The organism is Cupriavidus phytohabitans (genome assembly GCF_000426345.1).
In the GTDB taxonomy this organism is placed as follows: Bacteria; Pseudomonadota; Gammaproteobacteria; order Burkholderiales; family Burkholderiaceae; genus Cupriavidus.
Genome location: NZ_AUFE01000010.1, coordinates 56184 through 170463, shown reverse-complemented (window position 1 = coordinate 170463; position 114280 = coordinate 56184). Strand labels below are relative to the sequence as shown.

The following is a 114280-nucleotide window of genomic DNA, read 5'->3' as shown; positions in this document are numbered from 1 at the left end:
GGTTGTCGACCAGCTTGTCGACGACCGGCGACTTCAGCCCGAACAGGTTGTCCGAGCCGGGCGTAGTCGCGGCTTCGCTGGCAAAACGGTCGCGCAGTTCGTTGCCCGGGCTCTGCGAATCGGGGAAGCGGATCGACACCATGTCGAAATCGAAGTCTTCCAGCCGCTTCTGGTACAGCGCAAAGTCGGTGGTGCGCTGGTGCACCTGGATGCCGAGCTTCTCCAGGTTGCGCACATAGGTGGTGATGACCCGGCTCATGGCACCGCCATCGTCCAGGAACTCGAATACCAACGGGTCGCCCTTGGCATTGCGCAACGCGCCGTCGGTGTAGGTCCAGCCGGCCTGTGCCAGCAGGCGCCGGGCCAGGCGCAGGTTGTCGCGCAGCGACCGGGGCGGAGCGGTGCTGGGCTGTACCACGTCGGGGCCGAAAACCTCGGGCGGCAGTTCGGCGCGCAGCGGCTCCAGCAGCGCCATCTCGCCGGGGCCGGGCCGGCCGTCGAAGGTGGCGCTGGCGGCCAGCTCGCTGTTGGAGAACCAGCTGTCCAGCCGCTTGTAGGCGCCGTAGAACAGTTGCCGGTTCAGCCATTCAAAATCCAACGCCAGGATCAGCGCCTGGCGCACGCGCACGTCCTGGAATACCGGCTTGCGCATGTTCATCACGAAGCCCTGCATGCCGGCGCCATTGCGGTGCGGGAATTCGGTCTTGATCAGCTCGCCGTTGCGGAAGCGCGTGCCCTGGTAGCTCTTGGCCCAGTTCTTGGCGCGGTACTCGACGATGGCATCGAACTCGCCGGCCTTGTAGGCCTCCAGCTTGGCGGTCTCGTCCTTGTACAGGCGGTAGACCACGCGCGCGAAATTGAAGGTGCCGCGGCGCACCGCCAGGTCCTTGCCCCAGTAGTTGGGATCGCGCTTGAAGATGATGCCGCGGCCGGCGTCGTAGCGCTCGATCAGGTAGGGGCCGCTGGTGATGGGCGGCTCGAAGGTCAGCTTCTCGAACGGCACCTTGGCGGTCCACTTCTTCGAAAACACCGGCAGCGCGCCGACGATCAGCGGCAGTTCGCGGTTGCGCTGCTTGAAGTCGTAGCGCAGCGTGCGCTCGCCGGTCACCACCACCGCCTTCACGTCGGTGCACATGCTGCGGTAGCCGGGGCTCGACGCCTTGCTCATCAGCATGTCATAAGAATGTTTGACATCCGATGCGAGCACCGGGTCGCCGTTGGCGAAGCGCGCCTGCGGGCGGATGCGGAACGTGACCGACAGCTCGTCCGGCGCGACCGTGACGTCCTCGGCCAGCAGGCCGTAGGCACTGGCGGTCTCGTCGGCGCTGCTGACCAGCAGCGACTCGAACATCAGCGCATTGAGCCCGGGCGCGGAGGTGCCCTTCAGCGTGAACGGGTTGAACTTGTCGAAGCTGGTGCGCCGGTCCGGATTGGCGAGCGTGAGCGTGCCGCCAGCCGGCGCGTTGGGGTTGACATAGTCGAAATGCGGGAAGCTCTCCGCATACTTCAGGTCCCCGTGCAACGCGAACCCATGCGCCGCCATGGCCGGGGTAGGGACCAGGGTAACCCCCGCCGCCAGCATGGCCGCCAGCCCGAACCGCAGTACCGCATCCCGCCGGAAGCACTGCCATGCCGCCTGAAGCGGCCAACGTGCTTGAATAGGCATCCCGTTGGATTCCTCCACTATGACCTCTGGGGTCCCGGCGTTCTGCGGCCGGGCCAAGTATGAGACAATTTTACATGCGTCCGGGGTGGCGCCAGCCATCCGGACATTCCCTCTGCGCGGCGCAATAAAACGGCCGCAGAACATCCAGGGCACGCGCACGGCCGCACGGCGGACGCAGGAAGCGTGCCTGATACACCACCTTGGAGAACTTATGGGATTTCTGGCAGGTAAGCGGATCCTTATCACGGGCTTGCTCTCGAACCGCTCGATCGCCTATGGCATTGCCTCCGCGTGCAAGCGCGAAGGCGCCGAACTCGCCTTCACCTATGTCGGCGAACGGTTCAAGGACCGGATCAGCGAGTTTGCCAAGGAATTCGGTACGGACATGGTGTTCGAGTGCGACGTCGGCAGCGACGAGCAGATCGCCGCGACCTTCGCCGCGCTGGGCCAGCGCTGGGAGAAGTTCGACGGGCTGGTGCACTCGATCGGCTTCGCACCGCGCGAAGCCATCGCCGGCGATTTCCTCGAGGGCCTGTCGCGCGAAGGCTTCCGCATCGCCCAAGACATTTCCGCCTACAGCTTCCCGGCGCTGGCCAAGGCCGCGCTGCCGCTGCTGTCGGACAAGGCCTCGCTGCTGACGCTGACCTACCTGGGCGCCGAGCGCGTGGTCCCCAACTACAACACCATGGGCCTGGCCAAGGCCGCGCTGGAAGCCAGCGTGCGCTACCTGGCGTCGTCGGTCGGCCCGCGCGGCATCCGCGCCAACGGCATCTCGGCCGGCCCGATCAAGACGCTGGCCGCCTCGGGCATCAAGGATTTCGGCAAGCTGCTGGGCCACTTCGAGCAGGCCGCCCCGCTGCGCCGCAACGTGACCATCGAAGAAGTCGGCAACGTGGCCGCCTTCCTGCTGTCCGACCTGGCCAGCGGCGTGACCGGTGAGATCACCTACGTCGACGGCGGTTTCAATATCGTCGGCGCGAGCGTCGCGGACGCCTGACGGCAGAACTGCCGGCCGCAGCGCCGGAATCGACAGGGGCGCCAGTGATGGCGCCTTTTTTTTGGCAGATTTTCCATTCTCGCGCGCGTCAGCCGGCCTTAGGCCAGCAGTTCGCGCACCAGGGCAACATGCTCTCGCCGCCGCAATCGCAGCGTGGCGGCATCGGCCTTGCCGAACACCAGCTGCCACAGCACCTGGTAGGCCACCGGCGCCAGCAGCAGCCACGGGTGGCGCGTGGCGACACCTGCGCGGCAGCTTCCCTCCGCCACGCCACGCGCCAGCACGCGCCCAAGCTGTGCCACCAGTGCCTCGACCGTATCGTGCTGCCATTGCGCGGTCAGGTGCGGAATGCGCGTACCTTCCGCCACCAGCAGGCGTTGCACCGCCAATGCCTCCGGCCGCATCAGGTCGTCGTAGATGCGGTTGACGAAAGCCTGGGCAAAGTGGCGCATGTCGGGCGATGCGGCCCACAGCGCGGCAAGGTCGAGGTCTGACGGGCTGAGCGCGCGACGCAACAACGCTTCGAAGATTTTGTCCTTGCTGCGGAAGTGGGCGTAAAGGCCACCTTTGGAGAGACCTGCGCAGGCGGCGATGTCGTCCATCCGTGCTGCCTCGAAGCCGCGCTCGGAAAACACCGCCAGCGCGGCGTCGAGGATCTGGCGGTTGCGCACGTCGGCGGGCAGGCGCTGACGCGCCGCTCGCGTAGCGGCGGCAGGATCTTGAGGGAGCGGGTTCGGCATGGCGGCAACCTTGATGCAATGGATTTGGCCTGGCCATGCCGGGGGCAACCGCTTCCAAGCAGTCCGGCCGCGGCCGGGTGCAGGAGAAGCGCCATGGCAGACATCGCTTTCGACTCTACACCGCCGGTTTGCGCCAAACCAGCGGGTAACTACCGACTGGCCGGTCGGTAGTTGATTTCGATTAAGCTCCCGGCGCGTCCTGGTCGATTACAGTGTTCCCTGTACGCAATTGCAGGGAAAAGACAATGACCACCATGGAACTTGTGCCGCTGCTGGGTGACCTGACGGCGTATGCGCTGGCGCCCGCCGCGCTCGGCAGCCTTACGCTGGTCGCTGTGATCCGTCGCCGCCGCGGCGCACGCCGGCCGGTGCCGGTCCGCAGCCAACGACTTGCGGAACGCCGCAGGACGGAGTAATGGGCACTCCCCTGCGTTCACCTCTCCACTCAGCGCCCTGGCGCCGCCGGCATCCGGCCTCTCCCCTCCTTGCTCTTGCCGCCGTCGCGCTGGCCGGATGCGTCTCGATGGCACCTCCGCTGGAGCGGCCCGCCGCACCCGTGCCGGCCACTTTTGCGCAGGCCGGCAGGATCGACACCCAGGCCACTGCCAGCGCCGCCACCGGCTGGCGCGAGTACTTCACCGATCCCACACTGCAAGCGCTGATCGAGCAGGCGCTGGATAACAGCCGCGACCTGCGCGCCGCCGTGCTGCGCGTGGAGGAAGCGCAGGCGCTCTACGGCATCCGCCGCGCCGACCAGTTTCCGACGATCGGCCTCGACGCCGCCGCCACGCGCTCGCGCACCCCGCGCGACTTCAGCCTGGCCGGCAAGCCGATAACGGCGAACGACTTCCAGGTCGGGCTCGGCATGACTGCATGGGAACTCGATTTCTGGGGCCGCGTGCGCAGCCTGAAGGACGCCGCGCTGCAGAACTACCTGGCCACCGACGCCGCGCGCCAGGCCGCCGCGACCAGCCTGGTGGGCCAGGTCGCCAACAGCTACCTGGTGCTGCGCGAGCTCGACGAGCGCATCGCGCTGACCGATGAAACCATCGCCACGCGCGCCGAATCGCTGCGCATCTTCAGCCGGCGCTACGAGCTGGGATCCACCTCCAAGTTCGACCTGACGCAGGTCGAGGCACTGTGGCGGCAAGCGCGCACGCTGGGCGCGCAGCTGGAGCAGGAACGCACCGCGCAGGCCAATGCGCTCGCATTGCTGGTCGGCGCGCCAGTGGATCTGCCGCCAGCGGGGCACCGGTTCGATGACGACCACGTTGTGCGCGACGTGCGGCCCGGCCTGCCTTCCGACCTGCTGGCCAACCGTCCCGACATCGTCGCCGCGGAGTACCAGCTCGCGGCGGCCAACGCCAATATCGGCGCGGCCCGCGCGGCATTCTTTCCGCGCATCGCACTGACCGGCTCGATCGGCACGGCCAGCCTCGAACTGGACAACCTCTTCACCGGCCCCAACCGCGCCTGGAGCTTCGGCCCGACGCTTTCACTGCCGATCTTCGACGGCGGCCGAAACCGCAGCAACCTGCAGCTCGCAGAAGTACGGCGCGACCAGGCCGTGGCGCAGTACGAGAAGGCGATCCAGTCGGCCTTCCGCGATGTCTCCGATGCGCTCAATGCGCGCGCCCAGCTGGCCCGGCAAGTCACTGACCTGCAAGCCACGCTGGACCTGCAGGCCGAGCGCGCGCGGCTGGCCAAGCTGCGCTACGACAATGGCGCCACGCCCTATCTCGAAGTCCTCGATGCGCAGCGCGACCTGCTCGCCGCGCAGCAACTGCTGGTGCAGACGCGCCGCGCGCTGCTGTCGAGCCGTGTCGCCCTCTACACCGCGCTCGGCGGCGGCGCAGCCGACTTCGCCGGGCCGGCGGCAGCCGGTGCTTCCGTTCCAACCTCTTCCGAGACGCCCTCCTCATGAAGGTCCAGGCCAAGAAACTCCTCCCCTTGCTCGCCGTCGCAGCGGCCATCGCCGCCGGCGTCTACGGCTGGCGCGCGATGCGCGACAACGGCCCCGGTCCCGGCTTTGCCAGCGGCAATGGCCGCATCGAAGCCACGCAGATCGACGTGGCCACCAAGCTGGCCGGCCGCGTCGACAGCATCCTCGTCAACGAAGGCGATTTCGTCTCCGCGGGGGCGCCGCTGGCGCGCATGCAGATCCAGACACTGGAAGCGCAGCGCGACGAAGCGCGGGCGCAACAGCAGCAGGCCATCAATACCGCGACCAGCGCCGAAGCGCAGGTCGCGGTGCGCCAGAGCGACAAGCTCGCGGCGCAGGCATTGGTGGCACAGCGCGAAAGCGAACTCGACGCGGCGCAGCGGCGCCTGGCGCGTTCTAGCACGCTGTCGCGCGAAGGCGCCTCGTCGATCCAGGAACTGGACGACGACCGTGCGCGCGTGCGCAGCGCGCAGGCCGCGCTGGCCGCGGCGAAGGCCCAGGTCGCCGCGGCACAGGCCGCCGTGGAAGCGGCCAAGGCCCAACTGATCGGCGCGCGCTCGGCAATCACGGCCGCCGAAGCTACCGTCGCGCGCATCCAGGCCGATATCGCCGACAGCCAGCTGACCTCGCCGCGCGACGCGCGCGTGCAGTACCGCATCGCCCAGCCCGGCGAAGTGCTGGGCGCCGGCGGCAAAGTGCTCAACCTGGTTGACCTGTCCGACGTCTACATGACCTTCTTCCTGCCGGCCACGGTCGCGGGGCGGGTGCCACTGGGCGCGGAAGCGCGCATCATTCTCGACGCCGCGCCCGGCTATGTGATCCCGGCCAGGGTGTCGTTCGTCGCCAGCACCGCGCAGTTCACGCCCAAGACCGTCGAGACCGCCAGCGAACGCGAAAAACTGATGTTCCGCATCAAGGCGCAGATCGACCGCGACCTGCTCCAGAAGCACCTGAAGCAGGTCAAGACCGGCGTGCCGGGCGTGGCGTGGGTCAAGCTCGATCCCAACACGCCGTGGCCTGACAACCTCAGCGTCAGGGTGCCGCAGTGACCATGCCTGCAACCGGCCTCCCTGCCCCCGCCGCGGTCGCGCACCTGGCTGGCGTCAGCCTTCGGTACGGCGATACCGTGGCGCTGGATGGCATTGACCTGGAAGTGCCGGCGGGCCGCATGATCGGCCTGATCGGGCCCGACGGCGTGGGCAAGTCCAGCCTGCTGTCGCTGGTGGCCGGCGCGCGCGCGGTGCAGGTGGGCGCGGTGCAGGCGTTCGGTGGCGACATGCGTTCGCCGCGCCACCGCGACGCGGTGTGCCCGCGCATCGCCTACATGCCGCAGGGGCTTGGCAAGAACCTCTATCCGACACTGTCGGTGGAAGAAAACCTGCAGTTCTTCGCCCGCCTGTTCGGCCACGGCGCCGGCGAGCGCCGCCGCCGCATCGACGACCTGACGCGCAGCACCGGCCTGCACCCGTTCCTGGCGCGCCCCGCGGGCAAGTTGTCCGGCGGCATGAAGCAGAAGCTGGGCCTGTGCTGCGCGCTGATCCATGACCCCGACCTGCTGATCCTCGATGAACCGACTACCGGCGTCGACCCGCTTGCGCGGGCGCAATTCTGGGACCTGATTGCGCGCATCCGCGGCACCCGTCCCGGCATGAGCGTGATCGTGGCCACGGCGTACATGGACGAGGCGCAGCGCTTCGACTGGCTGGTGGCCATGGATGCCGGCAAGATCCTGGCCACCGGCACGCCCGCCGGACTGCTGGCGCGCACCGGCACCGACTCGCTCGAGGCCGCCTTCATCGCCCTGCTGCCGGAAGCGCGGCGGCGTGGACACCGCCCGGTATCGATCACGCCGGTGGTCGCCGATGAGAACGCCGCGGTCGCCATCGAAGCGCAGGACCTCACCATGCGCTTCGGCGACTTCGTCGCGGTCGATCACGTCAGCTTCCGCATCCGCCGCGGCGAGATCTTCGGCTTCCTCGGTTCCAACGGCTGCGGCAAATCCACCACCATGAAGATGCTGACCGGCCTGTTGCCGGCCAGCGAAGGCAAGGCCTGGCTGTTCGGCCGCGAGATCGACCCGGACGACATCGATACGCGCAAGCGCGTGGGCTATATGTCGCAGGCATTCTCGCTGTACGACGAACTGACCGTACGGCAGAACCTGGAGCTGCACGCGCGGCTGTTCGCGGTGCCGGCCGGCGAGATTCCGCGGCGCGTGGACGAGATGGTGGCCCGCTTCGGCCTGGAAGATGTGCTCGACACCCTGCCCGCCAACCTGCCGCTGGGCATGCGCCAGCGGCTGTCGCTGGCGGTGGCGATGGTGCACAAGCCCGAGCTGCTGATCCTTGACGAGCCGACCTCCGGCGTCGACCCCGTGGCGCGCGACGGCTTCTGGCGGCTGCTGATCGAGCTGTCGCGGCGCGACCGCGTGACCATCTTTATCTCCACCCACTTCATGAATGAGGCCGAGCGCTGCGACCGCATCTCGCTGATGCATGCGGGACGGGTGCTGGTCAGCGATACGCCGGCGGCACTGGTGCGCGACAGCTGCGCGGCCTCGTTGGAGGCGGCCTTCATCGGCTACCTGGAGCAGGCCAGCGGCGACGGCCCGGCGGACGAGGCCGCGCCGGCCCAGGCACCGGCCCAGGCACCGGACCACCCGCCGGCCGCGCCCGAGCCAGCCCCGGCCCGCCGCCCCCGCTTCAGCCTGCGCCGCGCCCTGACCTACATGTGGCGCGAGGCGCTGGAACTGCGCCGCGACCCGGTGCGCGGCACGCTGGCGCTGGTGGGTTCGGTGATCCTGCTGTTCGCGATGGGCTATGGCGTCGGCATGGACGTGGAAGACCTGCGCTTCGCCGTGCTCGATCACGACCAGACCGTGACCAGCCAGGAATATGCGCTGAACCTGTCGGGCTCTCGCTATTTCATCGAGCAACCGCCGCTGTCGGGCTATGGCGACCTCGACCGCCGCATGCGCAGCGGCGAGCTGGCGCTGGCGGTGGAAATCCCCGCCGGCTTCGCGCGCGACGTGCAGCGTGGCGCTGGCGCGCAGGTCGGCATATGGATCGACGGCTCGATGCCCTCGCGCGCGGAAACCGTGCGGGGCTACGTGCAGGGCATGCACCAGGGCTGGCTGCTCGACCAGATGCGCCACCGTTACGGCCAGAACGCCGTCAGTGCCGCCACGCTGGAAACGCGCTTCCGCTACAACCCCGACGTGCGCAGCCTGCCGGCGATGGTGCCGGCCGTGATCCCGCTGCTGCTGATGATGCTGCCGGCAATGCTGACCGCGCTGGCGGTGGTGCGCGAAAAGGAAATGGGCTCGATCACCAACCTGTACGTGACGCCGGTCACGCGCACGGAATTCCTGCTCGGCAAGCAGCTGCCCTACGTCGGGCTGGCGATGTTCAATTTCCTGCTGATGTCGCTGCTGGCGGTGACGGTGTTCGGCGTGCCGGTCAAGGGCAGCTTCGCCACGCTGACGCTGGCGGCATTGCTGTACGCCCTCTGCGCCACCGGCATCGGCATGCTGGCGTCCACTTTCACACGCAGCCAGATCGCCGCGATGTTCTTCGCCATGATCGGCACGCTGATCCCGGCGGTGCAGTTCAGCGGGCTGCTGGTGCCGGTGTCGTCTCTGGAGGGCCCGGCGCGGCTGGCCGGCGAGATCTATCCGGCGACCCACATGCTGACGATCAGCCGCGGCGTGTTCAACAAGGCGCTGGGCCTGCATGACCTTGCCGGCGCGTTCTGGGCGCTGCTCGCGGCGGTGCCGGTGATTTTCGGCGCCACCGCCACGCTGCTGAAGAAGCAGGAGACCTGAGATGCGCCAGCGCGGATTCGTTACCCAGCTCGCGCATATCTACCGGCTCGGGATCAAGGAGCTGTGGAGCCTGCTGCGCGACCCCACCCTGCTGGTGCTGATCGTCTACGTGTTCACGGTGTCGGTCTACACCGGCGCCACCGCCACGCCCGAGACGCTGCACATGGCACCGATCGCGGTGGTCAACGAGGATTCATCGCCGCTGGCCGAGCGCATCGTGTCGGCCTTCTATCCGCCGCAGTTCGCCGCCCCGAAGATGATCTCGCCCGACCAGATGGACCGGGGCATGGACGCCGGCGACTTTACCTTTGCACTCAACATCCCGCCCGGCTTCCAGCGCGACGTGCTGGCCGGACGCGCGCCGCAGGTGCAGCTGAACGTCGACGCCACACGCATGACCCAGGCGTTCAGCGGCAGCGGCTATATCCAGCGCATGTTCACAGATGAAGTGACCGAGTTCGTGCAGCGCTACCGGGACACACCGTCGCTGCCGGTCGACCTGGCGCTGCGCGCGCGCTTCAACCCCAACCTGACGCAATCGTGGTTCGGCGGGCTCACGCAGATCATCAACAACGTGACCATGCTGTCCATCATCCTGACCGGCGCCGCGCTGATCCGCGAGCGTGAGCACGGCACGATCGAGCATTTGCTGGTAATGCCGGTCACGCCGACCGAAATCATGCTGGCCAAGGTGTGGTCGATGGGGCTGGTGGTGATGCTCGCCGCCATGCTGTCGCTGGTACTGGTGGTACGTGGCGCGCTGCACGTGCCGATCGAGGGCTCGGTCGCGCTGTTCATGTGCGGCGTGTTGCTGCACCTGTTCGCCACGACGTCGATGGGCATTTTCCTGGCCACGCTGGCGCGCAATATGCCGCAGTTCGGCATGCTGATGGTGCTGATCCTGCTGCCGCTGCAGATGCTTTCCGGCGGCACCACGCCGCGCGAAAGCATGCCGCAGCTGGTACAGGACATCATGCTGGCCGCGCCCACCACACATTTCGTCGCGCTGGGCCAGGCCATCCTGTTCCGCGGCGCAGGGCTCGACGTGGTGTGGAAGCCGTTCCTGGCGCTGCTGGGCATCGGCGCGGTGCTGTTCGGCCTGTCGCTGAACCGCTTCCGCAAGACCATCAGCCAGATGGCTTAGCGCCGAAAGCAGCGATCAAGCCGCAGCAGTGGCGCCGCGGCGGTCCATGTCGAGCACCGACCAGGCATAGATCGCCAGGCCGCCCAGCGCCAGCAGCAGGCCGACCCAGCCGGTCGAGGTCCAGCCATAGCCGGCGGCGATGGTCACGCCGCCCAGCCACGCGCCGAGCGCATTGGCGAGGTTGAACGCCGAGTGGTTGAGCGCGGCCGCCAGTGCCTGCGCATCGCCGGCCACGTCCATCAGCCGGATCTGCAGCGCCGGCCCCAGTGCCACCACGGTGCCGACCAGCAGCACATTGGCCGCGGCCAGCCACGCATGCGGCGCGGTGAAGGTGAAGGCGCCCAGCACCAGCGCGGTCCATGCCAGCACGCCGCCGATGGTCGGCATCAGCGCCTTGTCGGCCAGTCGCGCGCCGGCGAGATTGCCCGCCACCATGCCGACGCCGAACAGCGCCAGCACCACGGGGATGCCCGCGGCCGGCATATGCGCCAGTTCGAGCATGGTCGGCTTGATGTAGCTGAACACGGAGAACATGCCGCCAAACCCGATCGCGCCGATGCCCAGCGTCAGCCACACCTGCTTGCGCCTGAGCGCCGACAGCTCGCGCAGCGGACTGGCATGCCGGTCGGCCGGCACGAACGGCACGCAGCGCCACACCAGCAGCGCCGTCAGCGCGCCGAGCGCGCCCACGATCACGAAGGCCGATCGCCAGCCGAGCCAGGTGCCGACCGTGGCGGCGATCGGCACGCCGACCAGCGTCGCGATGGTCAGGCCCAGCATCACCAGCCCTACCGCCTGCGCGCGCCGCTCGCGCGGGACCAGACCGGCAGCGACCAGCGCCGCCACGCCAAAGTAGGTGCCGTGCGGAAAGCCGGTCAGCAGGCGCGCCACCAGCATCGACAGGTAGGCAGGCGCCATCGCGCTGGCGAGATTGCCCGCCGCGAACACCGCCATCAGCGCCACCAGCAGGTTGCGCCGCGGCCAGCGCGCGCCAAGCACCGCCAGCAGCGGCGCGCCGATGACCACGCCCAGCGCATAGGCGCTGATCAGGTGGCCGGCTTCGGGGATGGAGATGGCGAGATCGCGCGCGGCATCGGGCAGCAGGCCCATGATGACGAACTCGCCGGTGCCGATGGCAAAGCTGCCGACACCAAGCGCCAGCAGCGCAAGACGGCCGGAGCGTGCCGGCGGTTCAGCGGACGTGGGGAGGGGAGCGTCAGGCGCGCGGACAGCGTCCGCGGCGGCGTGTGCATGTGGGGCGGCCATGTACAGGATTGCAGAGGGTTCTACGAAATGCCGCCCGCTGCCGGGCGGGTCGATGACCCCGCCTCTGGTGATCCAGCGTGCTCCTGTGCGGCGCGCAAGGCCGTATTGTGCGGCAAAACGCCGAAACGTGCCGGACGCACCGGCACCTTCCCCTCTGAGCTCAGGCCCGCAGCGGTGCGGCCTCCCTTCGCCCTAGCATTCCTGCCGTTCGCGCCACGCCTCATAGAGGTCGGGGCCTTCGTCGCGCGCAGGCAGGTAGACCAGCTTCATCTCGCGCTGTTCGATCGGCCGCGCAAGCTCGACATAGCCGCGTTCCGCGGACAGGTCATAGGGCGCGCCGTCCTCGTTGGAATACGCGTAGTAGACCGCCCCGACGCCGGCAAGGTACATCGCAGTCAGGCACATCGGGCAGGGGTAGCCGCTGGCGTAGACCGTGCAGCCGCTCAGGTCGGGCTTGCCCAGTGCCCGGCTCGCGGCGCGCACTGCCTGCATTTCAGCGTGCGCGCTGGGGTCGCAGGTAGCTTCCACCTCATTGACCGCGCGCGCCAGCACCTTGCCATCTTTGACCACCACGGCGCCGAAAGGCCAGGTGTTGCGCTCCCGTACGTTATCCATGGCAAGGCGGATGGAATCGATCAGATAGGTTTCCGTGGTCGACACGCGTTATCTCCTATGAGGGCCCGGTCCCGGGCGGACCGATGCGGTGGCTGGCCGACAAACTATAGGCCAGCGTGCGTGCGCCGCGTGCGGCAAGTTGTTATACGGCGTATTTGAAGCCAGCCCTGCCATCGGCCCTGGCAGTGCCTGCGATATCGGCATCGAATCGCCTTCGACACTACGGTGCCCGTTTCAGGGGCACCGTTCCGGGCACCGCATATTCCGGCAACCCGGGGAAAGAAATAACCGCTTCCCCCAGGCCCTGGACGACTCCGAGGCAGAAGTGCGCACGCCATCCAGATGGTCGTAGGCACGCTTACCCTGCTGACCGATCCGGGGTCTTTGCGTTTTGACGAAGATCTGATCGAACCCAGGCTGACGGCGCTGATGCAGCGGTTCTTGCTCTTGCCCTGATTTTCGGGGTGCGCACGGGCCGGGGGAACTGGGAATGGTTCGGCAGATGTGCCGTGGACAGTGGCGCGTCCTAGAGGACTCGAACCTCTGACCGCTCGCTTAGAAGGCGAGTGCTCTATCCAACTGAGCTAAGGACGCGAAGGCGTGCATTCTACCGCAGCGCCGGCCCGCAGTGCGGATCCGCGGCGTTCAGGATGCCAGGCGCTCGCTCCCGCGGGTGACGTAGCGGCCCGCCGCCGGCGTATGGTTGTCGGCAACCGGGTGCATCGACACGCCGTTGCGGCCTTTGAGCTTGGCGTCATACAAGGCGCGGTCGGCGCGGCGCATCAGCGCGTCGGCGCCCTCCCCGGGGTTGCGCGTGGCCAGGCCGATGCTGACGGTGTAGGCGATCGCATCGGGCTCGGAAGGACAGGGGTTCGCGCGCACGGCGGTCGCCAGCCGCATGCAGGCCAGCCGGCCATTCTCCATTCCGGTATCCGGCATGACGATGGCAAACTCTTCGCCGCCCAGTCGCCCGATCACGTCCTGCGGGCCGCTGGTACGCCGCAGCAGCCCGGCGAAGTGCCGCAGCACGCTGTCGCCGGCCAGGTGCCCGTAGACATCGTTGATCGCCTTGAAGTGGTCCAGGTCCACAAAGGCCACGGTCAACGGCTTGCGCTGGCGCTCGGCCTGCAGGCAGGCTTGTTCGAGCGATTCCCAGAAGGCCCCGCGCAGCAGCACGTCGGTCAGGTCGTCATGGCACGCGCGCCGCTCCAGCATGCGCCGCAGCCGGTCGTGCGCCATCAGCGCAATGCTGACCGAGACACCAACCAGCGCGAAGACGTTGAGCATGGCCAGCTCGCCGTCCCACGGCAATGGCCGCGGCCAGGCGCCGTCCTGCACCAGCGCGGCAACGGGCAATGCCATGGTCCATGCATTGGTCGCGGCCACGGCAATGGCGATCAGCACCAGCGATGCGGCCGCCAGGCGCCCGATGCCGCGCGCGGTGCGCAACGATGGGCCGATGCTGCGGGTCACGTCGAGCAGCAGGCCGATATGGCATGCCGTCAACAGCGGCGCCATCTGCAGCCATGCCAGCGGCGCATCGGGAATGCCGGGCGCCACTATCTGCCATGCCACGCCGACCGCGGCAGCCAGGCAGCTTCCAAGCAGCAATCCGGTCCTGCCGGAGCGACCGGCAAAATGACGCGCCCCGATCGCCATCAAGGCGAGCGCAGCCAGCAACGCGAGGTCGGTTGCCTCCGGCGCCAGCCACGCGGGGCGCGCGTCCTGCACCGCAGCCAGCACCGCGGCGATCGCCGCGGCGACATCGCCCAGCGCCCATGACGTCAGGCCACTGCGACCCATGCCCGCGGACCGACGCAATACGACGCAAACCACCGCCATCTGCAAGGCAAACAGCCCCGCGATGAGCACCACAATATGCGACTGAAACATCTTCATCCCGTCCAAGGCGACAAGCGGCGCCCCGCCAGGCCCGCCTTTCCCTTTCTTATGCCGGTCCTGTTCCGGACCGTTGCCATCGATTGCCGCATAGCCTGAAGCAGGCCGCCGAGGCGATGCCAGCGCGCCGAGGCGCTCGCCAGGACAGGGAGCGCCGTTCTTGTTATGGTGATCAGGTCAGTCCGTAAGAAATCTGCAAACCAGCATTCCCAACATCACGCCGGCCGGACCAGAGCGGTGTGCGGATTATCGCAGCGCGCAAACCCAAGTCAAGCCAAAGTGCCCCCGCCAAGAGGAGCGCGCCCGCGGACCAGCCCGCGTCCGACCATGTGCCGGGTACGCCAGATTGACCGACCCTGCCAGTGCGCGCTACAATCGCGGGCTTCGGGGCGTAGCGCAGCCTGGTAGCGCATCTGATTTGGGATCAGAGGGTCGCATGTTCGAATCATGTCGCCCCGACCAGTTTTTGATTTGGCTTCAAGGAACACGGCCTGGACAGCGATGTCCAGGCCGTTTTTCTTTTCTGCCCGCCCCTGCGCAACAGCGTCGGCCCCGCTCACCACCGCGGCATCATGTCCGGCCAGATCAGCGCGGCCGCGGTCAGCAGCAGTAACACGGCCACCAGCACGAGCCCGCGGCTGGCACCGTCGTGTTGTTTGTCGACCTGCGGCAGCCAGCCAGCCCTCCCGTCCCCTTGTGGCGGCACGGGAGTTGGCGGCGCCACATTGGCCGGGGAAGCCGCCGCACCTTGCACGACAATCCGCGGCAAATAGTCCGGCTGCGCCAGCAGGAAGCCCATCGGCGTGGCCTGGCCCACCGCTCCCATCTGCTGGAACAGGAGCTTGGACAGCGCCAGGCAGTCGTCCAGCGCGATTTGCGGCCGCGGCCGGAAGATGCGCAGGTGATCACACAGCGTATCCAGCTTGTGGTTGGGCGCATGGAAGTACTGGGACCAGCGCACCTGGCGCACCGAGCAGCGCCAGCGCTTGCGCTGTATATCGGGCAGCACTTTCTCCAGCATGCGGACATTGAATTCGGCGCCGTGGGCGACCAGCACGTCGGCATCTTCGACGATGGCGCGGATCGCACCGACATCGAAGCGCTGCCCGCGCAGCATTTCGGCGGTCAGGCCGTGCATGCCGGTGGCGGCCTCGCTGATCGGCCTGGTGGGCTCCTGCGAACCGTAATAGTCAGTGATTTCGCGCACGAGACTGCCCGCCCTCGGCGCCACTTCGACAAGCAGCAGGCCGATGCTGACAGGCTCGTCCGCTGGCGTGAGCCCGGTTGTCTCGGTACTGACGATTGCGACCCGCATGGGCACTCCGGTGTGGCCGTCCGCAAGCCGGTTGGCGGCGGCCGCTATGGTCGTTTGCCTCTAGCGTAGTGCGGGGGTGCCAAACGTCATATCAACCAGATGGGCTAGCCGAGGGCGCCAGCTGGTTGGATACAGCCGGCGCGCCAGCACAAGGCTCACCATTTCAGCCCGGCTGCGGGCCGGCGGCGTCACCGCGGCGCCGCTCGAGATTGGCGTACACATCCGCCGCGACCAGTCCGAACAGTGCGTGGGCGAACAGACTTTCCCACCCGCGCGCCTCGTCGAACCAGTTGAAATAGCGGCTGAACACATAGAAATTGACCAGGTAGACCACGATGCCGAACACGATGCCAACCAGCGACGCCAGCCCCATGCTGGAATCGAGCCGGAATGACGACAGGATCATCGCCAGCACTGCCGAAAGTATGATGGACAGCGCGAAATGAACCGTGCCGGCCGAAAGCACCACGGTCCAGTTGAAGGCATCGGCGGAAAGCGCCTCGCGGCCGAGGATAATGGCCGCCACCATTTTCACCGTACCCCAGGCGCCCTGGTACATCAGGAAGCGCGCCGTCAACAGCTCAAGCACCATGTAGACCGCGCCGGCGATCAGCCCGGCCACCACGGCGGCCCGCCAGTCCGGCGTGCATCGGACGTAGCGGTGCGAGTCCAGATGGAGTTCCATGGCAGTCTCCTTGCGAGATTCCGGCCGCGCTGACTCCCCGGCGGCCGTACGAGTTAGTTCTAGCTCATATGGGGCAAATACCAAGGCATGCCGGATATGCCAGGTGCCCCATGCACCACTGCGATCCGCATGGATCGTGCGTTGCACAAGGCGCCACCGTCCCACTGCTGGCTCGTGTTCACGGGGCAATGCTGCAACTGCGTACGTGATACAATACAAGAGCAAGTAGCCCCGGGGTGTCCGAGCATCCCTGTAACCGGGCGTTCTCACCAGCGCGCTCTCGCGAGCGCTCAGCAGCAGCCGGCGCGGCCATCCGCGGCGACATCAGAACTGGCGAACCACCGGGTACACCTGCCCGCCCTGCTCCGCGTAGCGTACGGCCGCCCAGGCCGTCACCGGCAGTGTCCACGCCAGGCAATCCGCGCCCGCCTGGCCGGGGCGCGACCGGCATGGATCGAGTATCTGGCGCCACGCGTGGCGCCGCGCGGGACCATCCGCGTGCGCCTGCCCCGAACGACTTCAATGGCGCGGTTCGCCGCATGGCGAATGTGCGCTGGTTCGCGCCGTGCCCTCGGGCCGGACGAACCGGACCGGAATTTTTGATAACGCAACCATGCAGCCTTCGCGGGCTGCCGAAAAGGAAAGCAGATTGGCTAAGGAAGAACTCATTGAATTTGGCGGCGTGGTGTCGGAAGCCCTGCCTGACAACCGCTATCGTGTCACGCTGGAAAACGGCGTGGAAATCTGGGCATACGCTTCGGGCAAGATGCAGAAGCACCGTATCCGCATCCTGGCCGGCGACCGCGTGACCCTGGAAATGTCGCCTTACGACCTGACCAAGGGCCGCATCAACTTCCGCCACAAGTCCTGAGTCTTCGCACGGCGGAGCCCGCCGCTCCCGCCGTCACAAGTCGATTCCGGGGCGCTGTCGACGCGCTGTCATGTAACTGACACCGCGCCCGGACACACTTGCGGGCTGCCCAACGGGCAGCCCGGTTTCGTTTACGGTCATCCACGGGCCATCCACGGCGCCGGCCCATCCACTTGAGCCCGCTTGCGCCGGCCGGGCAGCTTCACCATACTCGAAGCATCCCTATCGCCTCGCCCAACATGAACCTGATCCTCTGGCGCCACGCCGAAGCCGAAGACCTCCCCGACGCCCTCAGCCTGAGCCGCCACGCCGACCTGCAGAGGCCCCTGACGCGCCGCGGCCGCAAGCAGGCGGAGGCGTCCGCCAAATGGCTGCGTGCGCATCTGCCGGCGGATACGCGCGTGCTGTGCAGCCCCTCCGTACGCACCCGCGAGACCGCCGCGGCGCTGACGGGCGACGCGCAGATCGTCGAAGCGCTGGGCCCCGGCGCCGACGTCAGCGCGGTCCTTGCCGCGATCCAATGGCCCGAACGCACCGAGCACGTGGTGGTGGTCGGGCACCAGCCATGGATAGGACGCGTCGCCAGCCTGCTTCTGGCCGGCAACGAGATGGACTGGAGCGTGCGCAAGGCAGGCATCTGGTGGCTGACCGGACGGACCCGCGAAAGCGAATCGCAAACCGTGCTGCGCGCGGTCGTCAACCCCGAATTCCTCTGACGCGGTTCAGATATTTCCGACTTCGCCATTGCAGCCGGCCCGCACGAGCCGGCTGCAGCCTACGGCTTTGCCGGCATCGTCGTGCGCTGCAAAATCTGAAATAGCTGATGGCAGCCGCAATCCCCGCTCCCTAGAGTCGCTACGGCGCCGCCTCCTGGCCGCGCCGCCCTAGCCATGCCAGGCATGGGCATCGATCGCAGGTGTCACGGAGATTTCCCATGGATTGCCCGTCGGACCCCCATCGCCCCCGCCAACGCGCCAGCGCGCCCGCAGCCCCCTCCCCCGAAGCCGCCCGGCCGCGCGACAGCGCCACCGGCACCGGCAGCCCGCCCGACGTCACGGAAGCGTCATCGCCAGGTCACGGCACTGTCACCGCGGCTCACTACATTGCATCGCAACAGTTTCGTCACCAAAAGGACATACTGATGCGAGACCTCCCCACGCCGACCCAGCCGCTCTTCGACTCTTTGCCCAATGGCCTTGGCGGCCAGACGGCGCGGAGCCGTCTTCATCGCCAATCGGATAAGGCAAGTGAGTCGCCTGCTCTCAGCGTGGCGTGGGCGCGCCACCAGGACGAAGTAGTCGAAGCGCAGCGCCTGCGCTACAAGGTGTTCGCCGAAGAGATGGGCGCACGCCTGACATCTTCGGTGCCAGAACTGGACATCGACATGTTCGATGGCTACTGCGACCACCTGATCGTGCGCGACATGGCCACGCTGCGCGTGGTCGGTACTTACCGCGTGCTGCCGCCGCACCAGGCCAAGCGCCTGGGTTGCCTGTACGCGGAATCGGAATTCGACCTGGTGCGCCTTGCCCACCTGCGCCCCAAGATGCTGGAGCTGGGCCGCTCCTGCGTGCACCGCGACTATCGCTCGGGCAGCGTCATCATGGCGCTGTGGGGCGGACTGGGCGAGTACCTGCAACGCTGGGGCATCGAGTCGATGCTGGGCTGCGCCAGCGTGCCGATGAGCGACGGCGGCCACTATGCGGCCAGCCTGCACCGCTTGTTCAGCGAGCGCTACCTGGCACCGATCGAATACCATGCCTTTCCGCGCCTGCCGCTGCCGGTCGAGGACCTGAACCAGCAGCTCGAGGTCGAGCCGCCCGCGCTGATCAAGGGCTACCTGCGCCTGGGGGCGAAGATCTGCGGCCAGCCGGCCTGGGATCCGGATTTCAACGTGGCCGACTTCCTGACGCTGCTGCGCGTGAACGACATGAACCCGCGCTACGCCCGCCACTTCCTCGGCCTGAACCAGGCCGTATGACCCAGGCCATATGATCCGGGCCGCCTGAACGGCGGCCCCCTTCCTCCAGGGCTCAGCCGTTCGTCAGTCGTAGACGACCTTGTAGCGCTTGCCGATCCGCTGCCATTCGTCGGCCTCTTGCGCGAGGCTGTATTCGATCAGCGGGTTGGCTTCGATCCACGTCTTGGGCAGGCGCACCTCGAAACCTTCGTCGAGCGCCTCGGCCAGCTGGCTGACGCGGATGTCGGGCAAGCCGACGTCCGAACGGCGCCGGCACAGCACAAAGGCCAGGCGCAGGCTGAACAGCATGCGCCAGTCGACGAACTTGCCGCTGCCCGACAGCTTGCCAAGCTTGCCCGCATGCCCCAGCAGCAGCGTGGCCAGGCGCGCCTGGTCGGTCTTGGAGAAGCCCGGCATGTCCGCATGCGTGGCGATATACGCCGAATGCTTGTGGTAGCCGCTGTGCGAGATCGACATGCCGATTTCATGCAAACTCGCGGCCCAGCCCAGCAGCGCCAGGTTATCTTCGCGCCGTTCGTTGGCGGGATCCGGGAACTGTGCCAGCAGCGCCTGCGAGGTGCCGCGCACGCGCCCTGACTGGGCACGGTCGACGCCGTAGCGGCGCATGAACTGGTCGACCGTGACGGTACGCATGTCCTCATGGTGGCTGCGCCCCAGCAGGTCGTAGAGCACGCCCAGGCGCAACGCGCCGTCGGTGACGTCCATGCGGTCGATGTCGAGTTCGGCGAACACGCCCAGCATGATCGACAACCCGCCCGGCAGCACCGGGATGCGGTCCGCCTTCAGCCCGGTCAGCTTCACGCGGTTGGTGTTCTCGGCCTTGATCAGCGCGCGCTTCAGGCGCTCCAGCCCTTCGCGCGTGATGCCGTGGTCGGCCGGGTTGTCGTTCATGCCGTTGAGCTCGATCAGCTCGGCCAGCGCGCGCGCCGTGCCCGACGAACCGACCGCCTGCTCCCAGCCGGCGGCGCGGTACTGGCGCACCAGCACCTGGATCTCGCGGCGCGCGGCCAGTTCGGCCTGCTTCATCGCATATTCGTCGACGTTGCCGCTGGGGAAGAAGGTCCGGCTATGCGAAACGCAACCGATGTACAGGCTCTCCATCAGCTTGGACTGGTAGCCGCTGCCGATGATGAATTCCGTCGAGCCGCCGCCGATATCCACCACCAGCCGGTTGCCCTGGCAGGCGGGCGCATCGTGCGAGGCGCCCAGGTAGATCAGCCGCGCTTCTTCGCGCCCGGCGATGACTTCGATCGGGAAGCCGAGCGCATTCTCGGCCTCGATCAGGAACTCGGATGCATTCTTGGCGACGCGCAGCGTATTGGTGGCGACCGCGCGCACCTGGTCCGGCGCGAAGTCGCGCAGGCGGTCGCCGAAGCGCCGCAGCGCATCGATGCCACGCCGGCGCGCGGGCTGGTCCAGGTATTTGTCTGGCGTCAGGCCAGCCGCCAGCCGTACGGGCTCACGCAGGGCGTCGACCTGGAAGATCTGGCTCGCGGTGCCGTTGGCCGTGGTGGTCTCGTCCACCCGCCCGATCATCAGGCGGAAGCTGTTCGAGCCCATGTCGACGGCGGCGAGCAAGCGTGGAGTGTTGTTCATCGTGTGCTAGGAGGGCTGGTTCGCGTTCGTGTTGCGTGGCTCGGCGCGGAACCGGTGTCCCGCGGCCGGCGCTCGCGCCCCGGAAAATTATGTCCTCGTCATGTCCGCCTCATGACAAAATGAAACCGTCATAAAAGTGACACGATTTTATGAAAAAGTCGCCACATTACCAAAAGAAGGTCATGACCATGTCGACGACGCCGTCCAGCACGCTGCTCAATCGCGAGCTGGGCATCCTGGAATTCAATGCCCGCGTGCTGGCGCAAGCCGCGGATCCTAAAGTACCGCTGCTGGAGAGGCTGAAGTTTATCTGCATCGTATCCAGCAATCTGGACGAGTTCTTTGAAATCCGCATGGCGGGGCTGAAGGAACAGATGCGCGACAACGCTTCTGGGCTGACGCCGGACGGCCTGTCCTTCCAGCAGACTTACCAGCTTGTCACCGAGCGCACGCAGCGGCTTGTTGCTTCGCAGTATGACATGCTGCAGGACACCATTTTTCCACTTCTTGAAAAAGAAGGTATCTTTTTCCACCTGACAACGACCTGGACCGACGCGCAGCGCGAATGGGCCCGCGAGTTCTTCCAGCGCGAGCTGGCGCCGGTGCTGACGCCGATCGCGCTGGACCCCGCCCACCCTTTCCCGCGCGTGCTCAACAAGAGCCTGAACTTTGTGGTCGAATTGTCCGGCAAGGATGCCTTCGGCCGCGAAGCGGACCTCGCCATCGTGCAGGCGCCGCGCGCGCTGCCGCGCGTGGTGAAGATGCCGGAAAAGCTGTCGGGCTACCCGTTCGGCTTCGTGATGCTGTCATCGTTCATGCAGGGCTTCGTGCACGAGCTGTTCCCGGCGATCGCGGTGCACGGATGCTACCAGTTTCGCGTCACGCGCAATTCCGACCTGTTCGTTTCCGAGGACGAGATCACCGACCTGCGCGAAGCGCTGCAGGGCGAACTGCCGACGCGCCATTTCGGCGACACGGTGCGGCTGGAGGTCTCCTCCGACACGCCGGCTCCGCTGGCGCGCCGGCTGCTGCTGGAATCGGGCCTGAGCGAGCAGGACCTGTACCGTGTCTCCGGCCCGGTGAACCTGGTGCGGCTGATGCAGATCCCCGACATGGTCGATCGTCCCGCCCTCAAGTACCCGCCCTATGTGCCGGCGCCGGTGAAGGCGTTTGCCGGGGGAGCCTCGATGTTCGACGTGATGCGCCAGCAGGACGTGCTGCTGCACCACCCATACGAGAGCTTCAGCTCGGTACTCGACCTGCTGCAGCTGGCCGCCGCCGATCCCAACGTGGTCGCGATCAAGCAGACGGTGTACCGCACCGGCAACGAGTCGCTGGTGATGGAAGCACTGATGACCGCCGCGCGCAACGGCAAGGAAGTCACCGTGGTGGTGGAACTGCTCGCACGCTTCGACGAAGAGACCAATATCAACTGGGCCGAGCGGCTGGAATCGGCCGGTGCACACGTGATCTATGGCGTGGTCGGCCACAAGTGCCACGCCAAGATGCTGCTGATCGTGCGTCGCGAGCCAGCCGGCCCCAAGGCCAAGCAGGTCAAGCTGCGCCGCTATGCCCACCTGGGCACGGGCAACTACCATCCGCGCACCGCGCGTCTCTACACCGACTTCGGATTGCTGACCGCCGATGAGGCGATCTGCGAGGACGTCCACCACGTGTTCCAGCTGCTGACCGGCACTGCCGGCACGATCCGGCTGAACCACCTGTGGCAGTCGCCGTTCACCATGCATACCAACCTGGTCGAGCATATCCGCGCCGAGGCCCGCCACGCGCGCGCCGGCAAGCCGGCCCGGATCATCGCCAAGATGAATGCGCTGCTGGAACCGTCGATCATCGACGAGCTGTACAAGGCCTCGCGCGCGGGGGTGAAGATCGACCTGATCGTGCGCGGCGTCTGCGCGCTGATGCCGGGCGTGCCGGGCATGTCCGAGAACATCTCGGTGCGGTCGATCGTCGGGCGGTTCCTGGAACACCATCGCGTCTATTATTTCCACGCGGACGGCGCAGAGGTGCTGTACTTGTCCAGCGCCGACTGGATGGATCGCAACCTGTTCCGCCGCGTCGAGGTGGCGTTCCCCGTGCTGGACAAGGCGCTGAAGGCGCGTGTGATCAAGGAAAGCCTGCAGGTACACCTGCGCGACAATGCTTCCGCATGGATCATGCAGCCGGACGGCAACTACGTGCGCAAGCAGACACGCTCGAGGCATCCGCGTGTCAGCCAGAACGACATGCTGGCGATGTTCGGCGGCAATACGTAACTGCCTGTCCGAAAAGCAGCAAGCCCCGCCGCGGCGGGGCTTGCTGCTTTGGTGGATCGCCCAGGCGAACCGCTCAGGCGGCCCGGCGCGGCGAATCCGGTGCCTGCGGCGATGCCGGCACGGCGACGGCCGCGTCGCTCAGGCCGCGTACGCTGCGCTCCAGCGGGAAGATGATGCGGAACACACTGCCGCGCCCTACCTCGCTGGTCACGCGCAGGTCGGCATGGTGGCGCGACAGCACGTGCTTGACGATGGCCAGGCCCAGCCCGGTGCCGCCGGTATCGCGCGAACGGCTGCGGTCGACACGGTAGAAGCGCTCGGTCAGCCGCGGGATATGCTCGGCGGCAATGCCAAGCCCGGTATCGGCCACCGAGAACACGGCATGGCCCTCTTCCCAGCCCAGCCGCAACGCGATGCGCCCGCCCTCCGGCGTGTACCGCACTGCGTTGGACACCAGGTTGCCCAGTGCCGACAGCAGCTCGGTCTCGGCACCGCGGAATCCCACCGTGGGGTCGATCTCGGCCGCAATCTTGTGCCGGCCTTGCGACAGCGCCTCGGCATCATCAATCAGGTGCGCGACCATCGCCTGCACGGCCACCATGTCGTTGCCCGGCGGCTGCGCATCGCTCTCCAGCCTGGCCAGCGCCAGCAGGTCATCGACGATGCTTTGCATGCGCACCGACTGCACCAGCATCATGTCGACATAGCGGCGGCGATCGTCTTCCGACACCGGCAGGTCGCGCACGGTTTCCAGGAAGCCGGTCAGCACCGTGAGCGGCGTCTTCAGTTCATGCGAGACGTTGGCAACGAAGTCGCGGCGCATCGCTTCGGTGTTTTCCAGCTTGGTGATGTCCTGCGTGATCACCAGCTTGCGGTTGTCGCCGTAGGGCAGGATCTGCACCGCGATCACGCTGTGCTTGTGTTCGCCCATGTCGCGCATCACCAGCGGATCGTCGAAGCGCTGCCGCGTCAGGTAGTGGACAAACTCGGGCCGGCGGATCAGGTGAGTGATGCGCTGGCGCACGTCGCGGCGCGCGTTCAGGCCGAAGTGCTGCTCGGCCACGTCGTTGCACCATTCGATCTGGTCGGCATCGTCCAGCATCAGCACGCCATTGGGCGAGGCCTGGATGGCCTGGATAAAGCGGGTGTGCTGCTGCTCGACCTGCAGCACCTGCGAGCGCCAGCGCTTGACCAGCCGGTGCAGCCGGTAATACACCTCGCCCCACAGGCCCACGGCGCTCGGGATCTCGCCGTAGACGGGCGCGTCGAGCACTTTCCACAGGCGGTTGATCTGGTACAGGTAGAAGCAAAGCAGCCCGAACAGCGCCGCACATGCCAGTGCCAGCGCGGCGACCGGGCCAAAGGCCAGGTAGACGCCGGCGGATACCACCACCAGGCTGATCAGGATGGCCGCGGAACGGGCCCAGATGACATTCATGCGCAGGGTTCAGGCTAGCGGCCGGCAGTGGCCGCATGGGTTGCGACGGAGTGTGCCACGATTTCGCCGCGCCCTTCCAGCAGCGTGGGGAGTTGCGCGGGGCGAAATGGCGCCGCCCCGCGCCAGCCGGGCCCCTCAGGCGCCGGGAACGCGCGCGAGGCGGTAGCCGCTGCCGCGCACGGTTTCGATCATGTTGCTGTAGCCACCGGGGGTAAGCGCTGCGCGCAGGCGCTTGATGTGCACGTCGACGGTCCGCTCTTCGACAAAGACGTGGTCTCCCCAGACCTGGTCGAGCAGCTGTGAACGGCTGTGCACGCGCTCCGGATGGGTCATCAGGAAGTGCAGCAAGCGGAACTCGGTCGGGCCCAGGTCCAGCTTGATCGGGCCGCTGTCGTCTTCGCCGGTGACGCGATGCGTGGCCGGATCCAGCCGCAGGCCATTGATCGCCACCACGTCGTCGGTCAGCTGCGGTGCGCGCCGGCGCAGCACGGCCTTGATGCGGGCCAGCAACTCCTTGGGCGAAAACGGCTTGGTGACGTAGTCGTCGGCACCGGCTTCCAGGCCCATCACCTTGTCCTGCTCCTCGCCGCGGGCGGTCAGCATGATGATCGGGATCTGGCGGGTGCGGTCGTTGGCCCGCAACTCCTTGGCGAAGATCGCACCCGACTTGCCCGGCAGCATCCAGTCCAGCAGCACCAGGTCGGGCAGCACATCGCTCATCAGCGACAGTGCCTGCTCGGCGTTATAGGCCCGAATCGGATAGTGCCCCGCGTGCTGCAGGTTGACGGCGATCAGCTCGGCGATCGCCGGTTCGTCTTCGACAACGAGAATACTGCTCGGCATGTGTATCGTTCTCCGCAATCAGGCGGCTCAGCTCAGGGCTTCGCGTTCCATGTCCTCGCGCGAGACATGGCGGACGTCCGTTCCCTTGACAATGTAAATGATAAATTCCGCGATGTTCTTGGCGTGGTCGCCGATGCGTTCCACCGCCTTGGCGATAAAGAGGAAATCCAGCGCGACCGAGATCGTACGCGGGTCTTCCATCATGTACGTGATGAGCTTGCGCACGAAGCCGCGGAATTCCTCGTCGATCGCCTTGTCGTCCTTGACGATGCGCGCCGCCGCCACGGTATCCAGACGGGCGAAGGCGTCCAGCGCCTGGCGCAGCAGCGAGATCGCCATCTCGCCCGAAAGCTTCACCTCGGCGTAGTTGATGCTGTGCGCCGACGCGTCTTCCATGATGTGCTTGGTGCGCTTGGCGATCTTCTCTGCCTCGTCGCCGGCGCGTTCCAGGTTGGTGATGGTCTTGGAAATGGCCATCACCAGGCGCAGGTCGCGCGCGGTCGGCTGGCGCCGGGCGATGATGTTGCCGCAATCGGCATCGATCTCGACCTCCAGCGCGTTGAGCTGCTGCTCGCGTGCAATGACCTGGTCGGCCAGGTCGGCGTCGAAGTCGGCCAGCGCGCGCATGGCGACTTCGATCTGCGACTCGACCAGCCCGCCCATCTGCAGCAGCTTGGTGTTGATCGCGTTGAGGTCGGCGTCGAACTGGGTCGACAGGTGCTTGTCTGGCATGGGTTTCTCCTGTCCGCTGTTGGTATGCTACGCCCTGCGGTGACAATCGGCCGAATCAACCGAAGCGGCCGGTAATGTAGTCTTCCGTTTCCTTGCGGTGCGGCTTGATGAAGATCTTCTCGGTCTCGCCGAACTCGATCAGCTCGCCCAGGTACATGTAGGCGGTGTAGTCCGAGCAGCGCGCGGCCTGCTGCATGTTGTGGGTCACGATCACCACGGTGTACTCGTCCTTCAGCTCGGCGATCAGCTCTTCGATGCGGCCGGTGGAGATCGGGTCCAGCGCCGAACACGGCTCGTCGAGCAGCAGCACTTCCGGGCGGATGGCGATGCCGCGCGCGATGCACAGGCGCTGCTGCTGGCCGCCGGACAGGCCGTAGCCCGACTGGTTCAGCTTGTCCTTGGCTTCGTTCCACAGCGCGGCCTTGGTCAGCGCCCATTCCACGCGGTCATCCATCTCCGAGCGCGACAGCTTCTCGAACAGGCGCACGCCGAAAGCGATGTTGTCGTAGATCGACATCGGGAACGGCGTCGGCTTCTGGAATACCATGCCGACCTTGGCGCGCAGCAGGGCGATGTCCTGCTTGGCGGTCAGCAGGTTGTCGCCGTCCATGTTGATCTCGCCCTCGGCACGCTGCTCGGGATAGAGCGCATACATCTTGTTGAAGGTGCGCAGCAGCGTCGACTTGCCGCAGCCCGAGGGGCCGATGAAAGCCGTGACCTTGCGGTCGGGAATCGACATGTTGATGTTCTTCAGCGCATGGAACTGGCCGTAGTAGAAGTTCAGGTTGCGCACATCGATCTTGGCGCGTACCGAATCAGGAATGTCGATGACGGTGGAGGTCATTGCGTTCTCTCGCTTGCAGTCAGCTTGCAGTCTTCAGGGCGAAACGTGGGATGGTCGTGCCGCCGCTTATTTTTTCTGGAACAGGATGCGCGCCAGGATGTTCAGGGCCAGCACGCCGATCGTAATCAGGAACACGCCCGCCCAGGCCAGTTGCTGCCATTCGGTGAACGGGCTCATGGCAAAGCGGAAGATGGTCACCGGCAGGTTGGCCATCGGCTTGTTCAGGTCGGAAGTCCAGAATTGGTTGGACAGCGCGGTGAACAGCAGCGGCGCGGTTTCGCCGGCAATACGCGCGACCGCGAGCAATACGCCCGTCACAATGCCGGCATACGATGACTTCACCGTGATCGACAGCACCATCTTCCACTTGGGCGTGCCCAGGGCGAAGGCGGCCTCGCGCAGCGCGTTGGGCACCAGGTTCAGCATGTTCTCGGTAGTGCGCACCACGATCGGAACCTGCAGCAGCGCCAGCGCGCAGATGCCGGCCCAGCCCGAGAAGTGGCCCATGCGGGTCACCACCAGCGCATAGACAAAGAGGCCGATCACGATCGACGGCGCCGACAGCAGGATGTCGTTGATGAAGCGGATAAAGCTGGCCAGCGGCGAGCGCTGGCCATACTCGGCCAGGTAGATACCGGCCAGGATGCCCAGAGGCGTGCCGAACAGCGTGGCCATGCCCACCATCACGAAGCTGCCGAAGATGGCGTTGGCCAGGCCGCCGCCGGCGGTGTTGGGTGCCGGCGTCATCTGCGTGAACAGGTCCAGCGACAGGCCGCCGACGCCCAGCGTGATGGTGGTCCACAGGATCCACGCCAGCCAGAACAGGCCAAAGCCCATCGCCACCAGCGAAGCAGTCAGCGCGTACAGGTTGACGCGGCGGCGGCGGCCCTGCAGGCGCGCGCGCACGGCATCGGCATCGGGACGGACGGCGGGGATCGATACGGAAGACACAGCCTGGCTCGCTTGGGTCATTTGGCTCATTTGGCGCCCTCATTCTTGGCGAGTCGCAGCAGCAACAGCTTGGACAGCGCCAGCACCACGAACGTAATGAAGAACAGGATCAGGCCCAGCTCCATCAGCGCGGCCGTATGCAGGCCGGCGCCGGCTTCGGCGAACTCGTTGGCGAGCGCCGAGGTGATGCTGTTGCCCGGCGAGAACAGCGATGCGCTGTCCAGCAGGTTCGTATTGCCAATCACGAAGGTGACGGCCATGGTCTCGCCCAGCGCGCGGCCGAGGCCCAGCATCACGCCGCCGATGACGCCGGCGCGGGTGTAGGGCAGCACCACGTTCCACATCACTTCCCAGGTGGTGCAGCCCACGCCGTAGGCGGACTCCTTGAGCAGGACGGGGGTGACTTCGAACACGTCGCGCATCACCGAGGCGATGTACGGAATGATCATGATCGCCAGGATCACGCCCGCGCACAGCAGGCCGATGCCCAGCGGCGCGCCCTGGAACAGTTTGCCGATCACAGGCAGCTGGCCCACCGTGGCGGCAAGGGGCTTCTGGAAATACTCGCCGAAGATCGGCGCGAACACGAGCAGGCCCCACATGCCGTACACGATCGACGGCACCGCGGCGAGCAGCTCGATGGCGGTGCCGAGCGGGCGGCGCAGCCAGGCGGGCGACAGCTCGGTCAGGAACAGGGCGATGCCGAAGCTCACCGGCACCGCGATGATCAGCGCGATCAGCGAGGTCACGATGGTGCCGTAGATGGGCACCAGCGCGCCGTAGACATCGGCGGGAGGATCCCACTCCGCGGACCACAGGAAGCGCGCGCCAAAGGCCTCGATCGAGGGCCAGGCGCTGATCGCCAGCGAGACGATGATGCCGCCCAGCAGCAGCAGCGTCACGATGGCGGCGCCACGTGTCAGGCCGCCGAACAAAACGTCGCCGAGCCGGCTGGGTGGCTGGACGCCGCGGGTATCGGAGGGGATAGTCGCCATGTCGGAGAATTCAGGGTGGATCGCCACTCCCGCCCGGGCGGGAGCGCGGTGTCCGGGCGGGAATCAGGCTGCCCGGACACCGGCCCCGCGCTTGCGCGGAGCCGGCGATGCCGTCAGATCAGTACAGCGCCTTGCCCGAGGCGTCCTTCACGCTGGTCTTCCAGGTCGAGCGGATCTGGTTGACCACGCTTTCCGGCAGCGGTACGTAGTCCAGGTCGGCGGCCATGTTGGCGCCGCTCTTGTAGGCCCAGTCGAAGAACTTCAGCACTTCCGCACCCTGCGCCGGCTTTTCCTGGTTCTTGTGCACCAGGATGAAGGTGGCGCCTGCGATCGGCCATGCATCCTTGCCCGGCTGATTGGTCAGGATCTGGTAGTAGCTCTTGCTCCAGTCCGCGCCGGCGGCGGCGGCCTTGAAGGCATCGTCGCCCGGCTTGACCACGGCACCCGACGAGTTCTTCATGTTCAGGTGGGTCATCTTGTTCTGCTTGGCGTAGGCGTACTCGACGTAGCCGATGGCGCCGTTCAGGCGCTGCACGAAGGCGGCCACGCCCTCGTTGCCCTTGCCCCCGGTGCCGCCGCCCGGCCAGTTGACCGTGGTGCCCTCGCCCACCGAGCCCTTCCAGTCAGCGCTGACCTTGGACAGGTAGTTGGTGAAGATGAAGGTGGTGCCCGAACCGTCAGCGCGGCGCACCGGCAGGATGTCCTGGCTCGGCAGCTTGGCTTGCGGGTTCAGCGCCTTGATGGCGGGGTCGTCCCACTTCTTGATCTTGCCCAGGTAGATATTGGCCAGTACCTCGCCGGTGATGGTCAGCTCGCCCGGCTTCACGCCTTGCAGGTTGATCACCGGCACCACGCCGCCAATCACAGTCGGAAACTGGACCAGGCCCTGCTTGCTCAGGTCCTCGTCCTTCAGCGGCGCGTCCGAGGCGCCGAAATCGACCGTCTTGGCGCCAATCTGCTTGATGCCGCCCGATGAGCCGATGGATTGATAGTTGACCTTGTTGCCCGTTGCTTTGTTATATGCGTCGGCCCACTTGGAATACACGGGCGCCGGAAAGGAAGCGCCTGCACCGGTAATTTCCGCCGCGAACGCAGTACCCGCTACGACAATCGAAACGATGCCTGCCACGGCAGTCTTGACCAGCTTCATATGTCCTCCAGAGAACATTGGTTGGGAATGACAAATTTTTGACAAGGCGAACTGTATGCTCCCTATATGACAATTCCGTGACATCTTTAAATCTTCTTGAAAGCCGCCGCCAGCTTGGGTTTCCAGCCGCCATCGAGCTGTCATGCGGGTGCAATGTGACGGCGGTTAATTGCAAAATTGCACAAAAAAACGCCGGGACCAGCCCGGCGTTGGCGTCACAAGCGCGTCGGATCAGGTGCCCAGCGCGTCGGCCAGCGTCTTCGCGGCGCGCTCGGCCATTTCGGCCTGTTCAGCCTCCACCATCACCCGCACCACCGGCTCGGTGCCGGAGGCACGGATCAGCACCCGGCCACGACCCTCAAGTGCCGGCTCGACCGCGGCGCGCGCGGCTTGCAGGCCAGCATGCGACTGCCAGTCGAAGCCCTTCCGCACGCGCACGTTGATCAGGGTCTGCGGGAACAGCGAAACGCCCTCCAGCAACCGGGCCAGCGTCTTGCCGCTACGGCGCAGTGCCGCCAGCACTTGCAGCGCCGAGACGATGCCGTCGCCGGTGCTGTGGCGATCGAGGCACAGCAGGTGGCCGGAGCCCTCCCCACCCAACGTCCAGTTGCGCTTGTTCAGTTCTTCCAGCACATAGCGATCGCCAACCTTGGCGCGCACGAATTCCACGCCCTGGCGCTGCAGCGCCAGTTCCACCGCCATATTGGTCATCAGTGTGCCCACCGCGCCCGGCACCACCTGTCCGTTGGCCTGGCGGTCGCGCACGATCAGGTACAGCAGCTCGTCGCCGTTATAAAGACGGCCATCGGCGTCCACCACCTGCAGCCGGTCGGCGTCGCCGTCGAAGGCCAGGCCCAGGTCGGCGCCATTGGCCTTGACCGCCTCGATCAGCCTGGCGGGCGCGGTGGCGCCATAGCCTGCGTTGATATTGCGGCCGTCCGGCTGGTTGCCGATCGAAACCACGTCGGCGCCAAGTTCATGGAACACGTGCGGAGCGATGTGATAGGCGGCGCCATGGGCGCAATCGACCACCAGCTTCAGGCCGTGCAGGTCCTGCTCATGCGGGAAGGTGCTCTTGCAGAACTCGATGTAGCGGCCCGGGGCGTCGTTGATGCGGCGGGCGCGGCCCAGATCGTCGGAAGGCGCGCACAGCATCGGCTCGTCGATGGCGGCCTCGATCTCGGCCTCCACCGCGTCTGGCAGCTTGTCGCCGTCGGCGGAGAAGAACTTGATGCCGTTGTCGTAGTACGGGTTGTGGCTGGCCGAGATCACCACGCCGGCCGACAGGCGCAGTGCGCGCGTCAGGTAGGCAATGCCCGGCGTCGGCAGCGGCCCCGTCAGCAGCACGTGAACGCCGGCCGACGTGAAGCCGGCTTCCAGCGCAGCTTCGAGCATATAGCCCGAAATGCGGGTGTCCTTGCCGATCAGCACGGTCGGGCGGCCCTGCCCGGTCTTGGCGCCGTGCGCCAGCACCTTGCCGGCGGCATGGCCCAGTCGCATCACGAAGTCAGGGGTAATCGGCGCCTCGCCAACGCGCCCCCGGATGCCATCAGTCCCGAAATACTTGCGTGTCATTCGCAGTTCCCTTTCTGTTCTGTCTTGCGTTGCACTGCCTGCGCTCTGTGGCGCCTGCCCTGGATTGACGGGATGGTTCAGGCAGCCGTGACGGACTCATTGCGCACGGCCCACCAGGTCTTGACCGCGTCCACGGTCTGCTCCACATCATGCACCCGTACGATAAACGCACCGCGCTCTACCGCACACACCGCGGCAGCAATGCTGGCGGCAATTCGTTGCTGTGGCGGGCGGCCGCCCAGGATCGCGCCCAGTGTGGACTTGCGCGAGATCCCCGCCAGCACCGGCAGCCCTTCCAGCGCCATCCGCGGCAACTGGCCGAGCAGGCGCAGATTATGATCCGGCGTCTTGCCAAAGCCAAACCCCGGATCAAGCGATAGGCGCGCGTCGTCGATGCCGGCGGCGCGCAGCACGGCAATGCGTTCGGCCAGGAAGTCCGCCACTTCGCCGACCACATCGTCGTAGTGCGGGTCCTCTTGCATGGTCTGCGGATCGCGCTGCATATGCATCACACACAGCCCGGCCTGTCCCGCTTCCGGCGCCGCCATTGCCTCCACCGCGCCCGGCATGCGGAAGCCCCAGATATCGTTGATAAGATCCGCGCCGGCCGCAAGCGCGGCGCGCATGACCTCGGGCTTGTAGGTGTCGATCGACAGCGGCTTGCCGCAGCCGCGCAGCGCCTCGACCACCGGGATCACGCGCGCCAGCTCATCCTCGAGCGGCAGCGCGGCCGAGCCCGGCCGGCTGGATTCGCCGCCGATATCGATGATATCCACGCCCTCCGCGATCATCTGCTCGGCATGGCGCACGGCGGCATCGCGGCTGGCGTGCTGGCCGCCGTCCGAGAAGGAGTCGGGTGTCACGTTGAGGATGCCCATCACGAGCGGGCGCTGGTCGAGCGCAAAGCGGAAACGTCCGCACTGGAAATACCGGGTCTGTGGAGTCTGCTGCAAGGTCGGAATACTCAATAAAGCGATGCGCGAGCCCGGCCGCGCAAAAGGAAAAGCCGGTGCACCAGGCACCGGCTTCAGGGTCATGCATTACACAGCCAGCATGCAGGCGTCGTCGGGCCGACGAGCTGATGCAATCAGGCCGTGGCAGGCGCGTTGGTCGGCGCCACCGGCGAGCCGCCCGAAGGCGTGCTGCCGCCGCCGTTCGGACCCGACGCACTGCGCGGCGGGCGCGGCGGCTTGCCGGCCATGATGTCATTGACCTGGTCGGCGTCGATGGTTTCCCACTCCATCAGCGCGTTGGTCATGGCCTCGACCTTGTCGCGGTTATCTTCGAGCAGGCGCTTGGCCAGCGCGTATTGCTCGTCGATGATGCGGCGGATCTCGGCGTCGACCTTCTGCTGCGTGGCTTCCGACACGGTCTTCGACGACAGCTTGCCGAACATGCCGTCCTGCTCGGTATCCACGTAGACCATGGCGCCGAGCGAATCGCTCATGCCGAAGCGGGTCACCATGTCGCGGGCGATCTTGGTGGCGCGCTCGAAGTCGTTGGAGGCGCCGGTGCTCATGGCATTGAGGAAGACCTCTTCTGCCGCCCGGCCGCCGAAGAGGATGGCGACCTCTTCCAGCATGCTGTCCTTGTACTTCGAATACTTGTCATGCTCGGGCAGCTGCCAGGTCACGCCCAGCGCCCAACCCCGCGGCATGATGGTGACCTTGTGCACCGGGTCGGCCTTGGGCAGCAGCTTGGCAACCACCGCATGGCCCGACTCGTGGTAAGCCGTGGCACGGCGCTCTTCCTCGCGCATGACCGTCGACTTGCGCTCCGGACCCATGTAGATCTTGTCCTTGGCATCCTCGAAGTCCTGCATGTCGACCACGCGCTTGTTGCGGCGGGCGGCAAACAGGGCGGCTTCGTTGACCAGGTTGGCCAGGTCGGCACCCGAGAAGCCCGGGGTACCACGCGCGATCACCGAGGCGTCGACGTCGTTGCCGATCGGCACCTTGCGCATATGGACCTTCAGGATCTGCTCGCGGCCGCGGATATCCGGCAGGCCCACGTAGACCTGGCGGTCGAAACGGCCCGGACGCAGCAGGGCCTTGTCCAGCACGTCGGCACGGTTGGTCGCGGCGATCACGATCACGCCGGAATTGGCCTCGAAGCCGTCCATCTCGACCAGCATCTGGTTCAGGGTCTGCTCGCGCTCGTCGTTGCCGCCACCCATGCCGGCGCCACGATGGCGGCCGACCGCGTCGATTTCATCGATGAACACGATACAGGGGGCCTGCTTCTTGGCGTTCTCGAACATGTCGCGGACACGCGCCGCGCCCACGCCGACGAACATTTCAACGAAGTCGGAACCCGAGATGCTGAAGAACGGCACCTTGGCCTCGCCGGCGATGGCACGCGCCAGCAGCGTCTTGCCGGTACCCGGAGGGCCGACCAGCAGCACGCCGCGCGGAATGCGGCCGCCCAGCTTCTGGAATTTCTGCGGATCCTTCAGGAAGTCGACCAGCTCGACCACTTCTTCCTTGGACTCGTCGCAGCCGGCCACGTCCTGGAACGTGACGGCGTTCTGGTTCTCATCGATCAGGCGCGCACGCGACTTGCCGAATGAGAATGCGCCGCCTTTCCCGCCGCCTTGCATCTGGCGCATCATGTAGAACCAGAACACGATGATCAGCAGGGTCGGCCCGAGGTAATACAGGGCCTGGACGAGCACGTTGGGTTCGTCATCCGCCTTGCCGGTCACCTGGACGCCGTACTTCATCAGGTCGCCGACCATCCAGATGTCGCCCGGCGAGATGATGGTGTACTTGGCGCCTTCCTTGGGCGAGACCACCAGGTTGCGGCCCTGCACGTCGACACGCGACACCTTGCCGTTCTTGGCGTCATCCATGAACTGCGAATAGGTGACGCTGTCCTGCGCACGGGGCTTGTCGAACTGCTTGAAGACGGTAAACAACACCAGCGCGATCACGAGCCAGATTGCCGCCTTTTGAAACAGGTTGTTATTCAAGGCCGAACTCCTTTGCAATTGCCTTGCCAACGGATAGCTGCATTGTAATGCAGCGCCCGCCCTCGGGGGGAAACAGCGAAACTATGACGCCGATAGGTGCGGGTGGGGCACTTTCGCCCTCTTGTTTTCCCTCGCCTCGATCGGATCAGTTAATCCACCGCCTTCAGGTAGCGCCCAAGGATAAAGGTTTCGGAAGATTTGTCGCGTGACGCCTTGGGCTTGCGCTTCGCGACCACTTTGAACTGCCGTTTGAATTTCTCCACGATCTGGCTGTAGCCGCTCCCGTGGAAACACTTTACCAGCAATGCGCCTTCCGGCTTCAGGTGGGCCTGCGCAAACTCAAGGGCGAGATCGCACAAGTACTCGATCCGGGCCGAATCGGCGGAGGCCACACCCGACAAATTGGGGGCCATGTCGGAGATAACAAGGTCGATCTTGTCGCCGCCGGACGCTTCCAGCACCAGGCTTTCGAGTTGCCGGAAGACCTCTTCCTCACGGAAATCCCCCTGAATAAAAGTGACGTCCGCGACAGGTTCCATCGGCAGGATATCGATCGCCACCACCGCGCCGTCGATCTTGCCATCCTTGGCCCGGTTGGACGCGGCCAGCTTGTTGCGCGCGTACTGGCTCCAGCTGCCCGGGGCGGCGCCCAGGTCGACGATGACCTGGCCCGGCTGGATCAGCTTGTCCTGCTCGTCGATTTCCTTGAGCTTGTAGGCAGCGCGGGCACGATAGCCCTCCCGTTGCGCCATTTTCACGTACGGGTCATTGATGTGGTCGTGCAGCCACGAATGGTTGAACTTGTTCTTTGCCATGCCAGATCCAGCCTGTTGCCTGCCCCGGCACGCGGCGTGCGCCGCATGCTCAAGGTTTTTCTACTGTTTTGATGATTTTGCCGCCCGACAGTGCCGGATTGACGGATAATACGCGCCAATTCGCGCTCCGCCCGCCTGCCGAACCGGCATCTGCCGGGCCCGCCGCGCACCAAACTCCAGCGCCACCGGCGCCAACCTATGCCTGCACTACAACTGATTCCTGCCCAGCGCTCCGAACTGCGCTCCCGTGCCCATGCCCTGAACCCGGTCGTCATGGTCGGCGCCGAGGGCCTTACCCGCCCTGTACTGGCCGAAATCGACCGCAGCCTGGCTGCGCACGACCTGATCAAGATCCGCGTATTCGGCGATGACCGCGACGCGCGCATTGCCATCTACGAAGAAATCTGCGACGCGCTGCACGCCGCGCCGATCCAGCATATCGGCAAGCTGCTGGTAGTCTGGCGTCCGGGCGAGGCGCGACTGAAGGAAAACCAGCCGGATAGCCTGGGCCGGCTTGCCCCGGCCCGCCGTGGCGGCGCCGCGCCGCGCACGGTGACGGTCAAGAAGCCCAGCGCCGCACCGAACCGGCGCCCGACCCGCAAGGAAGTGACCGTACTCGGCAACGAGCGCGTCACGGCGGGCGGCAACGTCAAGCGAGCGCGCTCGCGGCCGACCAGCCAGAAGAAGAAAGCCCTGGGCTGACCGCCCGCAGCATCGAGGCGGCCACTGCCCGGTGGCCGCAGCGGCACTCACTCCCCGGCCGAACGCGGCGCCGAAGCGCGCCACACCAGCACCAGCGCGAGCAGGCTTTGCAGCAGGTAGAAAGCGCTCGACACGCCGTGCAGCATGCCGAACTGCGCCTGGTAAGGCGATTCCGAAACCCCCAGCCCCAGCGCTTGCGCCTTTTCCTTCAGGCTGCCCATGAATGGCTGGATGCCGAAGTAGCCGACCAGCACACAGCACAGCATGCCAAGCACCACCCAGCGCAGGCTCCGATAGCGGTTTGCACCGCGCCGGATCATCACATTGCACAGCACCAGCTGCAGCACGCCGATGGTGACGCCGATGATGGCTTCGGTATGGAACAGGTGACCGGCGATCATGCCGGCCATCTCGCGGCTGGGCAGCACCGAGAACAGCGTCGGCGCCACCATGTAGCCAACCGTCCACAGGCTGCCCGCCCACACCACCGTCAGCAGCAGGAATAGCCGGTGCGGCAGCGGCGGCAGGCTGTTATAGGAGGAAGAGAACAAGCGGCCTCAGATATAGCGGACAGTAATGACTTCGTACTCGCGCTCGCCGCCAGGGGCCAGCACGGTGGCGACGTCGCCCTCGAACTTGCCGATCAGCGCACGCGCGATCGGCGAGCTGACCGAGATCTTGCCGGTGTCGAGGTCAGCCTCGTCGTCGCCCACGATCTGGTAGCTGACCGGCTTGCCGGACTCCAGGTCTTCCAGGTCAACAGTCGCGCCAAAGACGATGCGGCCATCGGTGTCGAGCTGGGTCGGATCGATGATCTGGGCCGCGGACAGCTTCGACTCCACTTCGATGATGCGGCCTTCGATAAAGGCCTGCTTTTCCTTGGCCGCGTCGTATTCGGCGTTTTCAGAAAGGTCGCCCTGCGCACGCGCTTCGGAAATGGCATTGATCACCGCCGGACGCTCGACAGCCTTGAGGCGCTGCAGCTCTTCCTTGAGCAGCTCTGCGCCACGCTTGGTAATCGGAATGGTGCTCATGTCTTTGTTCAACAAAAAAATGAGCCGCAGCGGAGCTGGAGCCATCCTGGCAATATCCGCCAGGCACTTCCGCTCAACCGCGGCTTTCAGACAGGACCGAAGGGCCGCACAGTGCTTACGCTGGTGCCAGGCCGATTCGATCGACGAATTTGACGTAGTTTAGGCCAAGAAGCCCGCCGGCATCAACACCGGCGGGCTTCCGGGCGCTGCCGCCCCTTGCCCGGACGCAAGCGCCCGGCGGGATGGCAATGTGCAGCGTAGCTTACGCCAGAGTGCCGTGCAGGCCTTGCAGGTCATAGACCTCCAGGCTCTGCATGTGCTTCAGGCCCTCCACCGCGGCGCTGGCGCCGGCGATGGTGGTGTAGTAAGGGACGCGGTTGGCCAGCGCCGAGGTACGGATCGAACGCGAATCCGCGATCGCGCCGCGGGTCTCGTCGACGGTAGTGAACACCAGCGCCAGTTCGCCGTTCTTGATCATGTCGACGATGTGCGGACGCCCGTCCTTGACCTTGTTCACCACCTTGACCGGGATGCCGGCGGCTTCGATGGCCGAGGCGGTGCCGCGGGTGGCGACGATCGGGTAGCCCAGGTCGTGCAGCATGCGGGCCACGGCAACCGCGCGCGGCTTGTCGCTGTCCTTCACGGTGATCAGCACGGTGCCCTTTTCCGGCAGGCGCGAACCCGCCGCCAGCTGGCTCTTGAACAGTGCCTCGCCGAAGGTCTTGCCCACGCCCATCACTTCGCCGGTGGAGCGCATTTCAGGTCCGAGGACCGGATCGACGCCCGGGAACTTGTTGAACGGGAACACGGCTTCCTTGACGCTGTAGTACGGCGGCACCACCTCGTCGGTAATGCCCTGCTCGTCCAGCGACTGGCCGGCCATGCAGCGCGCGGCGATCTTGGCCAGCTGCATGCCGGTGGCCTTCGACACGTACGGCACGGTACGCGAGGCGCGCGGGTTCACTTCCAGCACGTAGACGGTGTCGACGCCGTTGTTCTGCTGGATGGCAAACTGCACGTTCATCAGGCCGACCACGTTCAGCGCCTCGGCCATGGCGGCGGTCTGCCGCTTCAGTTCGGCGACGGTCTCGGCCTTGAGCGAGTACGGTGGCAGCGAGCAGGCGGAGTCGCCCGAGTGCACGCCGGCCTGCTCGATGTGCTCCATCACGCCGCCGATGTACACGCGCTTGCCGTCGCTCAGGGCGTCGACATCGCATTCGATGGCGTCATTCAGGAAGCGGTCCAGCAGCACCGGGGAGTCGTTCGACACCTTGACGGCCTCGCGCATGTAGCGCTCGAGGTCGCGCGGCTCGTGCACGATTTCCATCGCGCGGCCGCCCAGCACGTACGACGGACGCACCACCAGCGGATAGCCGATTTCCTCGGCCAGGCGCAGCGCTTCATCCTCGGCACGCGCGGTGCGGTTGGGCGGCTGGCGCAGGCCCAGGTCCTGCAGCAGCTTCTGGAAGCGCTCGCGGTCTTCGGCGGCGTCGATCATGTCCGGGCTGGTGCCGATGATGGGCACGCCGTTGGCTTCCAGGTCCAGCGCCAGCTTCAGCGGGGTCTGGCCGCCATACTGTACGATCACGCCGACCGGTTTCTCGATCGCGACGATCTCCAGCACGTCTTCCAGCGTCACCGGCTCGAAGTACAGGCGGTCCGAGGTGTCATAGTCGGTCGACACGGTTTCCGGGTTGCAGTTGACCATGATGGTCTCGTACCCGTCTTCGCGCAGCGCCAGCGCGGCGTGCACGCAGCAGTAGTCGAACTCGATGCCCTGGCCGATCCGGTTCGGGCCGCCGCCCAGCACCATGATCTTCTTCTTGTCGGTCGGGTTGGCCTCGCACTCGCCATGCTCGGCCTCGTAGGTCGAGTACATGTAGGCGGTGTTGGTGGCGAACTCGGCCGCGCAGGTGTCCACGCGCTTGTAGACCGGGCGCACCTTGTTGGCGATGCGCGCTTCGCGCACGGCCATGGCGTCGGTCTTCAGGAGCCTGGCCAGGCGGCGGTCGGAGAAGCCCTTCTGCTTCAGGTAGCGCAGCTCGGCAGCCGACAGGCTCTCCAGCGTGCGTGCCTTGATCAGCGCCTCGGTCTTGACGATGTCCTCGATCTGCGCCAGGAACCACGGATCGATAGCGGTCTCGGCGTACACCTCTTCCAGCGACATGCCCAGGCGGAACGCGTCGCCCACGTACCAGATGCGGTCCGGGCCCGCCTCGCCGATCTCCTCGACGATCTCGTCGCGGTCGGTCGACTTCTCGTCGAGGCCGTCCACGCCGACTTCCAGCCCGCGCAGCGCCTTCTGGAACGATTCCTGGAAGGTGCGGCCCATCGCCATCACCTCGCCCACCGACTTCATCTGCGTGGTCAGGTGGCTGTCCGCCTGCGGGAATTTCTCGAAGGCGAAACGCGGCACCTTGGTGACCACGTAGTCGATCGACGGCTCGAACGACGCCGGGGTCGCGCCGCCGGTAATCTCGTTCTTCAGCTCGTCCAGGGTGTAGCCGACGGCCAGCTTGGCCGCGACCTTGGCGATGGGGAAGCCGGTGGCCTTGGAGGCCAGCGCCGACGAACGCGACACGCGCGGGTTCATCTCGATGACGATCATGCGACCGTCCTTCGGATTGATCGAGAACTGCACGTTGGAACCGCCGGTGTCGACGCCGATCTCGCGCAGCACGGCCAGCGAGGCGTTGCGCAGGATCTGGTATTCCTTGTCGGTCAGGGTCTGCGCCGGGGCCACGGTGATCGAGTCGCCGGTATGGATGCCCATCGGGTCCAGGTTCTCGATCGAGCAGATGATGATGCAGTTGTCCTTCTTGTCGCGGACCACTTCCATCTCATACTCTTTCCAGCCCAGCAGCGATTCTTCGATCAGCAGCTCGCGCGTCGGCGACAGGTCCAGGCCGCGCTTGCAGATCTCTTCGAATTCCTCGCGGTTGTAGGCGATGCCGCCGCCCGTGCCGCCCAACGTGAACGACGGGCGGATCACGATCGGGTAGCCGCTGGTGCCGGTTTCCTGCGCGATCTTGGTTTGCACCGCGATGGCTTCGTCCATCGAGTGCGCGATGCCGGACTTGGCCGAACCCAGGCCGATCCTGGTCATCGCTTCCTTGAACTTCTGGCGGTCCTCGGCCTTGTCGATGGCCTCGGGCGAGGCGCCGATCAGCTCAACCTTGTACTTGTCCAGCACGCCGTGGCGGTGCAGGTCCAGCGCGCAGTTCAGCGCGGTCTGGCCGCCCATGGTCGGCAGGATCGCGTCCGGACGCTCCTTCTCGATGATGCGCTCGACCACTTCCCAGGTGATCGGCTCGATATAGGTCACGTCGGCCGTGGCCGGGTCGGTCATGATGGTCGCCGGGTTCGAGTTGACCAGGATGACCTTGAAGCCTTCTTCACGCAGGGCCTTGCAGGCCTGGGCGCCGGAGTAGTCGAACTCGCACGCCTGGCCGATGATGATGGGGCCGGCGCCGATGATCAGGATGCTCTTGATGTCTGTGCGTTTTGGCATTGCACGCTCTCTTTATGGGCCGGCCCGCTTGCATGCGGGCCGCGCCGGTAATCAGGGAATCCGTTCAGGATTCGAATAATGTCGGCTGCAGCTGTCGCAACCGCACCGCGTCAGTTCATGGTCGCCGTAGCCAGCTTGGCGCCGAAGCCGATAAACATCGCCCCGACCCCGCTCGCCATCCCGGCCGACAGCCGCCGCCGGCGCCGGAACGCGTCGGCCAGCTTCGCGCCCACGAAGATGATCGTGGTCAGGTAGGCGAAGCTGCACAGCTGGCACACCACACCCAGCACGGCGAAAGACAGCACCGGGTAGGCAAAGGCCGGATCCACGAACTGGATGAAGAACGAGATGAAGAACAGGATGGCCTTCGGGTTCAGCAGGCTGATCAGCAGCGCCTTGCGGAACGGGTCGGACTGGTCGGCCACGCTGGCCGGCACCGCCTTACCCGCCGTATTGTCCACTGCGGCCGAGCCCCGCGAGGCCCAGCTGCGCATCGCGCCGCGCAGCATGTTGAAGCCGATCCACGCCAGGTAGGCCGCGCCGATGTACTTCACCACGTAGAACAGCGCCGGGCTCGCCTTCAGCAGCGAGGCCACGCCCGCCGCCGACAGCACCATCAGCACCTGGTCGCCCAGGAACACCCCGCACGCGCCCTTGTAGCCGGCGCGCACGCCGCGCTGCGCCGCCACCGACAGCACGTACATCGAGTTCGGCCCCGGCAGCAGCACGATAAAGATCGTGCCGAGCAGGTAGGTCCAGAAATCGGTGATGCCGAAGGCGGTTTGCATAAAGGCGTTCATGGGATGTCCCGTGGTCCAGTGCTGTCCGGTCGCGCTAATTTGCGTGCTTACTTGCGCGCGTCGGTCATGTGCTGGATGAAGCGGTCGAACAGGTAAGCCACGTCGTTCGGGCCAGGCGACGCTTCCGGGTGGCCCTGGAAGCAGAACGCCGGCTTGTCGGTCAGCGCGAAGCCCTGCAGCGTGCCGTCGAACAGCGACACATGGGTCACGCGCGCGTTGGCGGGCAGCGTGTCGGCGTCGACCGCGAAACCGTGGTTCTGCGACGTGATCATCACGCGGCCGTCCTCCAGGTCCTTGACCGGGTGGTTGGCGCCGTGGTGGCCGGCCTTCATCTTCAGCGTCTTGGCGCCGACGGCGAGGGCCATGATCTGGTGGCCCAGGCAGATGCCGAAGGTCGGGATGCCGCGCTCGATGAACTCGCGGGTGGCGGCGATGGCGTAGTCGCACGGCTCGGGGTCGCCGGGGCCGTTGGACAGGAACACGCCGTCCGGATTCAGCGCCAGCGCGTCGGCGGCGCTCGCCTGGGCCGGCAGCACCGTCACCTTGCAGCCGCGCTCGGCCAGCATGCGCAGGATATTGAACTTGACGCCGTAGTCATAGGCAACCACGTGGAACTGCGGCTTGTCCTGCTTGCCGTAGCCCTTGCCCAGTTCCCATTCGGACTGGGTCCACTCGTAGGGTTCCTTGACCGAGACCACCTTGGCCAGGTCCATGCCGGCCAGGCCGGGGAAGGAGCGGGCCAGGTCGATGGCCTTCTGCACGTTGTCCTCGCCAGCCAGGATGCAGCCATTCTGGGCGCCCTTCTCGCGCAGGATGCGGGTCAGCTTGCGGGTATCGATGCCGGCGATCGCCACCACCTTTTCCTGCTTCAGGTAGTGCGCGAGGGTGTGTTCCTTGCGGAAATTGGAGGCCAGGATCGGCAGATCCTTGATGATCAGGCCGGCGGCATGGACTTTCGTGGCTTCGACATCCTCAGGATTGACACCGTAGTTGCCGATATGCGGATACGTCAGCGTGACGATCTGCCGCGAATAGCTCGGGTCGGTGAGGATTTCCTGGTAACCGGTGATGGCGGTGTTGAACACCACTTCACCGATGGTATGGCCGGAAGCGCCAATGGAATAGCCACGAAAGACCGTGCCGTCTGCTAGCGCGAGAATGGCGGACGGAAAAGACGGTAACACGGGTAGGCTCCTGCTGGACTCACCCCGTGACCGACCAATCGACGCCTCGTGCCTCCCAGGCTGGATCCGTGACGGCGGCAGCGGCATTGCGCCGATGCGGTCGGATCCGGTCGCGGCATGCTCCTTGCATCACATCGAGTGCGAACGGCAAAGGCGGCGCGTATGGGGGCGGCGGAAGGTGGAAAGCGGTTGGCGCTAGGGTGAAGGGTTCTGAAAGCGAAACTTTCGGATTATATCCCGCGCCACCCAATTTCTCAAGTTTTCAAGGACTTGCATCACGCGGGCGCCGCCGCGGACACCCGGCATCCTGGTGCCCGCGCATTGGTCCGGCGGTGTGCGGATCCCGTTATGCGTCAGGCGGGACGACCGCCGTCACTTCGATTTCCACCTTGGCGCGCGGCTCGACGAGGTCGGCCACTTCGACCGCCGTCATCGCCGGAAAGTGACGGCCAATGATGGCGCGGTAGTGCTGGCCGATCGACCCGTAGGCACCGACATACTCCGCCTTGTCCTTCACATACCAGGTCATGCGCGCGATATGTTCCGGCCTGGCACCGCCCGCGGCCAGCACGTCGACCACATTGCGCAGCGCCTGCGCCACCTGCAGGCCGAAATCGTCGGTCTCGAACTCGCACTTGCCGTTCCAGCCGATCTGGCCGCTGACAAAGAGCAGGCGGCTGCCGGCCTGGATCTCGGCCATCATGCCGTTGGCGTAGCCACGCGGAGGCGCCCAGTCGGGCGGCTGCAGAATCTTCATGGTGGATGTCCTGTTGCTTTCTGATTGATGGATTGGGGAATTCAATTGCGAATGCAGTACCAGGCCGGTCAGGCCGTCGCCACGAGATAGGCCGCCATGGCCTCGCGCACGGCCTCCGGCAACGGCTGCGGCGCGATCGAGCCGGTGTCGACGCAGACCAGCCGCTGCGTCACTTCCATGCGGGTATCGTCGTGCGGCCCCGCGAAGCGGATCGCCAGCGTGAAACTGGACTGTCCGAGCTTGAGCACGCGCAGCTCGCGCGTGAGCACTTCGCCCAGCCGGCTCGGCGCCAGGAAGCGGCATTCCAGCTCGGCGGTCGGTACGCCGGCCCGGCCCTCGCCGTGCATGACGTCGAAGGGCCAGCCCAGCGCTTCGCCGAACCAGTCTTCGATGAAGTCGTTGAGCATCTCGAAGTAGCGCGGGTAGAACACGATCCCGGCCGCGTCGCAGTGCTTGAAGCGCACCAGCACGGTGCTGCGGAAGACCGGGCTCATCATTTGCTCCTGCCGCTGTCAGCGCCATTGCCCTGCTCCGCCATCTGGCGCAGCCGGAATCGCTGCAGCTTGCCGGTCTCGGTGCGCGGCAGCGCCGGCACGAACTCGATGCGGCGGGGATATTTGTACGGCGCGATCTGGCGCTTCACGTAGTCCTGTAGCGCGGTGCGCGTGGCGTCGTCCGCGGGCACGCCTTCGCGCAGCACCACGTAGGCCATGACCACCTGCCCCCGCCCGTCGTCTGGCGCGCCGACCACGCCGCACTCAGCCACCGACTCATGCTGCATCAGCGTGCTCTCCACCTCGGGGCCGGCGATGTTGTAGCCGGCCGAGATGATCATGTCGTCGGAGCGCGCCTGGTAGAAGTAGTAGCCATCTGCGTCGACCGTGAAGGTATCGCCGGGCAGGTTCCACCCTGCCTTCACGTAGTTGGCCTGGCGCGGATCGTCCAGGTAGCGGCAGCCGGTCGGGCCCTGCACCGCCAGCTTGCCGACCTGGCCCGGCGGCAGCGGCCGCATCTCGTCGTCGACGATCTGCGCCACGTAGCCGGGCACCACTTTCCCGATCGCACCCGGCCTGACCTCGGCGCCGGCACTCGAGATAAAGATATGCATCATCTCGGTGCCGCCGATGCCGTCGGTCATCTCGATGCCGGTGGCGGCTTTCCAGCTCTGGCGCGTGGCGTCGGGCAGCGCCTCGCCGGCCGACACGCTGTGCCTCAGGCTGGAGATATCGAAGCGCGGCGCCAGCGTTGCCATCTGACGGTAGAAGGTGGGGGCGGTGAAGACGATGGTGGCGCGGAAGTCGTGGATCAGTTCCAGCAGCGCTTCGGGCGTCAGCCTCTCCGCCAGCACCGTGCTGGCGCCGATGCGCAACGGGAAGCACAGCATGCCGCCCAGCCCGAAGGTGAACGCGATCGGCGGCGTGCCGCAGAAGACATCGTCCGGCACGGAGCGCAGCACATGGCGCGGGAACAGGTCGCACATGGCCAGCACGTCGCGGTGGAAATGCACCGTCCCCTTGGGCTGTCCGGTGGTGCCGCTGGTGAAGGCGATCAGGCAGATATCGTCGCTGGCGGTGTCGCAGGCATCGAAGCTGTCTGGCTTGCCCGCCATCGCGGCTTCCAGCGAACCCTCGCCGGTGCCGTTGAAGTACAGCACGCGCGCCAGGGTCGGGCAATGGAATTCCCCGCCGGCCCGCTGGTTGGCGTCGAGGTCCTCGCGCAGCCGCGCATCGCACAGCGCCGCGGTGACCTGCGCCTTGTCGACGATCTGCTTCAGTTCCCTCGCGCGCAGCAATGGCATGGTCGGCACGGCAATCAGGCCGGCCTTGATGGTGGCGAGCCAGCTTGCCGCCATCATCAGGTTGTTGGGGCCGCGCAGCAGCACGCGGTTCCCGGGCACCAGCGCCATGTCCTCGACCAGCACATGGGCGATGCGGTTGACCAGCGCCGCCAGTTGAGCGTAGGTGACCGTCTCGATCTGCCCCGCCTGGCCAGTGGGGCGATGGCGGATGGCGATGCGTTCGCCGCGGCCTTCGCGCACGTGGCGGTCGACCAGCTCCACCGCGCAGTTCATCCGCGCCGGGTAGTCGGTATCGGCGTTGAAGCGGAACACCGGCCACTGCTCGGGCGGCGGCAGGCGGTCGCGGGCGAAGGTATCGAGGTGGGCGGTGGTCGCCATGGCTTGTCTCCTGTCTGCTCTGTCGGTACGGCAGTTGCGGGGCGGATGGCTCAGGCCTTCCTGCCGGCCAGTGTTTCGCGGGCGATGATCAGCTTCTGCACTTCGGTGGCGCCTTCGTAGATGCGCAGCGAGCGGATCTCGCGGTACAGGCTTTCCACGCGCGTGCCGACCTTGACGCCGAGGCCGCCGAACATCTGCACCGCGCGGTCGATGACCTGCTGTGCGTTCTCGGTCGCGACCATCTTGGCCATCGCCGCTTCGCGCGTGGTGCGCTGGCCCTTCACATCGCGCAGCCAGGCGGCGCGATAGGTCAGCAGCGCCGCCGCGTCGATGGCAGTCGCCATATCGCCGATGGCCGCCTGCGTCAGCTGCAGGTCGGCCAGCACGCCGCCGAACATCGGCCGCTCGCACGCGCGCGCCAGCGCGTCGTCCAGCGCCGCACGCCCGAAGCCCAGGGCCGCCGCCGCGACCGAGGCGCGGAAGATGTCGAGTGTCATCATCGCCACCTTGAAGCCCTGCCCCGCCTCGCCCAGCCGGTTGCCGACCGGCACGCGGCAGCTGTCGAAGCGCAGCGTGGCCAGCGGGTGCGGCGCGATCACGTCGATGCGCTCGGCGATGGTCAGGCCCGGCGCATCGGCGTCGACCACGAAGGCCGAGATGCCGCGCGCGCCGGGCGCTTCGCCGGTGCGCACGAACACGCAATAGAAGTCCGCGATGCCACCATTGGAGATCCAGGTCTTGGCGCCGTCGATCACATAGTGCTTGCCGTCTTCCGACAGCCGCGCGCTGCATTGCATCGCCGCGACATCGGAGCCGGCCTCGGGCTCCGACAGCGCAAAGGCAGCTATTGCCTCGCCGCGCGCCACGCGTGGCAGGTATTGCGCGCGCAGCGCTTCGCTGCCGGCAATCGAGATCGCACCCGAGCCGAGCCCCTGCATCGCGAAGGCAAAGTCGGCAAGGCCGTCGTGGCGCGCCAGCGTTTCGCGCAGCAGGCACAGCGAGCGTGAATCGAGCGCGGGCAGCGCGCCACCGTGCGCGGCCGGCACGCAATAGCGCAGCCAGCCCGCTTCGCCGAGCTGGCGCACCAGCGCGCGGCAGGCGGCATCGGCGTCGCCGTGGTCGACATGCAGGTGTTGCGCGCACCAGGCGTCCAGTTCGCGTTCCAGCGTGCGGTGCGCGTCGTCGAACAGTGGCAGGTCGAGATAGGTCTTGTCTGACATCGCGGCTCCCTGGCTCAGTCGCCTTCGAACACCGGCTTCGATTTGGCCACGAAGGCCTCGTAGGCGCGGCGGAAATCGCGCGTCTGCATGCAGATGGCCTGGGCCTCGGCTTCGGCTTCGATGGCCTCGTCCAGCCCCATGTTCCATTCCTGGTGCAGCAGCTTCTTGGTCACGCCGTGCGCGAAGGTCGGCCCGGCGGCGAGCTGCGCGGCCAGCGCCTGCGCCTGTGCCAGCACGGCCTCGGACGGATGCAGCGCGTTGAAGAAGCCCCACTGCAGGCCCTCCTCCGCGTTCATGGCGCGGCCGGTATAGAGCAGCTCGCTGGCGCGCCCCTGCCCGATCACGCGCGGCAGCAGCGAGCACGCGCCCATGTCGGCACCGGCCAGTCCCACGCGCACGAACAGGAACGCGGTCTTCGCCTGCGCCGTGCCCAGCCGCATGTCGGAGGCCAGCGCCATCATCGCGCCCGCGCCGGCGCAGATGCCGTCGACCGCGCTGATCACCGGCTGCGGGCACGCGCGCATCGCCTTGACCAGGTCGCCGGTCATGCGCGTGAAGTCGAGCAGTTCGGGCATGGTCATCTGCGTCAGCGGCCCGATGATCTCGTGCACATCGCCACCCGAGCAGAAGTTGCCGCCGGCGCCGGTGACCACCACCGCCTTGATGTCGCTGGCGTAGCACAGCGCGCGGAACAGGTCGCGCAGTTCGGCATAGGAATCGAAGGTCAGCGGGTTCTTGCGCTCGGGGCGGTTCAGCGTGATGGTGCCGACCTTGCCGTCGTCGGACACCGACCACAGGAAGTGCCGCGGTTCATAGCCGGCAAAGCTGCGCTTGTGGTGGCGCATGTCGAGTGCGATTTCAGTCATGGTTCTCTCTCAGGTCCTTGTCTTGTCAGCCCGCCATCACTTCGCCGCCGGCCACCGGGATCGCCTGCCCGGTGATCGCGCCGGCGGACGGCTGGCACAGCCATGCCACGGCGTCGGCCACTTCCTCGGGCTGCACCAGGCGGCGCTGCGGATTGCGCGCGGCCAGTTCGGCGCGCGCCTGGTCTTCCGTACGACCGGTCTTGCCGACGATGTTGGCGACGGCGTCGCGCACGATATCGGTTTCGGTGTAGCCCGGGCAAACCGCGTTCACGGTCACGCCCCTGGCCGCGGTCTCCAGCGCCAGCGCGCGCGTCAGTCCGATCACGCCATGCTTGGCCGCGCAATAGGCGCTGACATAGCCGTAGCCGATCAGTCCGGCGGTGCTGGCCACGTTGACGATGCGGCCCCAACCCGCTTCGAGCATCGCGGGCAGCGCGGCCTGCGTGCACAGGAAGGTGCCGGTCAGGTTGACATCGAGCATGCGCCGCCACAGCGCGGCATCGGTCTTCATGAAGGGGGCGCTATGCGCCTGCCCGGCGTTGTTGACCAGCATCGATACCGGACCCGCCTGCTCCGTGGCCGCGGCAAAGGCGCGCGCTACGCTCTCGGCATCGGCGATATCGGCCGTGACGAACGAGACCGAGGAGGCCATAGCGCCCGCCGGTGCCTGCCCGCGCAGCGCCTGCACCGTCGCTTGCAGCGTGCCGGCATCGCGCCCCAGCAGCGTGACGCTGGCGCCGTCGGCCAGCAGCCGCCGCGCGATCGCCGCGCCGATGCCGCGCCCGCCTCCGGTGACCAGCGCGTGCCTGCCGGCCAGTGTTGCCATGCCGCCCGTCATGCCTGCTTCTCCTGCGCCGCGGCGCGTTCGAGATTGGTCTCCAGTTGCCGCTTGCCCGCCAGGTATTGCTTGGGCCAGGCGATGTCGCGGTAGCCGATGCGCGCGGCTTCCTGCAGCGTCCAGGCCGGGTTGGCCAGGTGCGGGCGCGCGATCGCGCACAGATCGGCGCGGCCGGCGGCGATGATCGAGTCGACGTGATCGGCCTCGAAGATCGCGCCCACCGCGATGGTGGCGATGCCGGCCTCGTTGCGGATGCGATCGGCGAACGGGGTCTGGTACATGCGGCCATACACCGGCGCCTGGTCGGGGCTGACCTGCCCCGACGAGCAGTCGATCATGTCGGCGCCGGCCGCCTTGAAGGCGCGGGCGATCTCGACGGCGTCGTCGGGCGTGATGCCGCCTTCGACCCAGTCGTGCGCCGAGATGCGCACCGACATCGGCTTGTCCTGCGGCCATACCGCGCGCACGGCTTCGAACACTTCCAGCGGATAGCGCAGCCGCGCCGCCAGCGAGCCGCCATATTCGTCGTTGCGCGTATTGGTCAGCGGCGAGATAAAGCTCGACAACAGGTAGCCGTGCGCGCAGTGCAGTTCGAGCCAGTCGAAACCCGCTTCGGCCGCGCGCCGGGCGCTGGCAACGAAGTCGTCGCGCACGCGGTCCATGTCGGCGCGCGTCATCTCGCGCGGGGTCTGCGACTCGCCAGGCAGGTACGGCAGTGGCGAGGCCGACATCACCGGCCAGTTGCCCTGCGGCAGCGGGTGGTCCATCGCTTCCCAGCCGAGCTGCGTCGACCCCTTGCGGCCGGAGTGTCCGATCTGCATGGCGATGCGGGCATCGCTGCTGGCATGCACGAAATCGACGATGCGCTTCCATGCGTCGCGCTGCTCATCGCTCCACAAGCCCGGGCAACCCGGCGTGATGCGCGCATCGGGCGACACGCAGGTCATTTCCGCCACCACCATGCCGGCGCCGCCCAGCGCGCGCGAACCGAGGTGCACCAGGTGGAAGTCGCCCGGCATGCCGTCGGTGCAGGAGTACATCGCCATCGGCGACACCACCACGCGGTTCTTCAGCGTGACGCCGCGCAGCCGGAACGGCGTGAACATCGGCGGCAGCGGCTCGTGCTCGCGCAGCTGCAGGCTCTGCTGCGGCACGCCGGCCTGTTGCGCCAGCCAGTGCTCGAATTGCGCCACATAATCGGCGTCGCGCACCCGCAGGTTCTCGTGCGAGATGCGCTGCGAACGCGTCAGCAGCGAATAGGCGAACTGCTCCGGCGGCAGGCTGCCGGCGTAGCGCTCGACGTTCTCGAACCACTCGGTCGAATTGCGCGCCGCGTTCTGGATCTTCAGCACTTCCACGCCGCGCGTGGCTTCGTAGCGCGCCAGCGCATCGGGCAGGCCGTCGTGGCCGCTGCCACGGATCTCTTCGGCCAGGTCGATCGCATCTTCCAGCGCCAGCTTGGTACCGGAACCGATCGAGAAATGCGCCGTGTGCGCGGCATCGCCCATCAGCACCACGGGCACGCGACGGCCGTCCGGCAGCGTATTCCAATGCACCCACTGGCGGCAGATCACGCGCGGGAAGCGGATCCAGATCGCCGAGCCGCGCAGGTGCGCCGCGTTGGTGATCAGCTTGTTGCCGTCGAGGTAGCGGGCGAACAGCTTCTCGCAGTACGCCACGCCCTCTTCCTGGCTCATCTCTTCGATGCCGGCGGCGCGCCAGACCGATTCCGGCGTTTCGACGATAAAGGTCGAGGTGTTGTCGTCGAAGCGGTAGGCATGCGCCTGGAACCAGCCGTGCTCGGTCTTTTCGAAAGCAAACGTGAAGGCGTCGAACAGTTTGTGCGTGCCCAGCCAGACAAAGCGGCACTGGCGCGTATCGATGTCGGGCTGGAAGGTCTCGGCGTAGCGGGTGCGGATGCGGCTGTTCAGGCCATCCGAGGCGATCACCAGGTCGGCCTGGTATTGCATCGCCAGCGCCTGGTCGTCGGTGACATCGTTCTCGAACACCAGCCTGACGCCGAGCGCTTCGCAGCGCGCCTGCAAGATATTGAGCAGGCGCTTGCGGCCGATGCCGATAAAGCCGTGGCCACCGGAGCGGATGGTGCGGCCGCCGATATGGATGTCGATATCGTCCCAGTGGTTGAAGGCGGCATTGATCTCGGCGGCGCTGTCCGGATCGGCTTCCATCAGGTTGTCCATGGTGGCGTCGGAGAACACCACGCCCCAGCCGAAGGTGTCGTAAGGCCGGTTGCGCTCGACCACGATGACCTCGTTGGCCGGATCCTGCAACTTCATCAGCAGGCCGAAGTAAAGCCCGGCCGGTCCGCCACCAATACAAAGCACTCGCATCTGTTGCCTCCTGCTGGAGCCGCGCCCGACAATGCTGTCCGGCGGCATCACGATCTAGATCAGACCTAAATATTTTATGCTTCAAATATTAGACTGCATCACGGGCCGTGGCAAGCCCGCGGTGCGAAGTGTCCGGTTCGACACCTCGCACCGCCTGGCGTGACCGCGTCAGCCCTTCAGCGCGGCCTGGACCTGCTCCAGCGCCGCCGGATCCTCGATCGTGGTCAGGTCGCCGGGATCGCGCCCTTCCGCCACCGCCTGCATCGCGCGCCGCAGCAACTTGCCGGAACGCGTCTTCGGCAGCGCATTGACAAAGAATACGCGCGCCGGCCGTGCCACCGCGCCGAGCTGCTGCTCGACGGTCTTCATCAACTCGCCCTCCAGCGCCAGCCGGTCCGCCTCCGTGGCGGTCCGCGCCGGGTCGCGCGCAATGCAGAATCCCATCGCCACCTGGCCCTTGAGCGCGTCCTGCACGCCGACCACCGCCACTTCGGCCACGGCCGGATTGGACGACAGGCTTTCCTCGATCTCGCGCGTGCCCAGCCGGTGCCCCGCGACGTTGATCACATCGTCGGTGCGTCCCAGGATAAAAACATAGCCGTCCTCGTCGCGCACGCCCCAGTCAAAGGTGGAATAGCACAGCCGGTTCGGCACCGCCTGCCAGTAGGTGCGCACGAAGCGGTCGTCGTCGCCCCACACCGTGCTCATGCAGCCCGGCGGCAGCGGCCCGTCGATCGCGACCACGCCTTTCTGGTTGGGCGGGCATTCCTCGCCGGTGTTCTCGTCGACGATCTTCAGGTCGTAGCCGTAGGCCGGCACGCCCGGCGAGCCAAGCTTGGGTGGCAGCGGCTCGATGCCGCGCTGGATCGCCAGGATCGGCCAGCCCGACTCGGTCTGCCAGTAGTTGTCGACCACCGGCTTGCCCAGGCCGTCCTGGATCCAGCGCGCGGTGGGTTCGTCCAGCGGCTCGCCCGCCAGGAACAGCAGGCGCAGGCTGGACAGGTCGTAGCGGGTCAGCCAGGACGGGTCCTGCTTCTTCAACACGCGGATCGCGGTGGGCGCGCTGAACATCAGGTTGACCTTGTATTGCTCGACCAGCCGCCACAGGATGCCGCCGTCCGGGCGGATCGGCGTGCCTTCGTACATCAGCGTGGTCATCCCGGCCAGCAGCGGCCCGTAGACGATATAGCTGTGGCCGACCACCCACCCGATGTCGGAGGCGGTGAACATGGTGTCGCCCGGCTTGCCGCAGAAGATGTATTCCATTGAGGTGGCCAGCGCCACCGCGTAGCCGCCGGTATCGCGCTGCACGCCCTTGGGCTTGCCGGTGGTGCCGGAGGTGTAAAGCACATACGACGCCTCGCTGGACTCCAGCCATGCGCACGGAACCTGCGCGCCGGCCACGCGGTCGCGCCAGGCGGCATAGTCTTCATCGCGGCCTTCGATGCGCGGCATGTCGGCCAGCTGGCGGTCGACCAGCAGCACCTTCTCCGGCTGGTGCGACGACAGGCGCAAGGCCTCGTCCAGCAGCGGCTTGTACGGCACCACCTTGCCGGCGCGCGAGCCGGCGTCGGCGCTGATCACCACGCGCGGGCGCGCATCGTCGATCCGTGCCGCCAGGCTCACCGAGGCAAAGCCGCCGAACACCACCGAATGGACCGCGCCGATGCGCGCGCATGCCAGCATCGCAAACGCCGCTTGCGGGATCATCGGCATGTAGATCAGCACGCGGTCGCCCTTCTGCACCCCCAGCCCCTGCAGGATCGCCGCCATGCGGTTGACCTCGTCGTGCAGCTCGGCGTAGGTGTAGGTGCGGGACTGGTCGACCTCGGTCGAGACCCAGTGCAGCGCCGGCTGGCTGGCGCGCGCCGCCAGGTGGCGGTCGACCGCGTTGTGGCACAGGTTGGTGCGCCCGCCCACGAACCAGCGGGTGAATGGCGCGCGGCTGTTGTCGAGCACCTGGTCGAACGGGGTTTCCCAATCGATGCGCGCCGCCTGTTCGGCCCAGAACCCTTGCGGGTCGGCCAGCGAACGGGCATGCACGGCATGGCTTGCCGTCATGGCAGTCTCCTCCGCGTCTGCGGTCGTTGTGATGATGACGGTAGTTTGCCACCGGCGCTGGCCCTGGGGAAACGGGATTGGGGGTGCCGCCCGCGGCCGGTACCTGCGGCAGATGCAAAAAGGCGTGCCGCCGGCACGCCTTTTTGCTCTCGAGCGCTGCGCTCAGCGCGTCTTGCTGCCCTTGCTGCTGGCCTTGACGCTGGATTTGGCCGACGCCTTCACCACCGGGCCCGCCTTGGCCTCGCGCACCACCCTGGCCGGCGCTGCCTTGGCACCGCCGCGCGCAGAGGCTTCTACCGTGATGCGCTTGCGCGGCTCGGCCTTGCCCCGCCCCCCCTTCGCCGACACACGCACGATCCCGCCCTTGCTGCCGCGTTCGGCGCGCTCTTCGCGCTCGGCCCGGTCCGCGCGTTCGGCACGCGCCGCGCGCGCCGCGCCGGCGCCGCGCACCGGCACCATCAGCACCAGGCTCTGCCCTGCCACCAGCTTGGTGCCGGACAGCTTGTTCCACGACTGCACCTGACCCTGCGACACGCCGTAGCGCCGCGCCACCGACGCCACCGTATCGCGCCGGCCTGCGCGCACCACCACGCGGCGCGCGTCGGGCAGGTCGGGCTCCATCGCCAGCATGGCGGTGTCGGCCAGGGTCGCGCTGATGTCCTGGTCGTGGCGGCCCGAGCGCGGGATCATCACGGTCGAACCGGCCTTCAGCCGCATGCCCTTGGGAATGCTGTTGATTTCGCGCAGCGTGTCGGCATCGACATTGAGCCGCGCCGCCAGCGACTCGACGCGCTCGCGCCCGTCTACCGTGACCGCCGTCCAGCTCGACAGCCCGCCGCGATACGTATTCAGGTTGTACTGGAAGCGCTCGGCATTGTCGAACGGCAGCAGGATCTGCGGGTTGGACGCGCCCAGGATCACCGGCCGGTTGAACGACGGGTTCAGCGCCTTGAACTCTTCCAGCGTCATGTCCGCCAGCTTGGCGGCGAGATTCACGTCGATGTCGCGCGACGTGGTCACCGTGACGAAGTACGGATGGTCCGGGATCTCGGGCAGCCTGACGCCATATGCCGCCGGATTGGCGATGATGTTCTTGACCGCCTGCAGCTTCGGCACGTAGTAACGCGTCTCGTTGGGCATGGTCAGGCTGGCGTAGTCGGTCGGCAGCCCGCGCGCCTGGTTGCGCGCGATCGCGCGCGACACCGCGCCCTCGCCCCAGTTGTAGGCGGCCAGCGCCAGGTGCCAGTCGCCGAACATGTCATAGAGCCGCTGCAGGTAGTCGAGCGCGGCATCGGTCGACGCCAGCACGTCGCGGCGCTCGTCGCGGAACATGTTCTGCTTCAGGTTGTACGACTTGCCGGTGCTGGGGATGAACTGCCACATGCCGGCGGCCTTGGCGCTCGACTGGGCCTGCGGGTTGAACGCGCTCTCGACGAACGGCAGCAGTGCCAGCTCGGTAGGCATCTTGCGGCGCTCCAGTTCCTCGACGATGTGGTACAGGTAGCGGCTCGACCGCCCGACCATGCGCTCCATGTATTCCGGGCGCTGCGCATACCACTGGGTCCGGTCATCGACCAGCGTGCCCTCCAGGTCCTGCATGGCAAAGCCGCGCCGGATCCGGTCCCAGATATCGTTGGACGGGCCGCGCAGCCAGTCCAGGCCACCCTGGTCGACATTGATGGTGGTGGATGACAGCGCGGATTTGCCGCTGAGCGAATTAAGCGGATCCGGGCGCCTGGCGGTCTGGGCGGTCGCGCCGTCGGCATCGGCGTCAGGCGGCGTAGGGGTGCTGGCGCAGGCTGCAAGCAGCGCCGCACACGCAACTACCGCCAGTAATCGACCAATTTTCATTAAGTTCTCGAATCGTGACGCTAAAAGGTTGCGTGATGCTAAAAAAAACGACCTATCGCGTCAATCAGATTTTCCAGGTGGCAGCCCGAAAGCCTTGACTCACAAGGGTTTTCGGCCGGGTCTGCCTTCAATTTAGCGGAAATTGTCCTTCCACCCGCGCAGCGCGCCAAATGCTTTGGCGTCGCTGTCGGTGGCACCGCCGTGCGCCGACACCGCGGCACGCACCGCCGGCTCGCGCGAGCGCAGGAACGGGTTGACCTCACGCTCGTGGGCGATGGTGGTCGGCAACGTCGGCGTGTCCGCGGCACGCAGCGCATCGACGCGTTGCTCCCACGCCGCCAGCGCGGCATTATCCGGCTCGACCGCCCGGGCGAAGCGCACGTTGCTGCGCGTGTACTCGTGGGCGCAGTAGACGCGGGTGTCGCCCGGCAGGCTCGCCAGCTTGTCCAGCGACGCCAGCATCTGCGCCGGCGATCCCTCAAAGAGGCGCCCGCAGCCGCTGGCGAACAGCGTGTCGCCGCAGAACACGGCACGGCCCGCTTCGCCCAGGTCACCCACGTAGGCGATATGGCCGGCGGTATGGCCGGGTACGTCCAGCACCCGCAGCGTCACCGCGGGCTCGGCCAGCGTCACCTCATCGCCTTCGCGCAGCGCCCGGGTGCGCCCGCCGATACGCTCGCCGGCGGGTCCGAGCACGGGCATCGGCGCGCCTGAGGGGGTGCGCGGGTGTGCCGCCAGCAGGTCGGCAACGCCACCCTGGTGATCGCCGTGGTGATGGGTGATTACAATAGCGCCCAGAGCCAGCCCCCGCTGCGCCAGAAATTGCTCTACCGGCGCCGATTCGCCGGGATCGACCACGGCGGCGTGATGCCCGTCGTGAATGGCCCAGATATAGTTATCCTGGAAGGCCGGGATCGGCTCAACCTTCAACATGCGCAAGCTCCTATGTCCAATCGTCCCAATCGCCGGCAAGGCGAGTACGGTCAGCACGGCCTGAGTGGCCCGAATGGTCCGATTGTAAGCTGGGAAGACTGGCTGGCCTCGCCGCCCGGCCAGTACATGCTGCGCTGGGAAGCGCAGCAGTACGACCGCACCGTGGCGGACATCTTCGGCTACCACGCCGTACAGCTGGGCATGCCGCACGTCGATACGCTGCGCGAGAACCGGATGCCGTTCTCGGCGCTGGCGCTGGACCCGTCCAGCGGGCCGCACGGGCCACGCGCGGCACATCCGGACGCACGCCAGCTGTTGTGCCGCTTCGACGAGCTGCCGTTCGACACGCAGAGCGTCGACCTGGTAACCCTGCCCCATATCCTGGAGTTTGCCGAAGACCCGCACGAAGTGCTGCGCGAAGTCTCGCGCGTGCTGATGCCCGAAGGGCGCGTGGTGGTCACCTGCTTCAACCCGATGAGCCTGTGGGGCGCGCGCCAGGGCATGAACCGGCTCGGCGCCACGTCCTTCCTGCCGACCGATGCCCAGCAGATAGGCTTTGTGCGCATCAAGGACTGGCTCAAGCTGCTTGGCTTCGATATCATCCGCGGCCGCTTCGGCTGCTACTGCCCGCCCTACCGCACCGAGCGCTGGCTGCAGCGCACCGCCTTCATGGAAAAGGCGGGCGACCGCTGGTGGCCGATCTTCGGCGCGGTCTATATGATCTCGGCGATCAAGCGCGTGCGCAACGTGCGCCTGGTCGGCCCGGCGTGGAAAGCCAAGCCGGCGCTGGCGCCGGTGGCATCGCCCGTGGCCACGCCCACCGGCACGCACGGCAAGGCGCCCCGCGATAAACACTGAATCCGCCGCCGGCGGAAAGACCCATGCGCCGGCCGCGCTACGCGGCCGGCCCTCAACGGAATTCCATGCAAGAAGTCACGATCTACTCCGACGGTGCCTGCAAGGGCAATCCTGGCCGCGGCGGCTGGGGTGCGGTGCTTGTCGCCGGCACCAATGAGAAAGAGCTGTTCGGCGGCGAACCCAACACCACCAACAACCGCATGGAAATGACCGCGGTGATCGAAGCGCTGCGCGCGCTCAAGCGGCCTTGCACCGTGCGCGTCTACACCGACTCGCAGTATGTCCAGAAAGGCATCAGCGAATGGCTGCCCGGCTGGAAGGCCCGTGGCTGGAAGACCGCCGACAAGAAGCCGGTGAAGAACGCCGACCTGTGGCAGGAGCTTGATGCGCTGACCCAGGGGCACCAGATCTCCTGGCACTGGGTGCGCGGCCACAATGGCCACCCCGGCAACGAACGCGCCGATGCGCTGGCCAATCGCGGCGTCGAATCAATCGGCCGCTGAACCTCCGCACCGTCAAAACAAGAACCGAGGGGCAATGCCGCTCCGCTAGAATGCCCGCCATGCGACAAATCGTTCTCGATACCGAAACCACCGGCCTGAATGCCGCCACCGGCGACCGCCTGATCGAAATCGGCTGCGTCGAGCTGCTCAACCGCCGCCTGACGGGGCGCCACCTGCACTTCTACGTCAACCCGGAGCGCGACATCGACGAAGGCGCGATCGCCGTCCACGGCATCACGGTCGAGTTCCTGGCGGACAAGCCGCGCTTTGCCGAGGTCGCGCACGAAATCCGCGAATTCGTCGCAGATGCCGAGCTGATCATCCACAACGCGCAGTTCGACCTGGGCTTCCTCGACATGGAATTCCAGCTGCTGGGCATGCCGCCGTTCCGCGAACATGTCGGCAATGTGATCGATACCTTGCGCGAAGCGCGCCAGATGTTCCCCGGCAAGCGCAACTCCCTTGACGCCCTTTGCGACCGGCTGGGAATCAGCAACGCGCATCGCACGCTGCACGGCGCATTGCTCGATGCGGAATTGCTGGCCGAGGTCTACCTGGCGATGACCCGCGGCCAGAATTCGCTGGTGATCGACACGATGGACAGCAGCGCCGGTGCAGGCGGAGCCGCGGCTACGGCCGACCTGTCGCGTTTGGTATTGCCCGTGCTGCGCGCCACCGAAGCAGAACTTGAAGCCCATATCGACGTGCTGAAGGGCCTGGACAAGGCCAGCGGCGGCAAGACGGTATGGCAGGAAGACACTGCCGAGGAACCCGGCACACTGGCTGCCTGAGCAAAAAGTTTGGAAAAGGGCTTTACAAGATACAGGGAGCCCTGCATAATCTCATTTCTCTGCTGCACGACGGCAACGACGATGCAGAAAGGGGTGGTTAGCTCAGCGGTAGAGCACTGCCTTCACACGGCAGGGGTCACAGGTTCAATCCCTGTACCACCCACCAGCATTCAGGAAAAGCCAGCTTCGCGCTGGCTTTTTTCTTTCCCGCCTCCCCGCGCCCACTTCTCGAGGGCGCAAAATGCGCCCTCCATCACCCCTCCCGCACACCTGCAACAGCCTCTTTATTCTTGTTGCAAACAGTTTCGAATTGATCCTTGACATCTGCTAATCTTGAACGCACGGCTCGAGCAATGGGCGAGGCAACAAGACAAGCCCTGGGACCGGGCCACGGGTCAGTGCGCACAAGAAAGATGTCAATCATGCAGCACTCATTGAAGTACCGGATGGCGTTCGCCACGGCGGGTGTGGTGACGCTGATCATCGTGCTGCGCGCCCTGTACGCCCAGTACTACGCCTACGAGAGCCTCAAGCACGTGCGGCAGCAGCAGCAGGACACGCTGGTTGAACTGGTGGCGGAGCAACTGGACGAAAAGGTGCAAAGCCGTGCAGCGATGTTGCGCCGTGTGGCCCGGCAGCTGGCGCCGATGCTTGCAGCCAGGCCGGCCGAGCTGCGGCGTGCCGCCGAAGCCCTGGTCGACATGCCGGAGCAGTTCAACGCCATCTTCCTTGCCGCGCCCGACGGCCAGCTGGTGTTCAGCACCGCCGTGCCGGACAGCATGCGCCTGCGGGTGGACGACCGCGACTATTTCCGTGATGTCCTGCGTGGCCAGCCGCTCGCGGTGTCGGACCTGATCCAGGGCAAGCTGACCAACGCACCGGGCATGGTGCTGGCCGTGCCGCTGCACGGGCCCAACGGCGAATTGCGCGGCGTGGTCGGCGGCGTACTGAATCTGTCCGCCAGCAATTTCCTGCGCGAGCTGACGCACAGCCGGGTCGGCGTCACCGGCAGCTTCTGCCTGGTGTCGGCGGGTGCCAGTCCGCGCTACGCCATGCATCCCGATTCCACACGCGTGCTGACGCCGGCGCGCGCGGTCGACGAGGCCTGCGGCGCCGAACGTCCCGCCTCGATGCTGGAAGTGGCCAGGCCGACGCAACCCATCGTGGCGCGCTACCTGTTGCAGTCCAACGGCTGGGAAGTGGTTGCCGTGCTGCCAGCGGCCGAGGCCTACGCGGCGCTGGTCGATGTGCGCCAGCGCACGATGGTCGTTGCCGGGGTATCGCTCCTGTTCGCGGCCGCGCTGATGTGGCTGGTGATGCGCCGGCTGCTGGCGCCGCTGCAGCGGCTGCACCGTGCCGTGCGCGAGATGGCCGCCAACCCGTCGGCACTGGCGGACCTGCCGACCGGCCGGGCGGACGAAATCGGCGAGCTTGCCACCAGTTTTGCCGAGGTAGTTGCGCAGTTGTCCGAGCGCGAGGCCGCACTGAAGGCCGCCAAGGACCGTGCCGCCGAGAGCGAAAAGCGCATCGAGGCCATTGCCAACCACGTGCCGGACTTCGTCTCGTTCATCGACCGGCAACAGCGCTACGCCTTCGTCAACCAGGCCTACGCGCAGCACTATGGGGTGCCGGCGCAGCAGATCGTCGGGCTGTCCTTGCGCGAGTTGTGGGGCACCCAGGAATACATGGCCTGCCAGCCGTACCTCGAACGGGCCTTCGCCGGCCACGCGGTGACATTCACGCGCGAAAGCCCGGATGGCAACGAGTGCATGGAAGTCACCTACCAGCCGGCCTGGAACGACGCCCAGGACACCGTGGCCGGCCTCCACATGTTTGCGCGCAATGTGACGCATGAGCGCCAGAAGCTGCGCAACCTGGAGGCACAGACCGTCTCCGACCATCTCACCGGCCTGCTCAACCGCAAGGGCTTCGACCGGCGCCTGGCGGAATCCATGGCGCGCACGAGTGCCGGCGGCCGCGCCCTGGCCCTGCTGCTGGTCGACCTGGACGACTTCAAGGCGGTCAACGACAGCTACGGCCATCCTGCCGGGGACCGCCTGCTGGTGGCCTTTGCACAGCGCCTGCGTGCCTGCGTGCGCAAGGGCGATGCGGTCGCGCGCATCGGTGGCGACGAGTTCGCGGTGATCCTCGACGGGGTATCCGACCGCGGCGTGATGGAATCGGTCGCCAACGCTATCGTGCAGAGCGCGCGCATGCCGCTGGTGATCGACGGGCATTCGCTGTCGGTCACCGCCAGTGTCGGCTCGGCGATGCACGAAGGACGCCAGGTCGTGACTGTCAGCGAGCTGTTCATGCACGCCGACATGGCGCTGTACGAGGCCAAGCGGCACGGCAAGGCGTGCTATGCTGCCCAGCCCGCTTGCGCCCCTGCGGACAATGCCCAAGCGGGGGTAGTACCGACGCCTTCCCTGGAGCCTGCCGGCTTGCCCGCCTAACGGATAAAAATAAAGGGCGCACCAGGCGCCCGCTGCAGGTGACATCGCGCCCGGCGCCAGGCCTTGCGGCCTGGCCGGCGCCGCGGTCAGCGCACCTTGCCCTCCTTCCATGCCTGCAGCAGCTTGTCGTAGGGGATGGTCTCGCCCTTCGGCTTTTCATTGGCAAGTTTCTTCCACGGCGCGTGGTCGTTCGACAGCCACTTGGCCAGGTCGCCCTTCGGGTTGAGCTTGGGCGCGCAGTTGCTCATGCCGGCGCGCTGCAGCCGTGCCATCACCTGATCCATCTCGTCAGCGAGCGTGTCCATCGCGGCCTGAGGAGTCTTCTCGCCGGTCACCGCGGTGGCCACATTCTTCCACCATAGCTGGGCCAGCTTTGGATAATCAGGCACGTTGGTGCCGGTCGGCGTCCAGGCCACGCGCGCCGGGCTGCGGTAGAACTCGATCAGGCCGCCATACCTGGCCGCGTTCTTGGTTAGGTAGTCGTGGTTGATGTCGCTGTCGCGGATAAAGGTGAGTCCGGTCAGCGACTTCTTCAGCGACACCGTCTTCGATGTGACAAACTGCGCGTACAGCCACGCGCCGGCGAGCTTGTTGGGATCCGTGTTCTTGAAGAAGGTCCACGAGCCGACGTCCTGGTAGCCGTTCTGCATGCCCTGCTTCCAGTACGGGCCGTAAGGCGACGGCGCCATGCGCCACTTGGGCGAGCCGTCGGCATTGACCACCGGCAGGCCCTTCTTGGTCATGTCGGCGGTAAAGGCGGTGTACCAGAAGATCTGCTGCGCCACCTGCCCTTGCGCCGGCACCGGCCCGGCCTCGGAGAAGGTCATGCCCATCGCTTGCGGCGGAGCGTATTTCTTCATCCAGTCGATGTACTTGGTCAGCGCATAGACCGCCGCCGGGCTGTTGGTGGCACCGCCGCGCGCGACCGAAGCGCCGACAGGCGTGCACTTGTCCTCGGCCACGCGGATGCCCCACTCGTCGACCGGCATGCCGTTGGGCAGGCCCTTGTCGGCGGTGCCCGCCATCGACAGCCAGGCATCGGTGAAGCGCCAGCCCAGCGAGGGGTCCTTCTTGCCGTAGTCCATGTGGCCGTAGACCTTCTTGCCGTCGATCTCCTTCACGTCGTTGGTGAAGAAGTTGGCGATGTCTTCATAGGCGGACCAGTTGGTCGGCACACCCAGGTCGTAGCCGTACTTGGCCTTGAACTTGTCCTGCAGGTCCTTGCGCGCAAACCAGTCGGCGCGGAACCAGTAGAGGTTGGCGAACTGCTGGTCGGGCAGCTGGTAGAGCTTGCCATCCGGCGCGGTGGTGAACTTGGTGCCGATGAAATCCTTCACGTCCAGCCCAGGATTGGTCCATTCCTTGCCGGCGCCGTTCATGTAGTCGGTCAGCGGCAGGATCGAGCCATAGCGATAGTGCGTGCCGATCAGGTCCGAATCGGAAATCCAGCCGTCGTAGATCGACTTGCCGGACTGCATCGAGGTCTGCAGCTTTTCGACCACATCGCCTTCCTGGATCAGGTCATGGTTGACCTTGATGCCGGTAATTTCCTCGAAGGCCTTGGCCAGCGTCTTGGACTCGTACTCATGCGTGGTGATGGTCTCGGACACCACGTTGATCTGCGTGACACCCTTGGCCTTGAGCCTGGCGGCGGCGTCGATGAACCACTTCATCTCCGCCTGCTGCCTGTCCTTGGACAGCGACGACGGCTGGAACTCATTGTCGATCCACTTCTTCGCTTCCGCCTCGCCCGCCAGGGCGGAGGTGCCGCAAGCCAGCGCAGCCGCGCAGGCAAGGGCTGTCATCCCCAACTTCACGTGCACTTTCATCGGTGTCTCCTCATGGTTCCCCTCCCCGGCTATGGTCTGGATGGCGGCCCCGGGGCAGGGATAAGCCGCTGTACCGCTATCGCCCATCGATGCGGAGGCTGGTTCCGATGCTTCGGTCAGCCCTTGCGCAGGATCAACGCCAGCACCAGCATCGATACGCCGAAGCTGATCCAGACGGACGGTTCCTCGGCCAGGGACAGCCATGCGGTGACCTTCTCGCCCAGCCCGACCCATGCCAGGTTGACCCACGCCGCGCACATCAGGCCGATGAACAGCCGGTCGCCACGCGTGGTGGCGATCGGCAGGAGGCCCTTGCGCAGTACCGAAGGCGAACGGATTTCCCAGATGGTCATGCCCATCAGCATGACTACGATGCAGGTGAAGAACACCGCGACCGGTGTCGTCCACACCATCCAGCTCAGCATTGCCATGTCTCCTTGTCTCGCGTTCGCGTATCTACACGCGCCCCATCGCGAAGCCCTTCGCGATGTAATGCCGCACGAACCAGATCACGATGCCGCCCGGCACGATGGTCAGCACGCCGGCCGCGGCCAGCACGCCCCAGTCCATGCCCGACGCCGACACCGTGCGCGTCATGGTGGCCACGATCGGCTTGGCGTTGACCGAGGTCAGCGTGCGCGCCAGCAGCAGTTCCACCCAACTGAACATGAAGCAGAAGAACGCCGCCACGCCCACGCCAGCCTTGATCAGAGGCAGGAAGATGGCCAGGAAAAAGCGCGGGAAGGAATAGCCGTCGACGTAGGCGGTCTCGTCGATCTCGCGCGGCACGCCCGACATGAATCCCTCCAGGATCCACACCGCCAGCGGCACGTTGAAGACCAGGTGTGCCAGCGCCACGCCCAGGTGCGTGTCCATCAGGCCGATGGTGCTGTACAGCTGGAAGAACGGCAGCAGGAACACCGCCGGCGGCGTCATGCGGTTGGTCAGCAGCCAGAAGAACACATGCTTGTCGCCGATGAACTGGTAACGCGAAAACGCATAGGCCGCCGGCAGCGCGACCACGATCGAGATCACCGTGTTCATCGCCACGTAGATCATCGAGTTGAGGTAGCCGGAGTACCACGACGGGTCGGTGAAGATAGTCCTGTAGTGCTCCAGCGTGAATTCGGCCGGCCACAGCGACAGCGTGGAAACGATCTCCTCGTTGGTCTTGAACGACATGTTCACCATCCAGTAGATCGGCACGATGGCGAACAGCAGGTAGACCAGCAGGAAGCCGGCGCGCCACCATGTCGTGGTGGTGGCTTGGGTGCGGATTTCAGCCATTGGGCATGTCCTCGCTGCCGGCCGTGCCCGCGCGCTGCATCCAGTTGTAGAGGATGAAGCACAGGAGCAGGATGATCAGGAAATAGACGATGGAGAACGCAGCCGCCGGGCCCAGGTCGAACTGGCCCACCGCCTTCTGCGTCAGGTATTGCGACAGAAAGGTGGTGGCGTTGCCGGGGCCGCCGCCGGTCAGCACGAACGGCTCGGTATAGATCATGAAGCTGTCCATGAAACGCAGCAGCACCGCGATCATCAGCACCCCGCGCAGCTTGGGCAACTGGATATGGCGGAACACCGCCAGCCGCGAGGCGCCATCGATCTGCGCGGCCTGGTAGTAGGCGTCGGGGATCGCGCGCAGGCCTGCATAGCAGAGCAGCGCCACCAGCGGGGTCCAGTGCCAGACATCCATCACCAGCACCGTCACCCAGGCATCGAAGGCACTGCCGGTGTAGTTGTAGTCGAAGCCCATCGCCTCGAGCGCGGCGCCGAGCAGGCCGATATCGGTGCGCCCGAAGATCTGCCAGATGGTGCCGACCACGTTCCACGGGATCAGCAGCGACAGCGCGATGATCACCAGCGCCGCCGACGCCCTCCAGCCCCTGGCCGGCATCGATAGCGCCAGCAGGATGCCGAGCGGGATCTCCACCAGCAGCACCGCCAGCGAGAAGCCCAGCTGGCGCAGCAGCGCGTCGTGCAGTTCGCCGTCGCGCAGCACGGTGCGGAACCATTCGGTGCCGACAAAGACGCGCCGCTCGGGGGAAATGATGTCCTGAACCGAGTAGTTGACGATGGTCATCAGCGGCAGGATCGCCGAGAACGCCACGCATGCCACCACCGGCAACACAAGCAGCCAGGCCTTCTGGTTAACGGCCTTCATGGGCTTCATGACACCAGTTCCTCGTTGACGTAGTAGCAGGTATGGCGGTTGAACACCGACAGCCAGGCCGTGTCACCGGGCCGCAATGCGGCTGCCTCGGCGCCCAGGCGGGCACGCAGCGTCCCGGCCTGCGCGCCCGCCTCCTGCACGCTGCCGGTCACCAGCCAGTAGGTGCCGATGTCCTGCGCGCGCTGCACCTGTATCGGCACTGCCTGCATAGCGCGCTCCTCGCGCTCCGGTGCCAGCTGCAGGTACTCGGGCCGCACGCCGATGCGGAAGCTGCCCGCCGCGCGCAAGGCCGCGGCCACCGACGGCGCCAGCGGTGGCGTGTAGCGCCGACCGGCCACCTCGATGGCGTCGTCGCGCCACTGGCCCGGCAGGAAGTTCATGCCGGGCGAGCCGATGAAATGTCCGACGAAGGTATGCGCCGGCCGCTCGAACAGCGCATCGGCCGGCCCCACCTGCACCGCCTTGCCGCGCGACATCACCACCACCTGGTCGGCGAAGGTCAGCGCCTCGGTCTGGTCGTGGGTGACGTAGATCAGCGTCAGGCGGAATTCGTGGTGGATCTCCTTGAGCTTGCGCCGCAGCTGCCATTTCAGCTGGGGGTCGATCACCGTCAGCGGCTCGTCGAACAGGATCGCCGAGACGTCATGCCGCACCAGGCCCCGGCCTAGCGAAATCTTCTGCTTGGCGTCGGCGGCAAGGCCACTGGCGCGCCGGTCCAGCGTGGCCGACAGGTCCAGCATCTCGGCCACGCGGCCGACGCGCTCGCGCACCTGCGCCTCCGGCACGCCACGGTTGCGCAGCGGAAAGGCCAGGTTCTCGCCGACGGTCATGGTGTCGTAGATCACCGGGAACTGGAACACCTGCGCAATATTGCGCGCCTGCGGCGTGGCGCCGGTGACGTCGCGTCCGTCGAAGGCAATGGTGCCGTGCGAAGGCCGCAGCAGCCCGGAAATGCAGTTCAGCAGCGTGGTCTTGCCGCAGCCGGACGGACCCAGCAGCGCATAGGCGCCCCCGTCCTCGAAGGTGAACTTCAGCGGCAGCAGCGCGTAGTCGTCATCGTTGCGCGGATGCGGCAGGTAGGAATGCGCCAGGTCAAGCTCAATGCGTGCCATCGTCAGCCCCCGGCTGCCGCGCCGCCGGGCACATCCGCCGCCAGCCCGCCGGGCCGGCGCGGCGCATGGATGCGGCGCCCGGCCACGTCGAACAGGTAGATCTGGTCAGGCAACAGGTGCAATGACACCGGTTCCCCCAGCCGCAGGTCGAGCACGCCGGCGAACTGCGCCACCAGGTTGCCCACCGGCGTATCGGCGTGGACAAAGGTGTCCGAGCCCGACAGCTCGGCCAGCGCCACGCGCCCCGGCACCGCAACCGCGCCCGGTTCGCCGGCCAGGCGCAGCGCGGATGCCCGCACCCCGACGGTGACCGGCCCGTCACCGCCACCGGCCCCGGGTACCGGCACCGGGATGTCACCGGCGAGGGTGACCCAGCCGCCGTTGAGCGTGCCCGCGACCAGGTTCATCGGCGGATCGTTGAACGCGCGCGCCACGCGCAGCGAATCGGGATGGTGGAAGACGTCGGCGGTCCTCCCGTACTGCAGCAGCTCGCCGGCATCGAGCACGGCCGTGTGGCCGCCCAGCAGCAGCGCCTCGCCGGGTTCGGTGGTGGCATAGACCACGGTAGCATCGCCATGCGCGAACAGCTGCGACAATTCTTCGCGCAGTTCTTCGCGCAGCTTGTAGTCCAGGTTAACCAGCGGCTCGTCCAGCAGCATCAGCGGCGCTTCCTTGGCCAGCGCACGCGCCAGCGCCACGCGTTGCTGCTGGCCGCCCGACAACTCCGACGGATAGCGGTCGAGCAGATGGTCGATATGCAGCCGCGCCGCCAGTTCGCGCACACGCGCGGCAATGTCGGCGCCGGCAACGCCCTTGCGCCGCAGCCGCAACGGCGAGGCAATGTTGTCGAAGACCTTGAGCGACGGGTAGTTGATGAACTGCTGGTAGACCATCGACACATTGCGCTCGCGCACCGGCACGCCGGTGACGTCACGGCCGTCGACCAGCACGCGGCCGGCGCTGGGCCGATCGAGCCCCGCCATCACGCGCATCAGCGAAGTCTTGCCCGCCTGGGTGGCGCCCAGCAGGATGGTCACCGCGCCGGGAACCGGCGCCAGCGTCATCGGATAGAGATACGCCTGCGAACCTGCGCGCTGCGCCACGGCCTCCAAACTCAGCTGCATCCGGTCTCCATGTTCGATATGCTTTCCGCTTCACCGCTTTCGCGTGAGGCAGGCGCACAATTCTTGGCTTCCGACCGTTTTAGTAACAAAACGAAAAGAAAACAAGTGTGCACCGCATCATTTGTTTTCGTTTCTGTTTGAACTAGAATCCCGGCATGACGCTCAATCCCCGCCAGACCGCCCTGCTCGAAGAAGTCCGCAGCCAGGGCTTTGCCTCCATCGACGAACTTGCGCGCAAGTTCGGCGTCACGCTCCAGACGGTGCGGCGAGACGTCAACCTGCTGGCCGAGAACGGCATGCTGGCGCGCTTCCATGGCGGCGTGCGGGCGGAGGGCTCCACCACCGAGAACATTGCCTACCGGCAGCGGCAGGTGCTGAATGCCGAGGGCAAGGCGCGCATTGCGCGCGCGGTGGCGAAGGCGGTGCCGGAGGGCTGCTCGCTGATCCTGAACATCGGCACCACGGTGGAGGAGATCGCGCGCGAGCTGATGCAGCACCGCGGGCTGCGCGTGATCACCAATAACCTGAACGTGGCCAATATCCTGGCGGACAACCCGGATTGCGAAGTCATCGTCGCCGGCGGCGTGCTGCGCTCGCGCGACCGCGGCATCGTCGGCGAGGCCACGGTCGAGTTCATCCGGCAGTTCAAGGTGGATATCGGCCTGATCGGAATCTCGGGCATCGAGACCGATGGCACGCTGCGCGACTACGACTTCCGCGAGGTCAAGGTGGCGCGGACCATCATCGAGCATTCACGCGAGGTATGGCTGGCGGCGGATACCAGCAAGTTCAACCGCCAGGCCATGGTGGAGCTGGCGCATGTGTCGCAGGTGGACCGGCTGTTCACCGATGAGCCGCTGGCGGCACCGTTCGACCGGATCCTGGCCGACAGTGGGGTGAAGTGTGTGGTGGCGGAGCGGGAATGAGCCTGCCGCAAGGCGAACCAAAGCTGCCGCAGCAGCGGCAGCCGGGTTCTCCGTTCGCGCTAATACGAGTCGTATTGGCGCATCATTCGCTGGGAAGACAACCCCAGGCTCACTTGAACACCACAGTCTTGTGGCCGTTCAGCAAGATGCGGCGTTCGGCGTGCCACTTGACCGCGCGGGCCAGCGCCACGCATTCCACGTCGCGGCCCACGGCAGTGAGCTGGTCCGGGTCCATGCTGTGGTCGACACGCTCGATTTCCTGCTCGATGATCGGGCCCTCGTCCAGGTCGGCGGTGACGTAGTGCGCGGTCGCGCCGATCAGCTTCACGCCGCGGTCGTGCGCCTGGTAGTAAGGCTTGGCGCCCTTGAAGCTGGGCAGGAACGAGTGGTGGATATTGATGGCGCGGCCGGCCAGCTTGCGGCACAGGTCGTCGGACAGCACCTGCATGTAGCGGGCCAGCACCACCAGGTCGATCTTCTGCTCCTGCACCACGTCAAACACGCGCGCCTCCTGCGCGGCCTTCTGCTCGGCCGAGGCGTTCATCAGCGGCAGGTGGAAGAACGGCACGTCGTACGACGCGGCCAGCTGATAGAAGTCGCGGTGATTGGACACGATCGCCGCGATCTCGACCGGCAGGCCGCCCACCTTGGCGCGGAACAGCAGGTCGTTCAGGCAGTGCCCGATCTTGGACACCATGATCATCACGCGCGGCTTGACCGAGGCGTCGTTCAGCTCCCACTGCATGCCGAACTGCTCGCCCACCGGCGCGAACGCTGCCTTCAGCGTGCCCAGGTCCGGGCCGCCGGCAGCCGCGCTGAAGTGCACCCGCATGAAGAAGCGGCCGGTGTACGCGTCGCCGTACTGGTCCGAGTCGACGATATTGCAGCCGTGCTGGAACAGCAGGCCCGAGACGGCGTGGACGATGCCCGGCTGGTCGGGGCACGAAAGGGTCAGGATAAATCCGGTGGTGCTCATGGTGTGTGGTTCTGTCGGAGAGGCGCGGTGTATGAGCGCAAAGGCCATGACGGCCGTGAAGGCTGTGAAGGCAGTGAAAGCCTTGCAAGCGCGGGCCAGGCCCGCTGCGCAAGCTCAAGCGCGACGGTCTTCGCTGCCCGGCCAGCCGCGCCGGCGAAGGGCATCCAGCGTCACCAGCGTGGCGTCGACCGTCATGGCGCCGCTCGACATGATATCAAGCAATGCGGCCAGCCCCACGCGCCTGTGTTCGCTGACTTCGCCGTCCTGGTTGCGCGGGACGAATCCCGGCGGCAGCATCAGGTCATAGACATAGACCTGTTCCCACTGCACGCCTTCGGGCAGGTCGCGCAGCACCTCGATCATGCCGTGCGGCTGCACGCGCCCGGCCAGCGCCGGCGGGATGCCGGACTCTTCCTCGCACTCGCGCACCAGCGTGGCCAGCGGATCACTGCCGTGCGGCATGCCGCCGGCGACCAGGTTGTCCCACATGCCGGGGTCGACCGACTTGGCGGGGCTGCGCCGCGAGATCCACAGCACGGGGCCGCCGCCGGCATCGGCTGTGTCCACGATCCCGTTCATGTGCGAGGCAAAGGTCAGCAATCCCAGGAAGCGCGCGGCCGCCCGCTCGACCGCCGCCAGCGCGGGCGCGTCCAGCGCCGCGGTGACCGCGAACAGTTCATGGCGCCAGCCGCGCACGTGGCCGGCATCGGCCAGCTGGTGCGCAAGCGCGGCCAGCGCGGCGCTCAGCACGTCGAAGCCGGAGCGTCCCGGCAGCAATTCCACCGCGGCGGTGCCATCCGCGACGCCCTCCTCCGGGCCGAGGATGCAGCCCATGCCGCGCAGTATCGCGGCATGGGACCGGGGCAGCCAGCCGACCTGCTGGCCGGCCACCACCAGGCGCAGCTTGCTGGCGGGATCGAAGCCGGTGCGCGCCGCCACCGAGGCGGCGATGCGCGCCATGTGGCTGGCATCGGCGCTGCTATTGTTGGACGGAACGCCGGAAGGATCGCCGGACGGCACTGCGGGCGGCAGGGAAAAGATTTCGGCCATGTCGGATCGGGGGCCGGCCGGGCCGGCGCATCTTGTCATTTTCAGGATTGAACGCATGAACCAGGCAGCAACGCAAGCCCAGGCGCAGCACGCCGGCCCAGGCCGGCATGGCTCAGAACCGCGCTATGTCCTGGCGCTCGACCAGGGCACCAGCAGCTCGCGCGCCATCCTGTTCGACCACGCCGGCAGCGTGGTGCGGCTGGCGCAGCGCGAGTTCCGCCAATACTACCCACATCCGGGCCACGTCGAACACGATCCGTACGAAATCTGGCAGTCTCAGCTTGCGGTCGCGCACGAAGTGCTGGCCGACGCCGGCATCACGGCCACGCAGGTGCGCGCCATCGGCATCACCAACCAGCGCGAAACCACGGTGCTGTGGGACCGCAAGACCGGCGAGCCCGTCGGCCGCGCGCTGGTCTGGCAGGACCGCCGCACCGCGCCGATGTGCGAGGCACTGCAGGCCGCCGGCCATGGCGAGCTGTTCCGCGAGAAGACCGGGCTGATCGTCGATGCGTATTTCTCCGGCACCAAGCTGCGCTGGATGCTAGACAACATCGAGGGTGCCCGCGAACGTGCGCAGCGCGGCGAGCTGGCGTTCGGCACGGTCGACAGCTGGCTGATCTGGCAGCTGACCGACGGCGCGCGCCATGTCACGGACGTGTCCAACGCCTCGCGCACGATGCTGTTCAATATCCACCGCTTCGAGTGGGACGACACGCTGCTGGCGCTGCTCGACATCCCGCATGCGCTGCTGCCCGAGGTGGTGCCGTCCAGTGGCGAGGTGGCGCGCACCGCGGCGCGGCTGTTCGGCGTGGAGATTCCGATCGCGGGCATCGCGGGCGACCAGCAGGCGGCCACCTTCGGGCAGGCCTGCCTGTCCCCCGGCATGGCCAAGAACACCTACGGCACCGGCTGCTTCCTGCTGATGAATACCGGCACCGAGCCGGTGGCATCGCATAACCGGCTGCTGACCACCATCGGCTGGCAGTTCGGCGGGCAAACCCAGTATTGCCTGGAGGGTGGCGTCTTCATGGGCGGCGCCACCATCCAGTGGCTGCGCGACGGCCTGCAGATCATCAGCAGCGCGCCCGAGGTCGAGCCGCTCGCGCGCCAGTGCGACGACACCGGCGGCGTGGTGCTGGTGCCGGCCTTTGCCGGCCTGGGCGCGCCGCACTGGGACGCCTTCGCGCGCGGCACGCTGGTCGGCATGACGCGCGGCACCGGCAGGCCGCAACTCGCGCGCGCGGCGCTGGAATCGATCGCGTTGCAGAGCGTCGATGTGCTGGAATCCATGCAGAAGGACGCCGGCATCGCGCTGGCCGAACTGCGCGTGGACGGCGGCGCCTCGCGCAGCGACCTGCTGATGCAGATGCAGGCCGACCTGCTCGGCACGGCGGTGGTCCGTCCGCGCGTGACCGAGACCACCGCGCTGGGCGCCGCGTACCTGGCCGGCCTGGCCACCGGCTACTGGAGCGACCCGGCGCAGATTGCGCAGCAATGGCAGGTGGAGCGCCGCTTCGAGCCCAACCTGTCCGCCGACGAACGCGGCCACCGGCTGGCGCGCTGGCACCGCGCCGTCGAGCGCGCCCGCGACTGGGCGCGCGAGGAGGACGCCGGCGGCCACGGCTGAGGGCCGGCCGCCCCCGCTCCGCCAAGACCGTACACACTCCGAACCAAGCGCCATGCAGAAAGTCTCCACCCCGACCCAGCCCCCCGCCCGGGCCGCCCTGCTCTCCACCCTGGAGCGCGAACCGCGCTGGGATGTCATCGTCATCGGCGGCGGCGCCACCGGCCTCGGCACCGCGGTCGATGCCGCCTCGCGCGGCTACCGCACGCTGCTGGTCGAAGCCGCCGATTTCGCCAAGGGCACCTCGAGCAAGGCCACCAAGCTCGTGCACGGCGGCGTCCGCTACCTGGCCCAGGGCAATATCGGCCTGGTGCGCGAAGCCCTGCACGAGCGCGGCCTGCTCGCGCGCAACGCGCCGCACCTGGTGTGGCCGCTGGGCTTTGTGGTGCCGGCGTACCAGATGTTCGACCAGCCCATCTACGGCATTGGCCTGAAGCTCTACGACATGCTGGCGGGCAACCTCAACCTGGCCGGCAGCCGCTGGCTGAACCACCGCGAGGTGCTGGCCGCCGTCCCCAACCTGGCCGAGCATGTCAGCGGGCGCCCGCTGCGCGGCGGCAACCTGTACTTCGACGGCCAGTTCGACGATGCGCGGCTGGCGGTGGCGCTGATGCGCACGCTGTTCGACGTGGGCGGCACCGCGCTCAACTACATGCGCGTGACCGGCCTGAGCCAGCAAGGCGGCGTGATCAGCGGCGTCACGGTCCAGGACGCATTGGGCGATGCCACGTTCCGGCTGCGCGCGGATTGCGTGATCAATGCCACCGGCGTCTGGGTCGACGCGGTGCGCCAGATGGAAGACGGCCATGCGCGCACCCTGGTGGCCCCGAGCCAGGGCGTGCACCTGACGCTGCCGCGCAGCTTCCTGCCGGGCGAGCGCGCCATCCTGATCCCCAAGACCGACGACGGCCGGGTGCTGTTCGTGGTGCCGTGGAACGGCCATACCATTGTCGGCACCACCGATACGCCGCGGCGCGACCTGCCGCTTGAGCCCGATGCCGGTGCCGACGATGTCGATTTCATCCTTGAGACCGCGTCGCGCTACCTGGCCAAGGATCCCACCCGCGCCGACGTCACCAGCGTCTGGGCCGGGCTGCGGCCACTGGTCAAGGCTACCGGCGAAGCGTCCACCGCATCGCTGTCGCGCGAGCATACGATCCTGGTCTCGAAGGCCGGGCTGATCACGGTCACCGGCGGCAAATGGACCACCTATCGCAAGATGGCGGAAGACGTGATCGACACCGCGATCCAGCGGCAGATGGTGCGCGCCGCGCCATGCGTGACCGCCGAGCTGCCGCTGCACGGCGCCGCCGGGCTGCCGGCGGAACTGCCGCTGGCGGATGCGGCCGCGCCGGACCGCTACTACGGCAATGAGCTGGCCACGCTGCGCGCCCTGCCCGGCCATGAGCGCGTGCTGGCGGCGGCATCGGGCCTGACCGAAGCCCATGTCCGTTTCGCGGCCCGGCACGAACTGGCGCGGCGCGTTGAAGACGTGCTGGCGCGCCGCAACCGCTTGCTGTTCCTCGACGCGCGCGCCGCGCTGCAGGCCGCGCCGGCGGTGGCCGCGGTCCTGGCCGAAGAGTTCGGGGAAAGCGAGGCCTGGCAGGCGCGCGAGCTCGACAGTTTCCGCGCGCTAGCCGCCGGCTACATACTGGAAGGCGCTCCGCAGCCCGAGGAACCGGCCGCCACCGCCCGCGTCTGACCCGACTGACACAAACCATCAGGAAAAGGCCCATCGACCATGAGCCGCCCGCCCTTGAACGCAAACCGCGGTGTGGTGCTGCTTGCCTTGCTGGCCGCCGTTGGCGGCGCCGATGCCGCGCGAGCCCCTGGCATCGACGGCGTGCGCTTTAGCGACGTACGTACCGTGCGCTACCAATGCGACGGCGACAGGACGCTGACCGTGCGCTACTTCCACAGCGCGGACAACCAGGCCGCCGTGTTCCGGCTGGACGGCAAGCCGGTGCTGGCGGTGACCACGGTCTCGGCGTCCGGCGCGCGCTATGTCGGCGGGCGCTACGAGTGGTGGACCAAGGGCGATACCGGCACGCTGCGCGACCTGATGCAGCAGGAAAACGCCGCGCCGGCGCTGTCGAACTGCCAGGCCAAGCCCTAGCGGGCGGGCACGCATCGCGGCCGGATCCGACGCCAACGTTTGAGGCAACGGCGTTCCGGGCGATAATGCGGGATTGAATCAGGGAGAACACCATGGACGAGATTGAAGATCTGTCCGATCTGCCGATGCCCCGCTTTATCTGGGGCTTCGCTGTTATCGCCGGCAAAAGCGGCGAGGTCATGCACGACGAGTTCGAGTATCTGACCCACACCCGCAGCCCGCGCTTTACCTGCCGCGTGGTCGAGCTGGAAGACATGCCGGCCGAAAGCGAGGAAGACGCCATCGACGGCCGCATCGTCCATCATGACGATCCACGCCGGATGTTCTATATCACCGACGCCGGCATGGCGCTGGTCAACTTCCAGCTGTTCGACAAGATGCCGGACAAGCAGAAGTTCAAGCGCATCTGCGACGAAGCCATCGCCAACTGGATGCTGCGCCGCGAATTCCTCGACGAGGAGGACGAGGACTGACCCACCCGCTTCCGGCCCCGCCGGATCGTTGCGGCCGCCTGCCTGCGCGGCCGCGCCTTTATCAGGCCTGGTCTTGCTCCAGCGGCAGCGCGCTCGTCAGCAGTTCATTGAGCAGGCCGGTCATGCCACCGGGATGATTGGCGGCCAGCGCCTGCAGGCGCCGCGCCAGCGTGCCGTCCAGCTTGCACGCGAACGGCACCAGGCCCTGCTCCTGGTCCAGCCGGCGCTGTTCACGTCGGTCCGGCCGCGCCCCGGCGGCGCCAGCAATCCCGCCCCGGGCCGCCGAGGCCTGTTTCAGGCTGTTGGCGATCTTCAGGCCCTTATTCTTTTCCAGGTCCGTTTTCTTCACGGCAATTTCCGAAAGTCTGTCGAGGCCGGCATTGTACGCGCAGGCTGGGGCCGGGCACGGCAACGCCTGCGCACTGGAACATGCCATGGTCGCGCGCTACGTGTCGCTGACTTCGATCAGTTCGGCCGCCACACGCTGGATTTCCGCGTAGACCGGGATGGCGTCCATCGGGCCGGTGCAGCCTACCGCCGTCGCCTGGCTGGCATCCGCGCCCGGCGGCAGGAAGACAAAGGCCATGCCGGGTTGCCAGCCGGGATGCTTGCGCAGGCTGTCATTAAGGATGTCGAGATACTGCGCGCGCGTGAAGACGTGCCTTGCCATCGCTACCTCCGGATCCATGCCGATACGCCCTGCGCCTGCGGGCGCGGAGTCATGGCGGGGATCGTAGCATGGCAACCATGGCCGGCGTCACCTTGGGCGCCGGCTCGTGCACGCCTCAGCGCAGCCGCCTCAGCATTCGCCTTTCTTGGCGTGGCCCGGCGGGCAGTGGTAATCCTTGCCCTTGTTGCCCTTGCCGTTGCCCTTGCCATGGGAGCCGCCCTGGTCCCAGCGACCCGGCACCAGCACCCAGCCATCGCGCGACTGGATCCACCGCGGCGACTCATAGACGTAGCCAGTCCGCTCGCGTTCCCAGCGGCCCTTCTTCCAAGCGTGCTTATGGTGGTGGTCGTCCCAGTCCCAGTAGCCCGGCATCCAGACATAGCCAGGGCGCGGGGCGGGAATGGCCTCGTACATCGGAGCCGGCGGCGGCACGCCGATGGCAATGTTGACCGACACCTGGGCCATCGACGCCGCGCTGAAGGTGAGGCCGGAACCCAGTACGGCCGCCAGCAGAACAGTCCGGACGGGCCGGAGCGTGAGATGTGTCATGGACGCACTTTCTCGTGGAGGAACACGCGCACAGTCTAGCGCGCGCCCGCCGCGGCGCCATGTAAGAAAGGGTATCGGTTGATCACAAAGATGCCGGCGCGCAACACTCGCTTGCACGCCGGCGGCATCAGTGATCCTCTGCCATCGCCTTGAGTTGGGCCTCGCCGGCATCGCGCGCGGCGTCCGCGGTGGTGAAGGTGTCGTCCGAGACGATGGCGCGACGGACCTGCCGTGCATCGAAGTCGACCAGCGCGACCACCCAGACATAGCGCCCAGCCTGGGGAGCGGTCTGCACGAAAGCTTTCAGGTTCGGCCGGGATTCACTCGTCATGATCCATCTCCTTGAGAAACGTTCTGGAAACGTCGTTGAGGGAAGTGCCGTAACACAAAGGTGTCTGAAAACTCTAGCACATGGTCCATGCCCTTACCCGGCTTACCCGACCTCGGAGGCTTGCCGGGAGGCGGCCTCGTCGGCAGGGGCCGGCTGGCAGCGAGGCGGCGAAGGGGATCCCAATGCAAGTGTTGCGTGCGGCACCGCCAAGTCCGCGGCGGGGCCACCCTTCAGTCAGCGTCGCGGCAACCGATAAACAGTCCACTGGCCGCCGCCGGCCTGCAGCCCGCCCCCCCGGTCCGAACGCTTGGCCGCCTGGACCCGGCGCCCGGGCAATAGCCGCGGCCGCGGTAACCGAATCACCACAATCGCAGCGCACACGCTCCACCTTCCCGAACCATGGCTCCTGCCCCGGCCAGCGCCCCGCCCATCTCCCCCGCACGCCGACGACCGCTGCTGCGCCGATGGGCGCCTGCCCTACTGGGCGCCATGCTCGCGTTGCTGCCCGCGGTGCTGCCGCCCCAGCTGACCGGCCTGCGCCAGGCATTGGCCGAATGGCTGAGCATGAACGCGGCGGATCAGCCTATCCTGCACCAGGCGCAGCAAGTCGGCCTGCTGCGCGTCAGCGGCGATCCCCGCAACCTGCTGCAATTTCTGCTGCGAGGGGCACTGGGCCTGCCCGGCTGCCTGTTGCTGACGCGGTCGGCGCGCACTACCTGGCCAGCCGCATGCTGGTGCAGATCGTCGAGCCGCTGCGCAACCTGATGCGGGTGGCGCACGCGGTGCGCTCCGAACGAGACTTCGCGCAACGCACGCCGCCGGCGCGCATCGCCGAGCTCAACGCGCTCGGCGACGACTTCAACGGGCTGCTCGATGAGCTGCAGACGTGGCAAAACCAGATGCAGCACGAAAACCGCTCACTCGCCCACCGTGCCAACCATGATGCGCTGACGGGGCTGCTGAACCGCGCCGCCTTCGTCGAAGCGCTGGAGCATGCGGTGCGCCATGCCGCGGCCAACCATGAATATGCGGCGGTGCTGTATCTCGACAGCGACGACTTCAAGGACATCAACGACCGGCACGGGCATGCCTCCGGTGACGCGGTGCTGGTGGCCGTGGCGCAGCGCATCCGTGCCAGCCTGCGCAATGGCGACACTGTGGCGCGCATCGGCGGCGACGAATTCGCGCTGCTGGCCGCGGGCCTGCGCTCGCCAGCCGACGCCGTTCATATCGCCGAACATATCCTGCAAGCCATGGCCGAACCGATCGCGCTGCCCCACGGCGCCTCGGTGCAAGCGTCCGTCAGTATCGGCCTGGCGGTGTTCCCGGTCCACGCGCAGGCCAGCCAGGCGCTGCTGCACGCGGCCGATGCGGCCATGTACGGCGCCAAGCGGCGCTCCGGGGGCATCTGGCAAAGCGCCGAGCCGCACCTGGATGTCACGACGTGAGCTTCCGATGACTGCTCCCCGCCCCGGCCGGTGGCCGAACGCTCAGACGTCAAAGGGATTCGGCGCGCGGTTCTCGACCGACTCGTTCAGGTCGAACTCGTCGCGCACCTTGTCGACCACCGCGCGGATGCTGGCCTCATAACCGGTTGCGTTGCCAAAGCCGCTCATGTCCCAGTTGCGGCCGCGGGCATCGCGCGCATGCGGCACCGGCGCGGGCACGCGGACTTTGGCGCCGTCCTCGCCGATTTCGTAGATTTGCTGGATGCGCCGGCTGACCTCGTCCTGCAGGGCACGCCGGCCACGCTCGCGCTTGGCCATGGCTGACTCCTCGATGCATGCGCTGGCATGCTAGCACGGTGCGCCGGCGTGGTTCAAAGTGCCGCGATCGCGTCCTGGTAGGCCGCATAGAGCCGCACGAAGACCGGTCCGGGCACGCCGGCGCCAACGGTGCGGCCGTCGATGGTGACCACCGGCAGAAGTTCCTTGCTTGCCGACGACAGCAGCACTTCGTCCGCCGCGAACAAGTCTTCCCTGGCGATCCGGCGGGCCTCCAGCGGAATCTCCAGCGCCGCGCAGACCTCTTCCATGAAGCCGTAGCGGATGCCTTCCAGGATCAGGTTGTCCTTGGGCGGCGCCAGCACGCGGCCGTTGCGCACCACCCAGACGTTGGACGACGAGGCTTCGGTCAGCCAGCCGTCGCGGAACTGGATCGCCTCGGTCACGCCATGCTCCGCGGCGTGCTGCGCGGCCAGCACGTTGCCCAGCAGCGAGGTCGACTTGATCTGGCAGTTCAGCCAGCGCCGGTCCTCCATCGTCACGCAGGCCACGCCCTGTTCGCGCATGTGCGCGGGCGGCAGCGCCATCGGGTTGGTCATGATCAGCACCGTCGGCACGACTTCCTTCGGGAAGGCGTGCGCACGCCGTGCTACGCCGCGCGTCACCTGGATATAGAGCATCTGGTCCGACATGCCGTTGGCACGGACCACTTCGTCGATCAGCGCCTGCCACTGCGCGGCGCTGTGCGGGTCGGGAATCCCGATCGCCTCCAGGCTGCGGTGCAGGCGCGCAAGATGCTGCGCACCGCGGAACGGCTTGCCACCGTAGTACGGAATGACTTCATAGACGCCATCGCCAAAGATAAAGCCGCGGTCGAGGACCGGGATGCGGGCCTCGGACAGCGGGATCAGGGAACCATTGAGGTGGACGACGGGGTCGGTCATGGGACTTCACGCGGTGGAGAGAATGAAACAATTCTTCCACAGGGGCCAAGGCCAGGTTATGCGCAATTTGCATCGATTGCTTCGCAGACCTGGCGCCGCAGCAAAGCGTTGATTCCAATCACCCATGTGGGGGTGTCCGCTGCAGCACTTCACACCCAGAATCAAGGGGTCGTGAGTTGACCCCTCTCGGCATTTTCCCGCAGCCCGCCTTCGTGCGGGCTTTTTTTTGCATCACCAGAACTGGGGATGCGCGCCGAACCGGTAACGACGACGATAAGGCTTGGGCGGACTGCGACACGCCCAACGCCACTTCAAGCCCTCGCCTACCCTGGCCGAGGGCTTTTCTTTTCGATGCCATCACATGAACAGGCCTGCGCCGGGTCACAGCGCGCAAGCGGGCCCAAGAAGCGCGTCGTGGCGCATATACCCTTCTTCGTAGCCAGTGTTCACAGGCGCAACTGTGCGGCGACGACCATGCGCGTCCGGTGCGGCTGGCGACGAGTTGGTGCTTCAAGGCCGCATCGCGAGTCCCCGGGTGCCCGTCGTCCAGGCACAACACCTCTATTTAGAGGGATGCGCGATCCATGCGGCTGTACGACCATCGTCACGGGCGGTTCCGCGACTCGCCCACCACTACTTCAAGCCCTCGACTACCCTGGCCGAGGGCTTTTTTCTTTGCTTGGCGCATAGAGGCTGTGGCGCATCCGCACCGCAACAAACCTTTACAACTGAGCCCGTGAATTCCCGCAGGGTTGCCCTAGCCTTTCCCCATGCTTTCCGAAGGAGACTGCCATGCCTTCGTCACGGGACACATTCAAGTTGCGCCGCCCCGGGCGCCGGACGATGAACTGGCATGACGTTGCCTTGATTTCAGCGGCGTGGATCGGATTGTGTCTGGGGCTTGGGTGGACGCTTTCCAAGGCGGCCGGGACCTTTGAGTAAGGCGAGGTCGCCATGACCATCACCGATGCCACGCAGCCTGGCAACACCGGGAGCAACCTGGCGTTGGGACCGTGACACCGGGCGTGGTGAACGGCTACGCTACTTTTACCATGAGCTATCAATGATCTGGCCCGGCGCAGGGCCAAAGCAGTGGCATGCCTGCAGGCAAACAAAAAGGGCCGGGGTCAATGACCCAAGCCCTTGTTTATGACCCAACGGTCAGCACACGCTAACCCGTCAAGCCTTACAGAATCAGTGGCGGAGAGAGGGGGATTCGAACCCCCGATAGGCTATTAACCTATACACGCTTTCCAGGCGTGCGACTTAAACCACTCATCCATCTCTCCGGGAAGTCCGCGATTATAGCAGAGTCGCCCGACGAATCCACAAGTTCGTGCGGCACCGCCCTACCCCCTGCGCAAATATGTCACCAGCCTGCCGATCACCGGCGCGTTGCGCGGCGTGAGCAGGCTGACGATGATCGCCACCGCAAACCCCGCGGGCACGCCAAAAGCGCCGGAAGCAATCGGGTCGACGCCAAACCAGCGGTTGCCGAAGATGCCGGTCATGCGGGTGAAGAACGGGTAGTTGACGAAGATGTAGTACACCGCCACCCCAAGCCCGGCGGCCATGCCGGCAACAGCGCCGGCCGCGGTCGTCCGGCGCCAGAAGATGCCGAGTACCAGCACAGGGAAAAAGCTCGATGCCGCCAGCGAGAAGGCGGCGCCGACCAGGAACAGGATGTTGCCGGGCCGCAGCGATGTGACATATGAAGCGAACAAGGCAACGCCCAGCAGCACGATCTTGGCCGTCGTGACGCGGCGCTGGTGGCTCGCCTGGCGGTCGACCATGTGATAGAAGACGTCGTGCGAGAGCGCGTTGGCGATGGTCAGCAGCAGGCCGTCGGCAGTCGACAGCGCCGCTGCCAGCGCGCCGGCGGCGATCAGGCCGGAGATGACGTAGGGCAGGCCGGCGATCTCCGGGGCGGCCAGTACGATCATGTCGGGCTGCAGCAGGATCTCGGCCCATTGCACAATGCCGTCGCCGTTGACGTCGCGAATGCCGAAAACCGGCGGATCGACCTTGCGCCATTGCACTACCCATTGCGGCAGTTCCGCATACGACGTGCCGACCAGGTGCTCGAAGAACTCGTACTTGACCAGCGCGGCCAGCGTCGGCGCGGACACGTACAGCAGCGCGATGCAGAACACGGCCCAGGCCACCGAGTTGCGGGTCTCCTTGACGGAGGGCGTGGTGTAGAGGCGCGTCAGGATATGCGGCAGGCTCGCGGTGCCGACCATCAGGCAGAACACCAGCAGCACAAAGTTGAGCCGCTTTGTCTTGCGCTCCTGCTCGGACGCCGCGGGATACGGCTCGGTGGACGACATAGAATGCCGGCTGCGCGCAAGCGCGTCTTCGCGCTGCAGGTTCCACTGCTGCTGCGCGGCGGCGGGATCCCGCGGGAACTCCAGGCGCTCACGTTCCAGCGCCTTGATTTCGCGCAGCGGCGCATTGCGCGCACGAAGATCCTGCAGCCGCGCGTTCAGCGTATCGCGCTCCTGCTGGAAGGATTCCGGCAGGCGGGCGATGCGTTCCTGCAACAGGATGGCCTGCTGCTTGTAGTACTCGCGCACGGCCTGCTCGGCGGGCGCGCGCTCCAGCTCCTGCTCACGCGCATCAAGCTGCGTCAGCAGCGTGCCGTAGCTGAGCTGCGGCGCCACGTCCCGGTGATGCTTCCACGCGATCATCGACACCGTGACCAGGAACGCCACGATCATCATGATGTACTGCGCCACCTGGGTCCAAGTGACTGCGCGCATGCCGCCCAGGAACGAGCACACCAGGATGCCCGCCAGCCCGAAGAAGATGCCGACGGCGAATTCCACACCGATGAAGCGCGTCACCACCAGCCCTACCCCCTGGATCTGTGCCACCAGGTAGACGAACGAACACAGCGACGCCGCCAGTACCGCGATGGCGCGCACCGGCAGGTTGCCGCCGGGCTTGCCGTTGCCGTAGCGCGCGGCGAGGAAATCCGGGATGGTATAGCCGCCGTACTTGCGCAGGTAGGGTGCCAGCAGGAAGGCCACCAGGCAGTAGCCGCCGGTCCAGCCCATCACGTAGGCCAGGCCTTCGTAGCCAGAGGCGAACAGGATGCCGGCCAGGCCGATGAACGAGGCCGCGCTCATCCAGTCGGCGGCGATCGCCATGCCGTTGAACAACGCCGGCACGCGCCGCGAAGCCACGTAATATTCGTTGAGATCCGAGGTGCGGCAGATCAGCCCGATGCAGGCATAGATCGCGATGGTGACGAAGAGGAAGACGTAACCCAGCCACAGCGCGTCGGCATTGGAGCGCTCCAGCAGCCCCATCATGCCGACGAAGCCGAACAACCCTAGGGTGAACAGGCCGTAGTACAGCAGCAGCCGGCGGCGGAAGCGCGACTGGGCATCTGGCATGGGCAACGATCCATGGTCGGTGGGGCGCTATCGTAACAAACCCGCCGGCGCGCGGGAACGCGGCGGCGGGTTCTGGGGGCAAGGCTACGGGATCACTGCGCCTGCTTGAGCTGCTCCAGGATCGCCGGGTTCTCCAGGGTCGAGGTGTCTTGCGTGATTTCCTCTCCCTTGGCCAGCGAGCGCAGCAGGCGCCGCATGATCTTGCCCGAGCGCGTCTTGGGCAGGTTGTCGCCGAAGCGGATGTCCTTGGGCTTGGCGATCGGGCCGATTTCCTTGCCGACCCAGTTGCGCAGCTCCGTGGCGATCTTGAGGGCCTCTTCGCCGTTCGGGCGGGCGCGCTTGAGCACGACGAAGGCGCAGATCGCCTCGCCGGTCATGTCGTCCGGGCGCCCCACTACGGCGGCTTCCGCCACCAGCGGGTTGGCCACCAGCGCCGACTCGATCTCCATCGTGCCCATGCGGTGGCCCGACACGTTCAGTACGTCATCGATGCGGCCCATGATGGTGAAGTAGCCGGTGTCCTTGTCGCGGATCGAGCCGTCGCCCGCCAGGTAGAGCTTGCCGCCGAGCTCTTCGGGGAAGTAGCTCTTCCTGAAGCGTTCCGGATCGCCCCAGATGGTGCGGATCATGGCCGGCCACGGGCGCTTGACCACCAGGATGCCGCCGTTGCCGTTGGGCACGTCATGACCGGTCTCGTCGACGATGGCGGCCATGATGCCCGGCAGCGGCAGCGTGCACGAACCCGGCACCAGCGGCGTCGCGCCCGGCAGCGGCGTGATCATGTGGCCGCCGGTCTCGGTCTGCCAGAAGGTGTCCACGATCGGGCAGTTCTCATTGCCGACGTGCTTGTAGTACCACATCCAGGCTTCGGGGTTGATCGGCTCGCCCACGGTGCCGAGCAGGCGCAGGCTCGACAGGTCGTATTGCTTCGGGTGGATCTTCTCGTCGGCCTCGGCGGCCTTGATCAGCGAGCGGATCGCGGTCGGCGCGGTGTAGAAGATGCTGACTTTGTGGCGCGCGATCATGTCCCAGAAGCGGCCGGCATTCGGGTAGGTGGGCACGCCTTCGAACACCACCTGCGTGGCGCCAGCGGCCAGCGGGCCATAGGCGATGTAGGTGTGGCCGGTGACCCAGCCGATGTCGGCGGTACACCAGAACAGGTCGTCGGGCTTGACGTCGAAGGTCCACTGCATCGTCATCAGCGCCCACAGCAGGTAGCCGCCGGTGCTGTGCTGCACGCCCTTGGGCTTGCCGGTCGAGCCCGAGGTGTAGAGCACGAACAGCGGGTGCTCGGCGCCGACGGGCTCGGCTTCGCAGGTATCGGGCTGGTTGGCGCAGACGTCGTCGAGCCAGCGGTCGCGGCCCTCGGTCCAGCCAACGTTGCCGCCGGTGCGGCGGTACACGATCACGTTCTTCACGGCCTCGCAGCCGCCCAGCGCCAGCGCATCATCGGCGATGGCCTTCAGCGGCAGCGCCTTGCCGCCGCGCATCTGCTCGTCGGCGGTGATCAGCGCCACCGCGCCCACGTCGACCAGCCGCTCCTGCAGCGACTTGGCCGAGAAGCCGCCGAACACCACCGAGTGCGTCGCGCCCAGGCGCGCGCAGGCCTGCATCGCGGCCACGCCTTCGACCGACATCGGCATGTAGATCACGACCCGGTCGCCCTTCTTGATGCCGAGCGTCTTCAGGCCATTGGCCAGCCGGCACACCCTGGCATGCAGCTCGCGGTAGGTGACGCGCGTCACGGTGCCGTCGTCGGCCTCGAACACGATCGCGACCTTGTCGGCGTTGCCGTTCTCCAGGTTGCGATCCAGGCAGTTGTAGGAGGCGTTCAGCTGCCCGTCCTCGAACCACTTGTAGAACGGCGCGTTGCTCTCGTCCAGCACCTTGGTGAAGGGCTTGTTCCAGTGCAGCAGCTCGCGGGCGTGGCGCGCCCAGAAGCCTTCGTAGTCGCGTTCGGCTTCCTCGCACAGCGCGCGGTAGGCGGCCATGCTGGGAATCGCGGCCTGGCTGGCGAACGACTCAGGCGGGTTGAACACGCGGTTCTCTTGCATCACCGATTCGATGGCGGACATAGACTCGTCTCCTGATTTTGGAATGGCTTTGGCTGCCAAGTTACGCCCGACGGCTTACTTAAACCTGACGGTCGGCGGCTGCTGCCTGTGGTGGCCGACCGGTGTCCGAGATCGCCGCATGCTGCAATGCAGCAGGAAACTTCGTGCCATCGGGGCGAAAGTGCAGCCTTGTCCATTAGGCTAGCACAGCTATAATCCCGCGAGCCCTATACCTGAACGCGGCGCTTACCCTTGCCGCGGCCTCTCACGCTTGAACCGGCCTGCCACGCCATCGCGCTAACCGCGCTCGCGTCCGCCGGCTGACCGAGGCATTGACCGTGCCCGCCAACACCTCCACCGCAGCCACTGCCCACTCTCAGCTTTTCTCCCCGGTCCACGCCCTGTTCCTGGTCGGATCGATGGCGCTGGTCGGCAGCAATGTGGGGCTGGGCAAATCGATCATCGCCCATGTGCCGGTGCTGCTGTTCGCGCTGCTGCGCTTCGTCATCGCGATCGTCTGCCTGGCGCCGTGGTACCGGCCCGCACGCATGCGCCGGGTGTCGCGCGCCGAATGGCTGAACCTGTTCCTGCAAGCGTTCTTTGGCACCTTCCTGTTCACGCTGCTGATGCTCAACGGCGTGCGGCTGACCAGCGCCATGGCCGCCGGGGTCATCACCAGCACCATCCCCGCCACGGTGGCGATCCTGTCCTGGCTGGTGCTGCGCGAACGGCTGTCGCGCCGCACCGTGGCCTCGGTGCTGCTGGCGGTGGCCGGCATCGCCGTGCTCAACATCGCCCGCGGCGATTCGCACGGCGCCGGCGAAAACAGCCAGGCCTGGCTGGGCAACCTGATGATCCTGGGCGCGGTGCTGTGCGAATCGATCTACGTGATCCTGTCGCGCCGCCTCACGCAGACACTGGCCGCCATCGAGATCTGCGCCTATACCCACCTGATCGGCGGCTTGTTGATGCTGCCGCTGGGGCTGGTGCCGTTGCTGACCTTCGACGTCTCCACGGTGCCGGCGCAGACCTGGCTGATGCTGCTGTGGTACGCGCTGTCGGCCAGCGTGTTCTCGTTCTGGCTGTGGATGAAAGGCATCCGCCATGTGCCGGCGCAACTGGCGGGCGTGTTTACCTCGGTGCTGCCGGTGGCGGCGGCCACCTACGGCATCGTCGTGCTGGGCGAGCAGCCGGGCTGGCCGCACGGCGTGGCGCTGGCCTGCGTGCTGGCCGGGATCGTTCTTGCAAGCTGGCCGGGGCGGATTTCGCGCGGCGCCTGGCGCGGCAAGGCGGCGAGCGCCGATCCGGGCGCGGGGGCCTGACCGGTACGGCATGGCTGTGGTTACCTGGTAACACAGCGTTGTCATCGTCGCTTGGTACAATCCACGCCGTTTTTCAACTCGCCGACACCGCCCTGCCCCATGGCTTCCAATCCAATGACCAAGCCGCAGGCCCAGAGCCTGCGGCCCATCCCGAGCATTATCTTCGCGTCGCGCTGGCTGCAACTGCCGCTATACCTGGGCCTGATCGTGGCCCAGGGCGTCTATGTCTACCATTTCCTGGTCGAAGTCTGGCATTTGCTGGCGCATGTGACCGAGTTCGACGAAAACAAGATCATGCTGGTGGTACTGGGGCTGATTGACGTGGTCATGATCTCCAACCTGCTGATCATGGTGATCGTGGGCGGCTACGAGACCTTCGTCTCGCGCCTGGGGATCGACAACCATCCGGACGAGCCGGAATGGCTGGACCATGTCAACGCAGGCGTGCTCAAGGTCAAGCTGTCGATGGCGCTGATCGGGATTTCGTCGATTCACCTGCTGAAGACGTTTATCGACGCGGAACAGCGCACCACGCACACCATCATGTGGCAGGTGGCCATCCATGTGGCCTTCCTGGCCTCTGCGGTGGCGATGGCGTGGGTGGACCGCATGGTGTCGCACCCGGCCGGCGCACATGCCAAGCGTGAATCACATTAAGGCGTGCACAAGCCGAGGCTTACCTCCGAACCGCGGCCATGTGCCGCGGTTTTTGCTTTTGGCATGCCGCGGCCGCGTCATGAGATCCAGGCGGCACATAAGAAGGCTGTAGACCAATGTATGCAGCCGGGCAGACTGCCCCGGCTCGGTGTATGATTTCGGGCTGTGTTTCACCGCTGCCCACCCCACAAAATGACAGTCATCAAGCAAGAAGACCTCATCCAGAGCGTCGCCGATTCCCTGCAGTACATCAGCTACTACCACCCGATGGACTACATCACCAGCCTGGGCCGTGCCTATGAGCTGGAGCAGAGCCCGGCGGCCAAGGACGCGATCGCGCAGATCCTGACCAACAGCCGCATGTGCGCGGAAGGCAAGCGCCCGATCTGCCAGGACACCGGCATCGTCACGGTCTTCGTCAAGGTGGGCATGGACGTGCGCTGGGACGGCGCCACCATGGGCCTGACCGACATGATCAACGAAGGTGTGCGCCGCGGTTACACGCATCCGGACAACGTGCTGCGCGCCTCGATCGTCAGCCCGCCCGAAGGCGGCCGCAAGAACACCAAGGACAACACGCCGGCCGTGATCCACTATGAAGTGGTGCCGGGCAACACCGTCGACATCCAGGTCGCGGCCAAGGGCGGCGGCTCGGAGAACAAGTCCAAGTTCGTGATGCTGAACCCGTCCGACTCGATCGTCGACTGGGTGCTGAAGACCGTACCGACCATGGGCGCCGGCTGGTGCCCGCCGGGCATGCTGGGCATCGGCATCGGCGGCACCGCCGAGAAGGCGATGGTGATGGCCAAGGAATCGCTGATGGAGTCCATCGACATCCAGGACATCATCGCGCGCGGCCCGAAGGACTGGGTCGAGGAACTGCGCGTCGAACTGTACGAGAAGGTCAACGCCCTGGGCATCGGCGCGCAGGGCCTGGGCGGCCTGGCCACCGTGCTGGACGTCAAGATCATGGCCTGCCCGACGCACGCCGCGTCCAAGCCGGTCGCGATGATCCCGAACTGCGCCGCCACCCGCCACGTGCACTTCACGCTGGACGGCAGCGGACCCGCCAAGCTGGAAGCGCCGGACCTGTCGCAATGGCCGAAGGTCGAGTGGGCACCGAACACCGAGACCTCCAAGCGCGTCGACCTGAACACGCTGACGCCGGAAGAAGTCGCCTCGTGGAAGCCGGGCCAGACCCTGCTGCTCAACGGCAAGATGCTGACCGGCCGCGACGCCGCGCACAAGCGTATCGCCGACATGCTGGCCAAGGGCGAGAAGCTGCCGGTGGACTTCAAGAACCGCGTAATCTACTACGTCGGCCCGGTCGATCCGGTGCGCGACGAAGCGGTAGGCCCGGCCGGCCCCACCACCGCCACGCGCATGGACAAGTTCACCGAGATGATGCTGGCCGAAACCGGCCTGATCTCGATGATCGGCAAGGCCGAGCGCGGCCCGGCGGCCATCGAGGCCATCAAGAAGCACAAGTCGGCCTACCTGATGGCCGTGGGTGGCGCCGCCTACCTGGTGGCCAAGGCGATCAAGGAAGCCAAGGTGGTCGGCTTCGAAGACCTGGGCATGGAAGCCATCTACGAGTTCGATGTCAAGGACATGCCGGTGACGGTCGCCGTGGACAGCGAAGGCACCTCGGTGCACAAGACCGGCCCCGCCGAGTGGCAGGCCAAGATCGGCAAGATTCCGGTCGCCGCGCTGTAAGCAGCGCCACACGCCGAGGCGGTAGAATCTGCCTTCGCGCTCGAAAAAGCCGGGTTTCGACCCGGCTTTTTTCTGCCCTCTCCTTTCCAGTCGTCCTCGCATCCCCGTGAACCCCGCACCCATCGGCGTCTTCGATTCTGGCCTTGGCGGCCTGTCCGTGCTGCGCGAGATCCGCGCGCTGCTGCCGCATGAATCGCTGCTGTACCTGGCCGACTCGAAATACGCGCCTTACGGCGAAAAACCCGAGACGTTCGTCGAGGCGCGCACGCTGCAGGCGTGCGAATGGCTGCTCGGACAGGGCTGCAAGGCGCTGGTGATCGCCTGCAATACGGCGACTATGCACGCGGTGCAGACGCTGCGCGAGCGGCTGCCGGTGCCGATCATCGGCGTCGAGCCCGGCCTCAAGCCGGCCGCCGCGGCGAGCCGCAGCAAGGTGGTGGGCGTGCTGGCCACCGCAAACACCCTCAAGAGCGCCAAGTTCGGGCGGCTGCTGTCCTCGCTCGACGGGGAAAGCCGCTTTATCTGCGAGGCGGGTCTTGGCCTGGTATCGCTGATCGAGCAAGGCGACCTCGACGGCCCCGCCGTGCGCGAGCGCCTCGATGCGTACCTCACTCCCATGCTCGAAGCCGGTGCGGACACGCTGGTGCTGGGCTGCACCCACTACCCTTTCCTGTCGGGCACGATCCGCGAGATGGTCGGAGACCAGCTGGCGCTGGTCGACACCGGCAACGCCATTGCGCGCCAGCTCGCCCGCAAGCTGGCCGAGCACGACCTTGCCGCGGACGCCGGCGCGCTGCCGCGCGACCGCTTCGTTTCCACCAAGGACGCCGCGCACTTGCGCGCGATGGCAGGGGCGCTGCTGCGGGTCGACGCGGATGCGGAAACGGTGGTGATCGAGCCGGCGCCGGCCCTCTAGCCGGCGCCTGCGCTAATGCGCGTCCTACTGCAGGTTATTGCAGGAAGCCCAGCGGCCGGTGCTCCCGCACGTCCGGCTTGATGGCATGTTCCTGGCGCAGCTGCGCGAGGAATTCGTCCGGCGTCAGCGCCTCGCCCAGCAGCACGCACTGGCGCTTGACAGTGGCAAAGTCGCCCGGCGTCAGGCAATCCATCGCATCCAGTTCGCGCCGCATGGCATCGCTCAACAGGATCGCGTCGCCGCCCAGCGCTTCGTCGACGAACATCGCCGCCCGCTGCTCCGGCTTCAGCGCCAGGAAACGGATCTTGAACGAGAAGCGCCGCAGCGCGGCCTCGTCGATGCGGTCGAACAGGTTGGTGGTGCAGATGAAGATGCCGTTGAAGCGCTCCATGCCCTGCAGCATCTCGTTGACCTCGGAGATCTCGTAGTTGCGCACCGCCTGCTGGCGGCTCTGCATGAAGCTGTCCGCCTCGTCCAGCAACAGCACCGCACCGTCCTCCTCGGCGCGCGCGAACATCGCCGCGATCTGCTGCTCGGTCTCGCCCACGTACTTGCTCATCAGGTCCGACGCGCGCCGGATCATCAGCGGCAGGTCCAGCTCGGCGGCGATGTGCTCGGCCAGCGCGGTCTTGCCGGTGCCGGGCGGCCCATAGAAGCACAGCGTGCCGCGCTGGCGCACGCGCAGTGCATCGATGATCTTCGCCACCTCGTAGCGGGTTTCCAGGTGCAGGTTCTCCAGCCGGTAATGCGTGACCACCGGGCGGGCTTCGGCCTCGGGACGCAGGCCCATGGCCCGGTCGGCATGCTCCAGCTGGCGCAGGATCAGCGCCTCGACCGGTTCCTGCACATCGGGCCGCGCCAGCTCGACAAAGCGCGCCGCCGATTGCACTTGCGCCGGCGTCAGCGTCTTGCGCGCGGCCAGGCCGCTGATGAAGGCATCGCTGACGTCGAGGCCGCCCAGGTGCTTGCGGATGATGTTCTCGCGCACCAGCGGCGGCGGGATCTTCAGTTCCAGGTGGAACTGGAAGCGGCGCAGGTAGGCCGGATCGATCTGCCGGATCGAATTGGAGATCCAGATCACCGGCACCGGGTTCTGCTCGAGCGTCTGGTTGACCCACGCCTTGCCGTTGACCGATGCACGCGTGTCCTCCTGGCCGAACAGGCTCATCAGCTCGCGCGCGCTGCCGGGGAAAACGTCTTCCACCTCATCGAACAGCAGCGCGGTATGGGCACGGCCGCGCAGGAAGGCCTGCGACACCTGCAGCGAGCGGTAGCGGTCCTTGCCCGACAGGCTGTTGCCGTCGCGATCCAGGCAATCCACCTCGTACAGCTCGCAACCGGCTTCGCGTGCCAGCAGGCGCGCGAACTCGGTCTTGCCGGTGCCGGGCGGGCCGTAGATCAGCACGTTGACCCCGCTGGCGTGCTGGCGCGTGGCGTTGGCCAGCAGCGCGCACAGGTAGCGGGCATCGGTCTCGACATGCGGGTAGTCGGCGACGGTCAGCGTGGGCGGCGCGGCCGGGCGGGTGAATACCGCCATCATCTCGGCTTCGTTGGCGTAATTGCCCAGCAGCACGTGCAGCAGGCGGTCGGACAGGCGCATCAGGTCGCCCAGATCGGTCACGCTGTTCTCTGGCAACGGCTGCTCGATCAGGTTCAGCGTTTCCAGCCGCGAGCCCGGGCGCAGCGACGCCGCCACGTCCGCGGCCCCGGCGCCGGTCAGGCCGGCCAGGATCTGGAACGCTTCCTGGCTGTGCGCCACCTTGCAATCGACCATCACCGCGCGCAGGTCGCGCTTGTACTTGGCCAGCGCCGCGTACAGCAGCAGCTTGCGCTCGTGGTCGGGCAGGTCCAGCACGCGGCTGAGCATGTCGATATTGCGCACCAGCAGCACGCGCTCGCCGTCCAGCCGCTGCGCGATGGCAGCGGCCGAGGCGTCGAACACGGCGAACATGTCCTTGGCGTGGTGCTTGACGTACTCGTCGAGGTAATAGAAGAGCGCGCTTTCGTCGAAGGCGCTGTTCCACTGGCCGTGGCGGTCCAGGAATTCCTCGGGTGTCAGCCGCGCCGCCCCCTTCCACGCGGGCATGTCGGCGCAGCGGGCGGCCAGGAAGCGTTGCACGCGCAGCACTACCCCATATGGCCACACCATTTCCTGCGCGCTGACGGTCAGCACATCATTGATATTGCTGCGCAGGTTGAAGCGCGGACCCAATGCGCACACCACGCGCAGGGCAAACTGCGCGCACATCCAGTCCAGCGCGGAGCTGGACGACACCCCGGGCATGGAGCGCAGGAGCGTCGATCGGTCATCTTCAGCGGAACGTGTGAAATCCATGGACGGTTCCCCGAGCTCGCCGTGGCAGGGCCGACCGACCGGCGCACCGCCTCGTCTGCAGTTTCTTTCTATGCTAGCGCGCTTTGCAGCCCTCCGCGCACGCGCGGGCGAACTGGTCGCCAGCGATCGTGGCCTGGGCCACCGAAGCCTGTGGATCCATGCGGGCGCGCAAACCCGCGCAAGATAGCGCCAACCGCTCCACCATGCAGCCTGATCTGGGGGTATAACTTGCCGGGACAGAAAATTCCAGTTGCGGCGCACAAATCACAACAAATAAGAATCATTATCATTTATACTAGCCAGCTGACACGCTGCCCCAGAGTGGCGCTCCCACGGCAACCCAGTTGAAGGAGCGTTTATCATGGAATTACTGCTTAGCCTGCTGGTCGGTTGCGGCATCTCGCTGATCCTGTTCTACCGCAAGTGACGGCGCACAGTTGCTGCTGCTTGTTCCGAGCCAGGTGCCATCCTGCGCCTGCCGGCCGACTTTTGTTGTTGACACATGTTCGACCAACGCTTCTTCAAGATTACGCTCGCCGTCCTGCTGTTCCACGCCGGCCTGCTCTACCTGATCCAGAGCGGCCTGGCCCGCAAGCTGACCGAGGCGGTGGTCGCCCCCGAGATCATCGCGCGCATCATCCCGCTCGAACCGCCGAAGCAAGAGGCCCCGCCCGAGCCGCCCAAACCCAAGCCCAAGCAGGAAACGCCGCCGAAGCAGGTCAAGGTGACCACGCCCAAGCCGACGCCGCCCAAGCCCACCCCCACGCCGCAACCAGTAGCCGACCTGCCGCCGACGCCGAACGCGCCGGAAGCGCCACCCGCACCGCCGGCTCCGCCCGCGCCGGCTGAACCCGCGCCGGCACCGGTCTCCGCAGCGCCACGCGCCGTCGGAATCGGCGAAATCCAGTGCACGCCGCCGCAACCGAAGTATCCTTCCCAATCGCGCCGCATGGGCGAGACCGGCAAGACCGTGGTGCGCCTTACCACCGATGAAAGTGGCAAGGTCACCAAGACCTCCGTGGTGTCGTCGAGCGGCTCGTCGCGCCTGGACCAGGCCGCGGTGGACGCCGTGCAGGCCATGCGCTGCAAGCCTTACATGGACAACGGCCGCGCCGTCGCCGTCACGGCGCAGCAGCCGATCGGCTTCGAACTGAACTGATCGCCAATCCGCTGCGCCATACCGGCGATCCGATTTCCGATCATCTGATCTGACCTAAACCAAGCGAACTCACCAGGAACCCACCCATGCAGGACCTCGGACTCTCCCACCTCTGGACGCAAGGCGACTTCGTCATGCGTGCGACCGCCATCATTCTGCTGATCATGTCACTCGCGTCTTGGATCGTGATCTTCACCAAGGCCTGGGATCTGGTGCGCCTGAAGAAGATGGCACAAGGCGCCGAAAAGCGCTTCTGGCACTCGGACGACTTCGACCACGCGCTGGAAACCCTGGGCTCCAATGATGCCAACCCGTTCCGCACCCTGGCCGTCGCCGGCAAGGAAGCCGCCCAGCACCACCGCGCCAGCCAGCCGCAGCTGCACGACGTGATGGATATCTCGGACTGGCTGACCCGCTCGCTCAAGAGCTCGATCGACGATGCCGTGGCGCACATGCAGTCGGGCCTGGCGGTGCTGGCTTCGGTGGGCTCGACCGCGCCGTTCGTCGGCCTGTTCGGCACGGTATGGGGCATCTACCATGCGCTGATCGGTATCGGCGCCTCGGGCGTGCCGACCATCGACAAGGTCGCCGGCCCCGTGGGCGAGGCCCTGATCATGACCGCCTTCGGCCTGGCCGTGGCAATCCCCGCGGTGCTGGGCTATAACGCACTGACGCGGGGCAACAAGGCGGTGATCTCCAAGCTCAACCGCTTTGCCCACGACCTGCACGCCTACTTCGTGACCGGCGCCCGCGTGCGTCCCACCGGTGCCCGCAGCGAAGATGGCACCGTGCGCCTGGCCGCGGCCCAGCGCTAATCCGCAAGCAAGGAAGTCATCATGGCATTCGGTACTCTCGACGGTGACGACGACGAGGTGATGAGCGAGATCAACATGACGCCGCTGGTCGACGTCATGCTGGTGCTGCTGATCATCTTCATCATCACCATCCCCGTGATCAACCACGCGGTGAAGATCGACCTGCCGCGCGCCACCAACTCCCCGAACGATCCCAAGCCGCAGAACATCAACGTCTCGATCGACGCCAGCGGCAAGGTGTTCTGGAACCAGGTGGAAGTGGACCAGGCCACGCTGGAAAGCAATATTTCGCTGGCCGCGCAGCAGCAGCCGCAGCCTGAACTGCACCTGCGCGCCGACCGCGACGTGCGCTACGAGCGCGTGGCCGAGGTCATGGCCGCCGCGCAGCACGGCGGCCTGGGCAAGATCGGCTTTATCACCGAACCAAAGCAGTAAGACACGCGCCGGCAGGCGTTGCGCGCAACAGGAAGGGCATCCCGCGGGATGCCCTTTTTCATTTACCGGCTGCTCGCCGTCGCAGATCGTTGGTCCGGCTCGCTGATTGTTGAATCTTTGATCCAGACTATTGTAATGATAACAATTCTCATTTAATATCATCCCATCGACTGCGCCATCGGTGGCGCGCCCCTGATGCCATTCCCCTGCGCGCCCAGAGCGCCAGGCAGACCCGGAGCCAGATGATGAGCACTCTTTCCCTGCCGCTGTCGCAACCGCGTGAAGTCACCCGCCGCCGCCTGTCGCTGCGACGTGTCGAGGTAGCCCAGCCGCGTCGCGAGACAGCAGCCACGAAGGAAGCCGCAAAGTCAGCGCCGTCGACGATCGCATCCATGAAATCGGTCGTAGCCGGCCTGCCCGCCCGCCTCGAAGCGTTGGTGCGCGACAGCCTGTCGTCGGCGCCCGCTGGCGAGCCGGTCGCACTGGACGCGATCATGCGCGGCAACAGCACGCTGCCGATCCTGCATAACGGCGAGGTCTACACGTTGCGCGTGACGCGCTACGGCAAGCTGATCCTGACCAAATGACGCATCCCGGCGGCAAGCCCATGCGCTGACGCCGAAGGGAACCGTTTGAGAACGTTTTGAGGCCCGCGTCTGCCGCGGGTGCCACGCAGGTGGCAGTACAGACTTTTGTGGGGACCACCTCGGAATGAGGTGTTGGGCAGTAGCCAGGTGCTGGCGCCGCGGCGGGAATTCCAGACCCTTCGCCTTACTGGGTGGGTTCACCCAGGGCCGCACCCAGCCATGCCCTCTTTTATTCCGCCGCGCAGGCCAGGCCTGCGGGGCTTTTTCCTGCGCGGCTGGCGCCGCGCAATGGGAATCCTGTTATTACAGGCCCAGAGCGGCGATGCCAGCGCGGGCAACCTGCGCGTCTTCAGTCGACTTCACGCCAGACACGCCGACGGCACCGACCACCTGCTCGTTGACGACGATGGGTACACCGCCCTCCAGCATGCCTTGCAGCACCGGCGCGGTCATGAACGAATAGCGGCCGTTGTTGATCATGTCTTCGTAGATCTTCGATTCACGACGACCCAGGGCGGACGTACGGGCCTTCTCCGCGGCAATATGGGCCGAGATTGGCGCGGCGCCGTCCAGGCGCTGCATTGCCAGCATATGGCCGCCGTCGTCGACCACGACAATGGACACGGCCCAGTGATGGTTCTTTGCTTCGGTTTCCGCCGCGGCCATGATCTTCTTCACATCGTCTGCCGTCAGAACCGTCTTTTGCTGCATGCCACTCTCCTGGTCATTCATTTGGTTGGAGACCGAAGTATACCCCGCAGCCCATGCCATCGTCATCGCACCCACGCAGCAAGCGGCGGGCAATGAAAATGGCCCGCACCAGGCGGGCCATTCATCATGCAGGCACTGCGGCGATCAGGCGCCATCGGTGTAAGGATCCGGCTTGGCGATACGGGCACCGTCGGTGTACGGGTCAGGCTTGCCGATGCGCGCGCCATCGGTGTACGGGTCGGTCTTGCCGACGCGGGCCCCATCGGTGAACGAATCGACCTTGCCCATGCGGGCGCCATCCAGGTATGGGTCGGGCTTGCCGGTCGCGGCGAACGAGGCGGTGGACACTGCGCACAGCGCGGCCAGCACGGAAACGGCGGCAATCGATTGTTTGAGCTTCATGAGATTCCCCTAGCAATTCTGGTCGGTACGGGCACCGCGGCGGGCTCCTTCGGAAACAAAAAGCGCCGATGTCATCGCGATGTCATGCCTGTAGTTTAGGGAAAACCCTGATGACCATAGACGTGACGCTTTGAGCAGTCCGTTCAAATAATTTGACCGGGCTCAAGATAGGGAATCATTCTGGGAACCGGCGCCCACGGCTCGTGTCGCCATTTGCAAGCCCAAAAGGAAAGGGCCCCGCAGGGCCCTGTCATCCGCAGCGTTTCGGCGCTGGCCGGTCAGTCGTGACGCCAGTGGCCATGACCGCGGTGGCCCGGCGGACCATAGTAGCCGCGATGATGGCCATAGTAACGCGGCGGGCCATAGTAACGCGGGCCATAGTAGACCGGACGCGGACGCACCACCACTGCCGGCGGGCCGTAGTAGACCGGCGCCGGCGCGACCACCACCGGCGGGGGCGCATAGTAGGCCGGAGCGGGCGGATAGTAAGCCGGTGCGCCGACCACGACGCCCGGAACGCCGATCGCGACGCCGACGCTCACATGGGCCATCGCGGCCCCGGATGCCAGGCCGGCTGCGACACCGAATGCTGCGAGCCACCAACGTTTCATATCCGCCTCTCTCAGAATTGAGATTTCTCTTACCCGATATTTTAGAGCGCCGGAATTTTCCAGGTGCAACCGAGCGCACGACATTGTTACCAGCCGTAACAGTGCGTCACTTTTGTCTTCCGCGACGCCATCTCCTTGACAAAACCGAATTAAAGGCTGCGGCGGACTTGCATCCGGATTGCGAAGCCACCACAATACCGGGCTTGCCGTGCGGCCGTGGAGAAATTGGTAGACTCAGCAGACTTAAAATCTGCCGCCTTTCCAGGCTTACGGGTTCGAGTCCCGTCGGCCGCACCAGGGCCACCGCAGCGGCAACCCTGCGTCCAAAGCAAAAGAGGAGGCCCTCTGCCCCCTCTTCAGATCCTTCGCGCTGCGCCGCGCTCCCCGCGCCGCGCACCACGCCATCCACTACGCCATCACGTAGCACATCAGCGCACCGACCCCCACCAGGAACACAAACAACACTCCGGCCAGTGCCAGCGGCTTGCGTCCGGCGCGCACCAGGTCGCCGATACGGGTATGCAGGCCGATTGCCAGCATCGCACAGGCCAGCAGCCAGTTATCGAGCGCGATCAAGGGGGCCTTCCAGGCTGCGGGCACCGTGCCGGCCGAATTGAGCGCCATCACCGCGACAAAACCCACCGCAAACCACGGCACCGACTTCAGAATCCCGGCGAAGCGGCCCTTGCCGGCGGGCGCCTGGCCTGCCTCGGCCTTGCCTTGCGGCCACAGCGCCATCACCAGCAGCAGCGGCCCCAGCGCCAGTACGCGCACCATCTTGGCCACCACCGCGGCATCGGCGGTCGGCTCGCTGATCATCTTGCCCGCGGCGATCACCTGTGCCACCTCATGCAGCGTCGCGCCGGTGAAGATGCCGAACATGCGCTCGCTGACCGCCCAGTGCCAATGGCCGTTGGCCAGTTCGAACAGGTAGGGATAGAGCAGCATGCCGACGGTGCCGAACAGCACCACCGTGGCGACCGCCACTGCGGTCTGGCGGTCGTCGGTGCGCACCACCGACGACACCGCGATGGCCGCTGCTGCGCCGCAGATGGCGCTGCCGGAGCTGACCAGGATCGCTTCGCGGCGGCTCAGACCGAAGAAGGTCGATCCGACCCAGGTGCCGAACAGCAGCGTGGCGACCAGCATCGTCAGCGGCACCACGATTCCCGGCAGGCCAAGTGCGACGATGGACGCGAATGTCAGCCGCAGGCCGTACAGTGCCACGCCCAATCGCAGCAGGTAATGGCGCGCCACCTGCATCCCGGGTGCCAGCGGCGCCAGCCAGTGCTTCGGCAGCGTATTGGCAGCGACCATGCCGGCGCACATGGCGAGCGTCAGTGCGCTCAGGCCATAGCGGGCGATCGCCGGATGCTCGGCCAGCGCCAGTGCCAGCCAGGCAATGCCGCCCAGCGGCACAAGCGTCAGAAGGCGCTGGGACCAGGGCGGAGAAACAACCGCCGGCGTGGCGACTGCGGTGCGGGGGGCGCTGCTGGAAGTGGCGGAAGACATGGCAGTTCACTTGTTCTGTAGTGACTCCAGCGTACTGGCCCGCCCTTAACCCGTAAAACGGGTAATATCGTTATGCCTTATCTATTCATTCGATATGGAATACCGCCCAGAGCCCCGCCCCGAGCAGCGCCCGTTGCGCCTTACGCTGCGCCAGCTGTCCGTCTTCGTCGCCGTCGCACAGCACGGCAGCACCATGGCAGCCGCGCAGGCGCTGGCGATGTCGCAGTCAGCAGTCAGCGCTTCGCTGGCAGAGCTCGAACGTGCACTGGACAGCCCGCTGTTCGATCGCATCGCGCGCCGCCTCAGCATCAACGAGACCGGCCGCCAGTTCTTCCCGCGCGCGCTGGCTCTGCTGGACCAGGCTCACGAGTTGGAGCGCTTTGCCACGCAAAGCGGGGTGCAGCTGCGGATCGCGGCCAGCAACACCATCGGCAGCTATATCCTGCCGCCGCTGCTGGCGGGTTTCCGTCATTCGCGCAGCGGCCCCTGCACTCTGGACTTGCGCATCGGCAACACCCGCGAGGTGCTGCAGTCGCTGCTGCAGTTCGAAGCCGACATCGGCCTGGTGGAAGGCGCCAGCCACGAACGCGACCTGCGCAGCATGCACTGGTGCGATGACGAGATGGTGGTGGTGGTCGGCCCGTCGCATCCGCTGGCGCTCACGCCGACTGACCTGGTGGCATTGCGCGATGCCGAGTGGATCGTGCGCGAACCGGGGTCGGGCACGCGCGAGGTGATCGAGGAACGTCTGGTGCCGTTGCTGGGCGAACTGCGCTTCGCACTGGAGCTGGGCAACGCCGAGGCGATCAAACGCGCGGTGATGAGCGGCTTCGGCGTCAGCTGCCTGTCGTTGCACGTGGTGCGCGATGAACTCGCGCAAGGCACGCTGGTGGCGATCCGCGAAGGCTTGCCGCGCATCGTGCGGCCGCTGCAGCTGGTCGTGCACCAGGACAAGTTCCCGACGCAAGGCCTGCTGGCCTTCACCGAATATCTGCGCACCATGGCGCCGCGTATCGGCGCGTGATGCGGGGTGCGGATCGATAGATGGACCGATAGGCGGACAGCTAGGCCACCTGCGGCTCGCCGCGCTTGCTGCGCGCGGTGTACCGGTCGAGCAGGTGGAACAGCACGGGATTGAGCATGATCGAGAGCAACGCGCCCGCCAGGATCAGCGCCTGGCCGCGCTCGGGCAGGATATTCAGATAGACGCCGAGGCTCGCCAGGATGAAGGAAAACTCGCCGATCTGCGCCAGGCTGACGGCAATCGTCATGCCGGTCTGCCCTGAGTGCCCGAAAACCCGCACGATACCCATCGCCGCCAGCGATTTGCCGACCACGATGATAAACAGCGTCGACAGCACGCCCCACGGGTCATTGACCAGCACCATGGGATCGAACAGCATGCCGACCGAGACGAAGAACAGCACCGAAAAGGCATCGCGCAGCGGCAACGATTCTTCGGCCGCACGGTGACTGAATTCGGATTCGGCCAGCACCATGCCGGCAAAGAAGGCGCCCAGTGCGAAGGAGACGCCGAATAATGAATACGCGCCATAGGCGACGCCCAGCGCGGTCGCCAGCACGCCCAGGCGGAACATCTCGCGATTGCCGGTCCAGACGATGCGCTCGAGCATCCATGGAATAAAGCGGCGCCCGATCAGCAGCATCACCGCGACAAAGGCGACGACCTTGCCCAGCGTCGAGAACACCGCCATAAGGACTTCGCCGGTACCCGGGCCGCCTTCGGCGCCGGCGTCCGCAGCGCCGGCAAGGAGTCCCGCCATCGCTGGCAACAGCACCAGCGCAAGCACCATGGCCAGGTCTTCGACGATCAGCCAGCCTACCGCGATGCGCCCCTGGGGCGATTCCACCAGGTCGCGCTCCTGTAGCGCCTTGAGCAGCACCACGGTACTGGCCACCGACAGCGCCAGCCCGTACACCAATCCCTGCCCCCACGACCAACCGAAACCCCACGCCACCAGCATGCCGAGCAAGGTCGCGATACCGATCTGCACGACCGCCCCGGGAATCGCGATGCGCTTCACCGCCATCAGGTCCTTGATCGAGAAGTGGAGCCCGACGCCGAACATCAGCAGGATCACACCGAGCTCGGCCAGTTCAGGCGCGAGCGCCTGGTCGGCCGTGTAGCCCGGTGTATGCGGCCCCACCACGATCCCCGCGCACAGGTAGCCGATCAGCGGCGGCAGCCGTAGCTTGCTGGCGATGGCGCCAAGGATGAAGGCCAGGACGATACCGCCGACGATGGTACTGATGAGCGGGGTGGCGTGATGCATGCGTGCGGGTTCCTCGTGTCAGGGGCTGGACGGCGATGGCTGGATCCCACCCGCCTTCCCCGCTTCGGCCCGCGCGCCACGATCCCGCAAACGGCGCGCACCAGCGGTCGGCGCGGCACGATCGGCAGCCTCGGAACGGAACAAGAAAGGAAAGAACGGGAAGTGCCGCAGCGGCCCCGGACACGCTGGAGGCGCATCACGGATCGGGAATGGCGTGTGACGTGCTGCGCCGCGATCCATCGCGCGGCGCACCCCGAAAAGCGTACGACAAGAGTAATGTAACATGCCCGCCACGCGCTCAAAGCGCAGAAATACAAGGCAATTCGCGGCGAACGAGCGCCTGTGCGAGGCGGAGCGGGCGAGCGCAAAACAAAAACGGCGCCCAAAGGCGCCGTTCTGCATTGCAACTGGAGGCGGAGGTCGGAATCGAACCGGCGTACACGGCTTTGCAGGCCGCTGCATAACCACTCTGCCACCCCGCCAGGTGACGTGATGCTGGATTGTAGCCACATTCAGCCGATGCTGCCGGCCTGCCTGTCGCGGCAATTCAACCCAAACAAAAAGGGAAGCGTTGCTTCCCTTTGGGGATTGGAGCGGGAGACGAGTCTCGAACTCGCGACCTCAACCTTGGCAAGGTTGCGCTCTACCAACTGAGCTACTCCCGCGTACAACTTTTTGCTGCCAGCCCGGCCTGTGCCATGCACGTTGCCGAACCTTCGATAACCTGGAGCGGGAGACGAGTCTCGAACTCGCGACCTCAACCTTGGCAAGGTTGCGCTCTACCAACTGAGCTACTCCCGCAGGGTACTGCTTCAAAAACTTTTCAAGGCATTTTGTTTCGCAATTTGCCGCTATCACACAACATCCTGCGCCAAACCTGCCTTATCTCGCTGCTTTCGTTTGCGTCGTCAGCAACGAGAATGAGATTATGCAAAAAGCTCCTCTCTGCGTCAACACCTTTTTGGAATTTCTTTTCACTTCCGTGCGCCGGCGCCCGCCACCACACTGCTGCGCTCCCGGATCTGCGGCCAGGCCAGCTTCATGTAATAGATCATCGACCACAGCGTCAGCACCGCGGCCAGATAGATCATCCAGGTGCCCAGCACGTAGGCATCGAAGCCGAGCAGTTGACCGCTGAACAGCAGCAGCGGGATCGCGATCATCTGCACAGTGGTCTTGAGCTTGCCAAGGAAGTTCACCGCCACGCTCTTGGACGCGCCGATCTGCGCCATCCACTCACGCAGCGCCGAGATCGTGATCTCGCGCCCGATGATGACCAGCGCGATCAGGTCGGTGACCCGGTCCAGCGCCAGCAGCGACAGCAGCGCGGCCGTCACCATCAACTTGTCGGCAACCGGGTCCAGGAATGCGCCGAACGACGAGGTCTGGTTCCAGCGCCGCGCCAGGAAGCCGTCGAGCCAGTCCGTCACCGCGGCGATGATAAAGAACGCCGCCGCCGTCAGGTTCTTGGTGTGCATGGGAAGCCATGCGTCGGGCAGGTAGAACACGCCCACCACCAGGGGAATCATGGCGACACGAAGCCAGGTCAGCAGGATCGGGATATTGAAAGGCATGGAACTCGGGCGGCGGGGGAACGTGACCAATCCCGCGATTGTCGCCGATTTCGGGACCAATCGACCATCATTGGTCATTTTCGTGCCCGCGCCGGCAACTGCCGCGGGTCAATGCAACTGCCGGTAGATCTCTTCCGCCAGCCCGCGCGAGATGCCCTCGACGCTGGCCAGTTCGTCGATGCTGGCGGCCATCACGCCGCGCAGGCCGCCGAAACGGGTGAGCAGCTTTTGCCGCCGGCGCGCGCCGACGCCTTCTATTTCTTCCAGCCGCGAGGTCGTGCGCGCCTTGGCCCGGCGCGCGCGCATCCCGGTGATGGCGAAGCGGTGGGCCTCGTCGCGGATCTGCGCCACCAGCATCAGCGCCGCGCTGCCCTGCCCCAGCTCCAGCGACGGCCGGCCGTCGGCGAACACCAGTGTCTCCAGGCCGACCTTGCGCCCTTCGCCCTTGGCCACGCCGACCAGCAGGCCGATATCCAGCCCCAGTTCCTCGAACACCTGGCGCGCCACCTCGACCTGGCCCTTGCCGCCGTCGATCAGCACGATCTGCGGCAGCAGCGCCGCTTCGCTGCTCGGCGGTGCGCCGCCGTCTTCCTGCATCTGCTCGACCAGCTTCTGGTAACGCCGCGTCAACACCTGGCGCATGGCGGCATAGTCGTCACCGGGGATGATGTCCTGGATGTTGTAGCGGCGATATTCGCTGTTCTGCATGTCATGGTGGTGATACACCACGCACGACGCCTGCGTCGCCTCGCCCGCGGTATGGCTGATGTCGAAGCACTCCACCCGCAGCAGCGCCAGGTCTTCCAGGTCCAGGCCGATGGTGTCCGCCAGCGCGCGCGTACGCCCCTCCTGGCTGCCCTGCTCGGCCAGCCGGCGCGACAGCGCCAGCGCCGCGCCCTGCTGCGCCATCTCCAGCCACACTTTGCGCTGACCCTGCGGCTGGCGCACCAGCGTCACCTTGCGGCCGGCATGCAGCGACAGCGCCTCCACCACCGCGCCGTCGTCCGGCACATGGCTGACCACGATGATGGGCGGTGCGGGTTGCTCCAGGTAATGCTGCACCATAAAGGCGGCCAACACCCGGGCGGCGATCCGCTCGACAGTGAGCGGCGGCGCGGCGCCGGCGCCGGCTTCGTCCACCGTGTCGCGCTGGTCGGCATCCTCGACGATCATCGCAGCCTCGTCGGCATGGGCCGGGAAATAGGCCTTGTCGCCGAGATGGCGGCCGCCGCGTACCATGGCGAGGTTGACGCAGGCACGCCCGCCTTCCACCGCCACGGCCAGTACATCGATATCGCGCGCCTGCCCGCCCACCTCCTCCACCGCCTGGCGCTTGAGCACGGTCGACAGCGCCGCGATCTGGTCGCGCACCGCGGCGGCCTGTTCGAACTCCAGCCGCTCGGCGTGCTGCTCCATCTTGCCCTGCAGGCCTTCCAGCACTTCGGTCTGGCGGCCCTGCAGGAAGCGCGCCGCGTTGGCGACGTCGCGCGCGTAGTCCTCTTCGCTGATGGCATTGACGCACGGCCCCGTGCAGCGATGGATCTGGTGCAGCAGGCAAGGCCGGGTACGGTTGTTGAAGACGGTGTCCTCGCAAGTGCGCAACTGGAACACCTTCTGCAGGATCTGCATGCTCTCGCGCACCGCATAGGCGCTCGGGAACGGGCCGAAGTACTGGTGCTTGCGGTCGGTGGCGCCGCGGTAATACGCCATGCGCGGGAAGCGGTGCCCCGTCAGCTTCAGGAACGGGTACGACTTGTCGTCGCGGAAGAGGATGTTGTAGCGCGGCGCCAGCGCCTTGATCAGGTTGTTCTCGAGCAGCAGCGCCTCGGCCTCGGTGCGCACCACCGTGGTTTCGATGCGGGCGATGCGCGCGACCATCATCGCGATGCGCGGCGATGGCTGGGTCTTGGTGAAATAGCTCGAGACCCGTTTCTTCAGGTCGCGCGCCTTGCCGACGTACAGCACATTGCCGGCGGCATCGAAATAGCGGTACACGCCGGGCAGGCCCGGCAGGCGCGAGATGACCGGCTTGGGGTCGAAGGGCTCTGCCGGCAGCTCACCCGGCGCCGCGGCGGCGATCTCGGGCTGCGCCTCAGCCGGGAATTCGGCCGGCGATTCGGCTGGCGATTCGGCCACCACATCGGCCTCAGGTTTCGGTGAATCGGATTGCTGGTCGGACATTGGGGGACGGTGACCGCTACACGGCTAGCGCGCAACAAAGTGGCGCGGCCTCTAAAATCGCAAGTTTAGAGCAATTCAGCGCGCATCCCGCGTGCGCCTTTACCCGCCATGCCTATCCGCTCCTGGGACATCTTCTGCACCGTGATCGACAATTTCGGCGACATCGGCGTCTGCTGGCGGCTGGCACGCCAGCTCGCGCAGGAGCATGGGCACGTGGTGCGGCTATGGGTCGATGACCTGGCGAGCTTCGCGCGGCTGGCGCCTGAACTCGATACCGGCGCCACCGTGCAGCGCCTGGCGGGCGTGGAAGTTCGTCCGTGGCGGCCGGGAGACGATACTGACGTGGATGACACCGCCGGGGCAGCGCCACACGATGCCGTCGTCGAAGCCTTCGCCTGCGAAGTGCCGCAAGCCTTCCTGGCGCGCATGGCCGCGCGTGACCCCAAACCCGCCTGGATCAACCTCGAGTACCTGAGCGCCGAGCCATGGGTGCGGGAGCACCATGCGATGCCCTCGCCTCATCCGCGGCTGCCGCTGGTGAAACACTTCTTCTTCCCTGGCTTCGAGCCCGGCACCGGCGGCCTGCTGCGGGAGTCGATGCTGGGCGCGCAGCGCGCCGCCTTCCTCGGCGGCACCGCCGCCCAGGCGGCCTTGTGGCACCGGCTGAGCGTGACGCCCCGCCCCGACGCGTTGCGCGTGAGCCTGTTTGCCTACCGCAACCCGGTCCTGCCCGCGCTGCTCGAGCAATGGCGCGATGCCGCCGAGGCAGTCCATTGCCTGGTACCCGCCGGCCTGGCCGCTGACCAGGTCGCCGAATGGCTGGGCGCGTCGCTGCGGATAGGCGACCCGGTCGAACGTGGCAACCTGTGCGTGCAACTGATCCCGTTCGTACGCCAGGAGCACTTCGACGAACTGCTGTGGGCCTGCGACCTGAACTTCGTGCGTGGCGAGGATTCCTTCGTACGCGCGCAGTGGGCAGCGCGGCCACTGGTCTGGCATATCTATCCCCAGGACGATGCCGCACACCGGGTCAAGCTCGACGCCTGGCTCGACCTGTTCCGCCAAAGCGGCGCGGCACCCGAGGCGGCTGCTGCGTTGACGGATTTCTGGCACGCCTGGAACGGCTATGGCGTTCCCGTCGACTGGCCGCGCCTGCGAGCGCATCTTGCGGCACTTGCCGCCATCGCGCCGCGCTGGGAGCGGCGCTTGCAGCATCCCGGAGATCTTGCCGCCAACCTGGTGGCGTTTTGCGAAAATCAGGTAAAATAACCGGTTGATTCAAATGGCGACCGGGCCGGAGAACCAGGTCCTCTCCCATGCGTCGAACGCAGTGGGTGAAGACCTGAATGCAAGCTGAGCACGGGGTCGCGAGCGCGTGGATATACCGGCTTTCGGTGGAGCATCTGGCCTACCGCAGCGGTCATGCCGGCAGCGCGCCTTCGCCATTCCAGATTCCTACTTTCTTATTCAGGAAAACAGTTCAGATGAAAATCGCACAGGAACTCCGCGTCGGTAACGTGTTCATGATCGGCGGCGATCCGATGGTCGTGCAGAAGGCCGAGTACAACAAGTCGGGCCGCAACGCAGCCGTGGTCAAGATGAAGTACAAGAACCTGCTGACCGACGCCCCGGGCGAGTCGGTGTTCAAGGCCGATGACAAGTTCGAAGTCGTGGTGCTGGAGCGCCGCGAGTGCACCTACTCGTACTTCGCCGACCCGATGTACGTGTTCATGGACACCGACTACAACCAGTACGAAGTCGAGAAGGACAGCATGGGTGACTCGCTGAACTACCTCGAAGACGGCATGAACGTTGAAGTCGTGTTCTACAACGACAAGGCCATCTCGGTCGAAATGCCGACCACGCTGGTCCGCGAAATCGTCTACACCGAGCCGGCCGTCAAGGGCGATACCTCGTCGGGCAAGGTGCTCAAGGGCGCCAAGATCAACACCGGTTTCGAGCTGCAAGTGCCGCTGTTCTGCAACATCGGCGACAAGATCGAAATCGACACCCGCACCGGCGAATACCGCAGCCGCGCCAACTAAGGCGTGCGCAAGGCCCCGGCTGGCACAGCGGGACCGGCATAGAAAAAGGCAGCCTCGGCTGCCTTTTCTGTTTTTCTACGCGCGCGGATCAGGCGATCAGCTCGTACTCGCGCAGCGTGCGCAGCGCGGCGCGGTATTCGCCTTCGCCCTGCAGCTTGTTCCAGTCCAGCGGCTTGCGGCGCGGGAACAGCTTGCGGACGCGGCGCTGCGAGGCCTTGCCGATACCCACGTCGAGTTCGTTCAGTAGCTGGTCGGCGCGATCGGGGTGGTTGCAGATCAGCACCATGTCGCAGCCTGCCGTCAGCGCGGCGCGCGCGGCCTCGGTCACGCTGCCGGCCACGCTGGCGCCTTCCATGCTGAGGTCGTCGCTGAAGATCACGCCTTCGAAGCCCAGCTGCGCGCGCAGCACGTCCTGCAGCCAGTAGCGCGAGAAGCCGGCCGGATTGGGGTCGACCTTGGGATAGATCACGTGCGCCGGCATCACCGACGACAGGCCCAGGCCCAGCCATTCGTACGGACGCGCGTCCTGTTCGAGGATCTCGTCCAGCGTACGCTCGTCGACCGGAATCGCCACGTGCGAGTCCGCCTCGACATAGCCGTGGCCGGGGAAGTGCTTGCCGCAGTTGCTCATGCCGGCCAGCAGCAGGCCGTGGTTGAGGTGGCCGGACAGCATCGTCACCACGCGCGGGTCAGCATGGAAGGCGCGGTCACCGATCACGGCACTACGGCCGTAGTCCAGGTCCAGCACCGGCGTGAAGCTGAAATCGATGTCGCAGGCGCGCAGCTCTGCCGCCAGCACGTAGCCGCACGCCACCGCGGCGCGCGTCGCGGCCAGTACATCGCGGTCCCACAATTCGCCCAGCCGGTGCATCGCCGGCAGATGGGTAAAGCCATCGGTCTTGCAGCGCTGTACGCGGCCGCCTTCATGGTCGATGCAGATCAGCACGTCGTCGCGCACCGCGCGGATTGCGCGCGTCAGCGCCTGCAGCTGCGCGCGCGATTCGAAGTTGCGAGCGAACAGGATCACGCCGCCGGTCAGCGGATGCGCGATGCGGCGCGCATCGTCGGTATCGAGCTGCTTGCCGACAACGTCGAGGACCACCGGGCCCGGCCGCTTGCCGGAGTTCTTCTTGGACATGGAAGGGGTTGGGTTCACAAGGCTTTGTTTTGAGGAGCCGCCTCGCCGCTGCGCTCGGCAATGGCGAAGGCGACTGCATAGTCATGTTCGTCACTGACACTGACCCGCACGGTGAGGCCGCGTTCCGCGAGCCATGCCGCCAGTTCGCCATGGCATACCGGCGACGGCTCGCCCGAAGGCAGGTTCATCAGCTCCATCGCGCGCCACGTCATCGGCCAGCGCATGCCGAGGCCGATGGCCTTGGAAAAGGCTTCCTTGGCGGCAAAGCGCGTGGACAGGAAGGCGAGCCCGCGCTTCTCGGAACGCGCCTTGCGCGCGTGGTACTTGGCCAGCTCGCTGGGTCCGAGCACCTTTTCCGCGAAGCGGCCGTGGGTGCGTTCCATCACGCCCTGCACGCGGGCGATCTGGATGATGTCGGTACCGACGCCGTAGATCACGCCGGCGCGCCTGCGACGGGATAACGCGTGCCCAGGCGCGCGGCCACCATGATGGCCTTCATCTCGCGCACCGCGTTCTGCCAGCCGACGAACACCGCATGCGCGACGATGGCATGGCCAATGTTCAGTTCCTTGATGCCAGGCAGCGCCGCGATGGGCTGGACATTGGTGTAGTGCAGGCCGTGGCCGGCATTGACCACCAGCCCGTGCTTCAACCCCGCGTCGACACCATCAGCGATGCGGCGGAATTCCACCGCCTGCTCGTCGGGCGTATGCGCATCGGCATAGGCACCGGTATGCAGCTCGATCACCGGCGCGCCGCACGCGGCCGCGGCGGCGATCTGGTCGGGATCCGCATCGATGAACAGCGACACGCGGATGCCGGCGCCGGCCAGCTGCGCGCAGGCCGCCTTGACCTGCTCGAAGCGCCCTGCCACGTCGAGGCCGCCCTCGGTAGTCACTTCCTCGCGGCGCTCGGGCACCAGGCACACGTCCTGCGGGCGGATCTCGCAGGCAATGTCGAGCATCTCCTGCGTAATCGCGCACTCCAGGTTCATGCGCGTGGCCAGCTGCGGGCGCAGCGCGCGCACGTCGGCGTCGCGGATATGGCGGCGGTCTTCGCGCAGGTGCAGCGTGATCAGGTCCGCGCCGGCTTCCTCGGCCTGCAGCGCGGCCTGGATGGGGTCGGGATACACGGTGCCGCGCGCGTTGCGCAGCGTGGCAACGTGGTCGATGTTGACGCCAAGGTCGATGACGCCCGGATTTGCGTGGAAGATCATGCGAGCAGGAGAGATTCGGATTGGAATGGTTCGGTCACAGATACTGCAGATCGATCAGTATCTGGCGCGTTTTCAGCGGTTCGCCTTGCAGATAATAATGCAGCAGGAAGCGCATCAGCGCCCGGCTTTGCGCCGCGGTCTGCGCGCGGCTGTAATCGTCCTGCGCCATGTCGAGCAGCGTCTGGCCCGACACCACCGGCCACGACGACGGGTCGCTCGGCTGGGCGCGGCGCACGCCGCGCTCGGGCTGGTAGACGTAGTCGAGTCCCGGTTGCACGCGCTCGCCGGTGCTCAGGCACTGGTCGAAGGCGACCGCAAAGCCGGTGTCCTGCAGCAACACGCGCTCGAAGCTGCGCAGCACCAGCCCGGCGGGCTCGCCGTGCGCCAGCCGCGTGAGCGTGGCCAGGTAGTGGCGGAACAGCGCGGGATACGCATCTTCGCGCGGGCAGAAGCGCATCAGCAGTTCGTTGAGATAGAACGCGGACAACAGTGCATCGCCGGCCAGCGGCGGCATGCCGCCTACCCATTCGGCCTTGGTCAGCGTCTTGACCTCGCCGCGGCCGCTCCATGAGACCGACACCGGATGGAAATGCTGCAGCACCGCGCGCAGCGCCGAATGCGGGCGCTTGGCGCCCTTGGCCACCATCGAAATGCGGCCATGGTCGCGCGTGAAGACATCGAGGATCAGGCTGGTCTCGCGATACGGCCAGGCATGCAGTACAAAGCCCGGCTGGTCGGCGACGCGCGACTCGGGCCGTGCCGGCACGATACGCATGGCGCGGTCCATCATGGCGCGTGCCGCCGCATCGGCCATGCCGGGCAGTGCCTTGCTGTCGAGCAGTTCGGCCGCCTCGTCCACCACCGGATCGGCGCGGCGGGCGCGGGGCGCCGGCGCGCGTGCGATGTCAGCCGTCTTGCTCAATGTTCGCCCGCCTTTCGCTTGCAGTGCGGTCACTCGTAGCCGTAGGCCCGCAGTCCGGCTTCGTTGTCGGCCCAGCCGCTCTTCACCTTGATCCACATTTCGAGGTAGACCTTGCCGTCGAACAGCTTTTCCATATCGAGGCGCGCCTCGGTGGAGATCTGCTTGAGCTTGCTGCCCTTGTTGCCGATGATCATGGCCTTGTGCGCGTCGCGCTCGACCAGGATGGTGGCAAAGACACGGCGCAGGCGCCCCTCGGTCTCGAACTTGTCGATGACGACGGTGCTGGTGTATGGCAGCTCGTCGCCGGTCCAGCGGAACACCTTTTCGCGGATGATCTCTGAGGCCAGGAAGCGCTCGCTGCGGTCGGTCATCGCATCGGCGTCATACATCGGCTCGCCTTCCGGCAGGTAGGGCCGGATGATATCGAACAGCCGCGCGATATGGTCGCGGGTCTTGGCCGACATCGGCACCACTTCGCGGAACGGGAACAGCTGCCCCATCTTTTCCAGGAAGGGCATCATCACTTCCGAACGGTTCTCGCCGATGCGGTCGAGCTTGTTGGTCACCAGCAGCACCGGCGTGTTCTTCGGCAGCAGCGACAGCACCTTCTCGTCGTCGGCGCCGTAATAGCCGGCCTCGACCACGAACAGGATCAGGTCCACCGACGACAGTGTCGACGTGACCGCGCGGTTCAGCGATCGGTTGAGCGCGCTGGCGTGGCGGGTCTGGAATCCGGGCGTGTCGACGAATACATACTGCGCGTCATCCGTGGTCTGGATGCCGACGATGCGGTGCCGCGTGGTCTGCGCCTTGCGCGAGGTGATGCTGATCTTCTGGCCGACCAGCGCGTTCATCAGCGTGGACTTGCCGACGTTGGGGCGGCCGACGATGGCCACGGTGCCGCAGCGGAACGCTGCGGCCGGGGTATCCGCCGCGTCTTGCTGCGGATGGGTAGATTCGGTCATTCCTTCAACCTGAGAGACAGCTGCGGATCCTGCGGCTGGGGTTGCTTGCGGGTCTTGCCGGTGCGCTCGGCGCGGCTGCGCTTGAGCAGCTGCGGCACCAGCTTCTGGACTTCGTCCAGCGCCAGCTTGGCGGCGGCCTGCTCGGCGGCGCGCCGCGAGGCACCGGTGCCGAACACCCGGACTTCCAGTTTAGGCACCGTGCACTCGACTTCAAACTGCTGGCTGTGCGCGGCTCCGTGAGTGGCGATTACGTTATATTGCGGCAGGGCAATCTTGTGGCCCTGCAGGTATTCCTGCAGCAGGGTCTTGGCGTCCTTGCCCAGCGTGCGCGGATCCACCTGCTCCAGAATCGGGATATAGAGCTTGCGGATCAGCGCGCGCGCGGCCTCGAAGCCGGTATCGAGGAAGACCGCGCCAACGATGGCTTCGAGCGCGTCGGCGAGAATCGACGGACGGCGGAAGCCGCCGCTCTTCAGTTCGCCCTCGCCCAGGCGCAGCGTGTCGGACAGCTGCAGCATCTGGGCGATCTCATAAAGGGCCTGCTGCTTGACCAGGTTGGCGCGCACGCGCGACAGGTCGCCTTCGTCAAGCTTGCCGAACATGCCATAGAGCATGTCCGCCACGGCGCAGTTGAGCACCGAATCGCCCAAAAACTCGAGGCGTTCGTTGTGCTGGGCGCTGTGGCTGCGGTGCGTCAGCGCCTGCTGCAGTAATTCTGGCTTGCTGAATCGGTAGCCGAGTCGTTGCTGCAAGGCGTCGAGGTTCATATCAGTGCTGCGTTCCCGAATAGGTGATCAGAAGACTCAGGGGTCCGTAGACGGGCACTTCGGTCCGGTACGAAAAATCGACCGAGCGGATGTTGCCGTTATCGTCCTCGCGGACCAGCAGGTCTTCGCCCTTGACTGCGGCAATCTGGTCGATGACTGCCTGTTTGTCGAAATACTCGACGACTTCACGTTTGTTGACTGCACGCTGCTTCGCATAGCTGGCGGCGCGCTTCACCGAAAAATACTCCACCAGGCTCGGTATCGAGCGCACGGCCGGCAAGGCCACGCCGATCACGAAGACCACGATCACCAGCAGCGTCCAGACGGAAAATCCGCCCTGCCCGTGGCGCCGTGGCCAGGCCTGCAAGTACTCCCGGCCTTGTTCTTTCCCCTTACCCTTCCCGGTCTGACCCATTGCGCTTGCCCTCTTTTGTGTTGAGTGTTCTTGCGCCGCGCGGCTTGACTTACTTGAACGAGCCCACGCGTCCGAAATTACCCAGGTTCATCCAGATGACAAAGGCCTTGCCGACGATATTCTCATCCGGCACGAATCCCCAGTAACGGGAGTCGAGGCTGTTGTCCCGGTTGTCGCCCATCACGAAATAGTGACCTGCAGGTACCTTGCACGTCACACCCTGCTGATTGTAAGTGCAGTTTTCCCGGTAAGGGAAATCCGGGTCGGCGCCCGCCACGAACGCCGGCCGGTCGGCATCATTAAGGATGCCATGATCGACGCTGCCGGGCAGCTTTTCGCGGAAATGCTTGGAATATGCCAGGCGCTCTTCGTCCAGGAAGTCCGGCAGCACCGTGTATTCGGCCGGCTTGCCGTTGATGGTCAACCGCTTGTTGAAATACTGCACCGTGTCGCCCGGCACGCCGATAACTCGCTTGATGTAATCGAGCGACTGGTCCTTCGGGTAGCGGAACACCATCACGTCGCCGCGCTGGGGCTCGCGCATGTCCATGATCTTCTTGTTCACCACCGGCAGCCGGATGCCGTATTCATACTTGTTGACCAGGATGAAGTCGCCGATCAGCAGCGTCGGGATCATCGAGCCCGACGGGATCTTGAACGGCTCGACCACGAACGAGCGCAGGACGAATACCGCCAGGATCACCGGGAAGAAGCTTGCCGAGTATTCCAGCCACCACGGCTGGCGCAGCTTCTCTTCGGCCAGGCGCTTGCGCGTGGCGTCGGCATCGGTCGCGCCAAAGCCACCTTGCAGCGCCGCCTGGCGGGAATCGAATTCAGCCAGCGCCAGCCGCGCCGAGGCGCGGCGCTGCCGCTCGAACACGAGCTTGTCCGCGACCCACGCAACACCCGTAATCACCACCAGCACAAAAAGGATCAGTGCAAAATTCATGACGGCTTCTGGTTCTTGGAAATCCTGGTACAGCCTGTTCTGTTACCCGCGCGGCGAACCGCCGCGCGTGGCATCTGCTGCCGGGCCTTACTTGTCGTCCACCTGCAGGATGGCCAGGAAGGCCTCTTGCGGGATCTCGACCGTACCGACCTGCTTCATGCGCTTCTTGCCGGCCTTCTGCTTTTCCAGCAGCTTCTTCTTGCGGCTGATATCGCCGCCGTAGCACTTGGCCAGCACGTTCTTGCGCAGTGCCTTGACGTTCTCGCGCGCAATGATATTCGAGCCGATCGCCGCCTGGATCGCCACGTCGTACATCTGGCGCGGGATGATCTCGCGCATCTTGGCGGCAACTTCGCGGCCCCGGTATTGCGAGTTGGAGCGGTGGACGATCACCGACAGCGCATCGACCTTGTCGCTGTTGATCAGGATATCGACCTTGACCACATCCGACGGGCGATATTCCTTGAACTCGTAATCCATCGACGCATAGCCGCGCGACACCGACTTCAGGCGGTCAAAGAAGTCCATCACGATTTCCGCCATCGGGATCTCGTAGGTCAGCTGCACCTGCTTGCCGTGGTAGCTCATGTTGATCTGCGTGCCGCGCTTCTGCGTGCACAGCGTGATCACCGAGCCGACATACTCCTGCGGCATATACAGGTTGACGGTAACGATCGGCTCCAGGATCGCTTCGATTTTGCTCGGATCCGGCATTTTCGCCGGATTTTCCACCGTGATCATGGTGCCGTCGCGCATCTCGACCTGGTACACCACCGTCGGCGCGGTGGTGATCAGGTCCATGTCGAACTCGCGCTCCAGGCGCTCCTGCACGATTTCCATGTGCAGCAGGCCCAGGAAGCCGCAACGGAAGCCGAAGCCCAGCGCCTGCGACACTTCCGGCTCGAACATCAGCGAGGCGTCGTTCAGGCGCAGCTTTTCCAGCGATTCACGCAGCGCTTCGTACTGGTTGGCCTCGACGGGATACAGGCCGGCGAACACCTGCGGCTTGACTTCCTTGAAGCCGGGCAGCGGCGCCTCGGCCTTGCGCTGCACGGTGGTGATGGTGTCGCCCACCTTGGCGGCCTTCAGTTCCTTGATGCCGGCGATGACAAAGCCTACCTGGCCCGCGGTCAGCGAATCGCGCTGGATCGACTTGGGCGTGAACACGCCCACCTGCTCGACCAGGTGCTGCGCGCCGGTGGCCATCAGCAGCACCTTGTCCTTGGTGCGCAGCGTGCCGTTGACCACGCGCACCAGCATCACCACGCCGACGTAGTTGTCGAACCACGAATCGATGATCAGCGCCTGCAGCGGTGCGTCCGCGTCGCCCTTGGGCGGCGGCACCTTGGCGATCAGGGCCTCGATCACGTCCTGCACGCCCTGGCCGGTCTTGGCCGAGCACGGCGTCGCGTCCTGCGCATCGATGCCGATGACGTCCTCGATCTCCTGGATCGCGTTCTCGGGGTCGGCCTGCGGCAGGTCGATCTTGTTCAGCACCGGCACGACTTCCACGCCCAGCTCGATCGCGGTGTAGCAGTTGGCCACGGTCTGCGCCTCAACGCCCTGCGAGGCGTCGACCACCAGCAGCGCGCCTTCGCAGGCGGACAACGAGCGGCTGACTTCATAGCTGAAGTCGACGTGTCCCGGGGTATCGATCAGGTTCAGGTTGTAGACCTCGCCGTCGCGCGCCTTGTAGGTCAGCGCGGCGGTCTGCGCCTTGATGGTGATACCGCGCTCTTTCTCGATATCCATCGAGTCGAGGACCTGCGCTTCCATCTCCCGATCCGACAGCCCTCCACAGAGCTGAATGATCCGGTCGGCCAGGGTGGACTTCCCATGGTCGATATGGGCAATGATCGAGAAATTACGGATATGGTCCATCTAGTGTTCAGGGGAGCGCCGGCAACAGGGCCCGGGCGGCAACAAACGGTTCGTCGCAGTTCGAAAATGGCCCGGCGCCGCGCGCCGGCAGGGCGTGCGCGGGCGTGCCGCAAAGGTCAGGGGTGCAATTTTTGCGCCAATCCGCGATTTTACCGGATTTTCAAAGGCTTCCGGGTCGTGAAATGGCCACGCCATGCGCGTGCCAGGCGCATTCAGCGGCTGGCGCGGGCGCCGCCGTGTGCTGCAAGCCACTCCCGCACCGCGCCGCCATCGAGGAAATAGTGACAAAGCCGCGCGGCACCGCTGTCGAGCGCCTCCGGCGGCCCTGGCATCAATACCGGGACCAGCTCGCCGAAGCGGTCTTCCAGGCCGGCGTCGCTGTCGACATCCACCTCATGGAGCACGAAAGAAAAATCGCGCCGGAGGGATTCCAGCGCGACCTTCATGTCGTCGCACAGATGGCAGTATGCCCGGCCGTAAAGTGTCAGCGCGGGCATGCCGTCGGGGAGCGGATCAACGGCTGACGGTGGCACCCGGGCGCAGCGTCAGCACCTGGGTGGCGTCGCCGCGGCGCACGAACACCGCGGCGATCCGGCTCTTGTCCAGCCCGCGCACCAGCTCGTTGAACTGGCGGGCGTTGGTCACGTCGGTGTCGCCCAGGCGCAGGATAATGTCGCCTGGACGGATGCCGGCGCGCAGCGCAGGGCCGTCGGCCAGCTCTACCTCGACGCCCGACTTGAGCTTGAGCTCCTTCAGGCGCGCGTCGGGCAGGTCGTTGACTACCAGCCCCAGCGCGTTGGGCTTGCTGGCCTGTGCGCTGTCTTCCTTGGGCGCCGCGCTGCGGCTGGCGCGCGCCTTGCCGTCCGGCTCCAGCTCGGCAACGGTAATGGTCACCTCGCGGGTCGCGCCCTTGCGCCACAACTGCAGCGGCACGCGCGCGCCCGGCTTGGTATCGCCGACCATGCGCGGCAGGTCCGAAGCGCGCTCGATATCGCGGCCGTTGAACTTCAGGATGATATCGCCGGCCTCGACTCCGGCCTTCTCGGCGGGGCCGCCCGGTTCGACGCTGCCGACCAGTGCGCCACGCGCACGGCCCAGCCCCAGCGAATCGGCCACTTCCTTGGTGACATCGCCGATCGCCACCGCGATGCGGCCGCGGGTCACGCGGCCGGCGGTCTTGAGCTGCTCGGACACGCGCATCGCCTCGTCGATCGGGATCGCGAAGGAAATGCCCATGTAGCCGCCGCTGCGGCTGTAGATTTGCGAATTGATACCGATCACTTCGCCGCGCAGGTTGATCAGCGGACCGCCCGAGTTGCCGGGGTTGACCGCCACATCTGTCTGGATGAATGGCACGTAGTCGCCGGTATCGCGCCCCTTGGCCGAGACGATGCCGGCGGTCACGCTGTTATCCAGCCCGAACGGCGAGCCGATGGCGAGCACCCACTCGCCGGCGCGGACTTTCTCCGAATCTCCCAGCGGCAGGCGTGGCAGGTTAGTGGCCTCAACCTTCAGCAGCGCCACGTCGGTACGCTTGTCCGACCCGATCAGCTTGGCCTTGAACTCGCGCTTGTCCGGCAGCGTAACGTAGATAGTCTCGGCGTCCGCCACCACATGCGCGTTGGTCATCACATAACCATCGGCGCTGATGATG

100 protein-coding genes, 8 tRNA genes and 1 pseudogene (2 of these 109 only partly in view) are annotated in these 114280 nt (G+C 66.3%); 35 read left to right on the top strand and 74 right to left on the bottom strand.

The annotated features are described in order from the left end of the window. Positions 1–1666: the 5' portion of an extracellular solute-binding protein gene (locus K309_RS0110700; RefSeq protein ID WP_029046403.1), read on the bottom strand. Its footprint begins 224 nt before the window's first position; the window shows 1666 of its 1890 coding nt (coding positions 1–1666); its start codon is at positions 1664–1666; the stop codon falls past the left edge of the window. 211 nt (positions 1667–1877) lie between these two features. On the opposite strand from K309_RS0110700, the gene fabI reads away from it, so the two are divergent. Beyond that, positions 1878–2663 (top strand): enoyl-ACP reductase FabI, encoded by a 786-nt coding sequence (gene fabI, locus K309_RS0110695; RefSeq protein WP_029046402.1) that lies wholly within the window; start codon positions 1878–1880, stop codon positions 2661–2663. Between the two features lie 98 nt (positions 2664–2761). On the opposite strand, the gene K309_RS0110690 is transcribed toward fabI, so the two are convergent. Continuing rightward, complete coding sequence (locus K309_RS0110690; protein ID WP_051320405.1) at positions 2762–3403, bottom strand: TetR/AcrR family transcriptional regulator; 642 nt, start codon at positions 3401–3403, stop codon at positions 2762–2764. 245 nt (positions 3404–3648) lie between these two features. On the opposite strand from K309_RS0110690, the gene K309_RS41645 reads away from it, so the two are divergent. The 5 genes from K309_RS41645 to K309_RS0110665 are packed head-to-tail and all read left to right on the top strand — an operon-like array spanning position 3649 to position 10312. Beyond that, positions 3649–3819: a hypothetical protein gene (locus K309_RS41645; RefSeq protein ID WP_156914338.1), complete on the top strand. Its 171-nt coding sequence runs from the start codon at positions 3649–3651 to the stop codon at positions 3817–3819. Then, positions 3819–5327, top strand: a complete 1509-nt coding sequence (locus K309_RS36350; RefSeq protein ID WP_084402391.1) for an efflux transporter outer membrane subunit — start codon at positions 3819–3821, stop codon at positions 5325–5327. The genes K309_RS41645 and K309_RS36350 overlap by 1 nt, the downstream gene beginning before the upstream one ends. Next, complete coding sequence (locus tag K309_RS0110675; RefSeq protein WP_029046400.1) at positions 5324–6394, top strand: HlyD family secretion protein; 1071 nt, start codon at positions 5324–5326, stop codon at positions 6392–6394. The genes K309_RS36350 and K309_RS0110675 overlap by 4 nt, the downstream gene beginning before the upstream one ends. A 2-nt stretch (positions 6395–6396) precedes the next feature. After that, positions 6397–9168, top strand: coding sequence for a ribosome-associated ATPase/putative transporter RbbA (gene rbbA / locus K309_RS0110670; RefSeq protein WP_029046399.1), 2772 nt, complete (start codon positions 6397–6399; stop codon positions 9166–9168). Position 9169: 1 nt separating this feature from the next. After that, positions 9170–10312: an ABC transporter permease gene (locus K309_RS0110665; protein WP_029046398.1), complete on the top strand. Its 1143-nt coding sequence runs from the start codon at positions 9170–9172 to the stop codon at positions 10310–10312. A gap of 15 nt (positions 10313–10327) precedes the next feature. On the opposite strand, the gene K309_RS0110660 is transcribed toward K309_RS0110665, so the two are convergent. From K309_RS0110660 to K309_RS36345, 4 genes are all read right to left on the bottom strand, one after another. Further along, positions 10328–11578 carry an MFS transporter gene (locus tag K309_RS0110660; protein ID WP_029046397.1) on the bottom strand — a complete coding sequence of 417 codons (1251 nt, stop codon included), beginning with the start codon at positions 11576–11578 and terminating at the stop codon, positions 10328–10330. 192 nt (positions 11579–11770) lie between these two features. Then, a complete protein-coding gene (locus tag K309_RS0110655; RefSeq protein ID WP_029046396.1) occupies positions 11771–12238 on the bottom strand; it encodes a nucleoside deaminase in 468 nt (155 codons plus the stop codon). A 472-nt stretch (positions 12239–12710) separates the two neighbouring features. Next, positions 12711–12787, bottom strand: a tRNA-Arg gene (locus K309_RS0110645). Between the two features lie 51 nt (positions 12788–12838). Next, a complete protein-coding gene (locus K309_RS36345; RefSeq protein ID WP_035877213.1) occupies positions 12839–14086 on the bottom strand; it encodes a GGDEF domain-containing protein in 1248 nt (415 codons plus the stop codon). A 391-nt stretch (positions 14087–14477) separates the two neighbouring features. On the opposite strand from K309_RS36345, the gene K309_RS0110635 reads away from it, so the two are divergent. Continuing rightward, positions 14478–14554, top strand: a tRNA-Pro gene (locus K309_RS0110635). 94 nt (positions 14555–14648) lie between these two features. Here K309_RS0110635 and K309_RS0110630 read toward each other — a convergent pair. Both K309_RS0110630 and K309_RS0110625 read right to left on the bottom strand, forming a co-directional pair. Beyond that, positions 14649–15407, bottom strand: coding sequence for an exonuclease domain-containing protein (locus K309_RS0110630; RefSeq protein ID WP_029046395.1), 759 nt, complete (start codon positions 15405–15407; stop codon positions 14649–14651). Positions 15408–15570: 163 nt separating this feature from the next. Continuing rightward, on the bottom strand, positions 15571–16092 hold the full coding sequence (locus tag K309_RS0110625; RefSeq protein WP_029046394.1) for a membrane protein: 522 nt from the start codon (positions 16090–16092) through the stop codon (positions 15571–15573). Positions 16093–16741: 649 nt separating this feature from the next. Between K309_RS0110625 and infA the strand changes: the two genes are divergently transcribed. From infA to K309_RS0110610, 3 genes are all read left to right on the top strand, one after another. Next, positions 16742–16963 carry a translation initiation factor IF-1 gene (infA, locus tag K309_RS0110620; protein ID WP_008641674.1) on the top strand — a complete coding sequence of 74 codons (222 nt, stop codon included), beginning with the start codon at positions 16742–16744 and terminating at the stop codon, positions 16961–16963. A gap of 239 nt (positions 16964–17202) precedes the next feature. Next, positions 17203–17679, top strand: a complete 477-nt coding sequence (locus K309_RS0110615) for a SixA phosphatase family protein (RefSeq protein WP_029046393.1) — start codon at positions 17203–17205, stop codon at positions 17677–17679. Positions 17680–18104: 425 nt separating this feature from the next. After that, positions 18105–18944, top strand: a complete 840-nt coding sequence (locus K309_RS0110610) for a GNAT family N-acetyltransferase (RefSeq protein ID WP_029046392.1) — start codon at positions 18105–18107, stop codon at positions 18942–18944. Positions 18945–19007: 63 nt separating this feature from the next. Here K309_RS0110610 and ppx read toward each other — a convergent pair whose 3' ends face one another. Then, on the bottom strand, positions 19008–20540 hold the full coding sequence (ppx, locus tag K309_RS0110605; RefSeq protein ID WP_029046391.1) for an exopolyphosphatase: 1533 nt from the start codon (positions 20538–20540) through the stop codon (positions 19008–19010). Between the two features lie 149 nt (positions 20541–20689). Between ppx and ppk1 the strand changes: the two genes are divergently transcribed. Next, positions 20690–22816: a polyphosphate kinase 1 gene (gene ppk1, locus K309_RS0110600; protein WP_084402390.1), complete on the top strand. Its 2127-nt coding sequence runs from the start codon at positions 20690–20692 to the stop codon at positions 22814–22816. 73 nt (positions 22817–22889) lie between these two features. Here the strand turns inward: ppk1 and phoR are convergent, their stop codons facing one another. From phoR to K309_RS0110545, 11 genes are all read right to left on the bottom strand, one after another. Further along, entirely contained in the window at positions 22890–24254 is a 1365-nt protein-coding gene (gene phoR / locus K309_RS0110595) for a phosphate regulon sensor histidine kinase PhoR (protein WP_029046389.1), read from the bottom strand. 135 nt (positions 24255–24389) lie between these two features. Continuing rightward, a complete protein-coding gene (phoB, locus tag K309_RS0110590) occupies positions 24390–25097 on the bottom strand; it encodes a phosphate regulon transcriptional regulator PhoB (protein ID WP_029046388.1) in 708 nt (235 codons plus the stop codon). A 27-nt stretch (positions 25098–25124) separates the two neighbouring features. Continuing rightward, positions 25125–25829, bottom strand: coding sequence for a phosphate signaling complex protein PhoU (phoU, locus tag K309_RS0110585; RefSeq protein ID WP_029046387.1), 705 nt, complete (start codon positions 25827–25829; stop codon positions 25125–25127). Between the two features lie 55 nt (positions 25830–25884). Then, a complete protein-coding gene (gene pstB / locus K309_RS0110580) occupies positions 25885–26673 on the bottom strand; it encodes a phosphate ABC transporter ATP-binding protein PstB (protein ID WP_029046386.1) in 789 nt (262 codons plus the stop codon). A gap of 66 nt (positions 26674–26739) precedes the next feature. Continuing rightward, positions 26740–27645 carry a phosphate ABC transporter permease PstA gene (gene pstA, locus K309_RS0110575; protein WP_029046385.1) on the bottom strand — a complete coding sequence of 302 codons (906 nt, stop codon included), beginning with the start codon at positions 27643–27645 and terminating at the stop codon, positions 26740–26742. Between the two features lie 5 nt (positions 27646–27650). Next, positions 27651–28619 carry a phosphate ABC transporter permease PstC gene (pstC, locus tag K309_RS0110570; protein ID WP_029046384.1) on the bottom strand — a complete coding sequence of 323 codons (969 nt, stop codon included), beginning with the start codon at positions 28617–28619 and terminating at the stop codon, positions 27651–27653. 118 nt (positions 28620–28737) lie between these two features. Continuing rightward, entirely contained in the window at positions 28738–29769 is a 1032-nt protein-coding gene (gene pstS / locus K309_RS0110565; RefSeq protein ID WP_029046383.1) for a phosphate ABC transporter substrate-binding protein PstS, read from the bottom strand. A gap of 231 nt (positions 29770–30000) precedes the next feature. After that, positions 30001–31344 carry a phosphoglucosamine mutase gene (gene glmM / locus K309_RS0110560; RefSeq protein ID WP_029046382.1) on the bottom strand — a complete coding sequence of 448 codons (1344 nt, stop codon included), beginning with the start codon at positions 31342–31344 and terminating at the stop codon, positions 30001–30003. 77 nt (positions 31345–31421) lie between these two features. After that, positions 31422–32297: a dihydropteroate synthase gene (gene folP, locus K309_RS0110555; protein ID WP_029046381.1), complete on the bottom strand. Its 876-nt coding sequence runs from the start codon at positions 32295–32297 to the stop codon at positions 31422–31424. Between the two features lie 134 nt (positions 32298–32431). Further along, positions 32432–34315, bottom strand: a complete 1884-nt coding sequence (gene ftsH / locus K309_RS0110550) for an ATP-dependent zinc metalloprotease FtsH (RefSeq protein ID WP_029046380.1) — start codon at positions 34313–34315, stop codon at positions 32432–32434. 149 nt (positions 34316–34464) lie between these two features. Continuing rightward, complete coding sequence (locus K309_RS0110545; RefSeq protein ID WP_029046379.1) at positions 34465–35130, bottom strand: RlmE family RNA methyltransferase; 666 nt, start codon at positions 35128–35130, stop codon at positions 34465–34467. A 198-nt stretch (positions 35131–35328) separates the two neighbouring features. On the opposite strand from K309_RS0110545, the gene K309_RS0110540 reads away from it, so the two are divergent. Beyond that, positions 35329–35832 (top strand): YhbY family RNA-binding protein, encoded by a 504-nt coding sequence (locus K309_RS0110540; RefSeq protein ID WP_029046378.1) that lies wholly within the window; start codon positions 35329–35331, stop codon positions 35830–35832. Positions 35833–35879: 47 nt separating this feature from the next. Here K309_RS0110540 and K309_RS0110535 read toward each other — a convergent pair whose 3' ends face one another. The 15 genes from K309_RS0110535 to gloB all read right to left on the bottom strand — a co-directional run bounded on the left by K309_RS0110535 (position 35880) and on the right by gloB (position 55414). Further along, positions 35880–36383, bottom strand: coding sequence for a DUF4149 domain-containing protein (locus K309_RS0110535; protein WP_029046377.1), 504 nt, complete (start codon positions 36381–36383; stop codon positions 35880–35882). A gap of 6 nt (positions 36384–36389) precedes the next feature. After that, positions 36390–36866, bottom strand: a complete 477-nt coding sequence (gene greA, locus K309_RS0110530) for a transcription elongation factor GreA (protein WP_029046376.1) — start codon at positions 36864–36866, stop codon at positions 36390–36392. Positions 36867–37128: 262 nt separating this feature from the next. After that, positions 37129–40377, bottom strand: coding sequence for a carbamoyl-phosphate synthase large subunit (gene carB, locus K309_RS0110525; RefSeq protein WP_029046375.1), 3249 nt, complete (start codon positions 40375–40377; stop codon positions 37129–37131). 110 nt (positions 40378–40487) lie between these two features. After that, positions 40488–41177 carry a leucine efflux protein LeuE gene (gene leuE, locus K309_RS0110520; protein WP_029046374.1) on the bottom strand — a complete coding sequence of 230 codons (690 nt, stop codon included), beginning with the start codon at positions 41175–41177 and terminating at the stop codon, positions 40488–40490. Between the two features lie 47 nt (positions 41178–41224). Continuing rightward, positions 41225–42361 (bottom strand): glutamine-hydrolyzing carbamoyl-phosphate synthase small subunit, encoded by a 1137-nt coding sequence (gene carA, locus K309_RS0110515; RefSeq protein WP_029046373.1) that lies wholly within the window; start codon positions 42359–42361, stop codon positions 41225–41227. Positions 42362–42707: 346 nt separating this feature from the next. Then, positions 42708–43118: a RidA family protein gene (locus K309_RS0110510; RefSeq protein WP_029046372.1), complete on the bottom strand. Its 411-nt coding sequence runs from the start codon at positions 43116–43118 to the stop codon at positions 42708–42710. A 68-nt stretch (positions 43119–43186) separates the two neighbouring features. Then, a complete protein-coding gene (locus tag K309_RS0110505) occupies positions 43187–43612 on the bottom strand; it encodes an acyl-CoA thioesterase (protein ID WP_029046371.1) in 426 nt (141 codons plus the stop codon). Beyond that, positions 43612–45294: an AMP-binding protein gene (locus tag K309_RS0110500; RefSeq protein WP_029046370.1), complete on the bottom strand. Its 1683-nt coding sequence runs from the start codon at positions 45292–45294 to the stop codon at positions 43612–43614. The genes K309_RS0110505 and K309_RS0110500 overlap by 1 nt, the downstream gene beginning before the upstream one ends. A gap of 50 nt (positions 45295–45344) precedes the next feature. Beyond that, positions 45345–46514, bottom strand: coding sequence for an acyl-CoA dehydrogenase family protein (locus K309_RS0110495; protein WP_029046369.1), 1170 nt, complete (start codon positions 46512–46514; stop codon positions 45345–45347). A 14-nt stretch (positions 46515–46528) separates the two neighbouring features. Beyond that, entirely contained in the window at positions 46529–47380 is an 852-nt protein-coding gene (locus K309_RS0110490; protein WP_029046368.1) for an enoyl-CoA hydratase family protein, read from the bottom strand. 25 nt (positions 47381–47405) lie between these two features. Continuing rightward, a complete protein-coding gene (locus K309_RS0110485; RefSeq protein WP_029046367.1) occupies positions 47406–48218 on the bottom strand; it encodes an SDR family NAD(P)-dependent oxidoreductase in 813 nt (270 codons plus the stop codon). Next, complete coding sequence (locus K309_RS0110480) at positions 48215–50569, bottom strand: bifunctional salicylyl-CoA 5-hydroxylase/oxidoreductase (protein ID WP_029046366.1); 2355 nt, start codon at positions 50567–50569, stop codon at positions 48215–48217. The genes K309_RS0110485 and K309_RS0110480 overlap by 4 nt, the downstream gene beginning before the upstream one ends. A gap of 168 nt (positions 50570–50737) precedes the next feature. Next, positions 50738–52663, bottom strand: coding sequence for a propionate--CoA ligase (locus K309_RS0110475; RefSeq protein ID WP_255360098.1), 1926 nt, complete (start codon positions 52661–52663; stop codon positions 50738–50740). 129 nt (positions 52664–52792) lie between these two features. Further along, a complete protein-coding gene (locus K309_RS0110470) occupies positions 52793–54481 on the bottom strand; it encodes a transglycosylase SLT domain-containing protein (protein WP_029046364.1) in 1689 nt (562 codons plus the stop codon). Positions 54482–54613: 132 nt separating this feature from the next. Further along, positions 54614–55414 carry a hydroxyacylglutathione hydrolase gene (gloB, locus tag K309_RS0110465; protein ID WP_029046363.1) on the bottom strand — a complete coding sequence of 267 codons (801 nt, stop codon included), beginning with the start codon at positions 55412–55414 and terminating at the stop codon, positions 54614–54616. A 126-nt stretch (positions 55415–55540) separates the two neighbouring features. On the opposite strand from gloB, the gene K309_RS0110460 reads away from it, so the two are divergent. The 5 genes from K309_RS0110460 (at position 55541) to K309_RS36340 (ending at position 60022) form a co-directional block, all read left to right on the top strand. Beyond that, positions 55541–56272 carry a class I SAM-dependent methyltransferase gene (locus tag K309_RS0110460; protein ID WP_029046362.1) on the top strand — a complete coding sequence of 244 codons (732 nt, stop codon included), beginning with the start codon at positions 55541–55543 and terminating at the stop codon, positions 56270–56272. 65 nt (positions 56273–56337) lie between these two features. Beyond that, a complete protein-coding gene (rnhA, locus tag K309_RS0110455) occupies positions 56338–56775 on the top strand; it encodes a ribonuclease HI (protein ID WP_029046361.1) in 438 nt (145 codons plus the stop codon). A 59-nt stretch (positions 56776–56834) separates the two neighbouring features. Continuing rightward, a complete protein-coding gene (gene dnaQ, locus K309_RS0110450; RefSeq protein ID WP_029046360.1) occupies positions 56835–57566 on the top strand; it encodes a DNA polymerase III subunit epsilon in 732 nt (243 codons plus the stop codon). 91 nt (positions 57567–57657) lie between these two features. Then, positions 57658–57732, top strand: a tRNA-Val gene (locus K309_RS0110445). A gap of 256 nt (positions 57733–57988) precedes the next feature. Then, positions 57989–60022 (top strand): sensor domain-containing diguanylate cyclase, encoded by a 2034-nt coding sequence (locus tag K309_RS36340; protein ID WP_051320407.1) that lies wholly within the window; start codon positions 57989–57991, stop codon positions 60020–60022. An 86-nt stretch (positions 60023–60108) separates the two neighbouring features. Here K309_RS36340 and K309_RS0110435 read toward each other — a convergent pair whose 3' ends face one another. The 6 genes from K309_RS0110435 to K309_RS0110410 all read right to left on the bottom strand — a co-directional run bounded on the left by K309_RS0110435 (position 60109) and on the right by K309_RS0110410 (position 66260). Then, positions 60109–61839 (bottom strand): ABC transporter substrate-binding protein, encoded by a 1731-nt coding sequence (locus tag K309_RS0110435; protein WP_029046359.1) that lies wholly within the window; start codon positions 61837–61839, stop codon positions 60109–60111. Positions 61840–61967: 128 nt separating this feature from the next. Then, positions 61968–62276, bottom strand: coding sequence for a DUF2160 domain-containing protein (locus K309_RS0110430; RefSeq protein ID WP_029046358.1), 309 nt, complete (start codon positions 62274–62276; stop codon positions 61968–61970). A 31-nt stretch (positions 62277–62307) separates the two neighbouring features. Further along, positions 62308–63138 carry a carbohydrate ABC transporter permease gene (locus K309_RS0110425; protein ID WP_029046357.1) on the bottom strand — a complete coding sequence of 277 codons (831 nt, stop codon included), beginning with the start codon at positions 63136–63138 and terminating at the stop codon, positions 62308–62310. Next, entirely contained in the window at positions 63131–64015 is an 885-nt protein-coding gene (locus K309_RS0110420; protein WP_029046356.1) for a carbohydrate ABC transporter permease, read from the bottom strand. Before K309_RS0110420 ends, K309_RS0110425 begins: the two co-directional genes overlap by 8 nt. A gap of 5 nt (positions 64016–64020) precedes the next feature. Then, positions 64021–65136 carry an ABC transporter ATP-binding protein gene (locus K309_RS0110415; RefSeq protein ID WP_029046355.1) on the bottom strand — a complete coding sequence of 372 codons (1116 nt, stop codon included), beginning with the start codon at positions 65134–65136 and terminating at the stop codon, positions 64021–64023. Positions 65137–65138: 2 nt separating this feature from the next. Continuing rightward, positions 65139–66260, bottom strand: a complete 1122-nt coding sequence (locus K309_RS0110410) for an ABC transporter ATP-binding protein (protein WP_029046354.1) — start codon at positions 66258–66260, stop codon at positions 65139–65141. Between the two features lie 155 nt (positions 66261–66415). Between K309_RS0110410 and K309_RS0110405 the strand changes: the two genes are divergently transcribed. Next, on the top strand, positions 66416–67186 hold the full coding sequence (locus K309_RS0110405) for a DeoR/GlpR family DNA-binding transcription regulator (RefSeq protein ID WP_029046353.1): 771 nt from the start codon (positions 66416–66418) through the stop codon (positions 67184–67186). A 109-nt stretch (positions 67187–67295) separates the two neighbouring features. Here the strand turns inward: K309_RS0110405 and purU are convergent, their stop codons facing one another. Next, a complete protein-coding gene (purU, locus tag K309_RS0110400) occupies positions 67296–68162 on the bottom strand; it encodes a formyltetrahydrofolate deformylase (RefSeq protein WP_029046352.1) in 867 nt (288 codons plus the stop codon). A gap of 114 nt (positions 68163–68276) precedes the next feature. After that, positions 68277–69212, bottom strand: a complete 936-nt coding sequence (locus tag K309_RS0110395; protein ID WP_029046351.1) for an NUDIX hydrolase — start codon at positions 69210–69212, stop codon at positions 68277–68279. 55 nt (positions 69213–69267) lie between these two features. Between K309_RS0110395 and glpK the strand changes: the two genes are divergently transcribed. The 4 genes from glpK (at position 69268) to K309_RS0110375 (ending at position 73428) form a co-directional block, all read left to right on the top strand. Further along, positions 69268–70842 carry a glycerol kinase GlpK gene (glpK, locus tag K309_RS0110390; protein WP_029046350.1) on the top strand — a complete coding sequence of 525 codons (1575 nt, stop codon included), beginning with the start codon at positions 69268–69270 and terminating at the stop codon, positions 70840–70842. A 52-nt stretch (positions 70843–70894) separates the two neighbouring features. Continuing rightward, positions 70895–72541, top strand: a complete 1647-nt coding sequence (locus K309_RS0110385) for a glycerol-3-phosphate dehydrogenase/oxidase (protein WP_029046349.1) — start codon at positions 70895–70897, stop codon at positions 72539–72541. Between the two features lie 54 nt (positions 72542–72595). Next, positions 72596–72955, top strand: coding sequence for an MliC family protein (locus tag K309_RS0110380; RefSeq protein WP_232232353.1), 360 nt, complete (start codon positions 72596–72598; stop codon positions 72953–72955). A 92-nt stretch (positions 72956–73047) separates the two neighbouring features. Beyond that, positions 73048–73428, top strand: coding sequence for a hypothetical protein (locus tag K309_RS0110375; RefSeq protein ID WP_029046347.1), 381 nt, complete (start codon positions 73048–73050; stop codon positions 73426–73428). Between the two features lie 61 nt (positions 73429–73489). Here the strand turns inward: K309_RS0110375 and K309_RS0110370 are convergent, their stop codons facing one another. The 4 genes from K309_RS0110370 to K309_RS0110355 form a co-directional block, all read right to left on the bottom strand. Next, positions 73490–73783 carry a hypothetical protein gene (locus K309_RS0110370; protein ID WP_029046346.1) on the bottom strand — a complete coding sequence of 98 codons (294 nt, stop codon included), beginning with the start codon at positions 73781–73783 and terminating at the stop codon, positions 73490–73492. Positions 73784–73873: 90 nt separating this feature from the next. Continuing rightward, on the bottom strand, positions 73874–74098 hold the full coding sequence (locus tag K309_RS0110365; protein WP_029046345.1) for a hypothetical protein: 225 nt from the start codon (positions 74096–74098) through the stop codon (positions 73874–73876). Positions 74099–74227: 129 nt separating this feature from the next. Continuing rightward, complete coding sequence (locus K309_RS0110360; protein WP_029046344.1) at positions 74228–74647, bottom strand: YXWGXW repeat-containing protein; 420 nt, start codon at positions 74645–74647, stop codon at positions 74228–74230. A 127-nt stretch (positions 74648–74774) separates the two neighbouring features. Next, entirely contained in the window at positions 74775–74978 is a 204-nt protein-coding gene (locus tag K309_RS0110355; RefSeq protein WP_029046343.1) for a hypothetical protein, read from the bottom strand. 525 nt (positions 74979–75503) lie between these two features. On the opposite strand from K309_RS0110355, the pseudogene dgcN reads away from it, so the two are divergent. Beyond that, positions 75504–76426, top strand: a pseudogene (dgcN, locus tag K309_RS36335) (diguanylate cyclase DgcN/YfiN); the annotation flags it as partial. A 42-nt stretch (positions 76427–76468) separates the two neighbouring features. Here dgcN and K309_RS0110345 read toward each other — a convergent pair. The 5 genes from K309_RS0110345 to acs all read right to left on the bottom strand — a co-directional run bounded on the left by K309_RS0110345 (position 76469) and on the right by acs (position 83122). Beyond that, positions 76469–76744 (bottom strand): hypothetical protein, encoded by a 276-nt coding sequence (locus tag K309_RS0110345; RefSeq protein WP_029046342.1) that lies wholly within the window; start codon positions 76742–76744, stop codon positions 76469–76471. A 53-nt stretch (positions 76745–76797) separates the two neighbouring features. Continuing rightward, entirely contained in the window at positions 76798–77646 is an 849-nt protein-coding gene (locus K309_RS0110340; RefSeq protein WP_029046341.1) for a D-amino acid aminotransferase, read from the bottom strand. 1198 nt (positions 77647–78844) lie between these two features. Next, a tRNA-Ser gene (locus K309_RS0110330) sits at positions 78845–78935 on the bottom strand. A gap of 60 nt (positions 78936–78995) precedes the next feature. Then, a complete protein-coding gene (locus tag K309_RS0110325; RefSeq protein ID WP_029046340.1) occupies positions 78996–81047 on the bottom strand; it encodes a VC_2705 family sodium/solute symporter in 2052 nt (683 codons plus the stop codon). A gap of 92 nt (positions 81048–81139) precedes the next feature. Beyond that, positions 81140–83122, bottom strand: a complete 1983-nt coding sequence (gene acs / locus K309_RS0110320; protein ID WP_029046339.1) for an acetate--CoA ligase — start codon at positions 83120–83122, stop codon at positions 81140–81142. 317 nt (positions 83123–83439) lie between these two features. Here acs and K309_RS0110315 point away from each other — a divergent pair, with 317 nt between their 5' ends. From K309_RS0110315 to murI, 4 genes are all read left to right on the top strand, one after another. After that, positions 83440–84423, top strand: coding sequence for a DMT family transporter (locus K309_RS0110315; RefSeq protein WP_029046338.1), 984 nt, complete (start codon positions 83440–83442; stop codon positions 84421–84423). 99 nt (positions 84424–84522) lie between these two features. Then, positions 84523–85080: a TIGR00645 family protein gene (locus tag K309_RS0110310; protein WP_029046337.1), complete on the top strand. Its 558-nt coding sequence runs from the start codon at positions 84523–84525 to the stop codon at positions 85078–85080. A 192-nt stretch (positions 85081–85272) separates the two neighbouring features. After that, a complete protein-coding gene (locus K309_RS0110305; RefSeq protein WP_029046336.1) occupies positions 85273–86796 on the top strand; it encodes a fumarate hydratase in 1524 nt (507 codons plus the stop codon). A 106-nt stretch (positions 86797–86902) separates the two neighbouring features. Then, positions 86903–87712 carry a glutamate racemase gene (murI, locus tag K309_RS0110300; protein WP_029046335.1) on the top strand — a complete coding sequence of 270 codons (810 nt, stop codon included), beginning with the start codon at positions 86903–86905 and terminating at the stop codon, positions 87710–87712. Positions 87713–87746: 34 nt separating this feature from the next. Here the strand turns inward: murI and K309_RS0110295 are convergent, their stop codons facing one another. Beyond that, positions 87747–90047 carry an AAA family ATPase gene (locus K309_RS0110295; protein WP_029046334.1) on the bottom strand — a complete coding sequence of 767 codons (2301 nt, stop codon included), beginning with the start codon at positions 90045–90047 and terminating at the stop codon, positions 87747–87749. 502 nt (positions 90048–90549) lie between these two features. Here K309_RS0110295 and K309_RS0110285 point away from each other — a divergent pair. The 4 genes from K309_RS0110285 to K309_RS0110265 all read left to right on the top strand — a co-directional run bounded on the left by K309_RS0110285 (position 90550) and on the right by K309_RS0110265 (position 93043). Then, a complete protein-coding gene (locus tag K309_RS0110285) occupies positions 90550–91206 on the top strand; it encodes an energy transducer TonB (RefSeq protein WP_029046333.1) in 657 nt (218 codons plus the stop codon). Between the two features lie 86 nt (positions 91207–91292). Continuing rightward, on the top strand, positions 91293–92021 hold the full coding sequence (locus K309_RS0110280) for a MotA/TolQ/ExbB proton channel family protein (protein WP_029046332.1): 729 nt from the start codon (positions 91293–91295) through the stop codon (positions 92019–92021). A 21-nt stretch (positions 92022–92042) separates the two neighbouring features. Continuing rightward, positions 92043–92456: an ExbD/TolR family protein gene (locus tag K309_RS0110275; RefSeq protein WP_029046331.1), complete on the top strand. Its 414-nt coding sequence runs from the start codon at positions 92043–92045 to the stop codon at positions 92454–92456. Between the two features lie 245 nt (positions 92457–92701). Beyond that, complete coding sequence (locus K309_RS0110265) at positions 92702–93043, top strand: hemin uptake protein HemP (protein WP_029046330.1); 342 nt, start codon at positions 92702–92704, stop codon at positions 93041–93043. A gap of 303 nt (positions 93044–93346) precedes the next feature. Here the strand turns inward: K309_RS0110265 and K309_RS0110260 are convergent, their stop codons facing one another. The 3 genes from K309_RS0110260 to K309_RS0110250 form a co-directional block, all read right to left on the bottom strand. Then, positions 93347–93754, bottom strand: a complete 408-nt coding sequence (locus tag K309_RS0110260) for a heme-binding protein (RefSeq protein ID WP_029046329.1) — start codon at positions 93752–93754, stop codon at positions 93347–93349. A 144-nt stretch (positions 93755–93898) separates the two neighbouring features. Further along, positions 93899–94156 (bottom strand): hypothetical protein, encoded by a 258-nt coding sequence (locus K309_RS0110255; RefSeq protein ID WP_029046328.1) that lies wholly within the window; start codon positions 94154–94156, stop codon positions 93899–93901. 278 nt (positions 94157–94434) lie between these two features. Further along, positions 94435–94767: a hypothetical protein gene (locus K309_RS0110250; protein ID WP_029046327.1), complete on the bottom strand. Its 333-nt coding sequence runs from the start codon at positions 94765–94767 to the stop codon at positions 94435–94437. Positions 94768–94977: 210 nt separating this feature from the next. Between K309_RS0110250 and K309_RS0110245 the strand changes: the two genes are divergently transcribed. Then, a tRNA-Leu gene (locus K309_RS0110245) sits at positions 94978–95064 on the top strand. Positions 95065–95175: 111 nt separating this feature from the next. Here K309_RS0110245 and K309_RS0110240 read toward each other — a convergent pair. Continuing rightward, a complete protein-coding gene (locus K309_RS0110240; protein ID WP_029046326.1) occupies positions 95176–96279 on the bottom strand; it encodes a YeiH family protein in 1104 nt (367 codons plus the stop codon). Between the two features lie 94 nt (positions 96280–96373). On the opposite strand from K309_RS0110240, the gene K309_RS0110235 reads away from it, so the two are divergent. After that, positions 96374–97303, top strand: a complete 930-nt coding sequence (locus K309_RS0110235) for a LysR family transcriptional regulator (RefSeq protein ID WP_029046325.1) — start codon at positions 96374–96376, stop codon at positions 97301–97303. 40 nt (positions 97304–97343) lie between these two features. Here K309_RS0110235 and K309_RS36330 read toward each other — a convergent pair whose 3' ends face one another. From K309_RS36330 to uvrC, 6 genes are all read right to left on the bottom strand, one after another. Continuing rightward, positions 97344–98573 (bottom strand): cation:proton antiporter domain-containing protein, encoded by a 1230-nt coding sequence (locus tag K309_RS36330; protein WP_084402389.1) that lies wholly within the window; start codon positions 98571–98573, stop codon positions 97344–97346. 408 nt (positions 98574–98981) lie between these two features. Further along, positions 98982–99055 (bottom strand) — tRNA-Cys (locus tag K309_RS0110225). Positions 99056–99162: 107 nt separating this feature from the next. Next, positions 99163–99238 (bottom strand) — tRNA-Gly (locus K309_RS0110220). A gap of 60 nt (positions 99239–99298) precedes the next feature. Beyond that, a tRNA-Gly gene (locus tag K309_RS0110215) sits at positions 99299–99374 on the bottom strand. 173 nt (positions 99375–99547) lie between these two features. After that, positions 99548–100147: a CDP-diacylglycerol--glycerol-3-phosphate 3-phosphatidyltransferase gene (gene pgsA, locus K309_RS0110210; RefSeq protein ID WP_029046324.1), complete on the bottom strand. Its 600-nt coding sequence runs from the start codon at positions 100145–100147 to the stop codon at positions 99548–99550. Positions 100148–100255: 108 nt separating this feature from the next. Further along, a complete protein-coding gene (gene uvrC / locus K309_RS0110205) occupies positions 100256–102328 on the bottom strand; it encodes an excinuclease ABC subunit UvrC (RefSeq protein ID WP_029046323.1) in 2073 nt (690 codons plus the stop codon). Between the two features lie 108 nt (positions 102329–102436). Between uvrC and earP the strand changes: the two genes are divergently transcribed. Next, the gene (gene earP / locus K309_RS0110200) at positions 102437–103597 is read left to right on the top strand and encodes an elongation factor P maturation arginine rhamnosyltransferase EarP (protein ID WP_029046322.1); all 1161 of its coding nucleotides are present in this window, start codon (positions 102437–102439) and stop codon (positions 103595–103597) included. A 215-nt stretch (positions 103598–103812) separates the two neighbouring features. Continuing rightward, positions 103813–104373 (top strand): elongation factor P, encoded by a 561-nt coding sequence (gene efp, locus K309_RS0110195; RefSeq protein WP_029046321.1) that lies wholly within the window; start codon positions 103813–103815, stop codon positions 104371–104373. A gap of 88 nt (positions 104374–104461) precedes the next feature. Here the strand turns inward: efp and nagZ are convergent, their stop codons facing one another. The 11 genes from nagZ to K309_RS0110140 all read right to left on the bottom strand — a co-directional run. After that, on the bottom strand, positions 104462–105511 hold the full coding sequence (gene nagZ / locus K309_RS0110190; RefSeq protein ID WP_029046320.1) for a beta-N-acetylhexosaminidase: 1050 nt from the start codon (positions 105509–105511) through the stop codon (positions 104462–104464). Positions 105512–105525: 14 nt separating this feature from the next. Beyond that, entirely contained in the window at positions 105526–105948 is a 423-nt protein-coding gene (gene acpS / locus K309_RS0110185) for a holo-ACP synthase (RefSeq protein ID WP_029046319.1), read from the bottom strand. Then, positions 105945–106727, bottom strand: coding sequence for a pyridoxine 5'-phosphate synthase (pdxJ, locus tag K309_RS0110180; RefSeq protein WP_029046318.1), 783 nt, complete (start codon positions 106725–106727; stop codon positions 105945–105947). The genes acpS and pdxJ overlap by 4 nt, the downstream gene beginning before the upstream one ends. A gap of 34 nt (positions 106728–106761) precedes the next feature. Next, complete coding sequence (recO, locus tag K309_RS0110175) at positions 106762–107649, bottom strand: DNA repair protein RecO (protein WP_051320404.1); 888 nt, start codon at positions 107647–107649, stop codon at positions 106762–106764. A 29-nt stretch (positions 107650–107678) separates the two neighbouring features. Then, entirely contained in the window at positions 107679–108614 is a 936-nt protein-coding gene (gene era / locus K309_RS0110170; RefSeq protein ID WP_029046316.1) for a GTPase Era, read from the bottom strand. Then, complete coding sequence (gene rnc / locus K309_RS0110165) at positions 108611–109381, bottom strand: ribonuclease III (protein ID WP_029046315.1); 771 nt, start codon at positions 109379–109381, stop codon at positions 108611–108613. Before rnc ends, era begins: the two co-directional genes overlap by 4 nt. A gap of 1 nt (position 109382) precedes the next feature. After that, a complete protein-coding gene (locus K309_RS0110160; RefSeq protein ID WP_029046314.1) occupies positions 109383–109796 on the bottom strand; it encodes a DUF4845 domain-containing protein in 414 nt (137 codons plus the stop codon). Between the two features lie 49 nt (positions 109797–109845). Then, positions 109846–110745 (bottom strand): signal peptidase I, encoded by a 900-nt coding sequence (gene lepB / locus K309_RS0110155; protein WP_029046313.1) that lies wholly within the window; start codon positions 110743–110745, stop codon positions 109846–109848. Positions 110746–110832: 87 nt separating this feature from the next. Next, a complete protein-coding gene (lepA, locus tag K309_RS0110150; protein WP_029046312.1) occupies positions 110833–112626 on the bottom strand; it encodes a translation elongation factor 4 in 1794 nt (597 codons plus the stop codon). Positions 112627–112838: 212 nt separating this feature from the next. Continuing rightward, positions 112839–113123 (bottom strand): glutaredoxin family protein, encoded by a 285-nt coding sequence (locus tag K309_RS0110145; RefSeq protein ID WP_029046311.1) that lies wholly within the window; start codon positions 113121–113123, stop codon positions 112839–112841. Between the two features lie 16 nt (positions 113124–113139). Then, positions 113140–114280 carry the 3' portion of a DegQ family serine endoprotease gene (locus K309_RS0110140; protein WP_029046310.1) on the bottom strand. Its footprint extends 350 nt past the window's final position, so only the last 1141 of its 1491 coding nucleotides appear in the window; its start codon lies off the right edge, out of view; its stop codon occupies positions 113140–113142.

What these genes read in the sequence shown, in the direction of transcription:
- fabI (WP_029046402.1), top strand. Translation starts at nt 1,878, where the DNA reads ATGGGATTTCTGGCAGGTAAGCGGATCCTTATCACGGGCTTGCTCTCG.
- K309_RS0110690 (WP_051320405.1), bottom strand. Translation starts at nt 3,403, where the DNA reads ATGCCGAACCCGCTCCCTCAAGATCCTGCCGCCGCTACGCGAGCGGCG.
- K309_RS41645 (WP_156914338.1), top strand. Translation starts at nt 3,649, where the DNA reads ATGACCACCATGGAACTTGTGCCGCTGCTGGGTGACCTGACGGCGTAT.
- K309_RS36350 (WP_084402391.1), top strand. Translation starts at nt 3,819, where the DNA reads ATGGGCACTCCCCTGCGTTCACCTCTCCACTCAGCGCCCTGGCGCCGC.
- K309_RS0110675 (WP_029046400.1), top strand. Translation starts at nt 5,324, where the DNA reads ATGAAGGTCCAGGCCAAGAAACTCCTCCCCTTGCTCGCCGTCGCAGCG.
- rbbA (WP_029046399.1), top strand. Translation starts at nt 6,397, where the DNA reads ATGCCTGCAACCGGCCTCCCTGCCCCCGCCGCGGTCGCGCACCTGGCT.
- K309_RS0110665 (WP_029046398.1), top strand. Translation starts at nt 9,170, where the DNA reads ATGCGCCAGCGCGGATTCGTTACCCAGCTCGCGCATATCTACCGGCTC.
- K309_RS0110660 (WP_029046397.1), bottom strand. Translation starts at nt 11,578, where the DNA reads ATGGCCGCCCCACATGCACACGCCGCCGCGGACGCTGTCCGCGCGCCT.
- K309_RS36345 (WP_035877213.1), bottom strand. Translation starts at nt 14,086, where the DNA reads ATGTTTCAGTCGCATATTGTGGTGCTCATCGCGGGGCTGTTTGCCTTG.
- K309_RS0110630 (WP_029046395.1), bottom strand. Translation starts at nt 15,407, where the DNA reads ATGCGGGTCGCAATCGTCAGTACCGAGACAACCGGGCTCACGCCAGCG.
- K309_RS0110625 (WP_029046394.1), bottom strand. Translation starts at nt 16,092, where the DNA reads ATGGAACTCCATCTGGACTCGCACCGCTACGTCCGATGCACGCCGGAC.
- K309_RS0110615 (WP_029046393.1), top strand. Translation starts at nt 17,203, where the DNA reads ATGAACCTGATCCTCTGGCGCCACGCCGAAGCCGAAGACCTCCCCGAC.
- K309_RS0110610 (WP_029046392.1), top strand. Translation starts at nt 18,105, where the DNA reads ATGCGAGACCTCCCCACGCCGACCCAGCCGCTCTTCGACTCTTTGCCC.
- ppx (WP_029046391.1), bottom strand. Translation starts at nt 20,540, where the DNA reads ATGAACAACACTCCACGCTTGCTCGCCGCCGTCGACATGGGCTCGAAC.
- ppk1 (WP_084402390.1), top strand. Translation starts at nt 20,690, where the DNA reads ATGAAAAAGTCGCCACATTACCAAAAGAAGGTCATGACCATGTCGACG.
- phoR (WP_029046389.1), bottom strand. Translation starts at nt 24,254, where the DNA reads ATGAATGTCATCTGGGCCCGTTCCGCGGCCATCCTGATCAGCCTGGTG.
- phoB (WP_029046388.1), bottom strand. Translation starts at nt 25,097, where the DNA reads ATGCCGAGCAGTATTCTCGTTGTCGAAGACGAACCGGCGATCGCCGAG.
- phoU (WP_029046387.1), bottom strand. Translation starts at nt 25,829, where the DNA reads ATGCCAGACAAGCACCTGTCGACCCAGTTCGACGCCGACCTCAACGCG.
- pstB (WP_029046386.1), bottom strand. Translation starts at nt 26,673, where the DNA reads ATGACCTCCACCGTCATCGACATTCCTGATTCGGTACGCGCCAAGATC.
- pstA (WP_029046385.1), bottom strand. Translation starts at nt 27,645, where the DNA reads ATGACCCAAGCGAGCCAGGCTGTGTCTTCCGTATCGATCCCCGCCGTC.
- pstC (WP_029046384.1), bottom strand. Translation starts at nt 28,619, where the DNA reads ATGGCGACTATCCCCTCCGATACCCGCGGCGTCCAGCCACCCAGCCGG.
- pstS (WP_029046383.1), bottom strand. Translation starts at nt 29,769, where the DNA reads ATGAAGCTGGTCAAGACTGCCGTGGCAGGCATCGTTTCGATTGTCGTA.
- glmM (WP_029046382.1), bottom strand. Translation starts at nt 31,344, where the DNA reads ATGACACGCAAGTATTTCGGGACTGATGGCATCCGGGGGCGCGTTGGC.
- K309_RS0110545 (WP_029046379.1), bottom strand. Translation starts at nt 35,130, where the DNA reads ATGGCAAAGAACAAGTTCAACCATTCGTGGCTGCACGACCACATCAAT.
- K309_RS0110540 (WP_029046378.1), top strand. Translation starts at nt 35,329, where the DNA reads ATGCCTGCACTACAACTGATTCCTGCCCAGCGCTCCGAACTGCGCTCC.
- greA (WP_029046376.1), bottom strand. Translation starts at nt 36,866, where the DNA reads ATGAGCACCATTCCGATTACCAAGCGTGGCGCAGAGCTGCTCAAGGAA.
- carB (WP_029046375.1), bottom strand. Translation starts at nt 40,377, where the DNA reads ATGCCAAAACGCACAGACATCAAGAGCATCCTGATCATCGGCGCCGGC.
- leuE (WP_029046374.1), bottom strand. Translation starts at nt 41,177, where the DNA reads ATGAACGCCTTTATGCAAACCGCCTTCGGCATCACCGATTTCTGGACC.
- K309_RS0110510 (WP_029046372.1), bottom strand. Translation starts at nt 43,118, where the DNA reads ATGAAGATTCTGCAGCCGCCCGACTGGGCGCCTCCGCGTGGCTACGCC.
- K309_RS0110505 (WP_029046371.1), bottom strand. Translation starts at nt 43,612, where the DNA reads ATGAGCCCGGTCTTCCGCAGCACCGTGCTGGTGCGCTTCAAGCACTGC.
- K309_RS0110500 (WP_029046370.1), bottom strand. Translation starts at nt 45,294, where the DNA reads ATGGCGACCACCGCCCACCTCGATACCTTCGCCCGCGACCGCCTGCCG.
- K309_RS0110495 (WP_029046369.1), bottom strand. Translation starts at nt 46,514, where the DNA reads ATGTCAGACAAGACCTATCTCGACCTGCCACTGTTCGACGACGCGCAC.
- K309_RS0110490 (WP_029046368.1), bottom strand. Translation starts at nt 47,380, where the DNA reads ATGACTGAAATCGCACTCGACATGCGCCACCACAAGCGCAGCTTTGCC.
- K309_RS0110485 (WP_029046367.1), bottom strand. Translation starts at nt 48,218, where the DNA reads ATGACGGGCGGCATGGCAACACTGGCCGGCAGGCACGCGCTGGTCACC.
- K309_RS0110480 (WP_029046366.1), bottom strand. Translation starts at nt 50,569, where the DNA reads ATGCGAGTGCTTTGTATTGGTGGCGGACCGGCCGGGCTTTACTTCGGC.
- K309_RS0110470 (WP_029046364.1), bottom strand. Translation starts at nt 54,481, where the DNA reads ATGAAAATTGGTCGATTACTGGCGGTAGTTGCGTGTGCGGCGCTGCTT.
- gloB (WP_029046363.1), bottom strand. Translation starts at nt 55,414, where the DNA reads ATGTTGAAGGTTGAGCCGATCCCGGCCTTCCAGGATAACTATATCTGG.
- K309_RS0110460 (WP_029046362.1), top strand. Translation starts at nt 55,541, where the DNA reads ATGCTGCGCTGGGAAGCGCAGCAGTACGACCGCACCGTGGCGGACATC.
- rnhA (WP_029046361.1), top strand. Translation starts at nt 56,338, where the DNA reads ATGCAAGAAGTCACGATCTACTCCGACGGTGCCTGCAAGGGCAATCCT.
- dnaQ (WP_029046360.1), top strand. Translation starts at nt 56,835, where the DNA reads ATGCGACAAATCGTTCTCGATACCGAAACCACCGGCCTGAATGCCGCC.
- K309_RS36340 (WP_051320407.1), top strand. Translation starts at nt 57,989, where the DNA reads ATGCAGCACTCATTGAAGTACCGGATGGCGTTCGCCACGGCGGGTGTG.
- K309_RS0110430 (WP_029046358.1), bottom strand. Translation starts at nt 62,276, where the DNA reads ATGCTGAGCTGGATGGTGTGGACGACACCGGTCGCGGTGTTCTTCACC.
- K309_RS0110425 (WP_029046357.1), bottom strand. Translation starts at nt 63,138, where the DNA reads ATGGCTGAAATCCGCACCCAAGCCACCACCACGACATGGTGGCGCGCC.
- K309_RS0110420 (WP_029046356.1), bottom strand. Translation starts at nt 64,015, where the DNA reads ATGAAGGCCGTTAACCAGAAGGCCTGGCTGCTTGTGTTGCCGGTGGTG.
- K309_RS0110415 (WP_029046355.1), bottom strand. Translation starts at nt 65,136, where the DNA reads ATGGCACGCATTGAGCTTGACCTGGCGCATTCCTACCTGCCGCATCCG.
- K309_RS0110410 (WP_029046354.1), bottom strand. Translation starts at nt 66,260, where the DNA reads ATGCAGCTGAGTTTGGAGGCCGTGGCGCAGCGCGCAGGTTCGCAGGCG.
- K309_RS0110405 (WP_029046353.1), top strand. Translation starts at nt 66,416, where the DNA reads ATGACGCTCAATCCCCGCCAGACCGCCCTGCTCGAAGAAGTCCGCAGC.
- purU (WP_029046352.1), bottom strand. Translation starts at nt 68,162, where the DNA reads ATGAGCACCACCGGATTTATCCTGACCCTTTCGTGCCCCGACCAGCCG.
- K309_RS0110395 (WP_029046351.1), bottom strand. Translation starts at nt 69,212, where the DNA reads ATGGCCGAAATCTTTTCCCTGCCGCCCGCAGTGCCGTCCGGCGATCCT.
- glpK (WP_029046350.1), top strand. Translation starts at nt 69,268, where the DNA reads ATGAACCAGGCAGCAACGCAAGCCCAGGCGCAGCACGCCGGCCCAGGC.
- K309_RS0110385 (WP_029046349.1), top strand. Translation starts at nt 70,895, where the DNA reads ATGCAGAAAGTCTCCACCCCGACCCAGCCCCCCGCCCGGGCCGCCCTG.
- K309_RS0110375 (WP_029046347.1), top strand. Translation starts at nt 73,048, where the DNA reads ATGGACGAGATTGAAGATCTGTCCGATCTGCCGATGCCCCGCTTTATC.
- K309_RS0110365 (WP_029046345.1), bottom strand. Translation starts at nt 74,098, where the DNA reads ATGGCAAGGCACGTCTTCACGCGCGCGCAGTATCTCGACATCCTTAAT.
- K309_RS0110360 (WP_029046344.1), bottom strand. Translation starts at nt 74,647, where the DNA reads ATGACACATCTCACGCTCCGGCCCGTCCGGACTGTTCTGCTGGCGGCC.
- K309_RS0110355 (WP_029046343.1), bottom strand. Translation starts at nt 74,978, where the DNA reads ATGACGAGTGAATCCCGGCCGAACCTGAAAGCTTTCGTGCAGACCGCT.
- K309_RS0110345 (WP_029046342.1), bottom strand. Translation starts at nt 76,744, where the DNA reads ATGGCCAAGCGCGAGCGTGGCCGGCGTGCCCTGCAGGACGAGGTCAGC.
- K309_RS0110340 (WP_029046341.1), bottom strand. Translation starts at nt 77,646, where the DNA reads ATGACCGACCCCGTCGTCCACCTCAATGGTTCCCTGATCCCGCTGTCC.
- K309_RS0110325 (WP_029046340.1), bottom strand. Translation starts at nt 81,047, where the DNA reads ATGCCAGATGCCCAGTCGCGCTTCCGCCGCCGGCTGCTGCTGTACTAC.
- acs (WP_029046339.1), bottom strand. Translation starts at nt 83,122, where the DNA reads ATGTCCGCCATCGAATCGGTGATGCAAGAGAACCGCGTGTTCAACCCG.
- K309_RS0110310 (WP_029046337.1), top strand. Translation starts at nt 84,523, where the DNA reads ATGGCTTCCAATCCAATGACCAAGCCGCAGGCCCAGAGCCTGCGGCCC.
- K309_RS0110305 (WP_029046336.1), top strand. Translation starts at nt 85,273, where the DNA reads ATGACAGTCATCAAGCAAGAAGACCTCATCCAGAGCGTCGCCGATTCC.
- K309_RS0110295 (WP_029046334.1), bottom strand. Translation starts at nt 90,047, where the DNA reads ATGGATTTCACACGTTCCGCTGAAGATGACCGATCGACGCTCCTGCGC.
- K309_RS0110285 (WP_029046333.1), top strand. Translation starts at nt 90,550, where the DNA reads ATGTTCGACCAACGCTTCTTCAAGATTACGCTCGCCGTCCTGCTGTTC.
- K309_RS0110280 (WP_029046332.1), top strand. Translation starts at nt 91,293, where the DNA reads ATGCAGGACCTCGGACTCTCCCACCTCTGGACGCAAGGCGACTTCGTC.
- K309_RS0110275 (WP_029046331.1), top strand. Translation starts at nt 92,043, where the DNA reads ATGGCATTCGGTACTCTCGACGGTGACGACGACGAGGTGATGAGCGAG.
- K309_RS0110265 (WP_029046330.1), top strand. Translation starts at nt 92,702, where the DNA reads ATGAGCACTCTTTCCCTGCCGCTGTCGCAACCGCGTGAAGTCACCCGC.
- K309_RS0110260 (WP_029046329.1), bottom strand. Translation starts at nt 93,754, where the DNA reads ATGCAGCAAAAGACGGTTCTGACGGCAGACGATGTGAAGAAGATCATG.
- K309_RS0110255 (WP_029046328.1), bottom strand. Translation starts at nt 94,156, where the DNA reads ATGAAGCTCAAACAATCGATTGCCGCCGTTTCCGTGCTGGCCGCGCTG.
- K309_RS0110250 (WP_029046327.1), bottom strand. Translation starts at nt 94,767, where the DNA reads ATGAAACGTTGGTGGCTCGCAGCATTCGGTGTCGCAGCCGGCCTGGCA.
- K309_RS0110240 (WP_029046326.1), bottom strand. Translation starts at nt 96,279, where the DNA reads ATGTCTTCCGCCACTTCCAGCAGCGCCCCCCGCACCGCAGTCGCCACG.
- K309_RS0110235 (WP_029046325.1), top strand. Translation starts at nt 96,374, where the DNA reads ATGGAATACCGCCCAGAGCCCCGCCCCGAGCAGCGCCCGTTGCGCCTT.
- K309_RS36330 (WP_084402389.1), bottom strand. Translation starts at nt 98,573, where the DNA reads ATGCATCACGCCACCCCGCTCATCAGTACCATCGTCGGCGGTATCGTC.
- pgsA (WP_029046324.1), bottom strand. Translation starts at nt 100,147, where the DNA reads ATGCCTTTCAATATCCCGATCCTGCTGACCTGGCTTCGTGTCGCCATG.
- uvrC (WP_029046323.1), bottom strand. Translation starts at nt 102,328, where the DNA reads ATGTCCGACCAGCAATCCGATTCACCGAAACCTGAGGCCGATGTGGTG.
- earP (WP_029046322.1), top strand. Translation starts at nt 102,437, where the DNA reads ATGCCTATCCGCTCCTGGGACATCTTCTGCACCGTGATCGACAATTTC.
- efp (WP_029046321.1), top strand. Translation starts at nt 103,813, where the DNA reads ATGAAAATCGCACAGGAACTCCGCGTCGGTAACGTGTTCATGATCGGC.
- nagZ (WP_029046320.1), bottom strand. Translation starts at nt 105,511, where the DNA reads ATGTCCAAGAAGAACTCCGGCAAGCGGCCGGGCCCGGTGGTCCTCGAC.
- pdxJ (WP_029046318.1), bottom strand. Translation starts at nt 106,727, where the DNA reads ATGATCTTCCACGCAAATCCGGGCGTCATCGACCTTGGCGTCAACATC.
- era (WP_029046316.1), bottom strand. Translation starts at nt 108,614, where the DNA reads ATGACCGAATCTACCCATCCGCAGCAAGACGCGGCGGATACCCCGGCC.
- rnc (WP_029046315.1), bottom strand. Translation starts at nt 109,381, where the DNA reads ATGAACCTCGACGCCTTGCAGCAACGACTCGGCTACCGATTCAGCAAG.
- K309_RS0110160 (WP_029046314.1), bottom strand. Translation starts at nt 109,796, where the DNA reads ATGGGTCAGACCGGGAAGGGTAAGGGGAAAGAACAAGGCCGGGAGTAC.
- lepB (WP_029046313.1), bottom strand. Translation starts at nt 110,745, where the DNA reads ATGAATTTTGCACTGATCCTTTTTGTGCTGGTGGTGATTACGGGTGTT.
- lepA (WP_029046312.1), bottom strand. Translation starts at nt 112,626, where the DNA reads ATGGACCATATCCGTAATTTCTCGATCATTGCCCATATCGACCATGGG.
- K309_RS0110145 (WP_029046311.1), bottom strand. Translation starts at nt 113,123, where the DNA reads ATGCCCGCGCTGACACTTTACGGCCGGGCATACTGCCATCTGTGCGAC.